79 protein-coding genes and 12 pseudogenes (2 of these 91 running past the window's edge) are annotated in these 115,343 nt (G+C 71.0%); 46 read left to right on the plus strand and 45 right to left on the minus strand.

The window, feature by feature from the left end; all coding sequences use genetic code 11:
* Positions 1-857 carry the start of a catalase/peroxidase HPI gene (gene katG, locus ACXKR8_RS04025; protein WP_458271514.1) on the minus strand. It extends 1,369 nt beyond the left edge of the window, so the window shows 857 of its 2,226 coding nt (coding positions 1-857); the start codon lies at positions 855-857; its stop codon lies off the left edge, out of view.
* Positions 858-1,148: 291 nt separating this feature from the next.
* Here katG and ACXKR8_RS04030 point away from each other — a divergent pair, with 291 nt between their 5' ends.
* The 9 genes and pseudogenes from ACXKR8_RS04030 (at position 1,149) to ACXKR8_RS04070 (ending at position 7,487) form a co-directional block, all read left to right on the plus strand.
* Complete coding sequence (locus tag ACXKR8_RS04030) at positions 1,149-1,559, plus strand: Fur family transcriptional regulator (protein WP_458271515.1); 411 nt, start codon at positions 1,149-1,151, stop codon at positions 1,557-1,559.
* A gap of 152 nt (positions 1,560-1,711) precedes the next feature.
* The gene (locus ACXKR8_RS04035) at positions 1,712-2,134 is read left to right on the plus strand and encodes a phage holin family protein (RefSeq protein ID WP_458271516.1); all 423 of its coding nucleotides are present in this window, start codon (positions 1,712-1,714) and stop codon (positions 2,132-2,134) included.
* Positions 2,131-2,637, plus strand: coding sequence for a DUF3618 domain-containing protein (locus ACXKR8_RS04040; protein WP_458271517.1), 507 nt, complete (start codon positions 2,131-2,133; stop codon positions 2,635-2,637). The genes ACXKR8_RS04035 and ACXKR8_RS04040 overlap by 4 nt, the downstream gene beginning before the upstream one ends.
* Entirely contained in the window at positions 2,634-2,768 is a 135-nt protein-coding gene (locus tag ACXKR8_RS04045) for a hypothetical protein (RefSeq protein WP_458271518.1), read from the plus strand. Before ACXKR8_RS04040 ends, ACXKR8_RS04045 begins: the two co-directional genes overlap by 4 nt.
* 502 nt (positions 2,769-3,270) lie before the next feature.
* A complete protein-coding gene (locus tag ACXKR8_RS04050) occupies positions 3,271-3,465 on the plus strand; it encodes a helix-turn-helix domain-containing protein (protein ID WP_458271519.1) in 195 nt (64 codons plus the stop codon).
* A 271-nt stretch (positions 3,466-3,736) separates the two neighbouring features.
* A pseudogene (locus ACXKR8_RS04055) lies at positions 3,737-4,804 on the plus strand (IS110 family RNA-guided transposase).
* Positions 4,805-5,958: 1,154 nt separating this feature from the next.
* On the plus strand, positions 5,959-6,345 hold the full coding sequence (locus tag ACXKR8_RS04060; RefSeq protein ID WP_462100318.1) for a VOC family protein: 387 nt from the start codon (positions 5,959-5,961) through the stop codon (positions 6,343-6,345).
* Positions 6,346-6,469: 124 nt separating this feature from the next.
* Entirely contained in the window at positions 6,470-7,270 is an 801-nt protein-coding gene (locus ACXKR8_RS04065) for an SDR family NAD(P)-dependent oxidoreductase (RefSeq protein ID WP_462100319.1), read from the plus strand.
* A 46-nt stretch (positions 7,271-7,316) separates the two neighbouring features.
* Positions 7,317-7,487, plus strand: a complete 171-nt coding sequence (locus ACXKR8_RS04070) for a hypothetical protein (RefSeq protein ID WP_458271522.1) — start codon at positions 7,317-7,319, stop codon at positions 7,485-7,487.
* An 89-nt stretch (positions 7,488-7,576) separates the two neighbouring features.
* On the opposite strand, the gene ACXKR8_RS04075 is transcribed toward ACXKR8_RS04070, so the two are convergent.
* The gene (locus tag ACXKR8_RS04075) at positions 7,577-8,053 is read right to left on the minus strand and encodes an RrF2 family transcriptional regulator (protein WP_458274894.1); all 477 of its coding nucleotides are present in this window, start codon (positions 8,051-8,053) and stop codon (positions 7,577-7,579) included.
* A gap of 108 nt (positions 8,054-8,161) precedes the next feature.
* Between ACXKR8_RS04075 and ACXKR8_RS04080 the strand changes: the two are divergent.
* A pseudogene (locus ACXKR8_RS04080) lies at positions 8,162-8,891 on the plus strand (SDR family oxidoreductase).
* A 47-nt stretch (positions 8,892-8,938) separates the two neighbouring features.
* Here ACXKR8_RS04080 and ACXKR8_RS04085 read toward each other — a convergent pair.
* The 4 genes from ACXKR8_RS04085 to ACXKR8_RS04100 all read right to left on the minus strand — a co-directional run bounded on the left by ACXKR8_RS04085 (position 8,939) and on the right by ACXKR8_RS04100 (position 11,311).
* The gene (locus ACXKR8_RS04085) at positions 8,939-9,373 is read right to left on the minus strand and encodes an ester cyclase (protein WP_458271524.1); all 435 of its coding nucleotides are present in this window, start codon (positions 9,371-9,373) and stop codon (positions 8,939-8,941) included.
* Between the two features lie 119 nt (positions 9,374-9,492).
* On the minus strand, positions 9,493-9,822 hold the full coding sequence (locus tag ACXKR8_RS04090) for a hypothetical protein (RefSeq protein ID WP_458271525.1): 330 nt from the start codon (positions 9,820-9,822) through the stop codon (positions 9,493-9,495).
* Positions 9,823-9,902: 80 nt separating this feature from the next.
* Positions 9,903-10,571, minus strand: a complete 669-nt coding sequence (locus tag ACXKR8_RS04095; RefSeq protein WP_458271526.1) for a peroxiredoxin-like family protein — start codon at positions 10,569-10,571, stop codon at positions 9,903-9,905.
* Between the two features lie 95 nt (positions 10,572-10,666).
* The gene (locus tag ACXKR8_RS04100) at positions 10,667-11,311 is read right to left on the minus strand and encodes a TetR/AcrR family transcriptional regulator (protein WP_458271527.1); all 645 of its coding nucleotides are present in this window, start codon (positions 11,309-11,311) and stop codon (positions 10,667-10,669) included.
* Positions 11,312-11,488: 177 nt separating this feature from the next.
* Here ACXKR8_RS04100 and ACXKR8_RS04105 point away from each other — a divergent pair, with 177 nt between their 5' ends.
* Positions 11,489-11,845, plus strand: coding sequence for a DoxX family protein (locus ACXKR8_RS04105; RefSeq protein ID WP_458271528.1), 357 nt, complete (start codon positions 11,489-11,491; stop codon positions 11,843-11,845).
* 48 nt (positions 11,846-11,893) lie between these two features.
* On the opposite strand, the gene ACXKR8_RS04110 is transcribed toward ACXKR8_RS04105, so the two are convergent.
* Positions 11,894-12,577: a class I SAM-dependent methyltransferase gene (locus ACXKR8_RS04110; protein ID WP_458271529.1), complete on the minus strand. Its 684-nt coding sequence runs from the start codon at positions 12,575-12,577 to the stop codon at positions 11,894-11,896.
* A 76-nt stretch (positions 12,578-12,653) separates the two neighbouring features.
* Entirely contained in the window at positions 12,654-13,646 is a 993-nt protein-coding gene (locus ACXKR8_RS04115) for a hypothetical protein (protein ID WP_458271530.1), read from the minus strand.
* A 383-nt stretch (positions 13,647-14,029) separates the two neighbouring features.
* Here ACXKR8_RS04115 and ACXKR8_RS04120 point away from each other — a divergent pair.
* Positions 14,030-14,879, plus strand: a pseudogene (locus ACXKR8_RS04120) (site-specific integrase); the annotation flags it as partial.
* A gap of 225 nt (positions 14,880-15,104) precedes the next feature.
* Here the strand turns inward: ACXKR8_RS04120 and ACXKR8_RS04125 are convergent.
* The 4 genes and pseudogenes from ACXKR8_RS04125 to ACXKR8_RS04140 form a co-directional block, all read right to left on the minus strand.
* Entirely contained in the window at positions 15,105-16,028 is a 924-nt protein-coding gene (locus ACXKR8_RS04125) for a GNAT family N-acetyltransferase (RefSeq protein WP_458271531.1), read from the minus strand.
* Positions 16,029-16,261: 233 nt separating this feature from the next.
* A complete protein-coding gene (locus ACXKR8_RS04130; protein WP_458271532.1) occupies positions 16,262-17,341 on the minus strand; it encodes a MerR family transcriptional regulator in 1,080 nt (359 codons plus the stop codon).
* 151 nt (positions 17,342-17,492) lie between these two features.
* Positions 17,493-19,347, minus strand: a pseudogene (locus tag ACXKR8_RS04135) (Tn3 family transposase); the annotation flags it as partial.
* A 73-nt stretch (positions 19,348-19,420) separates the two neighbouring features.
* Complete coding sequence (locus tag ACXKR8_RS04140; protein ID WP_458271533.1) at positions 19,421-20,254, minus strand: helix-turn-helix transcriptional regulator; 834 nt, start codon at positions 20,252-20,254, stop codon at positions 19,421-19,423.
* Positions 20,255-20,411: 157 nt separating this feature from the next.
* Between ACXKR8_RS04140 and ACXKR8_RS04145 the strand changes: the two genes are divergently transcribed.
* The 3 genes from ACXKR8_RS04145 to ACXKR8_RS04155 all read left to right on the plus strand — a co-directional run bounded on the left by ACXKR8_RS04145 (position 20,412) and on the right by ACXKR8_RS04155 (position 22,843).
* Complete coding sequence (locus tag ACXKR8_RS04145) at positions 20,412-21,290, plus strand: alpha/beta hydrolase (RefSeq protein WP_458271534.1); 879 nt, start codon at positions 20,412-20,414, stop codon at positions 21,288-21,290.
* Positions 21,291-21,365: 75 nt separating this feature from the next.
* Positions 21,366-21,596, plus strand: a complete 231-nt coding sequence (locus ACXKR8_RS04150; RefSeq protein ID WP_458271535.1) for a DUF6332 family protein — start codon at positions 21,366-21,368, stop codon at positions 21,594-21,596.
* Between the two features lie 296 nt (positions 21,597-21,892).
* Entirely contained in the window at positions 21,893-22,843 is a 951-nt protein-coding gene (locus ACXKR8_RS04155) for a transposase (RefSeq protein WP_462100656.1), read from the plus strand.
* A 599-nt stretch (positions 22,844-23,442) separates the two neighbouring features.
* Here ACXKR8_RS04155 and ACXKR8_RS04160 read toward each other — a convergent pair.
* The 3 genes from ACXKR8_RS04160 to ACXKR8_RS04170 all read right to left on the minus strand — a co-directional run bounded on the left by ACXKR8_RS04160 (position 23,443) and on the right by ACXKR8_RS04170 (position 25,083).
* Positions 23,443-23,991, minus strand: coding sequence for a hypothetical protein (locus tag ACXKR8_RS04160; RefSeq protein WP_462100320.1), 549 nt, complete (start codon positions 23,989-23,991; stop codon positions 23,443-23,445).
* 679 nt (positions 23,992-24,670) lie between these two features.
* Complete coding sequence (locus ACXKR8_RS04165; RefSeq protein WP_458271538.1) at positions 24,671-24,913, minus strand: DUF7848 domain-containing protein; 243 nt, start codon at positions 24,911-24,913, stop codon at positions 24,671-24,673.
* Positions 24,910-25,083 carry a hypothetical protein gene (locus ACXKR8_RS04170; protein ID WP_458271539.1) on the minus strand — a complete coding sequence of 58 codons (174 nt, stop codon included), beginning with the start codon at positions 25,081-25,083 and terminating at the stop codon, positions 24,910-24,912. The genes ACXKR8_RS04165 and ACXKR8_RS04170 overlap by 4 nt, the downstream gene beginning before the upstream one ends.
* A 105-nt stretch (positions 25,084-25,188) precedes the next feature.
* On the opposite strand from ACXKR8_RS04170, the gene ACXKR8_RS04175 reads away from it, so the two are divergent.
* The 4 genes and pseudogenes from ACXKR8_RS04175 to ACXKR8_RS04190 all read left to right on the plus strand — a co-directional run.
* Complete coding sequence (locus tag ACXKR8_RS04175; RefSeq protein ID WP_458271540.1) at positions 25,189-26,391, plus strand: helix-turn-helix domain-containing protein; 1,203 nt, start codon at positions 25,189-25,191, stop codon at positions 26,389-26,391.
* Between the two features lie 550 nt (positions 26,392-26,941).
* Positions 26,942-27,349, plus strand: coding sequence for a transposase (locus tag ACXKR8_RS04180; RefSeq protein ID WP_458271541.1), 408 nt, complete (start codon positions 26,942-26,944; stop codon positions 27,347-27,349).
* Positions 27,350-27,478: 129 nt separating this feature from the next.
* Complete coding sequence (locus ACXKR8_RS04185; protein ID WP_458271542.1) at positions 27,479-28,540, plus strand: IS110 family RNA-guided transposase; 1,062 nt, start codon at positions 27,479-27,481, stop codon at positions 28,538-28,540.
* Between the two features lie 247 nt (positions 28,541-28,787).
* Positions 28,788-29,426 (plus strand): annotated as a pseudogene (locus ACXKR8_RS04190) (IS3 family transposase); the annotation flags it as partial.
* A gap of 378 nt (positions 29,427-29,804) precedes the next feature.
* On the opposite strand, the gene ku reads toward ACXKR8_RS04190, so the two are convergent.
* Both ku and ACXKR8_RS04200 read right to left on the minus strand, forming a co-directional pair.
* Positions 29,805-30,791 (minus strand): non-homologous end joining protein Ku, encoded by a 987-nt coding sequence (gene ku, locus ACXKR8_RS04195; protein ID WP_458271543.1) that lies wholly within the window; start codon positions 30,789-30,791, stop codon positions 29,805-29,807.
* Between the two features lie 57 nt (positions 30,792-30,848).
* Positions 30,849-31,763 (minus strand): hypothetical protein, encoded by a 915-nt coding sequence (locus tag ACXKR8_RS04200; RefSeq protein ID WP_458271544.1) that lies wholly within the window; start codon positions 31,761-31,763, stop codon positions 30,849-30,851.
* A gap of 97 nt (positions 31,764-31,860) precedes the next feature.
* Here ACXKR8_RS04200 and ACXKR8_RS04205 point away from each other — a divergent pair.
* Together ACXKR8_RS04205 and ligD are read left to right on the plus strand one after the other, a co-directional pair.
* Positions 31,861-32,900 (plus strand): annotated as a pseudogene (locus ACXKR8_RS04205) (PHP domain-containing protein).
* Between the two features lie 66 nt (positions 32,901-32,966).
* Positions 32,967-33,860 (plus strand): non-homologous end-joining DNA ligase, encoded by an 894-nt coding sequence (gene ligD / locus ACXKR8_RS04210; RefSeq protein WP_458271546.1) that lies wholly within the window; start codon positions 32,967-32,969, stop codon positions 33,858-33,860.
* A gap of 119 nt (positions 33,861-33,979) precedes the next feature.
* Here ligD and ACXKR8_RS04215 read toward each other — a convergent pair whose 3' ends face one another.
* Complete coding sequence (locus ACXKR8_RS04215; protein WP_458271547.1) at positions 33,980-34,246, minus strand: GlsB/YeaQ/YmgE family stress response membrane protein; 267 nt, start codon at positions 34,244-34,246, stop codon at positions 33,980-33,982.
* A gap of 121 nt (positions 34,247-34,367) precedes the next feature.
* On the opposite strand from ACXKR8_RS04215, the gene ACXKR8_RS04220 reads away from it, so the two are divergent.
* On the plus strand, positions 34,368-35,597 hold the full coding sequence (locus ACXKR8_RS04220; protein WP_458271548.1) for a glycoside hydrolase family 3 N-terminal domain-containing protein: 1,230 nt from the start codon (positions 34,368-34,370) through the stop codon (positions 35,595-35,597).
* A gap of 134 nt (positions 35,598-35,731) precedes the next feature.
* On the opposite strand, the gene ACXKR8_RS04225 is transcribed toward ACXKR8_RS04220, so the two are convergent.
* Positions 35,732-36,859 carry a hypothetical protein gene (locus ACXKR8_RS04225; protein ID WP_462100321.1) on the minus strand — a complete coding sequence of 376 codons (1,128 nt, stop codon included), beginning with the start codon at positions 36,857-36,859 and terminating at the stop codon, positions 35,732-35,734.
* Positions 36,860-37,136: 277 nt separating this feature from the next.
* Here ACXKR8_RS04225 and paaK point away from each other — a divergent pair.
* The 4 genes and pseudogenes from paaK to ACXKR8_RS04245 all read left to right on the plus strand — a co-directional run bounded on the left by paaK (position 37,137) and on the right by ACXKR8_RS04245 (position 43,167).
* A pseudogene (paaK, locus tag ACXKR8_RS04230) lies at positions 37,137-38,395 on the plus strand (phenylacetate--CoA ligase PaaK).
* A gap of 101 nt (positions 38,396-38,496) precedes the next feature.
* The gene (locus tag ACXKR8_RS04235) at positions 38,497-40,191 is read left to right on the plus strand and encodes an ABC transporter ATP-binding protein (RefSeq protein ID WP_458271550.1); all 1,695 of its coding nucleotides are present in this window, start codon (positions 38,497-38,499) and stop codon (positions 40,189-40,191) included.
* A pseudogene (locus tag ACXKR8_RS04240) lies at positions 40,139-42,038 on the plus strand (ABC transporter ATP-binding protein). The gene ACXKR8_RS04235 and the pseudogene ACXKR8_RS04240 overlap by 53 nt, the downstream one beginning before the upstream one ends.
* 64 nt (positions 42,039-42,102) lie before the next feature.
* Positions 42,103-43,167 (plus strand): annotated as a pseudogene (locus ACXKR8_RS04245) (iron-siderophore ABC transporter substrate-binding protein).
* A 64-nt stretch (positions 43,168-43,231) separates the two neighbouring features.
* On the opposite strand, the gene ACXKR8_RS04250 reads toward ACXKR8_RS04245, so the two are convergent.
* Together ACXKR8_RS04250 and ACXKR8_RS04255 are read right to left on the minus strand one after the other, a co-directional pair.
* On the minus strand, positions 43,232-43,435 hold the full coding sequence (locus tag ACXKR8_RS04250; protein WP_458271553.1) for an MbtH family protein: 204 nt from the start codon (positions 43,433-43,435) through the stop codon (positions 43,232-43,234).
* Positions 43,436-43,470: 35 nt separating this feature from the next.
* Positions 43,471-65,535 (minus strand): non-ribosomal peptide synthase/polyketide synthase, encoded by a 22,065-nt coding sequence (locus ACXKR8_RS04255; RefSeq protein ID WP_462100322.1) that lies wholly within the window; start codon positions 65,533-65,535, stop codon positions 43,471-43,473.
* Between the two features lie 207 nt (positions 65,536-65,742).
* Here ACXKR8_RS04255 and ACXKR8_RS04260 point away from each other — a divergent pair, with 207 nt between their 5' ends.
* From ACXKR8_RS04260 to ACXKR8_RS04270, 3 genes are read left to right on the plus strand one after another with little or no spacing between them, the layout of a single operon-like run.
* Complete coding sequence (locus ACXKR8_RS04260) at positions 65,743-66,738, plus strand: FecCD family ABC transporter permease (RefSeq protein WP_458274895.1); 996 nt, start codon at positions 65,743-65,745, stop codon at positions 66,736-66,738.
* A 3-nt stretch (positions 66,739-66,741) separates the two neighbouring features.
* Positions 66,742-67,809, plus strand: coding sequence for a FecCD family ABC transporter permease (locus ACXKR8_RS04265; RefSeq protein ID WP_458271555.1), 1,068 nt, complete (start codon positions 66,742-66,744; stop codon positions 67,807-67,809).
* A gap of 7 nt (positions 67,810-67,816) precedes the next feature.
* Positions 67,817-68,701, plus strand: coding sequence for an ABC transporter ATP-binding protein (locus tag ACXKR8_RS04270; protein ID WP_458271556.1), 885 nt, complete (start codon positions 67,817-67,819; stop codon positions 68,699-68,701).
* A 48-nt stretch (positions 68,702-68,749) separates the two neighbouring features.
* Here ACXKR8_RS04270 and argB read toward each other — a convergent pair whose 3' ends face one another.
* Both argB and ACXKR8_RS04280 read right to left on the minus strand, forming a co-directional pair.
* Positions 68,750-69,640, minus strand: a complete 891-nt coding sequence (gene argB / locus ACXKR8_RS04275; RefSeq protein ID WP_458271557.1) for an acetylglutamate kinase — start codon at positions 69,638-69,640, stop codon at positions 68,750-68,752.
* On the minus strand, positions 69,637-70,584 hold the full coding sequence (locus ACXKR8_RS04280; RefSeq protein WP_458271558.1) for a methionyl-tRNA formyltransferase: 948 nt from the start codon (positions 70,582-70,584) through the stop codon (positions 69,637-69,639). Before ACXKR8_RS04280 ends, argB begins: the two co-directional genes overlap by 4 nt.
* A gap of 85 nt (positions 70,585-70,669) precedes the next feature.
* Here ACXKR8_RS04280 and ACXKR8_RS04285 point away from each other — a divergent pair, with 85 nt between their 5' ends.
* Complete coding sequence (locus tag ACXKR8_RS04285) at positions 70,670-72,031, plus strand: lysine N(6)-hydroxylase/L-ornithine N(5)-oxygenase family protein (protein ID WP_458271559.1); 1,362 nt, start codon at positions 70,670-70,672, stop codon at positions 72,029-72,031.
* Between the two features lie 69 nt (positions 72,032-72,100).
* Here the strand turns inward: ACXKR8_RS04285 and ACXKR8_RS04290 are convergent, their stop codons facing one another.
* Positions 72,101-72,598 carry a peptidoglycan-binding domain-containing protein gene (locus ACXKR8_RS04290; protein WP_458271560.1) on the minus strand — a complete coding sequence of 166 codons (498 nt, stop codon included), beginning with the start codon at positions 72,596-72,598 and terminating at the stop codon, positions 72,101-72,103.
* Between the two features lie 270 nt (positions 72,599-72,868).
* Between ACXKR8_RS04290 and ACXKR8_RS04295 the strand changes: the two genes are divergently transcribed.
* Positions 72,869-73,882, plus strand: a complete 1,014-nt coding sequence (locus ACXKR8_RS04295) for a lytic polysaccharide monooxygenase auxiliary activity family 9 protein (RefSeq protein WP_458271561.1) — start codon at positions 72,869-72,871, stop codon at positions 73,880-73,882.
* A gap of 81 nt (positions 73,883-73,963) precedes the next feature.
* Here ACXKR8_RS04295 and ACXKR8_RS04300 read toward each other — a convergent pair whose 3' ends face one another.
* Together ACXKR8_RS04300 and ACXKR8_RS04305 are read right to left on the minus strand one after the other, a co-directional pair.
* A complete protein-coding gene (locus ACXKR8_RS04300; RefSeq protein WP_458271562.1) occupies positions 73,964-74,158 on the minus strand; it encodes a hypothetical protein in 195 nt (64 codons plus the stop codon).
* 250 nt (positions 74,159-74,408) lie between these two features.
* The gene (locus tag ACXKR8_RS04305; protein ID WP_458271563.1) at positions 74,409-74,897 is read right to left on the minus strand and encodes a VOC family protein; all 489 of its coding nucleotides are present in this window, start codon (positions 74,895-74,897) and stop codon (positions 74,409-74,411) included.
* A gap of 233 nt (positions 74,898-75,130) precedes the next feature.
* Between ACXKR8_RS04305 and ACXKR8_RS04310 the strand changes: the two genes are divergently transcribed.
* The 5 genes from ACXKR8_RS04310 to ACXKR8_RS04330 all read left to right on the plus strand — a co-directional run bounded on the left by ACXKR8_RS04310 (position 75,131) and on the right by ACXKR8_RS04330 (position 79,276).
* On the plus strand, positions 75,131-75,355 hold the full coding sequence (locus tag ACXKR8_RS04310) for a hypothetical protein (RefSeq protein WP_458271564.1): 225 nt from the start codon (positions 75,131-75,133) through the stop codon (positions 75,353-75,355).
* Between the two features lie 834 nt (positions 75,356-76,189).
* Complete coding sequence (locus tag ACXKR8_RS04315) at positions 76,190-76,768, plus strand: DUF1062 domain-containing protein (protein WP_458271565.1); 579 nt, start codon at positions 76,190-76,192, stop codon at positions 76,766-76,768.
* 169 nt (positions 76,769-76,937) lie between these two features.
* Positions 76,938-77,738, plus strand: a complete 801-nt coding sequence (locus tag ACXKR8_RS04320) for an ABC transporter ATP-binding protein (protein ID WP_458271566.1) — start codon at positions 76,938-76,940, stop codon at positions 77,736-77,738.
* Complete coding sequence (locus ACXKR8_RS04325) at positions 77,723-79,024, plus strand: hypothetical protein (RefSeq protein WP_462100323.1); 1,302 nt, start codon at positions 77,723-77,725, stop codon at positions 79,022-79,024. Before ACXKR8_RS04320 ends, ACXKR8_RS04325 begins: the two co-directional genes overlap by 16 nt.
* A 39-nt stretch (positions 79,025-79,063) precedes the next feature.
* Positions 79,064-79,276 (plus strand): hypothetical protein, encoded by a 213-nt coding sequence (locus ACXKR8_RS04330; RefSeq protein WP_462100324.1) that lies wholly within the window; start codon positions 79,064-79,066, stop codon positions 79,274-79,276.
* Between the two features lie 45 nt (positions 79,277-79,321).
* Here the strand turns inward: ACXKR8_RS04330 and ACXKR8_RS04335 are convergent, their stop codons facing one another.
* The 6 genes and pseudogenes from ACXKR8_RS04335 to ACXKR8_RS04360 form a co-directional block, all read right to left on the minus strand.
* Positions 79,322-79,945 (minus strand): response regulator, encoded by a 624-nt coding sequence (locus ACXKR8_RS04335; RefSeq protein WP_458271568.1) that lies wholly within the window; start codon positions 79,943-79,945, stop codon positions 79,322-79,324.
* A complete protein-coding gene (locus tag ACXKR8_RS04340) occupies positions 79,942-81,279 on the minus strand; it encodes a sensor histidine kinase (RefSeq protein ID WP_458271569.1) in 1,338 nt (445 codons plus the stop codon). The genes ACXKR8_RS04335 and ACXKR8_RS04340 overlap by 4 nt, the downstream gene beginning before the upstream one ends.
* A 48-nt stretch (positions 81,280-81,327) precedes the next feature.
* Positions 81,328-82,139, minus strand: a pseudogene (locus ACXKR8_RS04345) (ABC transporter permease).
* Positions 82,136-83,095 carry an ABC transporter ATP-binding protein gene (locus ACXKR8_RS04350; RefSeq protein WP_458271571.1) on the minus strand — a complete coding sequence of 320 codons (960 nt, stop codon included), beginning with the start codon at positions 83,093-83,095 and terminating at the stop codon, positions 82,136-82,138. Before ACXKR8_RS04350 ends, ACXKR8_RS04345 begins: the two are co-directional and overlap by 4 nt.
* A 99-nt stretch (positions 83,096-83,194) precedes the next feature.
* The gene (locus ACXKR8_RS04355; protein ID WP_458271572.1) at positions 83,195-84,031 is read right to left on the minus strand and encodes a CAP domain-containing protein; all 837 of its coding nucleotides are present in this window, start codon (positions 84,029-84,031) and stop codon (positions 83,195-83,197) included.
* A gap of 135 nt (positions 84,032-84,166) precedes the next feature.
* Complete coding sequence (locus ACXKR8_RS04360) at positions 84,167-84,733, minus strand: hypothetical protein (RefSeq protein WP_458271573.1); 567 nt, start codon at positions 84,731-84,733, stop codon at positions 84,167-84,169.
* Positions 84,734-84,838: 105 nt separating this feature from the next.
* Between ACXKR8_RS04360 and ACXKR8_RS04365 the strand changes: the two genes are divergently transcribed.
* The 4 genes and pseudogenes from ACXKR8_RS04365 (at position 84,839) to ACXKR8_RS04380 (ending at position 90,101) form a co-directional block, all read left to right on the plus strand.
* The gene (locus tag ACXKR8_RS04365) at positions 84,839-85,561 is read left to right on the plus strand and encodes a response regulator transcription factor (protein WP_458271574.1); all 723 of its coding nucleotides are present in this window, start codon (positions 84,839-84,841) and stop codon (positions 85,559-85,561) included.
* Positions 85,558-86,925, plus strand: a complete 1,368-nt coding sequence (locus ACXKR8_RS04370; protein WP_458271575.1) for a sensor histidine kinase — start codon at positions 85,558-85,560, stop codon at positions 86,923-86,925. Before ACXKR8_RS04365 ends, ACXKR8_RS04370 begins: the two co-directional genes overlap by 4 nt.
* 18 nt (positions 86,926-86,943) lie before the next feature.
* Positions 86,944-88,967, plus strand: a pseudogene (locus ACXKR8_RS04375) (Xaa-Pro dipeptidyl-peptidase).
* A gap of 180 nt (positions 88,968-89,147) precedes the next feature.
* Complete coding sequence (locus tag ACXKR8_RS04380) at positions 89,148-90,101, plus strand: YsnF/AvaK domain-containing protein (RefSeq protein ID WP_458271577.1); 954 nt, start codon at positions 89,148-89,150, stop codon at positions 90,099-90,101.
* A gap of 72 nt (positions 90,102-90,173) precedes the next feature.
* Here ACXKR8_RS04380 and ACXKR8_RS04385 read toward each other — a convergent pair whose 3' ends face one another.
* Together ACXKR8_RS04385 and ACXKR8_RS04390 are read right to left on the minus strand one after the other, a co-directional pair.
* Positions 90,174-91,814, minus strand: coding sequence for an ABC-F family ATP-binding cassette domain-containing protein (locus ACXKR8_RS04385; RefSeq protein WP_458271578.1), 1,641 nt, complete (start codon positions 91,812-91,814; stop codon positions 90,174-90,176).
* Positions 91,815-92,188: 374 nt separating this feature from the next.
* Positions 92,189-93,343 carry an IS701 family transposase gene (locus ACXKR8_RS04390; protein ID WP_458271579.1) on the minus strand — a complete coding sequence of 385 codons (1,155 nt, stop codon included), beginning with the start codon at positions 93,341-93,343 and terminating at the stop codon, positions 92,189-92,191.
* A gap of 225 nt (positions 93,344-93,568) precedes the next feature.
* On the opposite strand from ACXKR8_RS04390, the gene ACXKR8_RS04395 reads away from it, so the two are divergent.
* Positions 93,569-94,807, plus strand: coding sequence for an NAD(P)/FAD-dependent oxidoreductase (locus tag ACXKR8_RS04395; RefSeq protein ID WP_458271580.1), 1,239 nt, complete (start codon positions 93,569-93,571; stop codon positions 94,805-94,807).
* A 22-nt stretch (positions 94,808-94,829) separates the two neighbouring features.
* On the opposite strand, the gene ACXKR8_RS04400 is transcribed toward ACXKR8_RS04395, so the two are convergent.
* The 9 genes from ACXKR8_RS04400 to ACXKR8_RS04440 form a co-directional block, all read right to left on the minus strand.
* Positions 94,830-95,468, minus strand: coding sequence for a LysE family translocator (locus ACXKR8_RS04400; RefSeq protein ID WP_458271581.1), 639 nt, complete (start codon positions 95,466-95,468; stop codon positions 94,830-94,832).
* A 74-nt stretch (positions 95,469-95,542) separates the two neighbouring features.
* Positions 95,543-96,343, minus strand: a complete 801-nt coding sequence (locus ACXKR8_RS04405; protein ID WP_458271582.1) for an amidase domain-containing protein — start codon at positions 96,341-96,343, stop codon at positions 95,543-95,545.
* 65 nt (positions 96,344-96,408) lie between these two features.
* A complete protein-coding gene (locus tag ACXKR8_RS04410; protein WP_458271583.1) occupies positions 96,409-98,631 on the minus strand; it encodes an alpha-galactosidase in 2,223 nt (740 codons plus the stop codon).
* A gap of 62 nt (positions 98,632-98,693) precedes the next feature.
* A complete protein-coding gene (locus ACXKR8_RS04415; RefSeq protein WP_458271584.1) occupies positions 98,694-100,034 on the minus strand; it encodes an ABC transporter substrate-binding protein in 1,341 nt (446 codons plus the stop codon).
* A gap of 56 nt (positions 100,035-100,090) precedes the next feature.
* A complete protein-coding gene (locus ACXKR8_RS04420) occupies positions 100,091-101,065 on the minus strand; it encodes an acetylxylan esterase (RefSeq protein ID WP_458271585.1) in 975 nt (324 codons plus the stop codon).
* On the minus strand, positions 101,059-103,569 hold the full coding sequence (locus ACXKR8_RS04425) for a glycosyl hydrolase family 95 catalytic domain-containing protein (protein WP_458271586.1): 2,511 nt from the start codon (positions 103,567-103,569) through the stop codon (positions 101,059-101,061). The genes ACXKR8_RS04420 and ACXKR8_RS04425 overlap by 7 nt, the downstream gene beginning before the upstream one ends.
* 8 nt (positions 103,570-103,577) lie before the next feature.
* A complete protein-coding gene (locus ACXKR8_RS04430) occupies positions 103,578-104,483 on the minus strand; it encodes a carbohydrate ABC transporter permease (protein ID WP_458271587.1) in 906 nt (301 codons plus the stop codon).
* 7 nt (positions 104,484-104,490) lie between these two features.
* The gene (locus tag ACXKR8_RS04435) at positions 104,491-105,522 is read right to left on the minus strand and encodes a carbohydrate ABC transporter permease (RefSeq protein WP_458271588.1); all 1,032 of its coding nucleotides are present in this window, start codon (positions 105,520-105,522) and stop codon (positions 104,491-104,493) included.
* Between the two features lie 81 nt (positions 105,523-105,603).
* On the minus strand, positions 105,604-107,700 hold the full coding sequence (locus ACXKR8_RS04440) for a fibronectin type III domain-containing protein (RefSeq protein ID WP_458271589.1): 2,097 nt from the start codon (positions 107,698-107,700) through the stop codon (positions 105,604-105,606).
* Between the two features lie 339 nt (positions 107,701-108,039).
* Here ACXKR8_RS04440 and ACXKR8_RS04445 point away from each other — a divergent pair.
* Positions 108,040-108,990: pseudogene (locus tag ACXKR8_RS04445) on the plus strand (ROK family protein); the annotation flags it as partial.
* Positions 108,991-109,200: 210 nt separating this feature from the next.
* On the opposite strand, the gene ACXKR8_RS04450 reads toward ACXKR8_RS04445, so the two are convergent.
* The gene (locus ACXKR8_RS04450; protein ID WP_458274896.1) at positions 109,201-109,746 is read right to left on the minus strand and encodes a DinB family protein; all 546 of its coding nucleotides are present in this window, start codon (positions 109,744-109,746) and stop codon (positions 109,201-109,203) included.
* A 91-nt stretch (positions 109,747-109,837) separates the two neighbouring features.
* Between ACXKR8_RS04450 and ACXKR8_RS04455 the strand changes: the two genes are divergently transcribed.
* The 4 genes from ACXKR8_RS04455 (at position 109,838) to ACXKR8_RS04470 (ending at position 113,617) form a co-directional block, all read left to right on the plus strand.
* The gene (locus tag ACXKR8_RS04455) at positions 109,838-110,053 is read left to right on the plus strand and encodes a hypothetical protein (protein WP_458271590.1); all 216 of its coding nucleotides are present in this window, start codon (positions 109,838-109,840) and stop codon (positions 110,051-110,053) included.
* Positions 110,054-110,139: 86 nt separating this feature from the next.
* Positions 110,140-111,498: a glycosyltransferase 87 family protein gene (locus ACXKR8_RS04460; protein ID WP_458271591.1), complete on the plus strand. Its 1,359-nt coding sequence runs from the start codon at positions 110,140-110,142 to the stop codon at positions 111,496-111,498.
* A gap of 236 nt (positions 111,499-111,734) precedes the next feature.
* Positions 111,735-112,997, plus strand: a complete 1,263-nt coding sequence (locus ACXKR8_RS04465; RefSeq protein ID WP_458271592.1) for an MFS transporter — start codon at positions 111,735-111,737, stop codon at positions 112,995-112,997.
* Between the two features lie 185 nt (positions 112,998-113,182).
* Entirely contained in the window at positions 113,183-113,617 is a 435-nt protein-coding gene (locus ACXKR8_RS04470) for a hypothetical protein (protein WP_458271593.1), read from the plus strand.
* 11 nt (positions 113,618-113,628) lie between these two features.
* Here the strand turns inward: ACXKR8_RS04470 and ACXKR8_RS04475 are convergent, their stop codons facing one another.
* Positions 113,629-115,343, minus strand: the 3' portion of a protein-coding gene (locus ACXKR8_RS04475) for a transglycosylase domain-containing protein (RefSeq protein ID WP_458271594.1). The gene runs 517 nt beyond the window's last position; 1,715 of the gene's 2,232 nt are visible here — the last part of the coding sequence; its start codon lies beyond the right edge, outside the window — the gene reads right to left on this strand; it ends in the stop codon at positions 113,629-113,631.

Raw genomic sequence — 115,343 nt, forward strand, 5'->3', positions numbered from 1 at the left:
CTGTCCGCGGGGCCCGCGCCGTGGGTCTTGCCGAAGGTGTGGCCGCCGGCGACCAGGGCGACCGTCTCCTCGTCGTTCATCGCCATCCGGAGGAAGGTCTCACGGATGTCGCGGGCCGAGGCGAGCGGGTCCGGGTTGCCGTTGGGGCCCTCCGGGTTGACGTAGATGAGGCCCATCTGGACCGCGCCGAGGGGCTTCTCCAGATCCCGGTCGCCGGTGTAGCGCTCGTCGCCGAGCCAGGTGGACTCGGGACCCCAGTAGACGTCCTCGTCGGGCTCCCAGACGTCGGCACGACCGCCGCCGAAGCCGAAGGTCTCAAAGCCCATCGACTCCAGGGCGACGTTGCCGGTGAGGACCATCAGGTCGGCCCAGGAGAGGCTCTGCCCGTACTTCTTCTTGACCGGCCACAGCAGACGGCGGGCCTTGTCGAGGTTGACGTTGTCCGGCCAGCTGTTGAGGGGGGCGAAGCGCTGCTGGCCGGCCCCGGCGCCGCCGCGGCCGTCGCTGATCCGGTAGGTGCCCGCGCTGTGCCAGGCCATCCGGATCATGAACGGGCCGTAGTGGCCGAAGTCGGCGGGCCACCAGTCCTGGGAGGTGGTCAGCACCTCCGCGATGTCCCGCTTCACCGCCGGGAGGTCGAGGGTCTTGAACGCCTCGGCGTAGTCGAACTCGCCGCCCAGCGGGTTGGACACGGCCGGGTTCTTGGCCAGGATCTTCACATTGAGGCGCTCGGGCCACCACTGGCGGTTTCCCCCGCCCTGTGTCGGATGCGGCGCGCGCGCGACCGGGCAGCCACCTCCGCCCTCGGTCTTGGCGTCTACGACGATTGCGTCATTGTTCTCAGTGTTCTCAGTCATGAGAATCCTTCCGGACCAGGCGGAGCACGGTACTCAGGCGTTGGGGGGTGGGAGCAGTCGAGGCAGTGGGAGCAGTCGAGGCAGAGGGCAGTGGGGGCGCGGTCGGGGGCGCGGACGCCGACACGGGGTCTCCTGCCGCACTTGGTCGTTCCTGTCCCTTGGCTATCACCGGAACTGATCCTACGATGGACAGAGTCCAAGTCAAGAAGAACACCAGACTCACATCCAATCGGAACCCCCCGTCCATTGAGACCTTCGAACACTGCACCGGACCCGGATAGGGGTATCGATATGAGCGACCTGCTGGAGCGGCTGCGAAGGCGCGGCTGGCGGATGACTTCCCAGCGGCGTGTGGTGGCGGAGGTCCTCGACGGCGATCACGTGCATTTCACGGCCGACGAGGTGCACGCCCGCGCGGCGCAGCGGCTGCCTGAGATCTCCCGGGCGACCGTCTACAACACCCTGGGCGAGCTGGTCTCCCTCGGCGAGGTCATGGAGGTCTCCTCGGAGGGCCGCGCCAAGCGCTACGACCCCAACGCGCACCACCCCCACCAGCACCTGGTGTGCTCCAACTGCGGCACGATCCGCGATGTGCACCCGACCGGTGATCCGCTGGCCGACCTCCCGGCGGAGGAGCGGTTCGGCTTCACCCTGTCCGAGGTCCAGGTCACCTACCGCGGACTGTGCCCGTCCTGCACCTGAGGGGCTGAGGGGCTGAGCGCCTGAGCGCCTGAGGGCCTGAGCGCCTGCCGCCGCCGACGCATGGGCGCGGTCACCTCGGGTAGTCGCGCGCTCAAGGGCAAGCTCAAGCGCATGCCCAAGCGCAAGGACGAGGAAGCGACCGGTGAACGGTGATGGAACCCACTGAGCAGACCGTGGCGGCGCGCAGCCCCGCCGACGTCCCGGTCGGGGAGCTGATTTCCCGCGCCACCGAGCAGATGTCCCAACTGGTGCGTGAGGAACTGCAGTTGGCACGGGCCGAGATGGTCCAGAAGGGCAAGCGCTTCGGCATCGGCGGCGGCCTCTTCGGCGGCGCCGGCCTGCTGGCGGTCCTCGGGCTGCAGGCCCTGGTGGTCACGGCGATCGCCGCCCTCGCCCTGGCCGTGCCGGTGTGGGCGTCGGCGCTGATCGTCGCCGCGGCGCTGCTCGTGATCGCCGCGGTCCTGGCCGTGGCGGGCAAGCGGGAGATCGCCCGGGCCGTGCCGCCCGCCCCGGAACAAGCCGTGGCCGGCCTCAAGGCAGACGTCGAGACCATCAAGGAGAACGCGAAGCGATGAGCACAGGACCCGAGAACGAGAACAGCACGCCCACTCCGGAGGAACTCCGCGAGATGGTCGAGGGCACCCGCGAGGAACTGGGCCAGACCGTCGCGGAACTGGCGGCCAAGGCCGACGTCAAGGCCCGGGCCAAGGACAGGACCGCCGCGATCAAGGCCGAGGCCAAGGACAAGACCGCGGAGATCAAGGACAAGACTGCGGAGATCAAGGCCGAGGTCATGGAGTCGGCGATCGACGTCGGCACGCAGGCCAGGGAGGGGATCGCCCAGGCAGCGCACGTCGCCCAGGAATCGGTCGTCGACCCGGTGCTCGAAGGCGGTGCCGCGGTGGCGGCGAAGGGTGCCGCGGTCGCGGCGAAGGTACGGGAGAAGACACCGGAGCCGGTGGCGGCGAAGGCACGCCAGGCCACGGACGCGGTACGGCGGCGTCCCGGTCCGGCGATCGCGGCGGCGGTCAGCGCGGTGGTGGTGTTCTTCGCCATCCGTCGCAGGGCCCGCCGATGAAGCTGGCGAAGATCGCCTACAAGCCGGTCGGCCTGGCCCTGGGAGCAGTCAGCGGGCTGGTCGCCGGCGCCGCGGTCGATCGCGGCGGAGCCACCGCGACCCAGCGGCTGACCGGAGTCCGGCCGGGCTGAGCAGCACCCGGATCCGCCCCGGGAGCGGGCCTGGGAGCGGGCCCGGCCGCTGCCGGGGCTTCCGCTCTGCTGCCCGAAGCGGCCCGCCGCGACAAACCGGCGGACCGTCACCCTGGGACCCGGCGCCCGCACAGAACGGCGAGCCAGGTGGTGAAGTCGGGCGGCCGGGCCATTCCCAGAGCCTTCGGGCGCTGTCCCCTGGCCCGGCCGTCCGACGGCTCCAGCACAGCAGCCCGATCCCGGTGCTGGAAGCCTGAACGGCAATGCTCGGACAGGTCCGGACACCGCGCGGCCCCCCGGAGGAGCGCGACATACCGGCGGATCCCGCACCATTGGGTTCAATGGCCGCTAGGCTGGGCCGAGTTGACGAGCCCCTGGCAAAGCGAGGGCTCGAGACCGGCAACCATCCAGGGGGACAGTGCCGGACGCGACGGTGCCGGACGCATCAGGCCCGGACGCATCAGGCCCGGACGCCGAACCCGGGCAGCCGCAGCCGACGCGCGTGGCGACCGCACAGGTGCTGGGCCGGGAGCTCACCCTGGCCCGTCTCGCCGCAGGGCTGACGGTGCGCCAGTTGGCCGGCAAGGCCGACGTACCGCGCGGCACCGTGCAGGGATACCTCAGCGGTGACAACTTACCGCCGCCGGGCTACCTGGAGCCGTTCCGGCGGATTCTGGCGGTGGGCATCCTGACTTGAAGTCACCGTGTCGTCCTCATGCCTCTGTCGAGCCACACCGCGCGGGTGTCGGTCGGCGGCGGCACGCTATCAGAGAGCCAACCGGGAGGCGGCAAGGAGCACTTGCGGGCCCGTGCCGACCGACACCCTGGACGCTACGGCTGCAGACCGAGCGCCTGGAGTCGATTCAACAAGTCAGGAGCTTGGGCACCAACCCTCGTCACTGCTCTGTCCCACGCCCGACCGGCCTGCGTCTCCTGGCAACTCTCGCAGAAGGGCCGGCACAGCCGTCATGTCTGATCAGGACCTGCGCATCTTCGGCGGTGTGGACACCCACACCGACACCCACCACGCCGCCGTCGTCGACCAGCTCGGCCGCCACCTGGCCGATGCCCAGTTCGTCACCACCACCGCCGGATACCAGGCCCTTCTGGAATGGCTTCACTCCCACGGAGCGGTCGCGGCAGTCGGGGTGGAGGGCACCGGTTCCTACGGGACACAGCTTGCTCGGGTCCTGGCCGCGGCAGGCCTGACCGTGCTCGACGTCAACCGCCCTGACCGGCGGATACGCCGCCAGCACGGCAAGTCAGACCCGATCGACGCCTATGCGGCGGCCCAGGCCGCAGCTTCAGGCCGCGCGAACGTCGTGCCCAAGAGCCACGACGGAGCCGCCGAAGCACTGCGGATACTCCACAACGCGCGAAGTTCGGCCGTCAAAGCCCGCACCCAGGCGATCAACCAGATCCGCAGTGTCCTGGTGACCAGTCCCGACCATCTGCGCAGCCAACTGCGCGGGCTGGGCGTTGCCGCGCTGATCCTCACCTGATCGCGCCTGCGGCCGGGAACCGAGCTCAGCGATCCGGCCTGCGCCGCCAAGTTCGCCTTGCGCCGCCTCGCGAGGCGCTATCAAGACCTCGACGGCGAGATCAGCGAGTACGACGCGCAGCTGACCCCGCTGGCGAACCAGGCCGCCCCCGCGCTGATGGCAGTGCGCGGAGTCGGCCCGGAGAGCGCAGCTCGACTGATCGCCGCGATGGGTGACAACCCCGAACGCCTACGCTCGGAGGCGGCGTTCGCCCATCTGTGCGGCGTCGCCCCGATCCCCGCCTCATCCGGGCGCCGCGACCGACACCGGCTCAATCGCGGAGGCAGCCGATCCGCCAACGCCGCCCTCTACCGCATCGTCGTCGTCCGGATGCGGCACGATCCGCGCACCCGTGAGTACGTCGCCCGCCGCACCGCTCAGGGCCTCCAGAAGAAGGACATCATCCGTTGCCTGAAGCGCTACATAGCCCGCGAGGTCTACAAGGCCCTCACCCGCACAATCATCACCGGGCACGATCTCGCCCGAACAGCTTGACACGCAATAGGAGCATCTCCGGTGGTTCGAGACGACTTGGAGGTCACCTCGTCCAACCGGAGCTTCGATGCGTTCGTGACGGGCCACTCCCGTCCCCTTACCCGCCGTGACCTGCAGACTCAACACTCGCGAGGACTTTGAAACGCCCCTGCCAACAACCCCGCCCCCACAAGATCCAACGTCCAGTCAAACCGGATGATCCACACCAACCGGACCGACTCGTTTTACCGCCTCTATTCAATGCTATTTTTCCCCCACAATCCCGTCTCCGATCTCATTGATGGAGGAATGAGGAACGTCGGCCGATTGAACAGAATAACAACCAAGTAGACGACACAACAGCAGGCCGAGGAAGCCAAAAATACAACAGCGCAGACAATCCCCGGCGTTATCTCCCCCCGCTTGCGCCCCATGCATCCCCAATACTGCACTCACCACCCCTGCCGCAAGGAATGTGAGCTGAGCCGAGAGGACCACCACCCCTCTCACGAGCCCTCGCTTGAACTCGTCACTAAAGGGAACGGTAGAGAAAGACATAAGCAAAGATCTGGCAGCCCTCTCACTTCCTCCCCAAATATTAAATACCCGCCAATACAATACCCCGATGGCCGCCAGGAGAAAGAGGAGAGAAAAGGCCAATCCGAAGCTCACTGCCACCTCACTTGAACCAATTTATAACATTGTTGGTTATATTTGCCACGGGAACACTCGCAATTGCTCCCACTGCCCCCCGACCAATCCCCCCACGATATTACCTCCACCCGGCTCGATCGCAGTTCCGATCAAGCCACCCAAGGAAGCGCCTGCCTCTGTCATTTCCCAAGCTGAAGCAGTATCGGCGACAGTTGCAATGCCCGCTCGCAGTGAACTGTCGGCAACGGAGTGGTGAGCGTCTCGAGCGGTATCATACTCGCTCCAAGCCGTGAGTCCTGCGCCAGCACCCAATATCCCGTTCCCTGCCAGCCTGGTGATTGGACTGTCACCTATTGCCCTCAGGTTGTCCATGTTACTGAGCGGGCCGCTATTGAGTGCCTTGAGGGTCGTTGATGCAGAATTTTGCTCCGCGCAAGGATCGGACCATTCTATTTGATTCCGCAACAGGTCAACGAATACGTCTACCGCGGAAAGCAGGGGATGTCGAGCTCCTTGTCGGCGTGAGCTACTGGAACGACCTGCAGATCGAGCTGATCCAACCGATCGGCGGTGCTGAATCGCTCTGGAGCCGGGCCGTCGAGACCGATGCCGGAAAACTCAATCACTGCGCCGTGATGGTGTCCGACATCGATGCGACAGTACAGAAGAGAGGTTTGGAGAAATTCTTGGTCCATCGTGGCGCCGGGCCCGGATTGCACTTCGCCTACCTCGAAAGCTATCTTCCCGATGGCTCCCACCTGGAACTGCTGCAAGTGGAACCAGGTGTCCTGCAGGGCCAGCAGATCATGCAAGAGATCTGCCGCACATGGGATGGCACGAGACCGGTACGGACGCTCGAAGAGTTGGTGGCCGATTTTTCCGGACTGCCGCCCCACTCACCCGCGTGAATTACCGCGCTCGTCCTGACGCCGACCGACATTGCTCTACGACTGGCGCTCTTCCTCGATCACCTCGACTTTCAGGAAGCTGGATACAGTGAGGAACCACTATTCCTTCGCTGGCAAAGTCTGCGTGATCACCGGCGCCGGTTCGGGCATCGGTCGCGCGTTGGCGGAGAACCTCGTCAGTCACGGCGCGATACTGGCGTTGTCAGACGTGGACACCGAAGGTCTCGCCGAAACCGTGCGTCGCTGTGAGAGTGCCGGTTCGCCCGAGATCCGCTCCGACCGGCTCGACGTGTCCGACGGCGACGCGGTGCTGATCTACGCCGACACCATTGCGGCACACTTCGGCAGAGTCAATCAAATCTACAACAACGCCGGTATCACTCACTACGGCAGCGTGGAACAGTCCGCGTTCGCGGACATCGAACGCATCATGAACGTCGACTATTGGGGTGTCGTATACGGCACCAAGGCATTCCTGCCGCACGTGATCGCGTCCGGCGACGGCCACATTGTCAACGTATCCAGCATGCTCGGTCTGATGTCGATGGCCGACCGGAGTGCCTACAGTTCCGCGAAGTTCGCAGTGCGCGGATTCACCGAGGCCCTGCGTCAGGAAATGCTGATCGCGCGTAAGCCCATCAAGGTGACCTGCGTGTTTCCCGGCAGTATCAAGACCGCCGTGGCCCGCAACTCCACCGTCGCCGAAGGGATGGACCAAGGAGCCCTGGCGGATCTCTTCGACACGAAGCAGGCGCTGCACACCTCGGAGATGGCCGCCAAGACCATCGTCAAGGGCGTACGCAAAGGCCACGCCCGAGTCCTGATCGGCTACGAAGCCAAAGCCCTCGACGCTCTCGTCCGGATCACTGGCTCCGGCTATCAACGTATCCTCGCCTTCGGCAACACCCACATGATTCCCGAGTAGGCGAGGTTGATACCTCCTCTGGGGGCGAAAGCGATTCCCTCGTTGTATGTCTGACGGGTGGCCAGGCAGTGGTGGAGCCTGTCAGAACGCCCACCTCGGCGCTTGGCGCCTGGCGGGCGGCGTCGCGGGCTACCAGCTGTTCAACAAGAGCGGACACCCGGTCGACGACTGGCTGCTGATACCCCAGAAGACCTACAACGTGACCGTGCCGCGCTGACGTTCGAGCTGAGCGGGCCCTGACCTGCCTGCCGCCGTGCCCTGCGGCTCTGCGGCCCCCCAGGCGCGCCGTGCGGGGCGGCGTCGTACCTACGCCCCGCCGGTGCTCAGCCATCTGCCGATGGACGACAGCGCGTCGGGGCCGTAGTCGGAGACCACGCCGCCGGCGAGGTCGGCCACCGAGACCGCCCGCAGGGCCTCGCGCCAGGCGGTCTCCGCGCCGGCCATCGCGCGGGTGATGGCGCAGGGGGCGGTGCAGGCCTCCGGCGTGGCGGCCATCGGGCCGCGCTGCCGAATCTCGGTGCAGACGAAGGCCGGTCCGGGCCCGTCGACGGCCTCGACGACGTCGAGCACCGTGATCAGCTCGGGTGAGCGGGTGAGGGTGTAGCCGCCCGCATTGCCCTGGAGCGAGCGGATCAGGCCGGCCCGCGACAGCGCCTGGAGCTGCTTGGCCAGATAGCTGGGCGAGACATCGTGCAGCTCCGCCAGCCGGGCGGCCGGCACCGGCTCCCGCGCCGACGTCAGCACCACGCAGCAGTGCAGTGCCCACTCGACACCCCCGGAGATCTTCACTCCACCACTCTAGCCGCTTGACTCGGATGCAATGTGTCCGAGTACTATTCGGATAGAAATTGTCCGAGTCGGACACGGTCCCCAAGAAGGGCAGGACATCTCATGAAGTTCGCAGTCATCGGCGGAACCGGACTGATCGGCTCCCAGGTCGTGGAGAACCTCAACGCGGCCGGCCACCAGGCGGAGCCGCACGCGCTGTCCACCGGGATCGACGTCCTCACCGGTCAGGGGCTGGACGCGGCGCTGGCGGGCGCCGAGGTGGTCGTCAATCTGACCAACTCCCCACCTTCGACGACGCCTCGCCCGCGTTCTTCCAGACCTCGATGGACCACCTCCTCACCGCGGCCCAGCGGGCAGGCGCCAGGCACTTCGTCATCCTGTCCATCGTCGGCGTCGACCAAGTGCCTGATCTCGACTACTACCGCGCCAAGACGCTCCAGGAGGACGTCCTCAAGGCCGGGCCCATCCCCTACTCCATCGTCCGCGCCACCCAGTTCATGGAATTCATCGACGCCGTCCTGTCCTGGACCGCCGACGAGAACACCGTCCGCCTGCCCCGCACCCCGATCCAGCCGGTCGCGGCAGCCGACGTCGCCGCCACGGTCGCCGAGGTCGCCGCCGGGGCGCCCCTGGGCGGCATCCTCAACGTCGCCGGGCCCGACGCCTACCCGCTGGACGACCTGGGCCGGGTCACCCTCACCGCCAAGGGCGACAAGCGTTCGGTGACCACCGACGACACCGCCGGCATGTTCGCCGCCGTCCACGGCGACGTCCTGCTCCCCCGAACGGCGCCCGCATCGCCCCCACCCACTACACCGACTGGCTGAAGTAGCTCTCACGGCGCCGGGGTGCGTTGCCGACGGGCGGCCACGGCGCTGGTCAGGACGGGAGTGCGCCGAGCTGGCGCAACTGCGCAAGGACGTCGACGACGCCCCGGATCTCGGTGATCCGCCCGTCGGCGAAACGGAAGATGAAGATCTCGTTGTAGCTGACGGTTTTCCCGGTGGGCGGCAGGCCCTGGTACTCGCCCCGGTGGGTCCCGGTCACCGTGTTCCTGGAGACGACCTTGTCGCCCTCCGTGATGATCTCCTCGGCCGTGACATGGATGTCGGGGAACGCGCACAGCAGCACACCCCACACCCGCTTCAGGGCCTCGGCTCCCGTCGCACCCATCGGGACCGGCGCATGGAAGAGCACGTCCGGTGCGACGAACTCGTCGATGGCCTTCGCGATGGTGCCCAGGTCGCCGCTGTTCACGGCGGCGTGGAAGCGCTTGAGCGTCGCGGTGTCGCCCGTCGGCCTGGTTGTCGACATGCCGATTCTCCTCAGGTCTGTGCCTTCGGCGCCTGCTGGACGGCGCCTCGGCAGTTCGGTGTCCGCGCTCTAAGACACCGCAGCCCCCGGAAATGTGACGCGCTGCGCGAACCCTCTCGCTACCGCGCGGTCCAGACCGTGCAGCCGGCGGCATGGACGGTCAGCATGACAACCGTGCCGCCGGCCAGAACCTGCCGGGTGCGGGTGACCGTGCAGCACTCGGCCGGGGCCCAGGCCTCCTGGGGAGCAGGCCGATACTCGTCCCGGTCCGGCAGCTCAGCGCTGAGCCGGTCCTCGTCCCGGTCCGGCAGCTCGGTGCGCGGCCAGGCGGGTTCCGCCGGCGGCTGCGGCCGCGGCTGGTGGACCGGGTGGCGCCGGGCCTGCTCGATGGGGACCCCGAGAGCTCGGGCTCGGGCGTGCAGGCGGCGGCGGTCGCGTCGTTCGGACATGGCGACACTGTGCCCCGCCGCACCCCGTCAGCGCCAATGCCGTCCCCCTGGCGACGGAGTCGGCACCGGCGCCGTGCCGGTCAGCCGTCCAGCTCGGCCACCGCCGCGAGGATGTCGGCCACCTCGGTACGGCCGGTGTAGTTGGGGTGCACGTCGATCCAGCGCAGCGTCCCCCCGGCGTCGACCAGCGCGACCGTCGGCATGGGCAGCCCGTGGGTGCCGTCCGCGTTGACGGCGGTCAGGTCAAGACCGAGCGAGCCCTGCGCGGCGCGGGCGTCGGCGGTGGGCGCGGTGAGGATGCCGAGCTGCGCGGCGATGCCGTTGCCGGGGTCGGAGAGCACCGCGAAGGTCAGCTCATTGGCCTCCCGCGTCGACAGCGAGCCGTCCGCCTTCTGCGGGCTGACCGCGATCAGCGCGATCCCGCGTGCGTCCAGCGCCGGGACCAGCTCCTGCTGGTAGCTGCGCAGGGCGAGGTTGCAGTACGGGCACCAGGCCCCCCGGTAGAAGACCACCACGGCCCCTCGGCCCGCCCGGACCGCGGCGAGCGTGGTGGCATCGCCGTGGACGTCCAGCACGGTGCCGTCGGCCATCGGTGTGCCGGGGGCGGCGATGCCCGCAGGCAGGCCCGCGGCGTCGAGGCCGGCCTGCTCGGCGTCGAAGGCCGCCACGACCTGCGGCGGGAGCCGCGTCGCCGCAGCAGCGGAGACGGCAGCGGACTGGGCGGCGATGGTGGGCTGGGTGGTGGTCATCGGAGGCTCCTCGTGAATGGAGTAATCGTTCCATTAACGACCGTCGCAGATACTTTTTGGAGTGTCAACTCCAGAAATGAACGGAAGCAGAGGGCTCAGCCGCCGACGACGACCAACGAGGCGATGTGATCGATCGCCATATCCATGGCCGCCTCCAGCGCCAGCGTGTCGCGGCGGATCTGGGTCAGCAGCAACCCGCCCTGCAGCGCAGCGAGGGTGGCCAGCGCCAGTTGCTCGGGGTCGGCGTCCCGGCGCAGCTCGCCACGGTCGTGCATGGCGTGCAGGCCACCGCGGATGCCCAGCTCCCAGCGGGCGAAGCCGGCCGCGACATCGACCCTGGCCTCGTCGTCGGCCTCGGACAGCTCGCTGCCGAGCGAGCCGATCGGGCAGCCGCCCTGGCAGTGCCGACTGCGCTGGAGCTGCACGATGGCGTCCCGCCAGGACCGCAATCCCTGGACGCTGTCCAGGCGGTCCAGCAGTGGCTCCTGGGATCCCACGACCGTGTCGCTCTGATGGGCGATAACGGCCTTGATCAGCGCCTTCTTGTCCGCGAAGTAGTGGTACACCTGCGAGGTGCTGACCCCGGCAGCGGCCTGCACGTCCTCGATGCTGGTGCCGGCGACCCCGTTCTCGAACATCAGATCGGCCGCGGCGGCGACGATCCGCTCACGGGTCGCCCGGCCCTTGCTGGTGAGTCGGGGAGCGGCGCCCGGGGGCGGGGAGGATGCGGAGTTCGTCATTCCTCCAGCCTAGCGGTTTCTGGAGTACTCACTGCAGAACTGGGGCCAGCGCACCCGACCGCCCACCGATGTCACACATCGCGTCGCCGGTCTGTCCTCCAAGGGAACCGTGTCACCCGACAGGGTGACCGGTCAACGCCGTCCCCAGCACACCGTCCCCACAGAAGCGGAGAAATCGTGTTCGCCGCCTACCTCACGATCATCATCCTCGGCGCGGTCTTCAACGGCGCCGCCGCCGTCACCTATCTGATCGGCCACGACTACCCCAAGACCCAGGCGGACATGAAGGGCCTGCCCAGGAAGTGGGTCCCGGTGCTGGGCTCGCTGCTGGCAGCGGGCACCGTGGGCCTGCTGGGCGGGCTCGCCGTCCCGCTGTTGGGCACCCTGGCCGCCGGCGGCCTGGTGCTCTACTTCATCGGCGCCATCATCGCCCACCTGCGGGTCGGCTCCCATGACATTGTCGGCGGAATCGTGTTCCTCTCCACCGCGGTGGCCGCCCTGACCCTGGGCCTGCTCCAACACGGCCCCTGGTAGCCCGCGAAGCCCTCAAGTCCAATGCCGGGGGCCGAATCTGACGGCTCCTCAGCGCAGCCGCCGCGCCCGCAGCACCAGGTCGTCGGTGTGGTGGGCGCCGGCGCCGCCGTCGGGTGCGACGCGTGGGCGCTGCTCGTCGACCTCCACCGCCCAGTCGTCGTCGAGCAGCGCGGCGACCATCGAGGGCCAGACGTAGTCGGCCGGGTCGAAGCCGCTGTCGTGCGCCTGCTGGGTCTCCATCCCCGCGTGGTGCACGAGCAGCAGCACGCCGCCGGGTGCGACGGCCGCCAGCAGCGCACGCTCGGCCGCGGCGTCGGCGGTGCGCAGCAGGGCTGGGTACTGCGCGGAGACCAGGTCGAAGGACGCGGGCGGGAGCTGCGCCTGGTCCAGCGCGGCGTGCACCCAGTGGACGGCGAGGTTGGCGTCCCGCCCGTGCCCGGCCGCCCGCTCCAGGGCGATGCCGGAGACCTCGAGCGCGGTCACGTCCCAGCCGTTCCTGGCGAGCCAGACCGCGTCCGCGCCCTCGCCGCAGCCGACGTCGAGCACCCGTCCGGGGGTGAGCCCGGCGACCTCGGCCACCAGCGCACCGTTGGGTTGGCCGCTCCACAACTGCTGCCGGTCGGCGTACCGGCTGTCCCACTCCGCCCGCACGGCGGGATCTCCCACATAGTCGTCGGCAGGCGAGGGAGAGTCGGCGGACGCGGGCGATTCTGCTGCGATGTTGTCTGTCACGGGCCCACCGTCGCCCATCGCATGCGGGTCGCGCCACTCCTGTTGCTGTTCCGGCAACACGGCGTCCGGGCGCGGGTCAGAAGCCGCCGAAGACCAGGTGGCCGGTGGGGTCGAAGTAGGACCACATGGTCGCCACCCGGGCGCCGCCGACCATGCCGATTCCGCCCGCGACCTGCGGGTCCCCGTTGCTGGCGTCATTGAAGCAGGTGGGGTTGCAGCCCTCGGAGTAGGCCAGGTGGAAGGCGCCGTCGGTGCCGCGGAAGCCGATGTAGATGTCGCCGTCGGCGGAGGCGAGGCCCGGACCCTGGGTCGCGCCGACCGGGGAGAGGACGTGCGAGCGGGCGGTCAGGGTGCCGGTGCCGTTGAAGGTCGCCACGTCCAGGGTGTGCGCGGGGTCGGTCCCGGTCCAGGCGAGGACCACGCCGAGGTTGCTGCTGCCGCTCTCGTCCCACATCAGGGCGGGTCCGGCCGCGGAGGTGTCGGCGAAGGCGTGCCGGTCGGTCAGCACCAGCGTGTGGGTGGTGGCGCAGCCGCTGCTGTCGAGGCGTCCGACATTGAGGTGCCCGGCGGCGTCGGTCCAGGCCAGGTAGCGGTTCCCGGCCCGGTCGTTGACCAGGGCCGGCGCGTAGGGGCTGGTCACCCCGGTGAACGCGGTGCGGCAGGTCTTCGCGGTGCCGGTCCAGTAGAACGCGGTCAGGGTGTCGCCGTTGTCGCCCGCGGGCCACGCCACGAAGGCGCCGGTGCCGTCCCCGTCGATGGCCGCGCCCTCGCCCTGGGGCACGTGCTCGGTGGTGTCGAGCTTGACGATGTCCGTGCCCTTGTCGGTGGAGTAGCCGAAGTCCAGCTCCTTGGCGGCGGCGGTGCCGCTGCTCCCGGCCCAGGCGACGTAGAGCCTGCTGCCGACGACGGCCAGCGCGGGCCGGCCACTGCCGGTGTGCCAGGTGGTGGCCGCCGTGGCGGTTCCCGGCAGCAGGGCGAGGGCGAGGACGGAGACGGCGGCCACCGCCGCGCGGAGGCGTCGGGTGTGGCGGCCGTCGCCGGGGCGTCGGGGGCTCGGGCGGTGTTCCATCGGTCACTCCCAGGGCTCGGAGAGCGCTCTCTCGGCGGCCTCACCGTAGGGCCCTGAACCCTCACCGTCAAGACGTCCAGCCACTCCTGACGGTCTGTCGACTCGCCACAGGTCTCCCATGGGACGACAAAGGCGATCGCGGCCAGCGCCTGAAAACCGGCGGCGAGCGACCGCGTAGGGGGCTGAGGAACATCTATGTCAGATCGTGCGCTAAGCCCTCGTTGCCCCTGATGGGCGGCTGACGGAGCATCGGATGTGAACGCGGTCTGAAGTCTTCCCGCAGATAACACCCCAATATCTGCGGTAGCTTGATCCGTCACCTGCGGTGACGTTCTCCGGCCACTACGTGAAGCGGCCCTGTTGTCTGTGGCAAGGGGGAAGCGGTGCCCACCGTCGTAAAGCTGCCGACAGGGAAGGCGCTCACTGTCCAGGCGGCGGCCGACGTCTTCCTCGACTCGCTCGGCAATCCGAACACGGTCCGGAACTATGGGATCGGGGTGGGCAAGACCGCCGAGCGGCTCGGCGAGGGTCGGCCGCTGGAGTTGGTCGCGGACGACGAGATCGGCGAAGCCCTCGAACTGCTCTGGGGCACCTCCGCGGTGAACACCTGGAACACGCGTCGGGCATCGGTGCTGTCCTGGCTCGGCTGGTGCGGTGAACGCGGCTACGAGGGACCGGCGGTCCCGGCATGGGCGAAGCGGTTGGCGGTGCCGGACTCTCAGACCCCGGCCCGCTCGAAGATGGCTATTGACCGACTGGTCTCCCGTCAAGGCGAAGGGTGCGCGGACCAAGTCCCGCCGCCGGGGCGAGGCTCGCGAGGACTTCGTGCTGGAGACGGTCTACTGGGACGCCGGTACTGCCCGGCTCCTACCCCGCCTACTCAAGGGACGCACGAGGGGGCCGGTGTTCGTCACCCACCGCAAGCCCGGCCCGGGAAAGGTCGTCAGCCCGCGCGACGTGTGCCCGGACACAGGCCTCGCCCGACTGTCCTACGGGCAGGCCCGTGCCCTGCTGGACCAGCACACCGCCGTGCGCGGGCCCGGTACCGGGTGGGACCTGCACGAGTACCGCCACTCCTCTCTGACCCACCTGAGCGAGGCCGGGGCGAGCCTGCTGATGCTGATGGCCAAGTCTCGGCACAAGAAACCGGAGAACGTGCGCCGCTACTTCAAGCCCTCTCCAGAGGCGATTTCCGAGCTCACGAGTCTGCCTGCGCCGGGCGACGCCCGCCGCCGAGCGGTTTCGGGTGAGTCTCGGCTTCTGTACGGGTTGGCCGGCGGCCGACGCGTGTCGGTTGTGGGGATCCGCCGGTGATGCGCGCAGACGCCATTGCGGCACGCCAGATGCCGACCACGCCGCCCGGCGCGGCTGAGAACCGGAGAACTCCGCCCACCACCCGGTCAGCCTGGTAGGCGGATCAGACCATGATCCTTCTCGGCGTTAACCGCTGTAGCGCTGCTACTCAAGGGCGGATGACGCCAGCCGATGCGGCAGGTCCCGGGTGAACTCCCGGAAGCCGATGCTGTAGTACAGCGCCTTCGCAGCCGGGTTCTTCGGCGAAGACGGGCAGCCGACGAGCATCCGAGTCACGCCCGCTGCGCGTGCCTTGTGCATCCCGTGGATCAGCAGCGCCCGACCGAGGCGCTGCCGTCGGAAATCCGGATGCGTGCCCACGGGCTCGAACTCGGCCGTCTGGTTCTGTTCGTCGTGCCAGATAATCGCGGAGGTGGCCATCGTGCCGTCCGGGGCCTCGATCAGGATATGGAGATCCTCGCGGTAGGGGAAAGTCGCTCGCACGCCTTCGTAGCCCTGCTCGTTGTAGCGGGAGTACTCCCAGGCGTCGCGGTGCGCCTTGACTACCGCGGCCGGTCCGACCTGGCCGGCCGTACGGAAGTGGAAGCCCTCCGGAAGCACGGGGGCGTCTTCGAGGTCCTCCAGAGGCCGCATGTTGAACTGTGTCTTGTACAAGTTGTCATCGCTGTTGGCGGCCTGGTCCACTTCGTAGCCGTGCGCCGCGAGCCGCATCAGCGCCTGCTTGTCGGCAGCACGCGGAGTCGTCAAGTGCGGTAGATCCGGGGACTCCGCGGCGAACCAGTCAAGGATCTCGTCCAGGACGTCAGGCCGTTCGGGGTGGACCAGCTGCACCAGTTGGGCGGTCTTGCTGAGGTGGATCCAGCCCCAGGCAACGACCTTGTTGCCGTGGTACCAAAACCGGTGGCGCCAGCAGGCGGCTTCGGCGTGGTGGTCCATCCCATACACCCAGGCCAGCTCACCATAGGTAGCGTCGCTGTGCACCAGCGCCGGGTTGATCGCGAAGACCTCCTGCGCGAGGCCCTGCATCAGGAGGACGTCGTGCGGAGTGAGCTCTTGCGTCACAGTCATGGAGGGCACTGTCCCATCGTCGATCTTCCCTATCAACGGGTTTTCGGACGACGACCGTCGCGGTCCGGGGCCAGCCGGCATCCCCCAGGGAGTAGAGCGGGCTCATCGCCGGCTGTCAGCCCGACTAACAGTCCGTCAAAAGTTTTGACAGCAGCACCGGTTTTCTGCGCCGTTCCTACCGGACTCCCGAACCGGGCCAGGGCGATGAGCATGTTGACCTGCATGGCCCGCTCCTACTGCTGGAGCTCCAGCACGTCGGCGACCACGCAGCTGACGTTGTCGGGACCGCCAGCACGGTTGGCCAGGGCGATGAGCTCGCGCACCGCCTGCTCGGGATCGGCGACGGCGGAGAGGACCTGGTTCAGGTCCTCGGTCGCGACGACCGCGGACAGGCCGTCCGAGCACAGCAGGTAGCGGTCTCCCGCCCGGGCATCGTGCAGGCGAATGTCGGCAGAGGCATCGGATGCCCCGACCAGGGCCCGCATCAGGAGCGAGCGCTGCGGGTGAGAGGTGGCCTCGTCCGCGGTGATACGGCCCTCGTCGACCATCGACTGCACCAGCGTGTGGTCATGGGTGATCTGGAAGAACTCGCCGTCGCGCAGGAGGTAGGCCCGGGAGTCGCCGATGTGGACCAGGGCCAGCTGGGAGCCGGTCCAGAGCATCGCGGTCAGGGTCGTTCCCGCCTCCTGCGGCGCGGGGCCGCTGGAGGCGACGCCCCGCACGGCCTGCTGGGCCTGCTCGATCGCGTCACCCAGGACGTTGAGGAGGTCTCCCGCCGGGATGCTGTCGCCCTCCAGGCGCTTGAGCACCTCGACGGCGGCCGCGCTGGCGGGGGCGCCGGCCGGGCCGAAGCCGTCGGCCACCGCGAGCAGCCGGGATCCGGCGTAGGCGGTGTCCTGGTTGCTGTCGCGCACCAGGCCGGTGTCGGACAGTGCGGCGTAGCGGAGGTGCAGGGGATTGGTGGTCGATGACATGACGGGGTCCTTCCAGGTCAGGTGGTCGATGAGGAACGTGGCCAGGTCCCGGCGCGCTGCGGTGTCGGCTTCGATCCGGGCCCAGAACACGCGAACCTCCTGCGCGGCTGCGGCTGCGTCGAGTTCGCATACCTCGCGGATGCGGGCCAGGGGCATTCCGAGCCTGCGCAGCCAGGCCACCAACTGGGCGCGCTCCAGTTGCCCGGGGGCGTAGAAGCGGTAGCCGTTCGCCGGGTCGACGCGGGCCGGGGTCAGCAGTCCGAGCTCGTCATACAGACGCAGCGCCTTCGGCGACAGCCGGGACGCCTTCGCGAATGCCCCGATGGTCATCAGCTCCATGCCCGCTCCTCCTCGTGCCGGGCGCCTCGCCCGGCCTCACTGATGCTGGGGCTTCCCCCCAGGTGAAGGTCAACCAGCGCTCCTCGCCCGGCTCCGCACCGCAGACCGCCTATATGACGATCCGCAGGTGGGAGCCGGTTGCTACGGCGCTCTACGGGTGGTCTGCGTCAGCGTCCGGGTCGCGCAGCGGCCGTAGGCCCCCGGGCAGGTCGGGGAGCTGGAAGGAGTACCGGCCCAGCATGTTGATGTGCTGCCGGACAAACGGTGAGAGGCGGGCCACATCCTCGTCGCGGACGTCGAAGCCGTCAGCGCGGAGCTGGTTCACCGCGGCATCCATGTACCGGGTGTTGAGAGTACGACGGCGTTGAGCACGAGTCCGAGCGCGCCGATCTGGTCCTCCATGCCGTCCTGGTAGCGCTGGTAGAGCTGCCCGGCCTTGCCGTGGAAGATCTTCCGGGCGAGAGCGTGGCGCCCCTCCTGGAGGTTGGCCTGCACCTTGATCTTCCGCCGGTAGGTCGGCTCATCCGCCAGACGCAGGATGTGCAGAGTCCTGGCGATCCGCCCGTAGTGCGCGATCGCGTCGCCCAGCGGGGTGGGCCGACCCTCGCGCGACAGCATCCGGATCACGTCGTAGGCCCGCACCGCGTCGGTGTGGATAGAGCCGATGATCCGCAGGATGTCCTCCCAGTGCCGCTCGATCCGCACCAGGTCGACCCGGCCGCGGGCCGCTTCCTGGAACGCGCCGTAGTGGGCCGCGCGGTCGATGCGCCGCATCTTCTGGTCCGGCAGGTCCGCCAACTGCGGCGCGTAGGTGAACCCCGCCAAGGTCAGCAGGCCGAAGACAATGTCGGAGTACGAGGCGGTATCTGTGACGATCATGTCCGGGCGCTTGCCGCCATCGCGGTCGTACAGGACGTCCAGCACGTACAGCGAGTCGCGCGGGGTGCCGGCCACCACCTTCCCGCCGAGCCCGGCCGCCTGGTCGTTGATCATGTTCAACCAGGTGGCGCCGCCACGGCGTCCGAAGTACTTCGGGTTCGGCCGGGCGTAGACCGAGGGCACCGGCACCACGAACCGCCTTCCGTCGACCGAGGCGACCAGGCCGCCGCCCCACGCGCCGGCGAGGGGGATCGCCGCCTGAGTGGCGATCAGTGTCGCGTTGGCGGCCCGGTAGGTCGCCAGCCGCAGATACGTCTGGTCGACGTGGGACAGCCGCCCGTACTGCAGCGCGTCGACGCCGCTGACCACCGGGGTGTAGCCGACGTTGCAGCCATGCGCTACCAGCAGCCCTGCGATGGTGACCGGAAGGTCCCTCAGTCTGGCCTCGCCGCCGGTGACCGAGGTGTTCTCCTGGTCCGCGCCGGTCCAGGAGAACACCTCCAGCAGCACCTCGGGCAGATCGACGCGCGGCAGCATCGCGTTCACCGCCGCCCGCAGCTCCAGCAGCGAGGCCGGTTCGGACTCCGGCTCCAGCGCTGCGAAGTGCAGGCGGCCGTCGTCGAAGGAGATCTGCGCGTTGTCCGGCAGGCGGTCAGCCACCTCCCGGTAGGTACCGTCCAGCAGCGCGGCCCGCGCCGCCAGGTGCTCGCCCGCCCCCTCCGGCAGGCCCAGGGAAGCCAGCACGGTGGGCTTGGCCCGCTCCCACGCCCCACCGGCCAGCAGTTTCGCCCTGGGGTCACCCCACTTGGAAGAGTTCTTCGCGAAGATCTCCCGCCGACGCAGCATCCGGTGGAACTGCTCCAGCACACAGAACACGTACTCCTTCCAGTCCACGGTCCCGGGCTCCAGGCCCGGCGCGGCCAGCACCAGCCGCCGCCAGGACCCGCCCAGCAGCTCGGTGTCGATCTCGGCCGGGCCCACCTTCTTGCGGCCTATCAGATCCGGCAGCGACTTCAGCGCGGCCAGCACCGGGGCACCCTCCGGGGTCGCGTCGAAGTCCACGACCTCAACCAGGACCTTCAGGAAGGGCCGCACCGTGCCGAACCGGGCGACCAGCACGCGGCCCACCGGCGGGGCCGGTCAGCAGCCGCCGGGGTGGTCCGGGGATCAGTGGCGGTCCGGGGATCACTGGCCCAGGAGTCAGGACGCGTCGAGTCGGCGTAGGACGTCGAGGCTGTGGCTGTCCGCGGGGGCGGTCATCACCAGCAGGGTCTGCCGGCTGTCCGCGGTGCGCAGGGTCTGCCACTGCAGGGTGTACTGGCCGGCTGCGGGGTGGGTGAGGCTCTTGCTGCCGTGGCTCTGGTAGGTCGCGTGGCGTTCGGCCCACCAGGTGCGGAAGTCGGGGTCGCGCAGGGAGAGGTCTCCGATCAGCTCGGCCAGCCGGGGCTCGTCGCGGCCCTCGGCGGCGGTGCGGACGTAGCCGACGCAGACCCGGGCGATATCGGACCAGTCCACATAGCGTCCGCGCACGCCGGGGTCGAGGAAGAGCAGCCGCAGGAAGTTCCGCTCGCGCCCGGGGAGGGCGGCGAAGTCGGTGAAGACCGCGGTGGCCAAGCGGTTCCAGGCGAGGATGTCCAGGTAGGGGCCGAGCAGGATGGCGGGGCTGTCCCGCAGGTTGTCCAGCAGCACCCGGGTCTGCGGCAGCACCCGCTCGGCGCGGGGCCGGTTCAGCGGCTGCCGGTCGCTCTTGTTGGCCAGCCGGTACAGGTAGCTGCGCTCGTCCGGCCCCAGCCGCAGCGCGGTGGCGAGGGCATTGAGGACGGCGGCCGAGGCGCCGGGCAGACGGCCCTGCTCCAGCCGGGTGTAGTAGTCGGTGCTGATCGTCGCGAGCTGCGCGACCTCCTCGCGCCGCAGCCCCGGCACCCGGCGTGGACCGCCAGTGTCGGCGAGTCCGACCGCGGTGGGGGCGATCTCGCTGCGGCGGGCTCTGAGGAAGGCCCCCAACTCCTCCGGGCCTCGGCTGCTGCTGCTCATACCGACCATTCTCTCCCCCGGAGGGTGAGCCTACCTGGCCCAATTCCTTCCTAGGAAGAACCCTTCCGTGGAATCTATCTGCCCTGGTCAGCGCATCGGGCTGGAGCGACAGTGGACGGCGTCCCCCCCTTTCCCTCCCTGGATCAGAGGAACCGTCGTGCGTCATGACATCAGTTTCCGCAGCAACGGCCGACACCTGCTCGGCCACCTGTACCTGCCCGACCAGCACGCCGCGGGCGAGCGGCTGCCTGCCGTGGTCGTGGTCGGCCCGGCCTCCAGCACCAAGGGCCAGGTCCCCGCGGTGTACGCACAGCGTCTGAGCGCGCTCGGGTACGCCGCCCTGGCCTTCGACCACACCAGCTACGGCGAGAGCGAGGGCTTCCCCCGTACCGACGAGGACCCCTTCACCAAGATCGAGGACGTCAAGAACGCCGTCACCTTCCTGACCCGGCACACCGAGGTGGACGCCGCCCGGATCGCCGCGGTCGGGGTGTGCGCGGGCGGCGGTTACGCGCCTGCCGCCGCCGTGGCCGATCGCCGCATCAAGGCGGTGGCCACCGCCAGCGGGCTGCCCGATCTGCGTGCCACCGTCATCGCCGCGGGCGACTGGCAGGCCATCATGGCCGCCGCCCAGGGCGCCCGGGAGTCCTTCGAGGCCACCGGCCGGCCCAGCTACGTCCCGTTCCTGGCGGACGGTGAACTGGACCCGTGGCGCGAGAACGGCAAGAAGTTCTACCTCACCGACCGCAACCAGGACCCGAACTGGCGCAACCAGACCCTGCTGTGGTCCTACGACAAGATGCTCCACTTCTCCGCGCTGGACACCATCGAACTGCTTGCCCCCACCCCGCTGCTGCTGATCGCCGGCAGCGAGGCCGAGACCCTGGCCCAGAGCGAGGCCGCCTACGCCCGGGCCAATGAGCCCAAGGAGTTGCTCCTGCTCGACGGCGGCACGCACTTCGATCTCTACGACCGGCCCGAGTACGTCGGCCCCGCCATCGCCAGGATCGACGCGTTCCTCAAGCAGCACCTGTAGTCCTTGGCATGTCGCCCGTTGTCGGCTCCGACCTATACTCGGGCTGCGGGAAAAGCCAAGGAGCGAGGGGGACTTGTGGCGACGCACAGCCAGGCCGAACGGGACGCGATGACGGTGGAGATCGCCTACGCCGTCGTCTCCGCCGTGTTCCTCGCCTGCGTCACAGGTCTTCTCCTGGCCAGTCCGATCCTCCTGCTCGGCCTCCACGGTTCCGCGATGAAGGCCGTGGGCGGGGTCGGCCTGGCCGGCGCCGTCGGGGTGCTGCTGTGGCGGCTGGTCAGCGTCCTCTGGCGCTTCCGCCGCTGACCGGCTCCTGGAGCGCGGCGCTGCAGTCGCCCAGGCAGCGGTCGAACCGGGCGCGGGTTCGGTGGAGCAGGTCGATCCGGTGGTTACGCTCCATGATCCCGTGTCCCTCGCGGGGGTAAACCACAAACTCCTGGTCAACCCCGAAGCGGCGCAGCGCCCGGTGGAAGAACACCGCTGGTCACCGCCGACCAGGGCGCGCGGGCCTGCCCAGGCTGTGGAGTCCTCGCCGCCCGGGCCAGGGGCACTGCCCGGACCAGGACCCGTGACCGCCCTACGGCGAGCGCGGCGTGAAATTGGTGTGGCACAAGCGCCGCTGGTACTGCACCGAGCCCGCCTGTCCGCGCACCTCGTTCACCGAGCAGGTCCCCAAGTTCCCGGCCCGCGCCAGGATCACCGCCCGGTTGCGGGAAGCGGCCGGACACCGGGTCTGCGTTGCGGGTCCGCGGTCGTCCAGGCCGCCCGCGACCTGGCACTGTCCTGGCCCACTGTCATGGCGGCGTTCCTTCCCGCCGGCTGACGGGTCACCGCGGCCGCGCTGCAGCCGGTCCCGTTGTTGGGGATCGACGAAAACGCGGCGTGGTCGGGCGCGTTGGAAGCAGGATCCCGATACTGGTAGGCGGCAGCCAGTCGCGGACCGCCGGCACACCGGCTTCGTCGACGCCCACAGTATCCAGGGCCTGCTCGGCCAGGTCGAGGGCCGCGCACCCTGCGACGTCGTGGCGTGGCCTACCACCCCCCCCAGGACCTGGCGCGAGCAGATCCGCTACATGGCCATCGACATGTCCACCTCTTATCGCGCCGCTGTGCGCATCGGCCTGCCCCACGCCACCGTCGTGGTCGACCACTTCCACTTCCACGTCGTCCAGCTCGCCAACACCCCCGTCATCGGAGCGACCCTGCTGGTCGCCTGGATCGCCAAGGAACGACTGCGCAAGCTGCTGGCCACCGCCCGCACCAGCGCGGACCGCGAGCGCATCGGCCACCTCCGCCGGCGGTTCCTGACCTGGTGCGCAGACTCCGAGATCCCGGAAGTGCGGCAGCTCGCCATCACTGTCGACCGCTGGTGGCGCAAGATCGAAGCCTTCATACGCACCGGCCACAGCAACGCGAAGAGCAAAGGCATCAACCGCATGATCAAGCTGACCGCGCGAGCCACCCGCGGCTTCCGCAACCCCCAGGGCCGTTGCAAAGTCCTGTCCCTGCCCCACCGGCAAATAATTCCAGTGGGGCACCGGGACTATTACTAGCCGTTATCGATAGGGAATTCTGCCGCTGAGCTGCCAAACTTCGCATCAGGGATCAGTTTCCAATTTGGAGAGACGTGAAGCTCACCGAATCGACCTACAACCTTCTGCCAATGGGCGACTGCGAACCTTCAGGTTTACTTCGTTACCCAGTTGAAGGCAGCTGACGTCTTACTACCCAGTCACGAGCGACCTCGACCACGACTTGGATATCATCCAAGTCGTCAAGCTGTCGGTGCTCAGAATACCCATCACCGGTCACCATGCTGCTTCGGCACGGGTGCCGTCTTCGGCGGCGACAGCCAGGTGCGCTATCTCGCCTGCGCCCTTGATCACTTCTTCGGCGTGTCTACCGGCGACGCCACAAGAAGGCCACGCCATGATCGTTCTACTTGCTCTAAAAGGGCGGCTCATCCAATGGAATCTGAGGCTTCCGCGAATCAAAGTGCCTCTCATATTCCCCAACGGGAAGTGGTGGATCAATATCAATTTCATTCGGCGTGCCCCCTTTCCCCCATGCAGCCAGCGCCTTGGAGGCCAACTTTCTGCGCCATTCCATGGAGCTCTGTGCCAAAATAACTTCCACCAAGGGAACCAGCATCCTACGGTACGCCACCAATGCCGGGGACTCCGAAATCCGGACAGCAACAAACAAGAGCCGCTTCTACTACTCTCGAATCAGGGTCGTCAAAATAGGAAGCGATTACCGGAAAGGCTTCTGGGTAAATAGTCCTGATGTTGATGAAATTTGGAAACAGATCAGCTTGCGAATAATTCCCCCACTCTCGAATGCGTTGCTCCTGGCCAATACTGACATCCAAGGCCACACTGGCCAGCCACTTTAGAAGCTCACCTCGAAGTGGAAATCTTTCCGCTTCCCATGGAGGAGAAGACACCGTTCCACTCAGCCGGTCACCCAAAAGTGCGACGACATACTTGAACGCCGGCACGGTCGCAGAATATACCACCCCATCATTAAGAAGAGAATTATGGAGGTGTTTGAGCGAGCTCGCCACTGCTGAAAAATCATGCGACGCCAACTCGCGAAGCCTGACTGGAGTATCCGGAAAGGCCGGTCCATCGGCATTTTCAAGACCAATCCACTCGGCAGGACCAAGGAACGCTGATGGGTCAAAGCTACTGTCGGTCACCTTCGCCATTATGCCCTAGCCACCTGCAAGTACACAGCCAAGGCGCGGCACTAGGGTACCGCGCCTTGGTGAACTTTTCAGAAGGAGACTTCACTGAAAGTTTGGCGCAGCTGAGATCGAACTGCTAGCGACGCATTTTGCGGCAACATTCCCGAAAGTTTCGACATGCAGAACCCGCACGGTCCGCCAGGCTTTGAACCATCAGCCGGCCAACCAGACTCCCGTCCTCGGATGTCGATTGCCTCGCCAGAATCCTCATTATAGTGGCAGCCTGAACCTCGACATGCGAGCCGAAAAACCCTCCGGCGGGACTCGCCGCAGCGGGAATATCCCCCATGTTGGCTCTGATCAACGGGTGGAGTGTATCGGACGCCAGGTCAAACACTCCATGCCCCTTAATCCAAAGGCACCCACCGGTAGCGCCATCCGGCCTGCTGGAGGTTGCGGCATTCTCCGACGCTCTGGTGTGTGCCAGTTCGTCTGCGGTGGAGCAGTTATGAACGAGGACCGGCGTGTCGCCAGCTTCCACATAGTACGTGTGGCACGGTCCCCTGCTCTACCTGCTTCTTCGCAGGTCAGCGGCGATATGACGGTCCGTCGGGGTCCGTGGTTGTGCGCTGGCGTGGGTGGTTGTTGCCGTCACCGCTGCCGTCAGAGGTATAGACCACTCGATGTCATGTCAGAGGAACGCGCCGGGTTCTGCGGTGGCGTAGTCGGTGGCGGTGCGCCGGTAGCACTGGTGGCCGGTCTCGGCGGCGTGCTTGGCGATCAGGGCGGTGACGTCGTCGGCGCGGGTGCGCTCGCCGCTGGTCCACTGGCACTGCTCCTCGTCCGTGACGCAGACTGCCTCCCGGACGGGTGCGGCCGTCTCGTCGGTGCGCACGTGGCACTCGCGGAACCGCATCCGCTTGCGCACGCTCATGCCGCCTGCCCGTGCTCGGTCTGGCGGTGGCGGCCCTGCATCACGCGCACGTCGCTGAGCCGGGACTTGTCCCCGCAGAGCACAGCGGCGCGGGCCTGCTCGCGGAGCCTGCCGCACTCCTCGCATACCGGGCCGGGACGCTCCCGCCACTGCACCGACTCTTCGCCCATCTCCCGCTCCTTCGCTCCCGCTCGGCTCTCTTGATCAGGGTCTCGTTGGCCTGAACCTTTCGGAGGAGCCAGCGTGTCTGCCTCGGTGCCTGCCAAGCTGGCTGGGTGCGGGAGACGGTCGGTGAACTGGTGCGGCTTTTACGCCGGGCGCGCGGATGGAGTCAGCAGCGGCTCGCCGAGGCGCTGGCCCAGGCTGCCCCCGGACGTATCCCGCCGACGCGCAACGACGTGTCCCGCTGGGAGATCGGCACTCGGTCGCCGCGTGAGTGGCTTCCCTTCCTCGCCCAGGTGCTGGAGGTCCCGCGCGAGTTGCTGGAAGCCGCGAAGGCCGTCCAGTCCCCCGAGCCCGTGCCGCGCGTGTTGACCGTGGCCGACTTCCTGCCCGACGGTGACCTGCTGGCCCCGCTGCATGCGCGCACGGGCCGGCGGATCGGGGCCGGGCAGGTGGCCGACCTGGCTCAGCGGGTCCACGGCCTGCGGTTGGCCGACGACGTGGTGTACGGCAGGGACCTGATCGGCCCGGCCCTGCGCGAACTGCGTGCGGCCGTGAAGCTCTACCGTGAAGGGGCACACACCGACGCTGTTGGACGCGAACTACTGCGGGCTATCGGGGAGTTGGCGCAGATCGCTGGTTGGGTCGCCTCCGATGCGGGCGAGCACGCCGAGGCGGAACGCATCTACCGGCTCGGGTTGAGCGCGGCCCATGCGGCGGGCGACGGGGTGCTGTCCGGGAACGTGGCGGGCTCGCTGGCCTACCAGTGGAGCAACACCGGACGCGCGGGCGACGCCGTGGACCTGGCCCGCGCCGCCCTGGACAGCGCCGGGCCCGATGCCCCGCCCAAGGCCCGTGCGCTGTACCTGGACCGGGTGGCCTGGGCGCACACCCGCGCGGGCCAGGACCGCCCGGCGATGGCCGCCCTCGGGGAAGCGGGTGAAGCCCTGGCCCAGGACTCGCCCGACACCGAATCGCCCTCGTACCTCTACTGGATGGACGCCGGGGAGCTCCAGGTCATGGAGGCCCGCGTCTACACCGAGCTGCGGCGGCCCCTGCGCGCCGTGCCCCTTCTGACAGATGTCCTGGGCCGCTACGACGCGAGCCATGCGCGCGAGTTGGCGCTGTACCTGTCCTGGCTGGCCGTGGCCTACGCCGACGCCAATGAACCCGAGGCCGCGGCCGGGACGGTGGGCCGCATGATCGCTCTGGGGCAGAGCGGCAGTGAGCGCACGGCGGAACGCACCCGGATCGTCCTGGACCGGCTGCGGGCCTTCCGCGACGTGCCCGAGGTCGCCGAACTACTGGCGTCCTGACAACCCCTGCGCGGACCCGGCCGACCGCCGATCGGCCGATGCCTTCGGCATACTGCTGGCCTGAGCGGGGTGGTTCCCTCGTCGGTCGGGGCAGCTTCGCCGCACCAGGGTTCTCCGGGGCCGCCAAGGCTGCCTCCGGCACGCTCGCGCTTGGCCTTGGCGTCCCCCGGGGGTTCCTGGTACGCCTCCGGGGCCCGGGCGACGAGGGGGCCGCACCGCGCCCCACGACCCCTCACCACGACGGAGCAGCACCAGTGCTCGGCCCCCAGTCCCTCGGAGGGAGGGCAGTGGTTGCGCCGTCATCCCGCGTCGTATCCCGTCCCCATCCGCGCTGCTGGTCGGCGTCTCGGCCGGGGCGATCCATGCGCCGCCCGTGGCGATGAGCTGGCGACGGCGGCCACGCCGGAGCCATCACCGTGTCCATCGGCCACACGATGATGGTGCGTCAGCCGTCGCAGCGGGACCTGTCTCCCGCCACGCTCCTCTGCGCGGTGAGCTTGATTCGGTTTGACAGACACCTGGGATCAGGGGCTTCGGCCTCGGAGAGAAGATGTCCATCATGGAGAGCATGGGGAAGAAGAAGCCGCGCTCTCGCCGCTCGTTCACGCCGGAGTTCAAGGCCGAGATCGTCGAGCTGTGCCGCCGGGGAGACCGCTCGGTCGGTCAGATCGCCAAGGACTTCGACCTGACCGAGACCGCAGTACGGCTGTGGGTCACCCAGGCCCAGGTCGACGCCGGCGAACGCGAGGGCCTGACCAGCGGCGAACGAGAGGAACTGGCCGGTTGCGGCAGGAGAACCGCCGGCTCCGGGAGGACGTCGACATTCTCCGGCGCGCGACAGCTTTCTTCGCGTCAATGCCAAAGTAGGGGACACCGGCACCCGGGTGGTGCCAGAGTGACAGGACCGGCGGGGCTGGCTCTCTTTTTCGCTGCCCCGTTCGCGGTGGCTTGTCCTTGATGTGCCGCCCCGCCGGCCCTGGCGTCCCCGTGGAGTGGCTTGATAGGAGCGTGCTCTCTGCCCGATTGAGGCGTGCCCCCGCGGCGGACCCGGCACCGGATCCCCGCACGCCCTGTTGGAGGCACCTTCATGATCGTGGTCGGCGTCGACGCGCACAAGAAGACCCACACCCTGGTCGCGGTCGACCCGCTCGGGCGACGGCTGGACCAGCTCACGGTCGCCGCTACCACCGCCGGCCACCAGCAAGCATGCGAGTGGATGGAACAGTTCGGCCGGGTCCTGGTCGCCGTCGAGGACTGTCGGCATCTGACGCGGCGCTTCGAGGTCGACCTCCTGACCGCCCGTCACTCCGTTGTGCGCGTGCATACCAGGTTGATGGCCGGCGCCCGGCGCTCCGCCCGTGAGCGCGGCAAGTCCGATCCGATCGACGCCGAGGCGGTGGCCCGGGTTGCCCTGCGGGAGCCCGACCTGCCGAAGGCCTGCCTGGACGGCCCGTCCCGTGATGCGAAGCTGATCGTCGACCACCGCCGCTTGCTGGTCCGCCAGCGCACCGCGGCGGCCAACAAGCTCCGCTGGTTCCTCCACGAGATCGATCCCGAACTTCCCGTCCCCTCCCGGGGCCTGCGACGCCTGTGCGTCTTCGAGGCCCTGGAGGCGGCGCTCCTCGGACGTCCGGGCGTAGTCGTTGAGATCGCCGTCGACCTGATCGCGGAGTGCCGTCGACTCACGGAGCGGATAAACGCCATCGAGGGGAGGCTGCGTCGGCTGGTGCGCGAGCTCGCGCCTGCCCTGCTGGAGGTGCCCGGCTGCGGGGTGATCGGCGCCGCCGCGATCCTGGGCGAGACCGCAGGTGCTGCCCGCTTCAAGTCGAAGGACGCGTTCGCGCGCTTCAACGGGACCGCGCCGATCCCGGTGTGGTCCTCGAACAAGGTCAGGGTCCGACTCAATCGGGGCGGTAACCGGACGATCAACAATGCCCTCCACATGGTCGCCGTCACGCAGGTGCGCGGCGATGGCGAGGGAGCCACCTACTATGCCAAGCAGATCGCAGCTGGGAAAACCGTCAAGGAGGCGCTCCGCCTGCTCAAACGCCGTATCTCGGACCGGATCTTCCGCGCCTTGCTCGCAGACGAGACGGCACGGGGCCAGTGCGACCAACCGCCAGCCAGGACAGTCGAGTTGGCCGCTTGACATAGGAGCATCAAGGAGACCCGGTGACGGTGCACCCGTTCATCGAGGCGGAGAAGCAGGGCGGCCACAACGTCAAGCGCGCTTGTGAACTGCTGAAGGTCTCCCGTGCCGCCTTCTACGCCCGCCGCACCGCCCAGCCGGGACCGCGCGCGGTGCGCGACGCCGAGCTGACTGAGCAGATCACCCGCCTGCACGCGCGCTCGCGCGGAACCTACGGCGCTCCACGAGTCCACGCCGCCTACGGAACGAAGGGGCCCGGTGCGGGCGGCGCCGGGTGGCACGGCTCATGGGCCAGGCCGGCCTGGCCGGCGTCCACCGCAGGCGCCGCCACCGCACCACCGCGCCCGACCCGAACGCGGCCACCCGGCCTGACCTGGTGCTGCGTGACTTCCAACCCGATCCGCAGGCCCTGGACACCCGCTGGTGCGGTGATATCACCTACATCGCCACCGACCAGGGCTGGCTCTACCTGGCCAACGTCATCGACATCGCCTCGCGCCGGGTGGTCGGCTGGGCCACTGCCGACCACCTGCGCACCGAACTGGTCGCCGAAGCCCTGCGCCATGCGTGCCGGACCCGGAACCCGGCTCCCGGAGTGATCTTTCACTCCGACAGGGGCTGCCAGTACACGAGCCGTGAACTCGCCCATCTGGCAGACGAGTTCGGCGTTCGACTCTCTGTCGGCCGCACCGGTCAGTGCTGGGGCAACGCTCTCGCCGAGTCGTTCTTCTCGACGCTGAAGGGCGAGCTGATTAACAACCGCCCCTGGGCCACCCGGGCAGCGGCCCGCACCGCGATATTCGACTTCATCGAGGGCTGGTACAACTTGCACCGGCTCCACAGCAGCCTGGGCTACCAAAGCCCAGCCGCCTACGAAGCCGCCTGACCGACACACACAACCTGTCCGTCAAACCGGAGCAAGCTCAGGGCGGGAACGGGCCCGGTCACGGACAGATAGCGCACCTGCGCCGCCGTCCTGGCCGAAGCGTCACGCAGCCCCGCCCAGGCCGCGGCGGCGCTCGGGTCCGCGAGCACCTGCGGTCCAGTGAGCATGCAGGCCTGCCACAGTCCGGACACCCGAGCCCGGACCGGTCCCTTCGGCCCCACCCCAGAAGGCCACCAGGCCACCAGCACCGTCGCGGTTAGCGCTCACCAGTAGTGCCGAACCTGCTCGATCATCGCGCAACCCTCGGAGCTCACATCCGGGGCACCTGTGCGTGCCATGGGAAGCGCAGCATACGAGACCGGTCAGCACAGGCCGGATCTAGGCGGCGCCCGCGCGGCGTTTGGCGGGTCGGTCGGGGGTGGTGAGGGCCTGCAGGAGTTCGTCGCGGGACATCTTGGAGCGGCCGGTGACGTCCTGCTCGGTCGCCCGGGCGTACAGCTCGGCCTTGCTCAGTGCGGCGAGGTCCTCGCCGAGATCCTGACCGAGGTTCTGGCCGACATCCTGGCCGGGGTCCGGCCTGGCCGGGCTGCCGGCCCGGTCGAGGCTGCGCTGCAGCGCCTCCATCAGGTCGATCACATTGGTGGCCTCGGGGGCCGCGTCGGCGGTGACGATCTCCTGGCCGGCCCGTTTGGCGTCGATGAGTTCGTGCACCCGGTCCTCGAAGTGGTCGCGGTACTCCTCCGGGTCCCAGGCGGTGCTGAGGGCGTCGATCAGCTGGCGGGCCGCCGCCAACTGCTCGTGGTCGACCTTGACCCGTTCGGGCAGTCCGGGGAGTTCCTCGCCCGGGGAGCGGACCTCGTCGGCGTAGTGCAGCGTGTGCAGTTGCAGCACATTGCCGGCCGGGCGAATCGCGGCCAGGGACTCCTTGCCCCGCATGACGAAGGTGGCAATGGCGACCCGCTGGCTGTCCTCCAGCGCCTCCAGCAGCAGGCTGTAGATCTGGGTGTACTCCTCGCCCTTGGGCGCGAGGTAGTAGGTGGAGGTGAAGAAGACCGGGTCGACGGCCTCCAGCTCGACGAACGCGGACACCTCGATGACGCGCGACCGGCCCGGGGCGATCTCGTCCAGTTCCTTGGGCTCGATCACCACGTACTGGCCGTCGCCCAGGTCGTAGCCCTTGACGATCTCCTTGTAGTCCACTTCCTGGCCGGTGCGCTCGTTCACCCGGCGGATGCGGACGCGGTCGCTGGTTCCGCGCTGGATCTGGTGGTAGTGCGTGGTGTGGTCCGCGGTCGCCGAGTACATCCCGACCGGAATGGTGACCAGTCCGAAACTCAGTGCTCCGGTCCATATCGCTCGCGCCATCGTCGGCTCCTCGGTCAGAGAGTGGGAGAGTCCTAGGTCAGAGTTTGGGAGAGAGGGTCAGGCTGCCTGTTTGGTCAGGTGCTGGAGGTGGGCGGTGGCGTCGCGGGCGGAGCCCCGGGCGCGGCGGGCCTCGCGGTCGGTGGTCTCGACCGTGGTCCGGGCCCTGCGTTCGACGGCTGCCGCCTCGCGCTCCTGGTCACGGGCCTGGCTGAGGCGCTCGGCCAGGTCGTCGATCCGGATCCGCAGCCGTTGCCGCTGCGCGGTCGCGCGATCCAGGTCGCGACGGGCGGCATCGGCCGCGGCCTGGGCCTCGCGGGCGGCACGCTCGGCTGCTGCCACCCGCCGACGTGCCTCCGCTGCTGCTTCAGCCGCGGCTTCCGCCGTGCGGCGGGCCCGCTGGGCGCTGTCACCGCTCGGGGTGCTGTCACTGCTCGGGGCGGTGACCCCGCGAGCCGCTGCCGGCGCCGCTGCCGTTCCGGCGGCCGGGGCCGGGGCCGCGGCCGGGGCGCCTGCCCCCGCGCCCTGGGTGGTGGTGAGTCGGCCGGTGGCGAAGGCGTCGGCGATCTGCTGGTCGGCCAGCACCGTCTGCAGGTGCTCCTCCAGGTCCTGCAGCGGCCCCTCCCCCACTGGCAGCCCGGCCCGGGCCGCGGCCTGCCGGGCCTGCCGGGAGAGCGCGGACACCACGGCCCGCCGCTGCGCGGTCAGCTCGCGCAGTTCGGGTCCGGCCAGCGCGGCCTGGGCGCGGCGCAGGCCGGCGCCCAGCTCCAGCAGCGCGTCGGTCTCCTCGGGGTGCTCGCGGACCAGGAGGTTGGCCAGCCAGGCGCCCATGGTGGGACGGCGCAGGGCTTTGATCCGCGCGGCCAGGCCCCCGTCCCCGACGGCGCGGGCCTGGTCGGCGGCGGTGTTGCGAGCCGCGGTGAACTGCGGCGGGACCAGCCCGTACAGCTCGTTCGCGATCTCGTCGAAGTCCACGGCACCCTCCTCATCTACCCATGCCGCCTATCGTCCATATTCATCCATTATCGGATGATTCGGTATGCGAGAGCCGCCGACGGGGATACCTGAGGCCATGGAACCGGTGCAGGCGCTGGAGCGGATCGCGTTTCTGCTGGAGCGTGCCCAGGCGGCGACCTACCGGGTGCAGGCGTTCCGGCATGCCGCGGAGGTGGTGCGGCCGCTGTCGCAGCTGGAACTGCTGCAACGGGCGGTGGCCGGTCGGCTGACCGACCTGGAGGGCATCGGCGCCACCACCGCCCGGGTCATCGCCGAGGCCACCGCCGGGCGCACTCCCGCCTATCTGGCCGACCTGGAGCAGCAGCAGGCCGCCGCCCCGCTCACCGCGGACGGCGCGGGCGCGACGCTGCGGGCCGCGCTGCGCGGCGACTGCCATCTGCACTCGGACTGGTCGGACGGCGGCAGCCCGATCCTCGACATGGCCAGGACCGCGCAGGGCCTGGGCCACCAGTGGGCCGCGCTGACCGACCACTCCCCCGGCTGACCATCGCCCGCGGGCTCTCCGCCGACCGGCTGCGGGAGCAGCTGGACGTCGTCGCCGAGCTCAACACGCACCTGGCGCCGTTCCGGCTGCTCACCGGCATCGAGTGCGACATCCTCAGCGGCGGGGCCCTGGACCAGCAGCACGACCTGCTGGAACGGCTGGACGTGGTGGTCGCCTCGGTCCACTCCCAGCTGCGGATGGACTCCGCCGCGATGACCCGCCGCCTGGTCAACGCGGTCAGCAATCCGCTGGTCGACGTGCTCGGGCACTGCACCGGACGCCTGGTCGCAGGCAAGCTCCGCCCCGAGTCGGCCTTCGACGCCGAGGCCGTGTTCGCCGCCTGCGCGGCCGGGGGCACCGCGGTGGAGATCAACAGCCGGCCCGAACGGCTCGACCCACCGCGCCGGCTGCTCCGCCTCGCCCGCGACGCCGGGGTGCTGTTCTCCATCGACAGCGACGCCCACGCGCCGGGCCAGCTGGACTGGCAGATCCTCGGCTGCGCCCGCGCCGAGGAGCACGGCATCACCCCGGACCGGGTGATCAACACCTGGACCGCCGCACAGCTGCTCACCTGGACCCGCACCCGGCGAGCCCCCGCCCGCCGCCACTGACACCACGCCCACACCCAAAACCGCACCCACACCCACACCCACTGCGCCATCGGAGGAGGAGACCCCGTGCCCGAGGAGCGAACCGTCGTCGAGGTGGACGGGCGGCGCCTGTCCATGTCCCACCTGGACCGCGTGCTCTACCCGGAGACCGGCACCACCAAGGCCGCCGTGCTGCAGTACTACACCCGCCTCGCCCCGGTCATGCTCCCCCACCTGGCGCGTCGGCCCGCCAGCTTCCTGCGCTGCCCCAACGGGGTGGACGGGGAGCGGTTCTGGGCCAAGAACGTCCCCGGCGGGGCCCCGGACTGGATCACCACGCTCACCGTGCCGCTGCGCACCAAGGACATGGAGCAGGTCGTGGTCGCGGACCTGGCGACGCTGATCTGGGCCGGGAACCTGGCCTGCCTGGAGATCCACACCCCGCAGTGGCAGGACTCCCCCGACCTGCACGACCGGCTGGTCATCGACCTGGACCCGGGCGAGGACACCAGCATGCTGCACACCTGCGCCGCCGCCCTGGCCGTCCACGCGGCCCTGGCCGAGGACGGGCTGGACGCGTGGCCGAAGACCAGCGGTTCCAAGGGGCTCCACCTCGGCGTCGCACTGCGGCCGGCGCCGGGGGACGCCGTCAGCTCCTACGCCAAACGGCTGGCCGGGCGGCTCCGCGCGCAGTATCCGGAACTGATCGTGGACCGGATGAACCGGGACGCCCGCCGGGCCCGGATCTTCCTGGACTGGTCGCAGAACACCGGCGCGAAGACCACCGCCGCGCCGTACTCGCTGCGCGCCCTGGCCGCGCCCACCGTGTCTACCCCGGTCAGCTGGCAGGAGGTCGCCGGCTGCCGCGACCCGGCCGGGCTGCGGTTCACCATGGACGAGGTGGCGGACCGGGTCCAGCAGCACGGCGACCTGTTCGCGGCGCTGCTGGACCCGGCCGGCCGGCAGGAGCTTCCCGGCTGACCGCGTCGCTCATACGGTCCCGGAACCCCGGCGATGGCCGCGCGGTCGGACAACGCGCTGGGCCGGACCGCAGGAACAGCGGTCCGGCCCAGGGGAAAAGATGGGATACGTTTTTCCGGTCAGGCGTGGCGGCGTCCGGCAACTGCCCGGTAGACGGCCAGAATGACGATGGAGCCGACCACGGCGGTGACCCAGGTGGAGACGTCGAAGAACCCGTCCATCGGATGAATGTGGAAGAGTGCCGAGGCCAGGAAGCCACCGAGGAGCGCGCCGGCGACACCCAGCAGCATCGTCACGATCAGGCCGCCCGGGTCGCGTCCGGGCATCAGGGCCTTGGCAATCAGGCCGGCCAGCAATCCCAGAACGATCCACGCAATGATTCCCATGATTTCTCCCTTTCGAATGCGCGGTGCTGTTTCTGTCACCGCGTCAAACGGCTCATGCCCCGACTTCCCGCTCGAAAACAGGTCGCATTTTCGGCGCCCGCACAGCCCTGACGGAGGAACGTTGCTCGCCCGCACCGCAGTCGTAAAGCTGTCCCTGGTGGCCCTGCTACTGGGGGTGGCGACCACCGCCACCGGGTGCGGTGCGGGCCATGCGAGCAGACCGCCGTCGTCGCGCTCGTCCGCCCCGCCCACCCACACCGCCTCGGACGCGCAGACCTCGGCGCCCACCCCGGTCAACCCGTGCGTCGGCCGCGCACTGGCCGGCATGACGGCCCCTCAGCGGGTCGGTCAGCTGTTCATGTCGATGGTCGGCAGCGACGGGCCGACTCCCTCCCAGCTGGGGGTGCTGCGCCGGGACCAGGTCGGTTCGGTCATCCTGATGGGCCACGACGACATCGGCCCCGCCGCCGTGCACGCCGTGACCGGCAAGGTGCAGGCCACCGCGCCGACCGTGGCGGGGGTCAGGGTCGGCCTGCTGGTCTCGGTGGACCAGGAGGGCGGCCAGGTCCAGGTGCTCAACGGCCCCGGCTTCCCGGCGATGCCCAGCGCCACCGCTCAGGGTCGCTGGTCGACCGCGCTGGTGCAGCAGCGCGCCGCGCAGTGGGGGCGGGTGCTGAAGCAGGCCGGGGTCAACCTGGACCTGGCGCCGGTGGCCGATGTGGTGCCCGCCGACCAGACCTCCGTCAATCAGCCGATCGGCCGCCTGGACCGGGAGTTCGGCAGCACCCCGGCGGCCGTCGCCCAGGGGTCCTCGGCCTTTGTGCGGGGCATGCAGCAGGCCGGCGTGCTCAGCACCCTCAAGCACTTCCCCAGCCTGGGCCATGTGCGTGGCAACACCGACTTCGCGGCGAACGTCTCCGACGACGTGACCGGCCCTTCGGGCGACTTCGTCCTGCCGTACCGCTCGGGCATCCAGGCCGGGGCCCAGTTCGTCATGGCGTCGCTGGCCACCTACACCAGGATCGACCCGGCCCACCCGGCGGTCTTCTCGTCGACCCTGCTGCACGGGGTGCTGCGCGGGACCCTCGGCTTCCAGGGCGTGGTGATCTCCGACGACCTGGGCAACGCCGTCTCGGTGCGGTCGGTCCCGGTCGGCCAACGGGCCACCGCCTTCCTTGCCGCCGGCGGCGATCTGGTGCTCACCGTGGACCCGTCGACGGTGGACGCCATGACCTCCGCGGTGCTGGCCAGGGTGGCCCACGACCCGGCGTTCCGCGCCGGAGTGGACGCCAGCGTGCGGCGGGTGCTGACGGCCAAGCTCGCCGCCGGCCTGCTGAGCTGCCCGAGTTGACCGGGCTCGCGGCGGCGTGCGCGGCGGCGTTTGCGAGGGCGGTCAGCCGGCGCTGGGCACCGCCACCATGTCGCCGTCGTGCAGTCCGGTGGTGATCTGGGTCATCCGGCCCGCCGTCAGGCCGGTGGCCACCGTCACCTGGGAGCTGTGGCAGCTGCCCTTCTTGGCGGTGGGCAGTGCAGCACGGTGACATGGATGCCGGAGCGTTCATGGCGGACGGCGGCGGCGGGCACCGCGAGGACGGCCAGGCGCTGATCGACCGTCACCGTCGCGGTCACCGCCATCCCGGGCAGCGCGGCCGGCGGCGGCACCGGCAGGGCCAGGTCCAGCGAGTAGTTCTGCGAGGCCATCGGCTGCGGCCCGGCGGACCCGGCCGATGCGGCGGCCACCGGCACCAGGACCGGCGGGGCCGGCGGCAGGGCCGTCGCGGCCTGCGGCAGGACCGTCGCGGCCTGCGGCAGGACCGAGACGGCGCTGTCCAGCCGCAGGCTCGTCCCGGCGAGGGCGAGCTGGGCCGGCTCCTCCGCACGCAGCTGCCCCAGCACCGCGCTGGGGGCCTGGACGTGGGCCCGCAGGGCGGTGGAGCGCAGCACGATCGCCGGGTCGTGGCAGTCCGGGGTGGCTCCGGTCGCGGTGTCCACCTCTTGGACGATGCCGTCCGCGGGTGCGGTGATCCGGGCCGAGTCCAGCGTGCGCTGCAGCTCGGCGAGCCGGTCCTGGTCGTGCTGGATCCGGTCGAGGTCGGGACCGATGGCCGGCTGCGGCGCGGGGCCGGCCGGCGTGGACCCCTCAGCGGCGGCGGTAGCGGTGGCGGAGGCGGCGGCCGTGGGCTGGGCCCGGTCCTGGGCGAGCTGGGCGGTGGCCTGGTCCAGGTCCGCCTGCGCTGCCTTCAGCTGGGCGGCGGCCTGCTCGGTACCGGCCTCGGCCAGGACCTGGCCGCGGCTGACCCGGTCGCCGGGTCCGACCCGCAGCGTGGTCACCGTCCCCAACCCGGCGCCGGGGGCGGCAGCGCCATTGCAGGCGCCACCCGGGGTAGTGCCCACCGATCCGGTGCCGGCGGTCGCGGCGCCGAAGTAGAGGCGCCAGGTCACGGCCGGCTCCAGGTATCCGGTCAGCGCGACAGTGGAGCGCAGGTCCACCGGGTGCACGGTGAACTCCCGCGGCGCGGGCGCGTGTCGTGCCACCAGCAGCACGGCGACGCCGCTGAACGCCAGCGCCCCCACGGCTGTCAGCGGCCGGAAGTTCCCCAGGCCTCGCAGCACCGCTCCCCTCCTTCTGCTCCCATGGAGACAAACCCTGCCAAATAGGATTTACATACTCAAGCACCGAGGGCGGCGCGGCGGGCTCCGATTCAGACCTTGACAGGCAGCAGCGATGCTGGATTACTTAACCTCACCGACACAAACCGAATGTTCGGTAGGGATAAATAAGGACGGTAGCGACGTGAGCATCCTGCGCGGCAATGAGGCGATCGCGGAGCCCCGCGGGCGCAGGCTGGGCGAGCCGCTGCCGGAACATCTCCTGGACCTGGGCGAGCGAATGAGCCTGCCCGAGCTGCGGGCCTACCAACTGGAGCGGCTGCAGTAGACCCTGCGACTGGCCTATGAGCAGGTCGAGGTGTATCGGAAGAAGTTCGACGCGGCCGGGGTCGCTCCGGCCGACTGTCGCACACTGGAGGATCTGGCCCGCTTCCCGTTCACCACCAAGGCGGATCTGCGCGACTCCTACCCGTTCGGGATGTTCGCGGTACCGATGGACCAGGTCCGCCGGATCCACGCCTCCAGTGGCACCACCGGGCGGCCGACTGTGGTCGGCTACACCGAGAACGACCTGTCGATGTGGGCCGACGTGGTGGCCCGCTCGATCCGCGCGGCCGGCGGCCGTCCGGGCCACAAGGTGCACATCTCCTACGGGTACGGGCTGTTCACCGGCGGTCTGGGCACCCACTACGGCGCGGAACGGGCAGGCTGCACGGTGATCCCGGCGTCCGGCGGGATGACCGCGCGCCAGGTACAGATCATCCAGGACTTCCAGCCCGAGATCATCATGGTCACCCCTCCTACATGCTGACGCTGCTGGACGAGTTCGAGCGGCAGGGCATCGACCCGCGCAGCACCTCGCTCAAGGTCGGCATCTTCGGCGCCGAGCCGTGGACCGAGGCCATGCGCACCGAGATCGAGCAGCGGCTGGACCTGGACGCGGTCGACATCTACGGCCTGTCCGAGGTGATCGGCCCGGGCGTGGCGCAGGAAGCGGTCGACACCAAGGACGGCCTGCACATCTGGGAGGACCACTTCTACCCGGAGATCGTCGACCCCTTCACCGACGAGGTGCGGGCCGACGGCCAGGACGGCGAGCTGGTGTTCACCTCGCTGACCAAGGAAGCGCTGCCGATCATCCGCTACCGCACCCGCGACCTGACCCGACTGCTGCCCGGCACCGCGCGTCCCGCCTTCCGCCGGATGGAGAAGGTCACCGGACGCTGTGACGACATGATCATCCTACGTGGCGTCAATGTCTTCCCCAGCCAGATCGAGGAGATCGTGCTGCGCACCCCCGGCGTCGCCCCGCACTTCCAGCTGCGACTGACCCGGCGCGGCCGGATGGACCATATGACCGTCCGCGCCGAGGCCCGCCCGGGCACTCCTTCCGAGCAGCGCGCCGCCGCCGCCGCGGCGATCTCACAGGGCGTCAAGGACGGTGTCGGCATCAGCGTGGACGTCGACATCCTCGACCCGGAGACCCTGGAGCGCTCGGTCGGCAAGATCAAGCGGCTCAGCGACCAGCGCGAGAGTTGAACATTCCGGAGCCTGACTTAGCAGCGGGGGGCCGGTAGCTCCGCCTGATTAGTTAGGCTAGCCTTACCTCAGTTTTTGGACGACTGGGGTGGAGGCATGGGATGAGCGCTGCGGGACCGTCCGGGCGGCAGGTGCTGCGCCGGGCGATCGGGGGGCAGCGGCGGGACGTCGTCCTCGGGTCCCTGCTGGGGGCCGGGCACCAGGCCGGGGAGGCACTGGTCCCGGTCCTGATCGGCGTGGTCATCGACCGTGCCGTCGCCCCCGGGGACGCGGAAGCGCTGGTGGACTGGCTCGCTGTCCTCGCCGCGGTCTACGTGATGCTGTCGTTCAGCTTCCGCTTCGGGGCCCGGGCCGGTGAGCGGGCCGCCGAGCGGGCCGGGCACCGGCTGCGGGTGGAGCTCGTCCGCCGGGTGCTCGACCCGGTCGGCGGAGCCGAGAGCGGACGGCTGCCCGGGGCGCTGGCGACCATCGCCACCGAGGACGCCCGCCGGGTCGGCGCCGTCACCATGGGCCTGCTGTCCGGGCTTTCGGCCCTGATGGGGCTGCTGGTGGCCACCGTGGTGCTGCTGCGCACCTCCGTGCCGCTCGGCCTGGTGGTCTTGCTCGGCACGCCCGTGCTGCTGTGGCTCGGGCATCTGCTGAGCACCCCGCTGGAGCACCGCAGCGAGGCCGAGCAGGAGCAGGCCGCGCACGCCTCAGGCTCCGCCGCCGACCTGGTGGCCGGGCTGCGGGTGCTCAAGGGCATCGGCGGCGGGTCGGCCGCGGTCGCGCGCTACCGGCGGACCAGTCAGGCCTCGCTGTCCGCCACCCTGCGCGCGGCGCGGGCCCAGGCGCTGCAGAACGGCATGGTGCTCGCCCTGACCGGGATCTTCATCGCCGTCGTCGCCCTGGTCGGCGGACGGCTCGCCGCACAGGGCGAGATCAGCCTCGGCCAGCTGGTGTCCGCGGTCGGCCTGGCGATGTTCATGGTCGGGCCGCTGGAGGTACTCGCCTGGGTCAACGCCGAGTTCGCCCAGGGCCGGGCCTCCGCCGCCCGGATCGCCGCGGTCCTCGCCGCCGATGCTGAGACCCCGTCAGGCGGCCCGGCCCCGGCCGAGCCGGTCCGCGGATCGATCCGGTTGCGCGGCCTCAGCCACGGCGGGCTGCGCGCGTTCGACCTGGACATCGCCCCCGGCGAGATCCTCGGCGTGGCGGCGACCGCGCCCGCCGACGCGGCGGCCCTGCTGGGCTGCCTGTCCGGCCGGGCCGAACCCGAGGCGGGCACGGTCGAGCTGGACGGGGCCGCGCTGCGCGGCCTGGACCCGTCCCGGCTCCGGCAGCTGATGCTGGTGGCCGAGCACGACGCCCAGCTGTTCGACGGCACCCTGCTCGCCAATGTCGCCGCGGCGGCCCCCGAGGGTACTGACCTGGACCGGGCGATGGCCGCGTCCGGAGCGGACGAGGTGGCCGCGTCGCTGCCACTCGGCCGGGCAGCGCAGGTCAGCGAGCGCGGACGTTCGCTGTCCGGCGGACAGCGGCAACGAGTGGCCCTGGCCCGGGCGCTGGCCGCGGACCGGCCGGTGCTCGTGCTGCACGACCCGACCACCGCCGTGGACACGGTCACCGAGGCCCGGATCGCCGACGGCGTCCGCGAACTTCGGCTGGGACGCACCACCGTCCTGGTCACCACCAGCCCGGCGCTGCTGGCCGCCGCCGACCGGGTGGTGCTGCTGGACGGCGGCCGGATCACCGACACCGGCAGCCATGCCGAACTGGTGCAGCGTCAGCCCAGCTACCGGGCCGCGGTGCTGGGGTGACCGACCAGTGACCGACCAACCGGAACTGATATCAGCCGCCACCACGAGGGAGAACCCCGTGCCTGCACCGACGGACCGACCGGGCCCCGGGAACGACCGGGTGCTGCTGCCGACCGCGAGCCCGGGCGAGACCCTCGCTTCGGTCCGCGCGCTGCTGCGCCCGCACCGTGGGTTGGCCATGGGCGGGTTGACGGTGATGGTCGCCGCCACCGCCGTGGGCCTGTTCACCCAGCCGCTGCTGGACACATCGTGGACCTGGTCGCCGACCACCGCGCCGCCTCGACGCTGACGACTCCGGTGGTGCTGCTGGCGCTGGTCGCGGCGGTCCAGGGCGTCGCCACCGCAGGCGGTCTGTCGCTGACCGCACGGCTGGGCGAGACCGTACTCGCCACGCTGCGTGAGCGCTTCCTCGAACGCGCTCTGCAGCTGCCGCAGGAGCAGCTGGAGGCAGCGGGGTCGGGCGATCTGACGGCCAGGGTCACCGGCGACGTCGCGCGGGTGGCCGAGGCGGTGCGCACCGCGCTGCCGGAGCTGGTCCGCTCGCTGCTGGCGATCGTGCTGACGCTGGGGGCGCTCGCCCTGCTGGACTGGCGGTTCCTGCTCGCCGCCCTGCTCGCGGTGCCGATCCAGGCGTACACCGCACGCTGGTACGTACGCCGCGCCGTCCCGCTCTACGCCGAGCAGCGCATCGCCACCGGAGTTCAGCAGCAGCAGTTGCTGGACAGTATCGGCGGCGCGGCGACGGTTCGGGCGTTCCGGCTGGAAGCCGAGCACACTGAGCGGCTGGCCCAGCGGTCCTGGTCGGCGGTGGAACTGACGCTGCGTGGGGTCCGACTGATCCTGGGCTTCTACAGCCGACTGCACCTGGCCGAGTACACCGGGCTGGCGGCGGTGCTGGTCACCGGGTTCCTGCTGGTCCGGGACGGCTCCACGACGATCGGCACCGCGACGGCCGCCGCGCTCTACTTCCACAGTCTGTTCGGCCCGATCAACAGTGCGCTGGTGCTGCTGGACGACGTGCAGTCGGCGGGAGCCGGGCTGGCCCGGCTGGTCGCCGTCGCCGACCTGCCGGCTCAGCAGCCGGCAGAGGCCCCAGCGGCCATGGCGACGGCTGATCCCGTGGTGACGCTGGCCGGGTCGGACACGCCTACGCCCCCGGGCAACCGGTGCTGCACGAGGTGAGCCTGACGATCCGGCGCGGCGAGCGGGTGGCCCTGGTCGGCGCCAGCGGCGCCGGCAAGAGCACCGTCGCCAAGCTGGTCGCCGGTGTGCACCGGCCGACCAGCGGCTCGGTCAGCCTGAACGCCGAGCCAGCGCGGGCGAGCAGCCCCACCGTCGTGCTGGTCACCCAGGAGGCGCATGTCTTCGCCGGAACGCTGGCCGAGGATCTGCGGCTGGCCCGCTCCGACGCCGCCGACCCGGAGCTGCGCGACGCACTGGCCCGCGCCGATGCCCTGGCCTGGGCCGAGGCGCTGCCGGAGGGCCTGCTGACCGTGGTCGGCGAGGGCGGCCACAGCCTGGACCCGGCGCAGGTGCAGCAACTCGCCCTGGCCCGGCTGATGCTGGCCGACCCACCGATCGCGGTGCTGGACGAGGCCACCGCCGAGGCCGGCAGCGCCGGCGCCCGGCTGCTGGAGCGGGCCACCGCACAAGCCTTGGAGGGCCGCACCGCCCTGATCGTCGCGCACCGGCTCAGCCAGGCCGCGACGGCCGACCGCGTCCTGGTCATGGACCAGGGGCGGGTGGTGGAGAGCGGCACCCACGACGAACTCCGCGCCGCGGGCGGCCGCTACGCCGCCCTGTGGGAGGCCTGGTCCGACGCCCGCACCCCCAGCCGTGCCCACTGACCCAAAACGTCCACTGACCTGCAAGAAGAACAACGATGACGATGAGAATCAAGAGGATCCCCTGATGTCCCGCACCCTGAGAGGCGCCCGGCCCGCCGCGGCCTTGGCCTCCGTCCTGCTGCTGCTCGGCCTCGCCACCGGCTGTGGCTCCAGCACCACCGCGGCCTCCACGACGCCGAGGGCCTCCGGTTCGGCGGCCGGTCCCGCCGCGTTCCCGGTGACCCTGGTGAACAAGTTCGGCAGCACCACCGTCAAGTCCGCGCCCAAGCGGATCGTGACGGTCGGCCTGACCGACCAGGACGCCGTGCTGGCGCTGGGTCAGGTGCCCGTCGGCACCACCGAGTGGGTCGGCGGCTACAAGGGCGCCATCGGCCCCTGGGCCGCGGACAAGCTGAACGGCGCGACCCCGCCGACCGTGCTGAAGGACCCGGCACCGGCCCCAGGTCGAGAAGATCGCCGCGCTGCGCCCCGACCTGATCCTGGCCCTGTATGCGGGTCTGACCAAGGATCAGTACGCGACCCTCTCGAAGATCGCGCCGGTGGTCGCCGCGCCCAAGGGCTACAACGACTACGGCATCCCGTGGCAGCAGCAGACCGAGATCATCGGCCAGGCGCTCGGCAAGCCGACCGAGGCCAAGCAGCTGGTGGCCGGCGTCGCCGCCGACTTCGCCGCGGCGGCGAAGGCACACCCGGAGTTCGCCAAGTCCACCGCCGTGATGGCCACCCCCTACCAGGGGATCTTTGTCTACGGCAGCCAGGACGCGCGCTCCCGGATGCTCACCTCGCTCGGCTTCAAGCTGCCGACCGATCTGGACAAGGTCATCGGCGACCAGTTCGGCAACAACATCAGCGAGGAGCGCACCGACCTGCTCGACGCCGGAGTCATCGTCTGGATCGTCGACGACCCGACCAAGGACGCGGCCACGCTGCACGCCAAGAAGCTCTACGGCGACCTGAACGTGGTGAAGCAGGGCCGCGAGGTCTACGTCAAGGACTCCAGCGACTTCGGCAACGCGGTCTCCTTCGTCTCGGTGCTGAGCCTGCCCTACACCCTCCAGCGGCTGGTCCCCAGCTCGCCGCGGCGGTCGACGGCAACCCGGCGACCCCGGTGGTCGCGCCCACGTCCTGACTGTCTTTTAACGCTGAAGGGGCCGGCCCGCGAATCGCTTCGCGGACCGGCCCCTTCGGCGTTGCTACTGCGGGGAGAGCAGGCTCTTGGGCCGCAGGTCGGTCCAGTTGGCCTCGACATAGTCCAGGCAGTCCTGGCGGGCCGCCGGGCCGTGCGCGACGGTCCAGCCGGCCGGGACGGACGCGAAGTCCGGCCACAGGCTGTGCTGGCCCTCGTCGTTGACCAGCACCGAGTAGACGCCCTCGGGGTTCTCGAACGGGTTGCTCATGGTCGTGCTCCTTATCTGTGTGGTGATGGCGGTGGTCAGCGGTCGGCGCGGCGCACCAGGGCGCGGAGCGCCAGGAACCAGGTCTCGGCGAGGTCCTGGACCGCCTCCTCGGACAGCACTCCGGAGGCGAAGGACCAGTGGGCGGCCAGCTCGGGCCCGTCCGGCCGGTCCTCGGTCAGGGCGTTGACGGTCAGGGCGTGCGACAGCGGCATGCCGGGGTCGCCGTCCAGATCCGCCGCGTCCCCCTCGGGGGCGTAGGACCAGTCGGTCGCCTCCGGGTGGCCGAAGCGGCCCATGTAGTTGAACTCGATCTGCGGCGGGCTGAACCGGGCCAGCCGGGGGCCGGTCACCGGGTTGAGGTGCCGCAGCAGCCCGTGGCCGATCCCGCCCGCGGGCAGGGCGTCCAGGTGCTGCCTGATCCTGGCCAGCGCCTCATCCAGAGCCGGGCCGCCGGCCAGCGCGTCCGCAAGATCGACCGGGCCCGGGTCCAGCCGGACCGGGACGACGCTGGTGAACCAGCCGACGGTGCGGGACAGGTCGGCGTGACCGGCGAGTTCCTCCTCGCGGCCGTGGCCCTCCAGGTCGACCAGCACCGCGTTGCCCGGCGTTGTCTCCGGGGACCGGCGTCGGCGCCAGTCGGCGACGGCCAGTGCCAGCGCCGTCAGCAGGACGTCGTTGACGGTCGCCCCGAAGGCGGCCGGGACGCGGCTGAGCAGCGGTGCGGTGACGGCAGCGGGGAGGGTGAGGGTCAGCTGCCGTTCGGTGGCCACCACGTCCAGGGCCGGATCGAGGGCCCGCCGCACCGGGATCGGGTCGCCGCCGTCCAGGACCGAGGTCCACAGCGGCAGCTCGTCCTCGCGGGCGGGCTCGGTGGCCTGGGCGGCGAGCAGCTCCGCCCAGCGGCGGAAGGACAGCTCGACGGGGGCCAGCGCGATGGTCCGACCCGCCGTCAGATCCGCCCAGGCGGATTCGAGGTCGGGCAGCAGGATGCGCCAGGAGACCCCGTCCACGACCAGATGATGGATCATCAGCAGCAGCCGCCCAGGGGCAGCCTGCCCGGCGTCGAACCAGACCGCCTGCACCATGCGGCCCGCCTCCGGATCGAGCCGGGCTTGTGCCGCCTCGGCCTGTTCGGCGATGGTCGCGTGGAGCGCAGCCGCGTCGGCGCCGGCGATGTCGACCGTGCGCAGCCAGGAGGCCGCGTCCACCGCGCCGGGTGCGGGGACGTTCAACCACCACAGTTCCTCGCTGCCGCCGGAGCAGCAGTCGGCGGGGATCCGCTCCAGGGTGGCCCGGAGCATGTCGTGCTGGTCGGCCAGTGCCTGAAGCAGCGTCAGCAGCCGGGTGTGGTCGAGTTCGGCGGGCGTCTGCAGCAGGGCGACCTGATGGTAGGCCCGCATCGGACCGCCGAGTTCGCGCAGCGCATGCATGATCGGGGTGACCGAGATCAGGCCGGTGCCGGTGTCGTGGATACGACCGTCCCCGGAGCCTGAGCCCACCGGAGCCAGCACGGCGATGTCGGCCAAGGCCGCGACCGTGCGGTGCTGGAAGACCTGGCGCGGGGTGATCCGCAGACCCGCCGCCCTTGCCCGGCTGACCAGTTGCATGGCGACGATGCTGTCCCCGCCGAGGGCGAAGAAGTCGTCCTCGGCGCCGGTGCCGGGCAGGCCGAGCACCTCGGCGAAGAGGTCGCAGAGCGCCTGCTCGCGCTCGTTCGCGGGCGGGCGGCTCGCGGTGGCCGTGGCGAAGTCGGGAACCGGGAGCGCCCTGCGGTTGAGCTTGCCGTTGGACAGCAGCGGCAGCGCGTCCAGCACCACGACCGCGGCCGGGACCATGTAGTCGGGCAGGGCGGAGGCCGCCAGCGCCCTCAGCGCGGACGGCTCCGGCATCGGCACACCCTCGGCCGGAACGGCGTAGGCGACCAACTGCTTGACCCGGGGCCGGTCCTCGCGGGCCAGCACCACCACCTGGGCGACGGCCTCGTGCCGGGCCAGCACCGCCTCGATCTCGGCGAGTTCGATCCGGAAGCCGCGGATCTTCACCTGGTCGTCGGCGCGGCCGAGGAAGTCCAGCTGCCCGTCCTCGGTCCAGCGGGCCAGGTCTCCGCTGCGATACATCCGGGCACCAGGGGCGCCGAACAGATGGCCGTACGGGTCGGCGACAAACCGCTCGGCGGTCAGGTCGGTCCGGCCCAGGTAGCCGCGGGCCAGCCCCGCACCGGCCAGGTAGAGCTCACCGGTGGTGCCCGGCGGGACCGGGCGCAGCGCGGCGTCCAGGACATAGGCCCGGGTGTTGCCGACCGGACGGCCGACCAGCGGACCCGGGCCGGCGCCGATCCGCGCGACCAGGGCGTCCACGGTGGCCTCGGTGGGGCCGTAGAGGTTGTAGGCATCGGTGGTGGGGAGAGCGGACAGCTGCCGCCACAGCGCGTCCGGTACCGCCTCGCCGCCGACACCGACCGCCGCGAGCGGGCAGTCGCCGTCCTCGATCAGGCCGCTGTCGATCATCTGCGCCAGGAAGGACGGGGTGACCTCGATGAAGTCCAGGCCCTGGGCCCGGATCGCGGCGGCGGTCAGCTCGGGGTCGCGGCGGGTCTCCTCGTCCAGGATGTGCAGGGCGTGGCCGTCCAGCAGCCAGAGCTGTGGCTGCCAGGAGGCGTCGAAGGAGAACGACCAGGCGTGGCCGACCCGCAGATGGCGGCGGGCCGTGCGGCGCTTGGCGGGGTCGTGCAGGCTGCGGCGGTGGCTGTGGAAGAGATTCACCACGCTGGCGTGGCAGACCACCACACCCTTGGGGCGGCCCGTCGATCCGGAGGTGTGGATGACATAGGCGGGGTGCAGCGGGTCAGGACCGGTGGCGAGGTTCTCGCCGGACTGCTCGGCGAGCAGCTGCGTCGTCTTCGGGGCGTCGAGCAGCAGCAACCGCGTCCCGGTGTCGGGAAGCCCCGCGGCCAGCGCCTCGGTGCTGAGGATCAGCAGCGGTTCGGCGTCCTCGACCAGGGCCAGCACCCGCTCGTGCGGCAGCTCGGCGTCGATCGGAAGGTAGGCCGCGCCCGCCTTCAGCACCGCGAGAAGGGCGAGCAGATGGTCGGCCGATCGGGGCAAAAGCAGGGCGACGATCCGCTCCGGCCCCGCGCCCTGCCCGACCAGCAGCCGGGCGAGCCGGTTGGCACGCTCATTCAGCTCGGCAAAGGTCCAGCTCACCCGGCCGGAGACGACGGCCATCGCGTCCGGGGCTTCGGCGGTTTGCGCCTCGAAGAGCGCGGGGACGGTGCTGGGGCTGTGGGGCAGAGCGGTGTCGTTCCAGGTCTCCAGGACGGTGTGACGGTCGGTGTCGGTGAGGGTGTCGAGTCGGCCGAGCGGCTGGGCCGGGTCGGCCGCCATCGCCTCGAACAGGGTGACCATGGAGCCGGCCATCCGCTCCGCTGTGGCCCGGTCGAACAGGTCAGGCCGGTACTCGGCGGTGAGGGTCAGCCGCTCATCCGGCTCGACGGCCCAGGTGAAGGGGTAGTGGGTGGAGTCCTGGTGGTCCCGCACGGTCGTCCGCAGACCGGACCCGGCACCGAGGGCCGGGCCCTCGGCGTCGGGGTAGGACTCGAAGACGATCAGCGTGTCGAACAGCTCACCCAGCCCGGCCCGCCGCTGGATGTCGGCCAGGCCGACCTGCTGATGGGGCATCAGTTGGGACTGCTCGTCCTGCAACCGGTCCAGGAAGGCCGCCAGCGGTTCGCGCTGGTCGAGTCGGACCCGGACCGGGACGGTGTTGATGAACAGTCCGATCATCGACTCGGAGCCCGCCAGCTCCGGCGGCCGCCCGGCGACGGTCGCGCCGAAGACCACGTCGTCACGGCCGGTCAGCCGGGACAGCAGAATGCTCCAGGCCGCCTGGACCAGGGTGTTGACGGTCAGTCCGCGCGTCCGGGCCAGTGCCGTCAGGGCGGCGGTGAGCTCCGGGGTGAGCCGGACGGTGTGGGTGGCGGGCAGGACGGGGGTCCGGTTGGGGTCGGCGGGCGCGAGGTGGGTGGGGCCCTCCAACGCGTCAAGGGCCTGGGTCCAGGCGGCGGCGGAGGCCTCAGCGTCCTGCTGGGCCAGCCAGGCGAGGTAGTCCCGGTAGGGAATCGGCGGAGCCGTCTCGCCGGTGGGCGACTCATACAGCTCGGAGAGTTCGCGCATCAGCTGCGGCAGCGACCAGCCGTCCAGCAGCAGGTGCTGGTGGGACAGCGCCAGCCGGTGCTGCTGCGGGCCGGTGCGGACCAGCAGCAGCCGCAGCAGCGGGGGCTGCGCCGGGTCGAAGCGGCGGCGCTCCTGAGTAAGCACCTCGGTCCAGCGGGCTTCCAGGGCGATCGGTGACAGGTCGGCGAGGTCCAGCTGCCGCCAGGGCAGCTGGACCGTGCGCGGGACCACGGCCACCGGGCGGCCCGAGGCCAGGTAGCGGAAGCCGGCCCGGAGGTTGGCATGGCGGTCCAGCAGCGCCTGACCGGCCGCGCGCAGCCGCTCGGCGTCCAGCGGGCCCTCCAGGTCGTGGGACACCTGGACGGTGTAGACGTCGGGACCCTCGGACGCGGGGCCTTCAGCTGCGGGGTCGAAGGAGGCGGAGTCGAAGGAGGCGTGGAACAGCAGGCCCGCCTGAAGCGGCGTCAGCGGCAGCGCCTCGGCTGCGTCCCAGGTCACCAGCTCGGCGGTTTCGTCGTCGCTGAGGGCGAGCAGCAGGGCGGCGGTCGGGGCCTGGACGGCCACGGCGGGTTCACCAGCGACGGCGGCCAACCCGGCCGGGGTCTTGTGCCGGAAGACATCGCGGGGGCTGATCGCCAGACCGGCCGCGCGGGCACGGCCGACCAGCTGCATGGCGACGATGCTGTCGCCGCCCAGGGTGAAGAAGTCGTCCGCGGCACCGACCCGATCCAGGTTCAGCACCTCGGCGAACAGCCCGCAGAACAGCTCCTCGCGCGGGGTGCGCGGGGCGGTGTCGGTCACCTCGGCCGCGAAGTCCGGCGCGGGGAGAGCACGTCGGTCGAGCTTGCCGTTCGGGGTGAGCGGCAGCGTGGCGAGCGCGATGAAGGCGGCCGGGACCATGTGCTCGGGCAGGGCAGCGGCGGCGTGGGCGCGCAGTTCCGTCGCGTTCGGGGCCTGGCGGCCTGTGGGCGGGACGACATAGCCGACCAGCCGCTGCTCGCGGACCACCACGGCGCAGTGGGCGACGTCCGGGTGCTGGGACAGCACGGCCTCGATCTCGCCGGGCTCGACCCGGAACCCACGGATCTTCACCTGGTCGTCGACCCGGCCGAGGTACTCCAACTCGCCGGTGTGATTCCAGCGGGCCAGGTCCCCGGTGCGATACATCCGCGTCCCTGGCTCGCCGAAGGGGTCGGCGACGAAGCGCTCGGCGGTCAGGCCCGGGCGGTTGAGGTAGCCGCGGGCCAGCTGGACTCCGGCCAGGTGCAGCTCACCGGCGACGCCGGGCGGGACCGGGCGCAGCGCGGCGTCCAGGACGTAGGCGCGGGTGTTCCAGACCGGTCGGCCGATCGGGACGCTCTCGGCGCCCGGGCGGATCTGGGCGGCCGTCACATCCACCGAGGCCTCGGTGGGGCCGTAGAGGTTGTGCAGCTCGGCGGACAGCAGCGTGCTGTGGAAGCGGGCGGCGAGGGCGGCGGGCAGCGCCTCCCCGCTGCACAGCACCCGGCGCAACCCCGTGCACTCGGCGGCGGCGGGCTCGTCCAGGAAGGCGGCCAGCATGGACGGGACGAAGTGCAGCGTGGTCACGTCCTCGGCCTGGATCAGCTCGGCCAGGTAGGCCGGGTCCTGGTGGCCCCCGGGCTTGGCCAGGACCAGAGCGGCCCCGGTGATCAGCGGCCAGAAGAACTCCCACACCGACACGTCGAAGCTGGACGGGGTCTTCTGCAGCACCCGGTCCTCGGCGGTGAGGGGATACTGCTCCTGCATCCAGAGCAGCCGGTTGACGATGGCCCGCTGCGGGACCACCACGCCCTTGGGCTGTCCGGTGGAGCCCGAGGTGTAGAGCACATAGGCGGGGTGGCGCGGGTCTTGGCGCGCCGGAAGCTCGCCCTCCGGCCCTTCCGGGAGCCCGTCCTGAATGACCGTCACCGGACGGGTGTCGGCGAGCATGAAGGCCGTTCGGTCCGCCGGGTAGTCGGGGTCGAGCGGCAGGTAGGCAGCACCGGTGCGGTGCACCGCCAGCAGGGCGACCACCAGCTCGACCGAGCGCGGCAGGGCAACCCCTACGGTGCGCTCCGGCGCGGCCCCGAGACCGGCCAGGACACGTGCGGTGCGCTCGACCCGGCTGTCCAGCTCGGCATAGCTGAGCCGCTGCTCGCCGAGGACCAGCGCCAGGGCGCCAGGAGTGCGGGCGGCCTGGGCCCGGAACAGCTCCGGCAGGGTGGTCGGGGTGACCGTGCGGGCGGTGTCGTTCCAGGTGGTGACGACCTGCTCGTACTCGTCGGCGTCGAGCAGTTCCAGCTCGCGCACGGGACGGGTCGGGTCGGCGGCGACCTGCTCCAGCAGCAGTCGCAGGCGGTCGGCCAGCTGTTCCACCGTGCGCTGGTCGAAGAGGTCGGCGCTGTACTCGATCCAGGCCTGGATGCCGCCACCGACACCCTGCTCGATGAAGTCGAAGCTGAGGTCGAACTTGGCGGTGTCCTGGCCCAGCGGTTCCGGGCGGGCGGCCAGACCGGGCAGGTCGGGTGCCTCCGAGGCACCGGCCAGATGGACCACCATCACCTGGAACAGCGGGTGCCGGGCCAGCGAGCGGGTCGGGTTGACCGCCTCCACCAGCTGCTCGAAGGGCAGGTCCTGGTGCTCGTAGGCGGCCAGATCGGTCTCCCTGACCCTGGCCAGCAGTTCGGCGAAACTGGGCGCACCGGACAGGTCGGTGCGCAGCACCAGGGAGTTGACGAAGAAGCCGACCAGGTTCTCCAGGCCCTCGTCAGTACGACCGGAGACGGGCGCGCCGAGGGGGATGTCCTCCCCCGCGCCGAGCCGGTGCAGCAGGGTGGCCACGGCCGCCTGCAGCACCATGAACATGCTGGAGCCGTGCTCACGGGCGAGCGTGCGCAGGGCGCCCTCCAGCGGCGGATCGAGGGTCAGCCCGACCGCCCCACCGCGGTGGCTGCTCTCCTGCGGACGCGGCCGGTCGTAGGGCAGCGCGAGCTCCTCCGGCAGTCCGGCCAAGGCCTGCTGCCAGTAGCCGAGTTGGCGGGCCTGAAAGCTCGTCGGGTCAGCAGGGTCACCGAGCAGATCACGGTGCCAGAGGGTGTAGTCGGCGTACTGCACCGGCAGCGGCTGCCAGTTGGCCGTACGGCCCTCGGTCCTGGCCCGGTAGGCGGTGGCCAGATCACGCCACAGTGGCTGATCTGACCATTCGTCACCAGCGATGTGATGGATCGTCAGCAGGAGCACATGCTGGTCCGGCATCAGCTCGAACACCCGCGCCCGGAGCGGGGGTTCGCGGTCGATGGCGAAACCCTCGGCCACTGCCTCGGCCAGCCGCGCGGGCAGTTGCTGCTCGGTGGTGCGCTCGGTGCGGGTGAGGGTGCCGAGCTGGTCCGGGGCCAGGATCTGCTGGTACGGGCGACCCTCCAGGTCCGGGAAGACGGTGCGCAGGCTCTCATGACGGATCGCCAGATCCTGCACGGCCGCCGCCAGGGCGTCCAGGTCCAGCGGTCCGGAAAGGCGCCAGGCCAGCGGGATGGTGTAGTTGGCGCCCGGCCCCTCCAACTGGCGCAGAACCCAAAGGCGTTGCTGGGCGTAGGACAGCGGAAGCGGTTCGGGTCGGTCCCTGGGCGCCAGCGCAGGCCGCTGTTCGCCGTCCGACGACCCACCACTGCGCAACAGCTCGGCGAGCCGGGCCGGGGTGGGCGCCTCGAAGACCGCGCGCAGGGCGACGTCGGTACCCAGGGTGGTACGGATGCGGCTGACCAGGCGCATGGCCAGCAGCGAGTGCCCGCCGAGAGCGAAGAAGTCGTCGTCGACCCCCGCCTGCCCGACCCCCAGCACCGCGGCGAACAGCTCGCAGAGGATCTCCTCGCGGGCGTCGCGGGGCCGACGTCCGGATGCGGTGGACGCGAGGTCGGGTGCGGGCAGCGCCTGCCGGTCCAGCTTGCCGGCGACGGAGCGCGGCAGGGCAGGCAGCCCAACAAAGGCAGACGGGACCATGTGTGCGGGCAGAGCCGCCGTCAGCTGCGCGCGCAACACGGCCGGGTCGTTGTTGTGTCCGACGGCGGGGACGGTGTAGGCGACAAGTCGGCGAGCGCCCGGGGTGTCCTCGCGGATCACCACGGCTGCCTGTGCGACCTGCGGAATTGCCTGCAACGCGGATTCGATCTCACCGAGCTCGATCCGGAAGCCACGCAGCTTGACCTGGTCGTCGGCCCGGCCGAGGAAGTCCAGAGTCCCGTCCGCGCGGCGACGGACCAGATCCCCGGTGCGATACATCCGGGCTCCGGGCGCGCCGAACGGGTCGGCGGTGAACCGCTCGGCGGTCAACCCGGCCCGGTTGAGGTAGCCGCGGGCCAGCCCGGCCCCGGACAGATACAGCTCACCGGGGACGCCGACCGGAACCGGCTGCAGCGTCACGTCCAGGACGTGGGCGCGGGTGTTGGCCAGCGGGGCTGCCCAGGTGTCGCTGCCAGGATGCGGGCTGTGCCAGCCGTAGGCGTCGACGGCGCACTCGGTCGGCCCGTACAGGTCGTGCACCGCCGTGCCGGGCAGCGCGCAGAGCCGCTCCCACAGCGCGTCAGGGGTGGCCTCGCCGCCCACCGCGAGGGTGGACGGACGGTAGCGGTCGGCGTCCAGGAAGCCGACGTGGACCAATTCCTGGAGGTAGGTCGGAGTGAGGTCGAGGAAGTCGATCCGCTGGTCGGCCAGCAGGGCCAACAGCGCGGCCGGGTCGGCCATGGTGGCCTCGGACACGACATGCAGCTCGTGCCCGGCCAGCAGCCAGAGCAGCGGCTCCCAGGAGCCGTCGAAGCTGAACGAGGCGGCGTGGACGGCGCGCAGCGTGTCCCGTCCGGCGGCCAGGCGGGCCGGTTCGATCAGGTCCTCGAAGTGCGCGGCGAACAGATTGCTCAGGCCTTGGTGGGTGCCGACCACGCCCTTGGGGCGGCCGGTAGAGCCGGAGGTGTGGATGACATACGCGGCAGTCGCGGGCGATGGTGCCTCAACCGGCCCGGTCCCGGTCCCGACCTCGCTGCGCAACTCGTCGAGCAGCAGGGTCTCAGGCCGCCCGGTCGGCAGCTTCGAGGCAAGCGCCGCCGTGCTGAGCACCAGCTCCGGCGCCGCGTCCTCGAGCAGGTACTCCAGCCGCTCGGCCGGGTAGGCCGGGTCCAGCGGCAGGTAAGCCGCTCCTGCGGCGAGCACGCCGAAGATGGCCGGCACCGTCTCAGCCCGGGGCAGGGCCAGCGCGACCACGCTCTCAGCGCCGATCCCGCGTCCACGCAGCAGCCCAGCGATCTGATCCACCCGGGCGGACAGTTCACCGAAGGTCAGCCGTCCGGTGTCGGTGACCAGCGCCACCTGATCGGCCCTGGTCCTGGCGGCCTCGGCGAACAGCTCCGGCACGGTACGCGGCTCCAGCGTCCTCGCGGTGTCGTTCCAGGCGCCGAGCGAGTCCCGCCGCTCCGCGTCGGTCAGCACCGGGATCCGGCCGATCGGCCGCTCCGGGTCCGCAGCCAGGGCAACCAGCAGGCTCACAGCACGCTGGACCAGCGCCTCGGCGGTCGATCGGTCGGCCAGATCGGTGGCGTACTCCAGCAGCAGAGTGACCCGGTTCTCGGCGGTGTGGTCGACAAAGGTGAAGTCCAGGTCGAACTTTGCCGCGCCGAACCGTGTCGGCCACCACTCGGTGGGCAGGCCCAGCACCTGCGGGTCACCGTCAGGGCGGTGGTGATAGCCCGTCATCACCTGAAACAGCGGATTGCGGCCTAGAAGCCGAGGCGGGTTGACGGCCTCCACCACCCGGTCGAAGGGCAGGTCCTGGTGCTCGAACGCGGCCAGGTCGGTCTCCCTGACTCGGGCCAGCAGCTCGGTGAAACTGGGGTCGCCCGACAGGTCGGTCCGCAGCACCAGGGTGTTGACGAAGAAACCGACCAGATCGTCCAGAGCGCTGTCGGTACGCCCGGCGATCGGGGCACCGAGGGGGATGTCCTCCCCAGCCCCCAGCCGGTGCAGTAGAGCGGCGACCGCGGCCTGGAACAGCATGAACATGCTGGTGCCGGTACGGGCGGCCAGCGCGCGCAGCGCGACGGCGGTCTCGGTCGGCAGTTCGGTCCGAACCACCTCGCCGAGGCCCGTGGGCTCGCTCGGCCTCGGTCGGTCCAGCGGCAGCGGGATTTCCTCCGGCAGCCCGGCCAGCGCGCCGGTCCAGAAGTCGAGCTGCCGGGTGCCCTCGGCACCGGCGAGCAGTGTCCGCTGCCAGAGGGTGTAGTCGGCGTACTGCACCAGCAGCGGCTGCCACGGCAGCTCCTGATGCTCTGTCAGAGCACGGTAGGCGGTGGCCAGGTCGGCGAGGAACGGGCGGTCCGACCACTCGTCGGTGCTGATGTGGTGCAGCACGATCGCTACCACATGATCGTCGTCGCCGACCCGCAGCACCTCGGCCCGCAGCGGGAGATCCTCGGTCAGATCGAAGGGGCGGGCGACGGTGGCGTCGATGCGGGCCGACAGCTCCTGCTCCGGGCAGTCTGCCACCGAGAACTGGGGCTCAGCCACGGGCAGGATCACCTGGTACGGCTCGCCGTCCTCCTCGGCGACCAGCGTGCGCAGGGCCTCGTGACGGTCTGTCACCGCGCCCAGCGCCCGCTGCAAAGAGTGGGTATCCAGCTCGCCGCGCAGTCGGAAGACCAGCGGGAAGTGGTAGGCGTCGCCGCTGTCCAGCCGTTCGGCCAGCCACAGCCGACGCTGCGCCGGGGAGAGCGGGATGTGCTCCGGGCGATCAGCGGTCCGCTCCAGCGCGAGGCGGGCGGTCCGGGCCGTGGTGCCCGCCCTCTCGGCCAGGAGGGCCGGCGTCGGCGCCTCGAACAGGTCACGGATCGCCAGCTCGGCCCCGAGCTCGGTCCTGGCCCGGCTGACCAGCCGGGTGGCGAGCAGGGAGTGGCCACCCAAGTCGAAGAAGCTGTCCTCCGCACCAACAGCCCCCGGCAGGCCCAACACCTCGGCAAAGAGTCGGCAGAGAAGGTCCTCCTGCGGGGTCTGCGGTCCCCGGCCGCTGCGCAGAGCCGCTGCGGGCTCGGGGTCGGGCAGGGCACGGAGGTCCAGCTTGCCGTTGTCGGTCATCGGCAGCTGGTCGAGGGTGACGAACGCGGCCGGGACCATGTAGTCGGGCAGTCGCTGCCGAAGATCCTCGCGCAGTTGCCGCACCAGGCCATCCGCGCTGCGGGCAGCTGCGGGGTTGTTGGCGAGTCGGACAGCGGCCCCGCTGGGGCGATAGAGACCGGTGCAGTCCGCGACGTCGCCCCGAACGAACACCGCCTCGCAGGAGCCGAGTTCGGCGGACCAGGTGGTCAACACTCGGTAGCCGAGGGATGCTCCCAGCGCGTGCAGTGTCTCCGGGTCCACTCCCCCGGCCTCAACTCGTGCACTGTGGCTGGCATCCAGGACTCGCAGGCCCGCCAACTCCCCGGCGATCCGGGCGTCCGGGATTCCGGTCACCCGCAGCCGCTCGGGGCTGCGCTCGCGCAACTGCTGCTCCAACGAGTCGGACCAGGCCAGCTCCGGCACGTCCGACAGATCATCCAGCGCTCGCCCGTCCCGATAGAGCACGGCGTCGTAGCGGTGCCGGGTCAGCTCGTTGTGGTGCTGTCCGCGCTTGGTGCGCAGGTCGACGTCGAAGCCAAGGGTGCTGAAGTAGTCCGGGTCGACCAGCAGTTCCTTCTCCAGCCGCAACGCCCGCTCCGCAGCCCGGCACAGCGCCCCCGGCTCAGCCCCATCCCCCGCTCGCGCTGCCTGGACAGCGGTGTGGAAGGCGCGCGCCAGCCGTAGGTTGCGCACATCGCCGACGAACAGCGCCCCGCCCGGCGCCAGCAGCTCCATGGCCCCCCGGATCACCTCGGTCAGATGGTCAAGGCTCGGGAAGTACTGCACCACCGAGTTGATGACCACCGTGTCGAAGAAGCCGCTTGGCAGCCCCTCCGTGCTCTGGGCCGGCTGGCAGCGCAGAGTGACCCTCTCTGCCAACTCCGGTTCCCTCAGCAGCTCCTGACCCAGCTTGCGAATCACCGGCGCAGCGAAGTCCGTAGCCCAGTACGCCTCAGCGCCGGGGGCCAACCGCGCCAGCAACAGCCCCGACCCGACGCCGATCTCCAGGATCCGGCGGGGTCGCAACTCGCCGATCCGGGCCACGGTCTGCTCGCGCCACTCGCTCATCTGCTCGAACGGGATGGGCCGCCCGTCATAGCTGCTGTCCCAGCCCGCGAAGTCCTCGGTGAAGACGGCGGTGTCGATCTGCTCGTACTCCTCGGAGTAGACCTCCTGCCATTCCCCGATCTGCGCCGCCTCCGCCGACTCCCTTGACGCGTCCGAGAGTTCGCCGGGCACGACATAGCCGATCAGCCGGCTGGTGCCAGGGCTTGACGGGTCCTCTCGAGCGATCACCGCGGCCTGGGCGACCCGGGGGTGCCGGGTGAGCGCGGTCTCGATCTCGCCCAGTTCCACCCGGTAGCCGCGGATCTTGACCTGGTCGTCGGTGCGGCCGAGGAAGTCCAGGTTGCCGTCCACGCGGCGGCGCACCAGGTCCCCCGTGCGATACATCCGTTCCCCGGCCTCACCGAAGGGGTCCGCCACGAACCGTTCGGCGGTCACGCCCGGCCGGTTGAGGTAGCCACGGGCCAAGCCGATGCCCGCGATGTAGAGCTCGCCGGGGACGCCGTCAGCGACCGGACGCAGCCAGCCGTCCAGGATGTGGGCCCGGGTGCCCCGGATCGGACGGCCCACGGTCGGCGTGGCGCTGTCGTCGGTGCCGCCGCCGAGGGTGTTGATGGTGTACTCGGTCGGGCCGTAGAGGTTGTAGCCGTACGTCCCCTCGGTGTCGCGGAGCCGGTTCCAGACCGCCTCGGAGACCGCCTCGCCGCCGAGCAGCACAAGCGGCGGCCGGTGGGGGCCGCCCAGCAGCCCCTGCTCGATCAGCAGCTGCGCGTAAGTGGGGGTGACATTGACGACGTCGATGCGGTGCGTCCCGCAGTAGCGGACCAGGGCCTCGGCGTCGCGTCGCAGCTCCTCGTCGCAGATGTGCACCTGGTGGCCCTCGACCAGCCAGAGCAGTTCTTCCCAGGACATGTCGAAGGCGAAGGCGAAGGAGACGGTGTGCGCGATCCGCAGCCGCCGGCCGCCGGCCGAGGCGACGGCCGGGTCGAAGATCTCCCGCTGGTGGTTGAGCTGCATATTGGTCAGCCCGCGATACGGCGTGACCACGCCCTTGGGCCGCCCGGTGGAGCCGGAGGTGTAGATGACGTAGGCGGGATGCTCCAGGCTGAACCGGGGGCGTTCGGCCTCGGTGATCGGCCCGTCGCTGATCGGCCCGTCGCTGATCGGCCCCTCGGGGAAGGCGGCGAGATCGGCGCCGTCCAGCAGCAGCCGGGTGGTGGCGGGGGCCGCGTCGGTCAGCCGCGACGCGACGACGCCGGTGGTCAGCAGCAGCGTCGGCTCGGCGTCGGCGAGGATCAGCGCCAGCCGGTCGTCCGGGTAGTCCAGCTCCAGCGGCAGATAGGCCGCCCCGGTGCGCAGCACGGCGAACAGCGCCACCACCGTGTCAACCGAGCGGCGGAGGGCGATCGCGACGATCCGCTCCGGGCCCGCGCCGTGCGCCAGCAGCAGCCGAGCGGTTCGGTTGATCCTGGCGTCGAGTTCGGCATAGCTGACGCTCTGTCCGCCGAAGACCAGCGCGGTGGCCTCCGGGGTGCGGGCGGCCTGTGTGGCGAGCAGGTCGGCGACGGTCAGATCAGGCGCGGGCACCCGGCTGGCTGCCGTCTGCTGTCGTAGGGCGTCCTGCTCGGCGGGCAGCAGCGGGTCGAGGCTGCCGATGGACGCGGACAGGTCCTGGGTCAGCCGGTCCAGCAGCAGGGTGAACCGGTCCAGCAGCGCCTGGGCAGCCGGAGCAGGGACGGCGTCGGGCCGGTGGGCCAGGGTGACCCGGATCCGCTCCCCCGGCGTCACAATGAGGTTGACCGGGTAGTGGGTGGCGTCGACATTGGCCACGGCGATCGCGCCATGACGGTTCCTCAGCTCGGCGAGCCGGTCCTCGGTGTCGTTGTCGCGCAGCACGAAGAGGGTGTCGAACAGCCGGCGGTGGCCGGTCTCGGCCTGCAGCACGCCCAGGCTCAGATACTCGTGCGGCATCAGCGCCAGCCGCTGCTCCTGGACCCGGCGCAGCAGGTCCAGCACCGGCTCGGCCGGGTCGAAGGCGATCCGGGCCGGGACGGTGTTCAGGAACATGCCGATGACGTGCTCGACGTCCGGCACCTCGCTGGGCCGTCCGGCGACGGTGGTGCCGAAGACCACGTCGGTGCGCCCGGTGGCGCTGGCCAGGGTCAGGCCCCAGGCGGCGTTGAGCAGCGTGTTGAGAGTCAGGCCATGTCGGCGCGCCGTGTCGCGCAGCCGGGTGCCGAGGGCGGCGGGGAGCAGGGTCTCCAGGTTCTCCGGGATGTCCGGCTCAAGCCCCTGGTCGGCGGCGGCCAGCAGGGTGGGCTCGTCCAGTCCGGCCAGCGCGGTGCGCCAGGCGCGGGTGGCCTCGTCGCTGTCCTGGGCCTCCAGCCAGGTCAGATAGTCACGGTAGGAGCCCGCACGGGGCAGTTCCCGGTCGTCCCCGCCGCTGCTGTAGAGAGCGAACAACTGGTTCAGGAACAGCCAGGCCGACCACCCGTCCCAGAGCAGCAGGTGACGGCCGATCACCAGCCGGTCCCCCCGCTCGCCGCCGAGTCGCAGCAACAGCAGCCGGAACAGCGGGGGGCGTGCCAGGTCGAAGCGGCGGTCCCGCTCCTCGTCCAGCAGCTGGCGCAGCCGGGTGGCCTGCTCGGCGGCGGGCAGGTCGGAGAGGTCCACCACGTCCAGCGGGACCCCGGGGTCGGCGGCGATGAACTGCACCGGTTGCCGCAGCCCCGCGCTGGTGAACCCGGCCCGCAGGCTGGGGTTGCGGGCCATCAGCGCCCCGGCCGCGGTACGCAGCCGGTCGGCGTCCAGCCCGGCGGGGAAGTCGAAGGACTCATGGACGGTGTAGACGTCCAGGCCGGTGTTGTCATAGGTGGAGTGGAAGAACAGGCCTTCCTGCAGCGGTGCCAGCGGCCAGATGTCCGCCACCGGGCCCTGGCTGAGCCGGGTGACCTGCGCGGTCTCGGCCTCGGTCAGAGCGAAGGTGGAGCGCAGCGGCTCGCGGCTCTGGGCCGGAACGTCCGGGGCGGCCGCCGCTAGGGCGGCCGGGGTGCGGTGCTCAAAGACCTGTCGCGGGCTCAGCTCCAGACCTGCCCTGCGGGCCCGGCTGGAGACGCCGATGGAGCTGATGCTGTCGCCGCCGAGCAGGAAGAAGTCGTCGTCGGGGCCGACCTGGTCGAGCTTCAGCACGGCCGCGAAGATCTCGGTCAGGGCCTGCTCGCGCTCATTGCGCGGGGACCGGGCCTCGGCACGCGTCGCCTGCGTTGCGGGCAGCGCGGCCCGGTCCAGCTTGCCGCTCGGGGTCAGCGGCAGCGCGTCCAGTAGGACGTACGCCTCCGGCACCATGGCCGCGGGGAGCTTCTGGGCCAGGGCGGCCCTGAGTTCGGCGCCCGCCGGGTCGGCGGCATCCCTGGCCGGGACCACATAGGCGACCAGGGCCGACCCGCTGACGGTCACCGCGGCCTGGGCCACGGTCGGCTCTCCGACCAGGGCGGCCTCGATCTCGCCCAGCTCGATCCGGTTGCCGCGCAACTTGACCTGACGGTCGGTGCGGCCCAGGTACTCGACCGAGCCGTCCTCACGCCGACGCACCAGATCCCCGGTGCGATACATCCGGGTGCCGGGCGGGCCGAAGGGGTCGGCGGTGAAGCGCTCAGCGGTGAGGCCCGGCCGGGCGTGGTAGCCACGGGCCAGTTGCACGCCGGTCAGCCACAGCTCTCCTGGCACGCCCGCCGGGACCGGGCGCAGCCAGGCGTCCAGCACCCGCAGGCCGGTGTTCCACACCGGGCGTCCGATCGGCACGGCGGTGGCCGGCGAGCCGTCGTAGGTGTGGTGGGTGACGTCCACGGCGGCCTCGGTGGGGCCGTAGAGGTTGTGCAGCGGGACCTGCGTGAGAGCGTGCCAACGCGCGGCGGCCGGGCCGGGGAGGGCCTCGCCGCTGCTGAAGACCCGGCGCAGGGTGGACGCCCAGCCAGGGTCGGCGGTGATCTCGTCCACTTGCAGGAAGGCTTCCAGCATGGACGGGACGAAGTGCAGGGTGGTGATGCCGCGCTCGCGGACAAGTTGCGCCAGGTAGGCGGGGTCGCGGTGGCCGTCGGGCTTGGCCAGAACAACGGCTGCGCCCTCGCACAGCGGCCAGAAGAACTCCCAGACGCTGACGTCGAAGCTGGACGGGGTCTTCTGCAACACCCGGTCGTCGGCGCGGAGGCCGTACTCCCCTTGCATCCAGGCCAGCCGGTTGACGATGGCCCGGTGGGTGACCACGACGCCCTTGGGACGGCCGGTGGATCCGGAGGTGTAGATCAGGTAGGCGGGGTCGTCGGGGCCGGCGGCCAGAGCAGTAGTCGGCTTCGTCGGCCCGTCGTCGGTGGCGTCGTCCAGGACCAGCGGTGTCAGGCCCGGCATCGGCGGCAGCAGCGCGGCGTTGCCCGACGTCGTCACCACCGTGGCCGCGCCCGAGTCGGTGAGCATATGGGCCACCCGGTCCGCCGGGTAGTCCAGGTCGACCGGGAGATAAGCCGCGCCGGACTTGAGCACCCCGAGCAGCGCGACCACCAGCTCGGTCGAACGGGGTACGGCCACCGCGACGATCCGCTCGGGCCCGGCGCCCAGGGCCCGCAACCGCGCGGCCAGGGCCTCGGCCCGGGCGTCGAGCTCCCGGTAGTTGAGAGTCTCCGCGTCGTAGACGACCGCCGTGGCCTGCGGCGTCCGCACCGCCTGGGCCTCGAACGCACCGACCAGGGTCGTCTCGGTGACGTCGCGCTGCTCCCCGCTGGGGTGGACCCGCTCCTCGGCGGACAGCAAGTCGACGTCGGCGACCCGCTGCCGGGGGTCGGCGGCGACGGCTCGCAGCACCGTGGTCAGCCGGTCCGCGATGCGCTGGACGGTGGGCCGGTCCAGCCGCTGGGCGTGGTGCTTCAGCCGCAGGTCGAGCCGGCGGCCCGGCTTGACGATCAGAGCCAGCGGGTAGTGCACGGCGTCGTGGAACTCATGGCCAGTGATCCTGACCATGCCGGAGGGGTCGGCGAGGCCGGTCTCGGCCGGGTAGTTCTCGAACACAAGCAAGGTGTCGAAGAGCTCGCCGCTGCCTGCGGGTCCGGCCAGCCGCTGGATCTCGGACAGGCCGAGGTGCTGGTGCTCCAGCAGCTGCGTCTGCTGCTCCTGGACTCGGCCGAACAGCTCGGCCAGCGTGTCCGTGGGCTGCGCCCGTACCCGGGTCGGCAGGGTGTTGATGAACAGGCCGACCATCGACTCAATGCCATCGACCTGCGCGTCCCGACCCGAGACGGTGGTCCCGAAGACCACGTCCTGACGGCCGGTCAGCCGTCCGAGCAGCAGGCCCCAGGCACTCTGCACCACCGTGCCAGCCGTCACACCCATGTCTCTGGCCCGGGAGACGAGGCGGGCGGTCAGCTCCTCGGACAGCTCGACCCTGACCTGCCCCGGCTCCATCGGAGCATCGTCGGCCGGCGGTCCCACCAGCCGGGTCGGCTCGTCGAGCCCGGCGAGAGCACTGCTCCAGGCAGCACGGGCGCCGGTCCGGTCCGCGGTGGACAGCTGACGCAGATACGCGCCGTAGGGAGCGGGCTCGGGCAGCGCAGCCGGAGCATCTCCATAACTGGCCATCAACTCCCTGTGCAAGATCGGAAGTGACCATCCGTCAGCGATGATGTGATGGAACGTCAGTATCAGTCGGCTGTGGTCAGGGCCGAGCCGCACCAGCGCGCAGCGCAGCAGCGGCGGACGGGACAGGTCGAAGCGGGCCATCCGTTCGTCCGCGGCGACCGCGTCCGCGAGCGGCAACTGCACGGCGGCATCCTGGGCCGACAAGTCGATCTCGCGCCACGGCAGTTCCAGACCGGTGGCGATGAGCTGCACCGGGCTCCCGTCCGCGCGCTGGCGGAAGCAGGCGCGCAGCGGGGCGTGCCGGTCCAGCAGCCTCTGGGCGGCTCGGCGCATGGCTTCGCCGTCGACCGGGCCGCTGAGCTCCAGCACCTGCTGGACCACATAGGCGTCGCGATCGGCGCCGTCCACCAGCGAGTGGAAGAAGAAGCCCTGCTGCAACGGGCCGAGTGGCAGCAACTCCTGCACCTCGACGGGATGTTCACGCTGGAGTTCGGCAAGCTCGGCTGGCTCCAGCCGGATCAGCGGAGCATCATTGACAACCCCTGCCTCCCGGTCCGCGACTTGGGCCAGCGCTGCGACCGTGCGGTGCCGGAAGACATCCCTGGCGCTCAGCCGCAGCCCGGCCCTGCGGGCGGCTATCAGCAGCTGGATGGCGACGATGCTGTCGCCGCCCAGAGCGAAGAAGTCGTCGTCGATCGAGACGGCCTGCAGCCCCAGCGCCTCGGCGTAGAGCGCGCAGAGCAACTCCTCGCGGGCGTCGCGCGGCACCCGGCCGCTGCTGAGCGCCGCATAGTCGGGGGCCGGCAGCGCCGCCGCGTCCAGCTTGCCGCTCGGAGTCACCGGCAGCCGGTCCAGCGGGACCAGTGCGGACGGCACCATGTAGTCGGGCAGCCACTGGGCGGCATGCGAACGCAGGCTCTTCATCAGGGCGTTGACATCGCGGAACGGCGCCGGACAGTTGGCCCGCACGGTCTCGCCCGACGGACGGTACAGCTCACCGAGCGGCAGGTCGGGAGTTGCCAGGACCACATCGAGGCTGCCGTCGTCGGCGTGGCCGCTCCAGGTGACCGCGACCTGGTAGCCGTGCCGCGCACCGATCGCGTGCAGTTCCTCGGGGTCGGCGCAGGCCGCGGCGGCGGGACGGCTGCTGTCCCCGCAGGCGTCCAGCGCGGCCAGATCCTCGACCAGGCGGGCGTTGGGCACACCGGTGACCCGGAGCCGGCTCGGACGACCCGCCAGGTGCGCGTCCAGGGCCTCGACGCTGCCGAGGTCGGACCAGCGGACGTCCTCCTGGGTGGCGAAAGACGTAGCAGTGGCCCGCTTCCGCAGCACCACGTCGTAGCGGTAGCGGGTCAGCTCATTGTGGTGGTCGCCGCGCTTGACCCGGATGTCCGCATCGAACCCGTCGAGCGCGGTGAAGAAGTCGGGGTCGAGCAGTAGCTCGCCCTCCCAGGCCACGGACCGCTCGACGGCCGCGCTCAGCGCCGCCTTGTCCGCCGGATCGGCGGCGCGGCCGGTCTCGGCTGCGGCCCGCAGGCAGTGCAGCAGCCGCAGATTGCGGATGTCGCCGACGAACAGGCTGCCGCCGGGGGCGAGCAGTGCTCCGGCCGCGTCCAGCACCTCGGTCAGATACTCGGCGCTCGGGAAGTACTGCGCCACCGAGTTGAGCACGATGACATCGAACCGGCCCTGCGGCAGAGCGCTGGTGTCGTGGGCGGGCTGCGCCAGCAGCGTTACCCGGTCCGCCAGTTCCGGTACCGCCCCGACCTGGGCGCGAAGCGAGAGCACTGCTTCCTCGGAGAGGTCCGTGCCCCAGTACTCCTCGCAGCCGGGGGCGATCCTGGAGAGGATCAGCCCGCTGCCGACGCCGAGTTCCAGCACCCGGCGCGGTCGCAGTTCCTCGATCCTGGCGACGGTGGCGTCGCGCCACTCCCGCAGCTCGGCCACCGGGATCGGCAGGCCGTCATACATGCTGTTCCAGCCCGCGAAGTTCTCCTGGAAGCCCTCGGCACCGGCCGCCGCATAGAGCAGCTCGTGCAGTTCCTTCCATTCCTCGACCTGCTCGGCGGCCCCACCAGCAGCGCCTGCCTCCAGCGAGGGGACGACATAGGCGGTGAGCCTGCGGTCGCCGGGCCGGTCCTCGCGGACCACCACCGCCACCTGGTCCACGGCCGGGTGCGCGCGCAGCACCGACTCGACCTCGCCGGGTTCGATCCGGAAGCCGCGGATCTTCACCTGGGCGTCGGCCCGGCCGAGGAACTCCAGCCGCCCGTCCGCTTTCCAGCGCACCAGGTCGCCGGTGCGGTAGATCCGGGTCCCGGGGGCGCCGAAGGGGTCGGCGACAAAACGTTCGGCGGTCAGCGCGGGTCGGCCGAGGTAGCCGCGGGCCAGCCCGGCGCCGCCGAGGTAGAGCTCGCCGGTCGCCCCGACCGGGACCGGACCGAGCCGGTCGTCCAACACATATGCCCTGGTCCCGGGGTCGGGGACGCCGATGGGCACGATGGTTCCTGACGGGGTGTCCGGGTCGCAGAGTCCCAGCGTGGAGTTGGTGGTCGCCTCGGTCGGGCCATAGGCGTTGAACATCATCCGGCCCCGGGCGAAACGGCCGACCAGCTCGGGCGACACTCGCTCGGTCCCGGCCAACAGGGTCGCGGCGGGCGGCAGCAGCACGTCCTCCGGCATGGCGGCGAGCAGGGCAGGCGGCAGGATCATCAAAGTGATCCCATTGCCGTTCGCATAGTCGGCGAGCGGGCGGCCGGGCACCCGCAGCTCGGTCGGGACGACGACCAGCCTGCCGCCCGACAGCAGGCCCAGGCACAGGTCCCAGAACGCCACGTCGAAGCTGGGAGAGGCGAACTGCAGCACCCTGCTGTCCGGGCCGACGCCGAAGCGCTCGCTCTGGGTGGCCACCAGCTTGGCGACGCCTGCGTGGGACAGCACCACACCCTTGGGACGGCCGGTGGAACCGGAGGTGTAGATCACATAGGCCGCATGGTCGACCACCAGCGGGCCGCGGTCGGCCGCGGTCGGGTCATGGCTCGGGCCGGCCGTCAGCTCCGCCGCGACCTCCGGGGTGTCGAGCAGCAGCAACTCGATGTCGGCGTCGAGCCCAGCGCTCGTGTCAACGGTGGTGACCAGGCACAGCGGTGCGGCGTCGGCCAGCATGTAGGCGATGCGATCGGCCGGGTAGTCGGCGTCCACCGGGAGGTAGGCCGCGCCGGACTTCAGCACGGCGACCTCGGCGACGATCAGCTCGATCGAACGCGGCAGCGCCAGCGCCACCACCCGCTCGGGGCCGGCCCCACGGGCGATCAGGGCGTGCGCCAGCCGGTTGGCGCGCTCGTCCAGTTCGGCGTAGCTGAGCCGGGTGTCGGCGAAGACCAGGGCGACCGCGTCCGGGCGCTGGGCGACCTGCTCGGCGAACATCTCCGGCCAGGTCAGCGAGGGAACGTCGTGCTCGGTGTCGTTCCACTCCAGCAGCAGCCCCTGCCGCTCCTCGGCACCGAGCAGTTCCAGCTCGCCAACCGCTGTCTCCGGCCGGGCCACCGCATCGGCGAGCAGCCGGGCGTAGTGCGCCAGCATCCGCTCGGCGGTCGCGGCCTCAAACAGGTCGGAGTTGTAACTGAGCCGCAGCTCGCCTTCCGCCACCTGCACCAGCAGATCAACCGGCCCGCTGCACCCGTCACCGCTGCACCCGTCACCGAAAGCGGTGTTGAAGAACAGCCCGCCACCCCGCAGGGGCTCAGGACCCAGCTCGGCCGCCAGCGCGACCAGCGGGATCCGGTGCGCCAGCGCCTCCGCTCGGGCCGTGCCGACCCGGCGCACCAGCTCCTCGAAGCTCGTCCCACCGTCCAGCTCGACCATCACCGGCAGATCCTGGTAACCGACGGTGATGTCCTGCGCGCCGCCGTAGCGGTGCAGCAGGGCGATCTGGCCGGCCAGCAGCTCGTTTGCGTCCGTCGTCGCCGCGAACGGGCGGCCGCACGTCTCCCGGTCCCCGGAGGGCAGCAACGGGTAGGGGCGGTCGACCGGCAGTGCCGTCTCCTGCGGGAGCGGAGCGAGCCGTCGACGCCAGTACGCCGTCACTTCTTCGTTAGCGGACACAGTTGACCGCGCCTCCCAGGGTGTACGGAACCGGCTTGGCCGGACGATCGCAGGCCATACTAAGGTAAGCATTACCTAACCACGCGGACGCTGGTCCTGGAAAGCCCCGCCCGGCGCGGTGACCAGGGGCCAAGGCCCGCCCACTTCCAGAAAGTTGACGACCTTGGAGACTGCCCGGTGAGCCGGAGCGGCGGAATTCGCCCCGCTCTGCTGGTGGCGCTGCTCGGCGCCGTCCTCGTCCTGATCTGCCTGCTGTCGGTCGCCCTGGGGGCCCGGACGGTGCCTCCCGACCAAGTGGTCCGGGCGCTGTTCGGTCATCCACCCAGCCGACTTGTCGACAACATCGTCTGGTCGGCCCGGGTGCCGCGCACCGCGCTCGGCCTCGCCGCCGGCGCGGCCATCGGCCTGTCCGGGGCGCTGATGCAGGCGCTCACCCGCAACCCGCTGGCCGACCCGGGCATGCTAGGGGTGAGCGCCGGGGCCTCCTTCGCGATCGTGCTGGCGATCGCGGTGTTCGGGTTCGGCTCGCTGTTCGGTTACATCTGGTTCGCCTTCGCCGGCGCGCTGGTGGCCAGCCTGGTGGTCTACCTCCTCGGCCGGCTGGGGCGCTCCGGGCTGACGCCGGTCAAACTCGCGCTGGCCGGGATCGCGGTGACCTCGCTGCTGTCCTCGCTGACCAGCGCCATCGTGCTGACCGACCCGGACGCGCTGAACCGCTACCGGTTCTGGTCGGCCGGGTCCATCGCCGACCAGAGCGGCGGACTCGTGCTGCAGATTCTGCCGTTCCTCGCCCTCGGCGCGGTGCTCGCGCTGGCCTGCGCACCCGCGCTGAACAGCCTTGCCCTGGGCGAGGACGTGGCCGCCTCGCTGGGGCGGCGGCTGGGGCTGGTCCGGTTCCAGGGCGTGGTGGCGGTGATGCTGCTGACCGGCGGCGCGGTGGCGGTGATCGGTCCTGTGGTCTTCCTCGGCCTGGTCGTCCCGCACCTGGCCCGGATCCTGGCCCAGCAGGCCGGTCTCGGACCCGACCACCGCTGGCTGCTGCCGCTGTCAGCACTACTCGCACCCTGCCTGCTGCTCACCGCCGACATCCTCGGACGCATGGTGGACCGGCCAACCGAGATCCAGGCCGGGACCATCGTCGCCTTCATCGGCGGCCCGTTCTTCATCGCCATGGTGCGCCGACGCCGACTCGCGGAGCTCTGAACCATGACCCTGCACGCACCACCTGCCGCCCGTTCTTTCCGATCCTTCCGGCTGGCTGTGCCGCCGGTCTCGGGAATCCTGCGGCCCCGGCTGGTCGCGGTGTCGGTGGCCCTCGCCGTCGCGGTCTTCCTGGTCTTCTGCTGGGGGCTGTCGATCGGCGACTACCCGATCGGCCTCCCCGACGTCGTCAAGGCCCTGTTCAACCAGGGCGATCCCGGCACCCTGCTGGTGGTCCGGGAGTTGCGGCTGCCGCGGGCCGTGGTCGGGCTGCTGGTCGGCGTCGCCTTCGGGGCGTCCGGCGCGCTGTTCCAGACCATGACCCGCAACCCGCTGGCCAGCCCGGACATGATCGGCCTCACCGAGGGCGCCGGCACCGCCGTGGTCGCCGGGATCGTCTGGGGCTGGAGCGGGGTGATCGGCAGCCAGGCGCTCGGGCTGATCGGCGCACTCGGCACCGCGCTCATCGTCTATCTGCTGGCCTGGCGGCGCGGTGCCACCGGCTACCGAATCATCCTGGTCGGCATCGGGGTCTCCTGGATCTGCTCCAGCGCGACCGACTACCTGGTCGCCAGAGGCGGACAGTTCCAGGCCCAGGCCGCACTCGGCTGGTTGGTGGGCAATCTCAACGGCCGCGGCTGGAACCAGGCGGAGCCGCTGGCCGTCGCCCTGGCCGTGCTGCTGCCGACCGCACTGGTCCTGGGCCGGCTGGTGCGGACCCTGCAACTCGGCGACGACGTCGCGGCGGGCCTCGGCACCCGGGTCCAGCCGGTGCGCTTCGCGGTGCTGCTGACCGGCGTCGGCCTGATCGCCTTCGGCACCGCGGCGGCCGGGCCGATCGCCTTCGTGGCGCTCGCCGCCCCGCAGATCGCGCAACGGCTGGCCCGCACCGCGTGGCCGCCGACGCTGGCCTCGGGGCTGACCGGGGCGCTGGTCGTGCTGGCCGGCGACCTGATCGCCCGTGAGGTGATCCCCGGCACGGAGCTGCCGGTGGGCATCGTCACCGGCGTGCTCGGCGCGCCGGTGCTGCTCTGGCTGCTCGTCCGTACCAACCGCGCTGACACAGGAGGCTGAACCGCCCATGTCGACCACCCCCGGGCACTCGCCCCATCACCATCCCCAACCCCCTCACCATCCGGACCTTCGGGCCCATGGGCTGCACCTCTCCTACGACCAACAACCCATCGTCACCGATCTCGATTTGGTGGTACCGGCCGGCCGGATCACCGCCGTGGTCGGTGCCAACGCCTGCGGCAAGTCCACGCTGCTGCGGGCGCTGGCGCGGCTGCTGGCGCCCCGTCAGGGCTCGGTCCAGCTGGACGGTCGGGATCTGCACAGCATCCCGACCAGGGAGCTGGCCCAACACCTCGGCATCCTGCCGCAGGGGCCGGTCGCCCCCGAGGGGCTGACCGTGATCGACCTGGTCAACCGCGGCCGCTCGCCGCACCAGACCTGGTGGCGGCAGTGGTCCGCGACCGACGAGCAGGCCGTCCACGAGGCGCTGGCCGCGACCGATATGACCAGTCTGGCCAACCGCGCGGTGGACGAGCTCTCCGGCGGCCAGCGGCAGCGCGCCTGGATCGCCATGGCCGTCGCCCAGGGCACCCCGGTGCTGCTGCTGGACGAGCCGACCACCTACCTGGATCTGGCCCATCAGATCGACGTGCTGGATCTGATCACCGACCTGAACCGGCGTGAGGACCGGACGGTGGTGATGGTGCTGCACGACCTCAACCAGGCCTGCCGCTACGCCGACCATGTGATCGCCATGAAGGCGGGCCGGATCGTCGCCGAGGGGCCACCGGCCCAGGTGATCACGGCGGAGGCGGTGGAGGACGTCTTCGGGCTCCGCTGCCAGGTGACCGAGGACCCGATCAGCGGCACCCCCCTGGTCATCCCCATCAGCCGCCACCACCGCCCGGCCGGGCCGGTGAGCACCCACCTGGACGCCCAGTCAGTCCATTGACCGGAGGCGGCACCCGGCCCGGCCGGCCGCGCCGGGCCGGATCTGCGGCTACTCGGGCAGCTCCGGCAGGACCGTGGTGCCGGCCGACCCGGTCACGCCCGTCAGGACGGCGTGCGGCACGCGGCCGTCGAGGACGCGGACCGCCTCCACGCCGCCGCGGACCGCGCGTAGGCAGGCCTCCATCTTCGGTCCCATCCCGCCGGTCAGCCGCGGCAGCAACCGCTCGAGCTCCGCCGCGCCGATCCGGTCCAGGACCTGGTCACCGCCCTCATCCTGCTCACCCCCGGACCAGTCCCGGTAGAGCCCGGGCACGTCCGTGAGTACCACCAGCAGCCGCGCACCGAGCGCGGCTGCCACCGCCCCCGCCGCCGTGTCGGCGTTGATGTTGTAGACCTGGCCGTCCTCACCGCGCCCGATGGAGGAGACCACCGGGATGTGCCCGTGGTCCAGCAGCAGCTCCAGCACCGCGACATTCACCCGGGTCACCTCGCCGACCAGGCCGATGTCCACCCGCTCGCCGCCGACCTCGGCATACCGCTTCACCGCGGTGAGGGTGTGCGCGTCCTCGCCGCTGATGCCGACCGCGTACGGGCCGTGGGCGTTCAGCAGCCCGACCAGCTCCCGCTGGACCTTGCCCGCGAGGACCATCCGCACCACGTCCATGGTCTCCGGGGTGGTGACCCGCAGGCCCTGCAGGAACGGGGCCTCCAGCCCCAGCCGCCCCAACTGCACGCCGATCTGCGGGCCACCCCCGTGCACCACCACCGGCCGGACCCCGGCCCGGCGCAGCGCCACCATGTCCTCCGCGAAGGACCGTCCGAGCCCACCGTCGGCCATCGCGCTGCCGCCGTACTTCACCACCACGGTCGTGCCGCGCAGCGGTTCCAGCGCCGACAACTCGTCAGCCGGTTTGTCGGTGACCGCGAGCGCCCCGCTCACGCGCGGGCCGTCAGGTAGCCGCCCATGGTGCGGAAGTAGTCCGTGGCGGCATGCTCGGCGCCGTCCTCGGTGCGCACCCGCTTGACCACCAGTCCGCGCAGCCGCCCGTTCCGGGCTTCGGCTCCGGCGACGATGACCACCCCCTCCCCCTCCCGGATGAAGATCCGCCCGGGCGTCCCCCCGTAGCAGGCCTGCGAGACCTCGGCCGAGGTGATCCGCAGCCGCCGGCCCCGGTGGTGGGTGAACGCATTGGGGTACGGGTCGGACTGGGCCCGCACCAGCCGGTCCAGGTCTTCGGCCGGCCAGTTCCAGTCGATCCGGCTGTCCTCGATCGACCGCTTGTGGAAGAAACTCGCCCGGCCGCGGTCCTGCGGGGTCCAGCGGGCCCGGCCGGAGGCGATCAGGTCGAGCGACTCGTGCACGGTCGGCTCGATCAGGTCGACGGTGCGGTGGAACAGGTCGGTCACCGTGTCGGTGGGCCCGACCGGCACCGACCGCTGCAGCAGGATGTCGCCCGCGTCCAGCTCCGCGTTCATCCGGTGCGCGGTCAGACCGACCTCCGGCTCGCCGTTGACCAGGGCCCAGATCAGCGGCGAGAAGCCCGCGTAGGCGGGCAGCAGCGAGTCATGGATGTTGAGCGTGCCGTGCGGCGGCAGGTCGAAGACGGCGGGCGGCAGCACGGTGCGCCAGTTGTTGGCGACGATGAGGTCCGGTGCCGCCTCCCGCAGCGCGGCGAGCAGTTCGGGGTCGTCCGGCCGGTTGCGCAGCAGCACCGGGACGCCGTGCTTCTCGGCGAGGTCGGCGACCGAGTCGTCCCAGATCTTCTCGTACGCGTGCTCGCTCTTGGGGTGGGTGACGGCCAGGACCACCTCGTGGCCGGACCCCAGCAGCGCCTGGAGGGTGCGATGGCCCCAGGTCTGGTAACCGAACGTGACGACCCGCATGGTGGATCCTCTCCTTGGAGGGCGTGCTTGCAAGGTAAGGCTAACCTTATCTAGGCTGTGGCACGCAAAGGGAGGCGATGCCGCAGTGAACCCACTGCCACGTGAGCCGGACACCATCTATGACATCCTCGGGATCGGCTTCGGGCCGTCAAACCTGGCGTTGGCCATAGCCATTGACGAGTACAACGAGAACGCTCCCGCCGAGGGGGAGATCCGGGCAGGCTTCCTGGAACGGCAGCAGGGCTTCGGCTGGCACCGGGGCATGCTGATCGACGACGCGACGATGCAGGTCTCCTTCCTCAAGGACCTGGTCACCATGCGCAACCCCACCAGCGACTACAGCTTCCTCTGCTACCTGCGGGAGCAGGGCCGGCTGGTGGATTTCCTCAACGCGAAGACGCTCTTCCCGCTGCGGATCGAGTTCCACGACTACTTCGCCTGGGCCGCGGCCCGGGTGCGGCACCTGGTCGAGTACGGGTCCGAGGTGCTGGCCGTGGAGCCGGTGACCGGCGAGGACGGCGAGATCCGCTGGTTCGACGTGCTCAGTCGCGACCCGGCCGCGCCGGACCGCACGCTGGTCCGGCGGACCCGCAACATCTGCGTGGCGGTGGGCCTGGAACCGCATCTGCCGCCGGACGCCGTCCGCTCGGACCGGGTCTGGCACACCAGCGAACTGCTGCCCCGGGTGGCCGAGTTGGCTGTGTCTTCAGAACCCGTACGCCGGGCCTTTGTGCTCGGCGCCGGGCAGAGCGCGGCCGAGGCGGTGGACTACCTGCACCGCAGCTTCCCCGAGGCCGAGGTCTGCGCGGTCTTCGCCAAGTACGGCTACACCCCGGCCGACGACAGCCCCTTCGCCAACCGGATCTTCGATCCCGAGGCGGTCGACCTCTACTTCCACGCGCCGCCCGCGGTGAAACAGTCCCTGTTCGACTACCACCGCAGCACCAACTACTCGGTGGTCGACATGGATCTGATCGAGGCCCTGTACGCCACCATGTACCGGGAGAAGGTCCAGGGGCGCGAGCGGCTGCGGATGCTCAATGTCTCCCGGATCCGCGAGGTCGAGGAACGGGACCACGGGCTCGACGTCACCGTCGAGTTCCTGCCCACCGGGGAACGCGATGTCCTCCCCGCCGATCTGCTGGTGTACGCCACCGGCTACCGCCCGCAGGAACTGGGCCCGCTGCTCGGCCGGGCCGCCAAGCTCTGCCTGCACGACGACGGGGACAGCGTCCGCGTCGGCCGCGACCACCGGGTCGAGACCACAGCGGCGACCAGCGCGGGGATCTACCTCCAGGGTGGAACCGAGCACAGCCACGGACTCAGTTCCACCCTGCTGTCCACCACCGCGATCAGGGCCGGCGAGGTCCTGGACTCCCTGCTGAGCCACCGTCAGGATGCCCTCGCCGACCGCTCAGCCGCTGTGGCGGCGACCGCGCAGGACTGAGCACAGCGGCGGTACCGGCGTGCCGGCCGGTGCCGCCGCTGCCCCTGAGCCCCACAGGTCCATCAGGGATCAGGGATTGGCGCCCAGAGCGGCCTGACTATGAGCGCCGTAGACCCCGGTCGGATCGCCGGTGATCCCCCAGTTCTGCTGGAGTTGGGTGACACCGCGGACGGTGGCCCGGTCGTAGACACCGGTGATCGCCACATAGGTGAAACCCTGCGCGAACAGTCGCCGTTGCAGTTCGGCGACAGCGGGTCCGCGGTCGCCCGGCCCCAGCACGGTCGGCTCGCGCGGGGCGAACACCACGGGCTTCGGCCTCGCCACCGGGGCTGCGGTAGCAGTCTTCCGGGGCGTCGCCGGTGCGCTGACCTGGACCGCAACTCCGATGCTGCTGCTCGCTGTTGACGGTGCGACAGAAGCGGGCACGGTCGCCACCGGTGCCTGGGGCGACGGACGGCCGACGGACGGCCCGGTCGCCTCCACGAGTGTGGTGATCGCCGCAGCCGTGGCCCCCAGAGCCAGCAGGGCGAGCACCGCGGACGAGGGCCGACGCCGTTCGGTAGGCATGGCGTGACGCCGCACCGAATTCGTGCGAACTGCGTTCATTAATGTCACTTTTCTTTCGGAAATCCTTTCATCGCCGATTACCAGCAGGCGACGAGCTGCATCATTGCATCGGCAGCACACATACGTCCTGCACTTTCCGGATATCCGGCCGAAGTCTCAACTGACCATTAAGACGCCCCTAATGACGCTTTGTCAGCGCCGGTCGGGCCAATGCGGGCGGCTAGTGTGAGCGCTTCCCCGACTTCCCACGGCAAAGGAATTCCTGCCGCCATGCCCAGTGTCAAGCCCAGTTCCAAGCCCAGTTCCAAGCCCACACTCTCCCGCCGCCGCTTCCTGACCGTCCTCGGCCTGCTGCTGTCGGCCGGCACCCTGGCCGTCACCGCGGGAGCGGGAAGCGCGTCCGCGCACGGTTCGATGCAGGATCCCCTGAGCCGGGTGGAGGGCTGCTACCTGGAGGGCCCCGAAAACCCCACCTCGGCCGCCTGCAAGGCCATGGTCGCCGTCGCCGGACCGGCGCCGCTGTACGACTGGATGAGCCTGCGCATCGGCGACGCGGACGGGCGCAGCCGGCAGATCATCCCCGACGGGCAGTTGTGCAGCGCCGGTCAGGCCGAGTACCACGGGCTGGATCTGGCGCGCGCCGACTGGCCCGCCACCAACCTGACCGCGGGCAAGCCCTTCACCTTCCGGTTCCGGGCCACCGCCCCGCACAAGGGCAGCTTCCAACTATTCGTCACCAACGCCAGCTACGACCCGACCAAGCCGCTGACCTGGTCAAATCTCGACGCAAAGCCGTTTCTGACGGTTGCCGACCCGCCGCTGGTCGACGGCTCCTATGTGATGCCGGCGACGGTCCCGGCCGGGCTGACCGGCCGACAGCTGATCTACGCGATCTGGCAGCGCAGCGACAGCCCCGAGGCCTTCTACTCCTGCTCGGACGTCGTCTTCGACGGCAGCGGCAGCAGCGCCCCGGCCCCCACCCCGTCGATGGATCCCAATATGGACATGGGCCCAGACCCCACCCCGAGCACCAGCCCGAGCAGCGCAGCACCGGTCCCGCTCAGTGCCGCGACACCGGCGACACCGGCGGGACCGGCGGGACGGGCGACACCGGCCGCGACCGTCTCACCCGCCGGCCACCGCCGCGCCGCCGCGGTCCTCGCCGAGACCGGCCAGAGCCACGGCACCACCGTCCTCGCCTCGCTGGGCGCCACCCTCCTCCTGGCCGGCGCCGCCATCATGCTGACCCACTACCGCCGCCGCACCCGCGCCGGCCGAGGCTGAGCGCTCCCTCCGGCCGCGCCGGCCTGCGCAGCGTGGGGGAAACCGAGGTCGGCCACGGTGGCAGTTTTGACCCGGCGGATCTCATCCCGGCCGTGCGCGGTGGTGCGGGTCTTGCCCAGCAGCGGCACGTCCCGCCAGGGTCTGGGAGTGCAGGGCGTCGAAGGTGACCACGGTGTCGGTCAGGTCGAACTCGGCGAGCATGGGCCGGAAGACGGTGAATTCGTTGGTCCTGCCGTCCACCTCGCGCTGGGCGGTGACAAGGCCGGTGGCGGTCATCGCGGCGAGCAGGTGAACCTGGGTGCGGATGGGAGGACGGCACCTTGGCGTAGTCGCAGTGCCAGATGAAGTGGTCCTCAAGGAAGGCGGTGGCGAGGCGTTCGGCGGTTTCCTGGCCCTGGTAGGTCCAGCGGATCCGGATCAGGCGCTAGAAGCAATACAGGACCGAGACCACACTCGCCATCACCTACAACGACGACGGCACGATCGGGTCCGCTTCGACCTACAAGTACAGCGGTACAGCCACCCTCTACTGTGACTGAGCCGGTGCTGACTTGACCGTGGCGTAGGTAGCTCCGGCAGTAGTCAGATCAGGGGCCTGCTCGGCGTCGTCCCAGAAGCCAGCAGGCTCCTGATCCTCAGCACTCTCCTCGAACCTTCGCAACTCCTGTGTGCTGGAAACGACTTGGAATTCGTTCCCTTCGGGGTCCGCCAGTGTGACCTCACCGAAGCCGAAGCCGCGGTGGTACTTGCGGACGACCCGAGCACCCAGCCCCACAAGCCGTACTACCTCGTCGGGAAGTACGCGATGTGCTGGACTGAGAGCGAGACCCGTATGCCGGCCTTCGCCCGGTGCCTCCTCGATCAGGATTCCAGGGGAGTCTTCGTCGTCGGCGAAGGCGATCAGAGCACCTGTAGCGGTTCCCCGTGCGGGCCGCCCCAGGGCCTTCCCCCAGAACTCGGCCAGGCCGAGGACATCGCTGCTCGGAATAGACATGAACCTGATAACAAGTGCCATGTCAGCAGCCTATCTCCCACCGTCAGATGTAATTGCCTGTCTTTGAAGTTGATCCCCTGACTGGTCGGCTGAGGTGTGGACGGGTGAGTGCTCAATTGGCGGGCTCATGGGAGAGTCCGCTGATGGGGCAGGGCGGCGTCGTTCAAAGCGTGGTGGTGAACCGCTCTGCAGCTCGATGACCAGCCACTTTCGGATGGTTGTGGAGTCGGGGTGGCCGGTCGCGGGCAGCCAGCGTGGGGAGCGTTGGCCTGGTCGTGGAGGTGCGGGTGCCGTCGGTGATCGCGTTGCTGGAGGTCCGTGAGGCGCGGGCCCGGGAGGAGTTGGAGTCCTGGCTGGAGATGCTGCGGGAGGCCGACGTGCAGGCGGAGGCGGCCCGGCAGCGGCTGGACCATGCGCGGATCGCCCGCGAGGAGGTGGCGCTCATTCGCCGAGGGGGCAGTCCCGGCCCGGGAGGGTGACGGGGCGTCACCCGTGCCGGCCGTGGCGGAGGAGTCCGTGCGGCTGGCCGGGGCGGTGCCGACGTCTGCGGTGCTGCGGGCTACGACGCCCGGCCGCCGGTGTGGCAGACGGGGCTGGGGCCTGATGCGTTGAGCGGTGCCTACCGGCAGGTCTTCGCCACGGCGCCGGCCGCATCGGGGCCGATGACGGTCCAGGAGCTGACGCGGGCGGCTTTGAAACGCCCCTGCAGCCAAGGGTAGGGGAATTCGGTTTTGAATTCCTCGGAAATTCATTGCCCAAATCACCCAACAGGGATTATCTGGCCCACTTTCGATGTATACAGCACCGAATTCTACGCGAACTACCGGATACTGAAACGGGAGCGGATACGTCTGGAGGCTGCCGAGCGGTTCCGCGGAGACTCGGCGAACTGGCCCTGGGAGCAGTCGGCCTGACGGTCCGAGTGCAGACGGCCCCAGCTGACTTCCAGGTGGGGCCGTGGCATGTCCGGCGAACCACGGTGCGAACAATTCGGTGGCGCGGCCCGGGCGGCCGACGTTACCGTCGGGCCGTCACCCCAGGACCGCCGACCGGCGCTTCCGCACGCTCCGTCGAGGACGGTCCCCTTGTACAACAGCTGAGACGTTCACCGCGCCGAGAAGGCACGCCGCGCCCTGACGGGCCCCGGGCCGCGCAGCGCCATTGCGCTGACGGTCTGCTTCAGCGTGCCCTCGGCAGGTCATCCGTCCGGCTGCCCACCACGTGGCACCCGCTGATCGATCCGGCGCCACGGCCATCCGTCCGTGCCGCGCCCGTCTCGCAACGAGGATCTCGAAGCAGATCGGCCTTCCCAGGTGCACGACATCACCTTCCCCCTGCGCGCCACCACAGAGTGGCTCGTACGCCCGACGACCTTTCCGACCATCCGGCGCCGATGCCGGACCTGTCCCTCCACGGCCTACCGAACCCAAGGACGGTTCCGTGTCAACGCACACCACAAGCTCCTCGACATCTGGCTGCTGGCGCGGTGCGTCCGGTGCGACCGGACGGTCAAACTGACAGTGCTGGAGCGCGTCCACGTTCGCGCCGTCGAGCCCGCGATGCTCAGCGGCTTCCGCGACGACTCCCCCGAACTCGCGGCGAAACTGCTGGCCGATCCTCAGCTGGCGCACCGCAACGACGTCACACTCGACTGGACCGACGCCTGGGCCATCAAGATGCGGCCCGACGAGCTGCCCAAGGCCGACATCCTCGACGTCGGCGTCCGCTTCGCGCAGTGCATCCCGCTCCGGACGACAGCGCTCATCGCGACGGGCCTGGCCCTGTCACGTGCCGAGGTCACCAAACACATCGCCGCCGGACGGATCACCTCCGGCCAGGGGCTGACCGGTCGCTGCACACAGGACTTCAGCTTCGTGTTCCACCAGCCGTGAGCAGTCGCCGTCCCGGCGCAACGCCACCGGGCCGTCGAGTTGCAGGTGCGTCATGGCCGGTGGCCGTGTGCCCGGGGCCGAAAGGAATGCGGCCAATCTGCTGCGCGAACAGTTACCGACCGGTCATGATCGATTCGCTTTCGATCATCCCCTCCCTCCTGGAGTACCCGTGTCCCCCGCTCCACAGTCCGCCGCGAACCCCATCGGAGCCCACCCCGCGCTGCAGTTCTCCGGTCTCCACAAGCAGTTCGGCGACACCGTCGCAGTCGACCACATCGATCTGTCGGTGCCGCAGGGCTCCTTCTTCGGACTGGTCGGCCCCAACGGCGCCGGCAAGACCACCGCCCTGAACATGGCCGTCGGCCTGCTGCGCCCCGACGGCGGCACCGCCCGGATCTTCGGTACCGACGTGTGGACCGACCCCGTCGCCGCCAAGGCTCTGATCGGTGTCCTGCCCGACGGCATGGCGCTGCCCGATCGGCTCACCGGGCGCGAAGTACTCACGTACATCGGCCTTCTGCGCGGCATACCTCGTGAGACTGTCGAGCAGCGCACCCAGGAGCTCCTGGAGGTACTGGAGTTGGACGCGCCCTCGGTGGAGAACACCGTGGTCGTCGACTACTCCACCGGGATGCGTAAGAAGATCACCCTGGCCACCGCCCTGCTGCACGGCCCCCGGCTGCTGCTGCTGGATGAGCCGTTCGAGGCGGTGGACCCGGTCTCGGCCGCCACCATCCGCATCATCCTGCAGCGCTTCGTCGCCTCCGGCGGTTCCGTCGTCTTCTCCAGCCACGTCATGGCGCTGGTGGAGCAGCTCTGCGACCAGGTGGCGGTGATCGCGCACGGCCGGGTGCAGGCCCACGGCACCCTGGACGAGGTGCGTGGCAGCACGTCCCTGGAGGAGGCTTTCGTGCACATCGTCGGGGCTCGGACCGGTGGAACGGAGGGCCTGTCGTGGTTGGCGTCCTGATCGAGATGCGCGGCGCGATCCTGCGCCGCAGGACCAGTACCAGGAAGGGCGCCGCCGGCGCCCTGGCGCTGGCCGTGGTGATCCTGTTGCTGGCGATCAGCACCCTGCTGGCCGGCTTCGCCCACTACCACGTGGCCGGTGCGGGCACCGACGTGATGGCCACGCTGACGTTCGGCTGGCTGATCGGATGGGTGACCGGGCCGCTGTTCACCGGCGACAACAGCGAACTGCGGCTGGACTACTTCAAGCTGCTGCCGATCGCGCCGCGCAAGCTGGCCAACGCCATGCTGGGAGCGGCGTTCGTCGACGTCTCGCTGCTGTTCAGCCTGGTCGCGTTCGCCGCGGTGATCGCCTACGGGGCGCAGGCCGGCGTCGCCGCGGCCCTGGTGGGCGTGCTGGCCATGCTGCTGACGCTGGCCCTGGCCGTCACCGCTTCCACGGTGGCCGTCGGGATCCTGGGACCCACCGTCAGCTCCAGGCGCGGACGCGACTTCGGTGCGATGGTGATCGCTCTGCTGATCACCCTGGTGTCCCTGGCGTCGGCCCTGGTGCCGCTCGCCGCCAAGGCCCTGACCGGCGGTCACTCTCCGCTGCTGTCCGCGGTGGTGCGGATCCTGCCCTCGGGATGGGGCGCGGTGGCGGTCGGCGCCGCGATGCGCTCCGACTGGGCCCTGGCCTGTCTGGCGCTGGGGGGCCTGCTGGTGCTGACCCTCGCCCTGGCACTGGTCTGGCCCGCCGTGCTGGAACGCAGGCTGAGGATGTCCTCGAGCGGGGGCAACAGTCCCAAGCGGAGCGCGGCACGGTCGGCCCCGAAGCGTCGGCTGCTGCCCTCCACGCCCATGGGCGCGGTCATCGGCAAGGAACTGCGGATGTACTCCCGCTCGATGCTGCGCAGCGTCTCCCTGATGATCGCGTTCCTGGTCGGGGTCATGGCCTGCGTCATCCCTTCACTGAGCGGTGTCGAGCTGATGCTGCCCTTCGCCGGACTGCTGTTCACCGCCATCGCCGCCGCCTGCTTCACCAACCTCTACGGCGACGATGGCACCTCGCTGTGGTTGACCGTGGTCATCCCCGCCGTGGAGCGGGTGGACGTCCGGGGCCGGCAGTGCGCCTGGGCACTGGTCGTCGGTCCGGTCGGGCTGGTGCTGACGGTGGTACTTCACAGCGGTCAGCGGGCAGGACTGGTCCTGGCCCTGGGTGCTGGCCGCAGAGCCCTCGCTGGTGGGCGGCGGGGCCGGATTGCTGCTGATCGTCTCGGTGCTCACCCCGTTTCCGCTCTCCGCTGACGGCGGTCCGACCCCCAGCGCCAGCTGAAGGTCAACCTGATGCTGATCACGCTGCCGGTACTCGCCCTGCTCCCGGCCGCCGTACTGCTGATCACCGGCACCGCGGGGCACTCGGCGACGCTGGAGTGGATGGCCCTGCCGATCGGCATCGGCTGGGGCGCACTGCTGTGGTGGGGGCTGGGCCGGGCCGCCCAGCACCGGCTCCAGGCAGGCGGCCCCGAACTGTTCACCTCCATCAGGCGAACCGGCTGAACGGGCGGCAGTCCTCGGTCAGCGCCTGCACAGGACCGACCGACGCTAGACCCAGCCCCGCTCGCGGGCGATCCGGACCGCGGTGTGGCGGTTCTCCGCGTCCAGTTTGGCTGCGGCGGAGGACAGGTAGTTGCGGACGGTGCCCTGGGAGAGCGAGGCCCGGCGGGCGATCTCGGCGATCGGCGAGCCGTCCGCCGCCAGTTCCAGCACCTCGGCCTCACGCACCGTCAGCGGCGACTCCCCCGCGCTGATCGCGTCGGCGGCCAGGTCCGGGTCGATATAGCGACCGCCCGCGTGCACGATCCGGATGATCTCGGCCAGCCGCTGCGCCGAGGCCGTCTTCGGCACAAAACCGCGCACTCCCTCGGCCAGGGCCCGCTTGAGGTGGCCGGGCCGGCCGTGGCCGGTGACGATCATCGTCCGGCAGGGGACGGGCTCGGCCCGCAGCGCGGCGGCGACCGCCACGCCGTCCAGGCCGCCAGGCATCTGCAGGTCGAGGACGGCCACGTCCGGGCGGTGGGCCCGGGCCATCGCGATCGCCTCGGGGCCGGTCGCGGCCTCGGCCACGACCAGCAGGTCGTCCTCGTAGGACAGCAGCGCGGCGACCGCGCCCCGGATCAGGTGCTCGTCGTCGGCCAGCAGCACCCTGATGCGTTGGTCGTCGCTCATGCGGTGGAGCCTGCCTTTCGTGGTCCGACGGCAGGGTCTCCAACGGCAGAGTCTCCGGCGGCAGGGACCTCGGCCCTGGAGCTGTCGTCCCGACGTCCTGGCAGCGGGATCCGGACGGTCAGTCGAAAGACGCCAGGACCCGCGTCCACGGCCAGGGTGCCGCCCAGCGCGGCCAGTCGCTCCCGCAGCCCGGCCAGCCCCGATCCGGCCGATCCGGCCGCGCCCGCCGCCCCGGCCGCTCCGCCGAGGACAGCTTCCGGCACCCCGTCGTTCTCGACGGTCAGCACCGCGCTGCCGCCCAGGGCCAGCGCCAGCCGGATCGTGCACCGCCCCGCCTCGCTGTGCCGCAGCACATTGGTGGTGGCCTCGCGGATCACCCAGCCCAGGGCCTCCTGCACCTCGGTCGGCAGGGCGCGTCCCCGCTCGCCCTCGGCATCCCCCTCGGCCCGTGCCTCGACTCCCGCCGCACGCAGCACCGACAGCGCGCCGGCCAGCTCGACCGCCAGGTCGGCCCGGCGGTAGCCGCGGACCACCTCGCGCACCTCGCGCTGCGACTCCTGGGCGATCCGCTGCACCTCGATCATCTGCTCCACCGCTTCCGGCCGGCCGCGCCGGGCCAACTGCACCGCCAGTTCGCTCTTCAACGCGATCACCGCCAGGTTCCGCCCCATCACATCGTGCAGATCCCGACCGAACCGCAGCCGCTCCTCGGCGACCGCGAGCTGCGCCTGCACCTCCCGGGCCGCGTCCAGCTCCCAGACCGTGCTGAGCAGCCAGACCGAGCAGCCGTTGGTGACCGCCATCACCGTGCCGGCCAGCAGGATCGCGACCGTGATCACCCCGGCCTCGGCGACCGGCAGGCCCAGCGGCACCGCCGCCACTCCGGTGCCCACGGCCGAACCCACCAGGCCGAACAGCGCACCGCGCACACTGCTGATCGCCAGCACCATGGCGCCCATCCCGAATCCGACCAGGATCACCACCAGGGCCAGCGCCGCGGCGTCCGGGAACCCGGCCCTCCCGCGCAGCGCCAGCGCGGCCAGGGCGCCGCCGCCCGACAGCACCCCGACCGCGACGAACAGCCGGACCGGACGCGCCCGGCGGCCCAGGGCCCAGTCCAGGCCCCGGGACGACAGCAGCGCGCAGAGCACGGCCTGCACCACCGCGAGGACGAACGATCCGGCCCGCAGCCATCCGTTCATGCTGCCCTCGGTGAGCGGCCCGGCCAGCACCAGGACCCCGGTCAGCGCGAAGGAAGGGAAGGTCCAGCGCGTGTACAGCTCGATCCGGGCCGGATCGCTGCGCCGGTCCCACCAGCCGGTCAGTCTCGACATCGTTTCCCCGATTTCCCCAGGCCCTCAGCCTCAGTCTCAGCCGCAGCCTCAGCGCCGCGGTTCCCAGCGGAACCACCGCTGTGCAGCCAACACTGCCAGTACCGTCCAGGCCAGCGCCAAGCCGAGCGACTCGGCCACCCGCACCGGCCTGGCCCCGGCACCGCCCACCCAGCCCGCCCGGACCAGGTCCATCACCGGTGTCATCGGCAGATAACGGCAGGTCTCCGCCAGCCAGTGCGGCAGCACCTCCAGCGGCAGGATCGCACCCGAGCCCAGCACCAGCACCAGCAGCAGCGGCGCGGTGGTGAACTGCGCCAGCTCCACGGTGCGGGTGAAGACGGTGGACCCGGCGGCCAGCGCCGCCAGCAGCACCGGGGCCAGCAGCAGGCCGGCCAGCAGCAGATCGGGCCGTTGCGGGGCGTCCAGTTTCAGCAGCAGCGCCCCGGACGCCATCAGCACCGCGCACTGGGCCAGCGCCAGCGCCACCGTGGGCAGCGCCGTCCCGGCCAGGATCTCCAGGTCGGTCGCCTCCCCGTGCGCAGCCGCTTCAGCACCAGTTCCTCGCGCCGGGCCACATACGCGGTGACCAGGTTGTAGTACACGGCGAAGGCGAGGACAAAACCGACGCCGCTGCTCATCGACATGGTGTTGAGGTCCAGTCCGGTCCCCGTGAAGTCGAACTTCGACAGGGCCGGCCGCATCGCCACCACCATGCTGAGCGGCAGCAGCAGCGCGGTCGCCAGCGCGACCCGGTTGCGCCACAGCAGCGTCAGCTCGGCCCGGCCCAGGGCCCTGACCCGCCCGGTCGACGTGGTCCGCCCAGTGTTCGCCGTCTCCGAAACCGCAGTGGTCGCGCTCATCGCAGCACACCTTCCGCCGTGGTGTCGCCGGTGCTCGTCGTGTCGCCGGCGATCGCCAGGAACGCCTCCTCCAGCGAGGCCGACCGCGCGTCCAGCCGGTCCAGGTCGAGCCCGCGGTCCCGGGCCCAGTCGAGCAGCGCGGTGAGCGAGGCCTGCAGCCGGTCGGTGTGCAGCACGATCCGCTGCCCCTGCAGCTCGTGTCCGAGCACGCCCAGTTCCGGCAGCGGCGGCAGGTCGCCGGGGAACCAGCCCGAGGGCAGGTCGAAGGAGATCCGGGACGGGCGCGAGCCGGTCACCTCGGCCGGGGTGCCGCAGGCCACGATCCGGCCCGCGCGCATCACCGCGAGCCGGTCGGCGAGGGCCTCGGCCTCCTCCAGGTAGTGCGTGGTGAGCAGCACGGTGGTGCCCTGGGCGGTCAGCTCCCGGACCAGTGCCCAGGTGTCGTGCCGCCCCTGGGCGTCGAGCCCGGTGGTCGGCTCGTCCAGGAACAGCACCTGGGGGCGGCCGAGCAGCGCCAGCGCCAGGTCAAGCCGCCGCCGCTCGCCGCCGGAGAGCTGTCCGGTCCGGACGCCGCCGCGGGCGCCGAGGCCGACCATGTCCAGGGCCTCCCCCACCGGCCGGGCTCCGCTGACGCAGCCGGCCCACATCCTGGCCGTCTCGGCCACGGTGAGGCCGGTCGGGAATCCGCCCTCCTGCAGCATCACCCCGGTCTCCGGCCGCACCTGGGCCCGCTCCGCGTAGGGGTCGCGGCCCAGCACCCGGACCGTGCCCTTGCTCGGCCGAGCCAGCCCCTCCAGCAGTTCGACGGTGGAGGTCTTCCCCGCCCCGTTGGTCCCCAGCAGCGCGAACAGCTCGCCCCGCGCCACCTTGAACGACACTCCGCGCACGGCCTCGAAGCCGCCCCCGTACCGCCGGCACACACCGTCGGCCTCGACCACGCTCTCTGCGATCTCCATACGACAAGCCTGCGGCCGGATCACGGCCCGGAGCAGTGCGGACTGTCACCGGCCGCGATGACAAATGTCATCGGACGCCGGCGGGGCAGCCGACCAGGCTCAGCCGTTGTTGGCGAAGTCCTGGGTCATCCACACCGTGCCGGAGGCGTCGCGGAAGACGGCTATGCCGACCCGGGTGAAGCTGCTGCTCAGGATGTTCTGGCGGTGGCCGTCGTTCGGGGCCTTCTCGTTCAGCATGCTCTGGGTGAGGCCCACCGCGCTCGCGGCTATGGCCGCGTCGTCGTCCCTGATGCCGCCGGCCTCGCCGATGTTCTCGCCGGCCGAGGTCCAGTGCACGCCGGCCGCGATCTCGCGGTCGCCGAAGGCCGCCTCGCCGGGGCACTGGTGCGACAGGCCGCAGCCGGAGGACATCACCTTGTTGTGCGCGGCGGCGCTGGCGTTCAGCCCGGAGTACAGGGTGTACGGGGCCAGGCCCGCGGCCGTCCGGTTCTTGTTGATCAGATCGAGCACCTGTTGCACGGCGCTGCTGTTGCTGCTGGTCGACCCGGCCGGCGGGGCGGTGGTGCCGCCCGGCTGGGGCGCCGCGGTGGTCGGCCGCGAGGTCGGGGCAGCGGTCGGCTTGGCGCTGTGGTGCACCACCGGAGGACGGTGCTTCGACGGGGCAGAGGCAGAGGCGGTGGACCAGGGCGTCCCGATCGGCGTCGGCAGAGCGGTCCCTCGGGCCCCGGCCTGGGAGCCGAGCCGGAAGTTCCCGTGCGCGCCGGTGTGATCGGCCGACGACTGGCCCGGCACGCCGAGGCAGGCGAAGGCCGTTCCCCCGCCGAGCACGGCGATGGCCGCGGCGCCGGTCACCGCGAGGCGCAGTCGCGGGCCGCGCCGCGACCGGTGCTGTCCGGAGGAGACGTTGCGCGAGCTGGAGCGGCGGGAAGAACTCATCAGGGGCACCTCAGTGGTTCGGACCGTGCGCCGGGGGGGTCCGGCGGACACGACCCTAGGGGGCTCCCACCTCCCGAAACACCGATCGGCGCCAACTTCAGGTTGCGCTAAGGAAAGCCCCACACTGCGCTGTGGTCACCAGGAGACCTCGCGGGTGGCCTCCTGCGCCTGCGGGTGCAGCGTCGCGGTGAGCTCCGAACGGTGGTGCGCGCCGGTGAAGGTGACGGTTAGTATGTCGGCCGCGGACTGCGCGGTGCTGGTGGTGAAGCCCAGCGCCGGTACGGCGGAGACCAGGCAGATCGCGTTCGCCCCGAAGCGCACCACCACCTGCCCGCCGGTGGTCTCGAAACTGTGCGCACCGGCCCCGCCGGAGCAGTCGTAGGACGGCGGCCGCGCCGAGTGCGACGGCGAGGCCGGGTGCGAGGGCGGCGCGGTCGACGACGTGGGCTTCGGACGCGACGCCGAGGGCGAGGCGTCCGGAGTGGGCGTGAGCGTGGAGGTGGGCGCGCCGATCGACCCCGAGGGCCCCGGCGTCAGCGTCGCGGTCGGCGCCGCCAGAGCGAGCACCGTGGTCACTCCCGGTGCGCTGGGGGGCAGCGGGGCCGTGGAGCCGAGGACAAAACGGACGGTCAGAAAGACCGCGCTGACGGTGAGCACGGTGCAGGAGAGCCAGATGAGGAAGAAGCGAAAGAGCCGGGGCACGGCCCCATCATGGCGGTCCCCGCCCCCGAGCGGCAGATCGGGCCCCGGTACGGACTCAGCTCCGGCCGTCCGACGCCGCCCGGCCGATCGGCTACGGTGTGCGGCATGGCCAGCGTCCTTGTCGTGGAAGACGACCCCGGTATACGTGCGGAACTGATCGACGTCCTGACCGGGAACGGCCATGTGGTGCGCAGCGCGGCGGACGGGTTCGGCGGGTTGCGCGAGGTCACCCGGGGACCGCTCGACGCGGTGATCCTCGATCTGGGCCTGCCCGATCTCGACGGCAGCGACGCACTGCGCATGATCCGCGGCATCTCCCAGGTGCCGGTGCTGATCGTGACCGCCAGGGACGAGGACGCCGAGATCGTCCGGCTGCTGAACGCGGGTGCCGACGACTACCTGGTGAAGCCCTTCTCCGGGGCCCAGCTGATCGCCAGGCTGGCCGCCGTGCTCCGGCGCACCGCCTCGCACACCGGACCGGCCGCCGCCCCGCAGGACCTGCAGGACGGCCCCTCGCTGCTCCGCGCACCGGTCTCGATCGGCCCGCTGCACATCGACCCCGGCTCCCGCACCGCCCATCTCCGCGGGCAGGAACTCCCGCTGACCCGCCGCGAGTTCGACCTGCTTTCGTTCCTCGCCGCCAACGCGGACCTGGTGGTCTCCAAGCGGCGGATCCTGGCCGAGGTGTGGCGCGAGCCCTATGTCGAGGACCAGACCATCGACGTCCACCTCTCCTCGCTGCGCCGCAAGCTCGGCGAGAGCGCGGCGGCTCCCGGCCTGCTGCGCACCATGCGCGGGGTGGGCATCAAACTGGTGACCCCCCGGTGAGACGCACCCTGGCCGGGGTGGCCCTGGCGGTCACCTCGATGGTGGCGCTGTCCTTCCTGATACCGCTGGCGCTGCTGGTCCGCTCCGAGGCGCGGACCCAGGCGGTCACCGCCGCCGAGCAGCGGGCCGCCGCGCTGGCGCCGGTGCTGACCCTGACCGCAGACCCGGCCGAGCTGCGCCAGGCCGTCTCCGCCCTCGACCCGAGCGGCCGGCTGGACGTGCACCTGCCCGGCGGCCGGTCGATCGGCACCGGCCACGCCCCGGCGGCGCTGCTGCGCCGGGCCCAGCGCGAGGGCGCCTCACTGGCGCAGAACCTGCCGGACGGCGGCTGGGTCTATCTGCAGCCGGTGGTGCTGGGTCAGGGACGGGTGGCCGTGGTGGAGGAGTTCGTCCCCAAGGACGAGCTCGACCGCGGGGTGGCCGTCTCGCTCTCGGTGATGGCGCTGCTGGCGCTGGGTCTGGTGCTGGGCTCGGTGCTGGTCGCCGACCGGCTGGCGTCCCGGGTGGTGCACTCCTCGCGCGGGCTGTCCCGGGCGGCGCACGCGCTGGGCCGGGGCGACCTGGAGTCCCGGGTGGAGCCGATGGGACCGCCGGAACTGCTGGAAGCCGGCCAGGCATTCAACGCCATGGCCGATCGAATGCTCGAACTCCTAGCAGTGGAACGCGAGTTGGTGGCGGATCTGTCGCACCGGATGCGGACCCCGCTGACCGCGCTGCACCTGGCCACCGAGCGGATGGGCCCCACCCCGGACAACGCCAGGATCACCGCCGCGGTGGCCCATCTGGAGTCCGAGCTGCACACCATCATCACCGCCGCGCGCACCCCGCTCGCCTTCGGCCCCATGGGCACCGCCCAGCGCCCGGCCGGCGACCCGGTGCTCTGCCGGGCCACCGAGGTGGTCCGCCGCCGGGGCGGCTTCTGGTCCACCCTGGCCGAGCAGCAGGAGCGCCGCTGCCTGGTGGAGGTGACCGGCGAGGACGCGCTGGTCGACCTGCCCGAGGACGACCTGGCGGCGGTGGTGGACGCGCTGGTCGGCAATGTCTTCCGGCACACCGGCCCCGGCACCGCCTTCGCGGTCCGGCTGGTCCGGGCGGCCCAGGTGGTGGTGCTCACCGTCGAGGACGCCGGGCCCGGCATCCCCGATCCGGACGACGCGCTGGCCCGGGGCACCAGCACCGCGTCCACCGGGCTCGGCCTGGACATCGCCCGCCGGGCGGCGGCCGCCACCCGCGGAACGGTGGCGATCGACCGGGGCCCGCTGGGCGGCGCGAGGATCTCGGTGACCTTCGGGCTCGCCGCGCCGCCGCCCCGGCGCGGACGGCTGAACCGCAGACGAGGCCGGGCCCGGCGGGCCCGCGGCTGAACCGGCTGTGAACCCGCCATGCGATTTTTGTTGCTGTCTCGTCAAAACCCTCGTGGGCCGGGGCGGCGCGAACTACCTTCATCACTTGTGATTATTCGTCGCTCCCGCGCGCTCGCCATCGTCACCACGATCCTCGTCGCGCTCACCGTGGCACTGCTCGGCTCCGCAACAGCCCGAGCGAGCAGCGTCGGCAAGGCCCCCGCGGCCGGCACCGTCCAGAACGGCGCCAGCCAGCCCCTCTACTCCTACGCCAACGCCGTCCGGGAGACCGTCTGGGTCGACACCGGGCTCGACGGCGACGGCAACGGCCGCACCGACCGGGTGGCCGCCGACATCATCCGCCCCAGCGAACCCGCCGCGGCCGGACTGAAGATCCCGGTCATCATGGACGCCAGCCCGTACTACTCCTGCTGCGGGCGCGGCAACGAGGACCAGCTCAAGACCTATGACGCACAGGGGAAGCCGCTCCAGTTCCCGCTGTTCTACGACAACTACTTCGTCTCCCGCGGCTACGCCGTGGTGCTGGTCGACCTGGCCGGCACCAACCGCTCCGACGGCTGCGTCGACGTCGGCGGCCCCTCCGACGTCACCTCGGCCAAGGCCGTGGTGGACTGGCTGAACGGCCGCGCCACCGGCTACAGCGCCCGTACCGGCGGCAGCAGCGTCACCCCGGGCTGGACCAACGGCTCGGTCGGCATGATCGGCAAGTCCTGGGACGGCACCATCGCCAACGGCGTGGCCGCGACCGGCGTCGCCGGCCTGAAGACCATCGTGCCGATCTCCGCGATCAGCTCCTGGTACGACTACTACCGCTCGGACGGCGCCGCCCTCTACGACGGCACCCCGGCCGACCTGTCCTCCTACGTGGAGAGCTCCACCGCGGCCGCGAACTGCTCCGCCGAGCAGAAGGCACTCGCCGCGGGCTCACCGGCCAACGGCAACTGGTCCCCCTGTGGCAGCAGCGCGACTACGTCGCCTCGGCGGCGAACGTGCGGGCCAGCGTCTTCGTGGTGCACGGGATGCAGGACCTCAACGTCCGCGACATCAACTTCTCGCAGTGGTGGACCGCGCTGGCGCAGACCGGCGTGGACCGTAAGATCTGGCTCTCCCAGACCGGCCATGTCGACCCCTTCGACTACCGCCGCGGCGCCTGGGTGGACACCCTGCACAGCTGGTTCGACCACTATCTGCTGGGCGTGGACAACGGGATCCAGAACGGCCCGGTCGCCGACATCGAGCGGGCCCCCGACCAGTGGACCCAGGACGCCACCTGGCCCGCGCCCGGGACCGTGACCAGCACCATCGACCTCAAGCCCGGCGCGCTCACCACCGCGGCCGGCAGCGGCACCGCGAGCTTCACCGACAACCCCGGCCTCGGCGAGGACGACTGGGCCGCGGACGTGAACAGCACCACCAAGGAGAAGACCGCCTTCACCACCGGTGCGCTCAGCAAGGACCTGCGGATGTCGGGCGGCGGCACGATCACGCTGAGCGTGAAGTCCTCCACCAAGAGCGCCCACCTCAGCGCGGTCCTGGTGGACCTCGGCCCGGCGACCATCCGCAACTACGAGGCGGCCGGGGCCGGCATCACCACGCTGACCACCCGCTCCTGCTGGGGTGACAGCACCGCCGGGGACAGCGCCTGCTTCCTGGACACCGCGGCCGACACCAGCCAGGTCGGCTACACCATCTTCAGCCGCGGCTGGGCCGACCTGGGGCACTACGCGGGGTTGAACCAGACCTCGACGATCACCCCGGGCAAGGCCTACTCGATCACCTTCAACCTGGCCGGCACCGACCATGTGGTCCCGGCCGGGCACCGGCTCGCCCTGATCGTGGCCGGAACCGACAACGGGCTGCTCAACCCGGCCTCCACCAAGCCGACGATCACCGTCGACCTGGCCCACTCCTCGCTGCGCCTGCCGCTGGTCGGCGGTGCCGGCACCCTGCCGCAGGGCGTGCGCCCGGCGGTGGCCACGACCCGGCTGACGGGTCTGGCTCCGGCGGCGAACAGCCTCGCGGCCCTGAGCGACTTCAGGTAGCAAGCTGAAGTAGCCCATTCGAGCGGGAAGCCCACGCAGCTCGGAACGCGCCTGCCACCAGCGCGTTCCGAGTTGCGGGCTTGGTGGGGTCGGTGCACCGTCAATGAGGAGGCACTTTTCCAACGCCGTGCATGTTCCGGCGTGGGTGCCGCATTCCCTCTCACCTCTCTGGAGGTAGTAATGGGTACAGCGATCGACCCCACCCAGGTGATCGGCCACAAGGTGCTCGACGCGCAGGGCCACAAGATCGGTCAGGCCGAGGAGGTATACCTCGACGACAGCACCGGCATGCCGCAGTGGGTCACCGTCAAGGGCGGCCTGTTCGGCGGAAAGGGCCACTTCGCGCCGCTGGCGGGCGCCAGCATGGTCGAGGACGAGGTGCGGCTGACCTGCGCCAAGGCACAGGTCGACAGCGCCCCCGACCTGGAGACCGGACGTCACCTGTCGGTCGAGGAGGAGCGCGCGCTCTACCAGCACTACGGGCTCGGCCGGCCGGAGACCCCGGCGGCGGACAGCGGCATGAGCCGCCTCGGCCAGGCCGACACGGTATCCGGCACCGGCACCGGCGCGGGCATGACGGCCGGTACCGCCGCCGGCGTCGGCACGGCGGCCGGTGTCGGCACCGCCGCCGGCGTAGGCACCGCCGCCGGCCGCGGCCTGGCGGCCGACCGCTCGGACGCCACCACGGCGGCGCACGCCAGGACCGACGGCACGCTCGACGCCCGGAACGAGATGACGCGCTACGAGGAGCGTCTGCACGTGGGCACCGAGCGGGTCGAGGCCGGCCACGCCCGCCTGCACAAGTACGTCACCACCGAGCAGGTGCAGCAGACCGTGCCGCTCACCCACCAGGAAGTCCATGTCGAGCGCGAGCTCATCCCCGAGGGGGAGCGCACCGCCGCCATGGGCACGGCCGAGATGATCGAGGCCGACCAGGACGTGCTGCTCTACGAGGAGCGCACCATCGTCACCAAGGAGACCGTCCCGGTCGAGCGGGTGCGGATGCGCGTGGACGAGGTCACCGAGGACGTCGTGGTGCAGGAGGAGATCCGCACCGAGCACATCGACTACGTGGACGACAAGAAGGCCGTCCAGGGCAAGCACACCCGGGACGTGCGCGACCTGCGCAAGTAGCCGCACCACCCCGAAGGGCCGGAGCCCGGGCGACAACCGCCCGCGCTCCGGCCCTTCAGCGTTGTGCCCAGGTCACGGCTGCCCGGTGCTGATCCCCCGGCGCGGGTCCAGGTGCAGCCGGCGGGTGACGCCGATGCTGTCCAGGAACGGCAGGTCGTGCCCGGCCACGATCAGCGCGCCCTGGAACGAGGCCAGCGCGGTGGCCAGTTGGCGCACGCTGGCCAGGTCCAGGCTGTTGGTCGGCTCGTCCAGCAGCAGCAGTTGCGGGGCCGGCTCCGCGAGCATCAGCGCGGCCAGGGTGGCCCGGAACCGCTCGCCGCCGGAGAGGGAGCCGACCAGTTGGTCCGCCCGCCCGCCGCGGAACAGGAAGCGGGCCAGCCGGGCCCGGATCTGGTTGTCCCCGGCGCGCGGCGCGAACCTGGCCACGTTGTCGGCCACGCTGAGCCCCTCTTCCAGCACGTCCAGCCGTTGCGGCAGGAAGCGCAGCGGGACCGGGCAGTCCACCTCGCCGGACTGTGGGTCCAACTCCCCGGCGATGGTGCGCAGCAGCGTGGTCTTGCCCGAGCCGTTGGAGCCCAGCAGCGCGATCCGCTCGGGACCGCGCACCGACAGGTCGATCGGGACGACGCCCTCGGCGGCGAACTGCGGGACGACCTGGGCCAGGGTGAGCACGGTGCGTCCGGCCGGGACCGCGGTGGCCTGCAGGTCGACCACGATCTCGGGATCGGCCCGGACCGAGGACTCGGCCTCGGCCAACCGCTCCCGGGCCGCGGTGACCTTGTCCTGCTGCTGGATCCGGAGCCGGCCCGAGGACACCTGGGCCTGCCGCTTGCGCTGCTTCATCACGGCGCGCGGTTCCCGTTTGTTCTCGTACATCTTCTGCCCGTAGCGCTTGCGGTGGGCCAGTTTGGTCTGGGTCTCCACCAGTTCGCGCTGCTGGCGCCGGACGTCGGACTCGGCGACCCGCAGCATCCGTTCCGCCGCGTCCTGTTCCACCGCCAGTGCGGCCCGGTAGTCGCTGAGGCTGCCTCCGTAGCCGTGGATCCGGCCCTGGCGCAGGTCGGCGATCTGGTCCACCAGTTCCAGCAGTTCCTGGTCGTGGCTGACCAGCAGCAGCGGGCCGGTCCAGGCGGTGACGGCGCGGTGCAGGTACTGCCGGGCCTCGAGGTCGAGGTTGTTGGTCGGCTCGTCCAGCAGCAGCACGTCCGGGCGGCCCAGCAGCACTCCGGCCAGGGCCAGCAGCGCGCTCTGGCCGCCGGACAGCTCGCCGACCCGGCGGTCCAGGCCGACGCCGCCCAGGCCGAGCCGGTCCAGCACGGCGCGGGCCCGGTCCTCGACGTCCCAGTCGTCGCCGACCGCGGCCAGGTTCTCCGCGGTGGCCTCGCCGCGTTCGACCGCGTGCAGGGCGTCCCGGGCCCGGGCGATGCCGAGGGCCTGCGGGACGGTGAGCCCGGCGTCCAGGGTGAGGTTCTGCGGGAGGTGGCCGAGGGTCCCGGTCACCTTGACCGATCCGGCCAACGGGGCGAGCTCCCCGGTGAACAGCCGTAGCAGGGTCGACTTTCCGGAGCCGTTGAGCCCGATCAGACCGGTCCGGCCGGGGCCCACGGTCAGGTCCAGGCCCTGGAAGAGGGGGTGGCCGTCGGGCCAGGCGAAGTCCAGCCCCGCGCACCTGAGCGAGGCGGACCTGGGGGCGGGTGGGCGTGATGATGACATGGGGCAGCTCCCGGTGTTGGTGGTGGTCCAGCGACAACACGGCGGGGAGACACAACGGGCGCACGAAAAACCGCCCCAGAAAAGGGGTGATCGCCGAGGTCGGGTACGCGCGGGCTCACGGCAGGGCGCCGTGGGTGCGGTGTCTCCGGTCTCAGACGAACAACGGCCTTCTCCTGACGGGCGGCTACAGGTGCAGGAGCGAGCTTAGTACTGCAACCGCATCTGGGGGTTGTGTCCTCGGCGTTTGTAGTGGGAGTTGCGGGCGCGGGCCTGGCTTCGTCGTCGGAAGCGTGACCAGTGCAGATGGTGTTCGTTGGCATGGTGGTGGGCTGCAACGACGATGTGCCCCATCAGTCGGCGGATCTCCGGGACGCTCAGCGGTATGAGCTCGTCCGCATTGTCGGCGCTTCCCCTTTTTGGGCTTCTTCGGCGCGGACGGCGGTCAGGTAGGCGAGTGCGGCCATGGACAGGGTGATGTGGCGGTACCAGGCCCGGTAGAGCCGTACCTGGTAGTGGTCCAGGCCGCACTCGCCCTTCGCGGTCTGGAAGCACTCCTCCACCGCCCACCTGGCAGCAGCCACCTTGACCAGGTCTTTCAGTCGGGTGGCGACCGGTCCGTAGCAGACGTAGTAGGCCAGTTCGCTCGGGTCGCTGACGCTGCGACGGGTCAGGACCCAGTGCCCGAACCCGTTCTCCCAGGTCTCGCGGACAGCGACCCTGGCCCAGTCGTAGATCCGCTCGCCGTGTGCGCCCCGGCCCCCCGACAGGCGCTTCCACGCCTGCCGGGGCAGGTCGGCGATCAGTTGGTCCACTTGCGCGGCCCTGCCGTGGGCGGTGGTCACGATGTCGTTGACCTTCGTGGCCAGCACGTGCGCCACCGATCGTTCCTCCAGCCAGGCGCGCAGGTGCCTCACCTGCCCGAACGCCTCGTCGGCGGTGACCCATGCGAAGGGGATGCCGGCGTCGATGGCGCGCTGCAGCATCCACTTGAAGTGCTCGTTCTTGGTCGCGAAGGGGACCTCGTCCCCGATCCCCGCGGCCCGGCAGCGTGCGCGGTCATCAGTCCACGAGACGGGGACGTAGAGCTCGCGGTCGATCAACGCCCGCCCCCTGCTCGAGGCATAGGCCAGGAACGTCCCGATCTGGCTGTTCTCGGTGCGGCCCGCGGTTCCGGTGTACTGGCGCTGGACGCCTGCGGACTTCGTGCCCTTCTTCAGGAATCCGGTGTCGTCGCCGATCAGCACGGCGTCCCTGGCGCCGATGCTCTCCACAACGAAGCCGCGCACGTCATCGCGCACCGCATCCGCGTCCCACTCGGAGTGGTTGAGCAACCGCTGGACGCCGTCGGGACGCACCTGCCCGACCTGCTCGGCCACCGTCCAGCCGTTCTTCCGCTCCAGGGGCGCGAGCAACCCGTTCAGGTAGTCCAACGCCCGCTCGCGGGGCTCCGACCTCCCGAAACGACGGGCGAACCGGGCATGAAACCCGGCTATCCCCTCGGACCACGACTCGACCTGCTCAACCGTCAACTCATTGGCACACAGTCAGACCAACGAGCACCCACGCTCAAAGTCACGCCCAGATGCGGTTGCAGTATTAGGCGGGGGTCGTCGGGACCGGCAAGGGAATTACCCCGGCGGCGGCCCCCGGTCGATCAGGGCTGGAAGGGCGGACAGCGGGTAGCGTGATGATCACAGGGAGCGGCCGGCCGGACAGGTCGGCCTGCTCAGGGAACCGCGTCCGAGGAGTCCTCCATGGCAGCAGGGTCGGCGGGCCGCAGTGACGTGATGGTGGTGGGGGCCGGGCTGGCGGGCCTCGCCTGCGCGCATGATCTGACCGCCGCCGGGCTGTCGGTGCGGGTGCTGGAGGCGTCCGACGGGGTCGGCGGCAGGATGCGCACCGATCTGCGGGCCGGGTTTCGGCTGGACCGGGGGTTCCAGGTCTTCAACACCTCCTATCCGCAGGTCAAGCAGCGGTTCCAGCTGAGGGCGCTGAAGCTGTGCCCGTTCACCCCGGGGCTGCTGCTGGACCGCGAGGGGCAGCGGCTGCGCTGGAGCGATCCGACCAGGCAGCCGGGCCGGATCAGCGACCTGTTGCCGGGGCGGCTGGCCGGCGCCCGCGACCTGGCCGCGCTGGCGCTGCTCAGCGGGAGGGACATGCTGGCGCCGCCGGCCCTGCTGCGCCGGGCGGCGGACCGGACCACGCTGACCGCGCTGGCCGACGCCAACCTGTCCCCCGAGCTGGTCGAGAGCTTCTTCCGGCCCTTCCTGGCCGGGGTCTTCCTGGAGGACGAACTCGAGACCTCCAGCCGCTTCTTCCACCTGGTCTGGCGCAGCATGCTGCGCGGCACCCTGTGCCTGCCCAACGAGGGCATCCAGGCCGTCCCCGAGCAGCTCGCGGCCGGTCTGCCGACCGGGACGGTCAGCCTCGACACCCCGGTCGCGGAGCTGACCGACGGCGGGGTGCTGCTCGACGACGGCTCGGAGCTGGCGGCGGACGCTGTGGTGGTGGCCACCGGCGCGCGGGCGGCGCGGGCGCTGCTGCCGGAGCTGGAGATCCCGGCCGGACGGACCGTCACCACGCACTACTACGCCGCGCCGCGCTCCCCGCTGGAGGAGCCGGTGCTGCTGGTCGACGGCAGCCGGCACCTGCTGCACACCGCGGTGCTGACCGAGGTGGCGGCCGGCTACGCGACGGACGGACGGGCCCTGGTCTCCACCTCGCTGCTGGGCGGCCCGACCCCGAACCAGGAGCAGCGGGTCCGGACCCGCCTGGCCGAGCTGTACCGGACCGACACCGCCGACTGGGAGCACCTGGCCGGCTACACCGTCACCGACGCGCTCCCGGCGATGCCCGCGCCCCATCCGCTGACCAGGCCGGCCCGGCTCGGCGCCGGGCGTTATGTCTGCGGCGACCACCGGACCACCGGCTCGGTCCAGGGCGCCCTGGCCTCCGGCGCCCGCGCGGCCCGGGAGCTGCTCGCCGACCGCTGAGACCCGCGGTGGAAGCCTGGGCTCAGTCGCCGATGGCCAGCCGCAGGCCGAAGGCGACGATCACCGTTCCAGTGACCCGGTCCAGCACCCGGCGCGCGGCCGGCCGCCGCAGCCAGTTCTGGAGCACCTGGGCGAAGGCCACCAGTACACCGGACCAGAGCAGGCCCTCGGCCACATGCACACCGGTCAGCAGCAGGCCCATGGCGACATGGGGCGCGTGCGCGGGGAGGAACTGCGGCAGCACCGCCACATAGAACACGCCCATTTTGGGGTTGAGCAGATTGGTGGTCGCACCGCGCCGCAGCCCCGAGAGCAGGGTGCCGCCACTGCGGTCGAGCGTGACCGGGGCCGCTTCGCCATCCGGGGTGCGCCGCAGGCTGGCCCACACCATCCGGGCCCCCATCCACAGCAGGTAGGCCGCCCCGACGATCCGCAGTGCGTCATAGGCCGTGTGCGAGGCGGTGAGCAGGGCGCTGACGCCGAGTGAGCTGAGCGTCCCCCAGGCCAGGGTGCCGGCCTGGATCCCGAGCACCACGCCATAGGCCTCGCGGCGTCCGCCGAGGGCGGCTGTGCGCAGGATCAGCGCCGTGTCGAGACCGGGGGTGATCGTGAGCAGGCCCACCACCAGCGCGAATGACCATACTGCCGTCGTCGTCTCCATGCCCGGTCACCCTACTGGTGGGTCCCTGGCGCCATGGCCCCCGGGGGTGCCGGGGGCCATGGCGCGGGGGTGGGTCAGACCTGGGGGCCGGCCGGGTCGGTGAGGGCCGGGCGGCCGAGCAGCTGCTTCGGTGCGGCCGGGGTCGGGGTCGGGGCCGGCGACTGGATCGGGTGCAGCGCCCACTGGGTGGCGGCCCAGGCCCACACCTCGACGAAGGCGTTGGGGACCAGCCGGACCAGGTGCGAGGGCGCGTAGAAGTGGTAGCCGTAGTCCAGCCGGGCGTTGTTGTGCGCGTCCACGGTGGCCTCGGCGGTGGCGGTGGGGGCGTGCGAGACCAGGCCGACATGGCTCAGGGTCCCGTCCGGGCCGAGGTAGGTGACCACGATGTCACCCGGCTTGGCCTGGGCGGGCTGGTCGCCGACGTCGGTCGCGATGCCGCTGTCCAGTAGGTAGGCGTAGAGGTTGTTGTACTGGGGCAGCTCGGAGATCAGCAGCAGGTCGTAGACCTTGCCGTTGGGCGCGGTGTAGTGGAAGTAGTCGTCCTGCGAGGCGTCCGGGCTCAGCCCCGGCACCAGGCCGGCCGCGGCCAGTGCCCTGGCGACGAACTCGGCGCACTGGTAGTCGGGCTGGGCGCTGCCGAAGGGGACGGCGGTGCTGTCGTTCCACGCGGTCCAGTTCCAGTGCGCCTCGGCGTACTTGACCTCCAGCACCCGGGACAGGACGTCCGTGTCCGGCAGCGACCGCGCCGCTGCTGCTGCCCGGGCCGGGGCCGGTGGCGCGGCGAAGGCGGGCGCCGCCAGGGCGGGGGTGCCGGCGCAGACGAGTCCCGCGACGACCGCGGCGGCGGCCAGACGGCTGCGAAAAGCATGCGTCACTGTCAGTTCCCTTGCTCGTGTGTCCAGTTGATCCGGTGGGGCCGGCGAAACAGCCCCACCGGTACCTAGACTCCCGAAAGCACCCCAGCCGTTGCACCGGGGAGCCGTTGGATCTCGATCAGCAGGGCCTGTTCCGGATTCAGTGTGGGCATGGGCAGCCCGGCGAGGGCCAGCACCGCGCCGGGGAGGACGGTCCAGTCGGCCACGGCCTGCGCGGCCCAGGCCGGATGCGCGGTCTGGTGCAGCGAGGGGAGGCCGAGTTCGGTGCGGATCCGGACCCGGTACGCGCCGTCGGCGGCCAGCCCCGGCAGCCGGACCCGTCCGGACTGCCCCGCGGCCGAGGTGGTGAGCCGGACCCAGCTGTACAGGGCGCTCGCCCCGTCCGCCGCGACCACGCCGTGCAGCAGCGTCGCCGGGTCGGCCAGGTCGGCGCGGACCACCCGGCCGCTGTGCAGCAGCGGGCGGAACTCGCGGTAGAGCTGCGACCAGGCGGTGATCCTGGCCAGCTCCTCGGGGGTGCAGCGGGTCAGGTCCTGCTCGATGCCGGCGTGCCCGAACAGGGCGGTGACCAGGCGGAAGGTGTCGTAGCCCAGGCGGCCGGTGGTGTGGCTGGGCGAGGGGCCGAGGTGGCTGCCGCACAGCTCGGGCGGCAGCAGCTGCCCGGTCCAGCGCTGGATCGTCTGGCGTTCCAGCGGGTCGTTGCAGTCGGATGGCCAGACCCGGTCGGTGCGCTCCAGGATGCCGAGGTCGATCCGGCCGCCGCCGCTGGCGCAGCTCTCGATCTCCAGCCGCGGGTGACGCTCCTTCAGCGCGTCCAGCAGCCGGTACAGCGCCACCACCTGGGCGTGTCCGCCGGGACGGTCGCCGCCGGGCCCGGGCCGCACCGCCTCGTGCAGCTCGCGGTTGTGGTCCCACTTCAGGAAGTCGATGGCATAGCGGCCGACCAGCTTGTCCAGCGCGGCCAGCAGGTGGTCCCAGGCGTCCGGGTCGGCCAGGTTCAGCGTGTACTGGTGCCGGGAGCTGGGGCCCACCCCGGCGGAGGGGGCCAGGATCCACTCCGGATGCGCCCGGGCCAGGTCGGAGTCGAGGTTGATCATCTCCGGTTCGACCCAGAGCCCGAACTGCATGCCGAGCCCGCGGACCCGGTCCACCAGCGGCGTCAGGCCGTCCGGCCAGACCACCGGGTCGACGGTCCAGTCGCCGAGCCCGGCGGTGGCGTCGCGGCGGCCGTTGAACCAGCCGTCGTCCAGGACGAAGCGTTCCACGCCCACCTCGGCGGCCCGGTCGGCGAGCCCCAGCAGGTGGTCCAGGTCATGGTCGAAGTACACCGCCTCCCAGCTGTTCAGGATCAGTGGGCGTGGGGTGCTCGGATGCGTCGGGCGGGCCCGCAGCAGGTCGTGGAAGCGGTCGGCGAGGCCGTCCAGCCCCTCCCCCGACCAGGCGAAGTGGCAGACCGGGGTGCGGTGGCTCTCCCCCGGGCCGAGCCGGATCTCCCCGGCCCGCAGCAGCTCGCCGCCGCCGAGGACCGCGGCGTGGGTGCCGGCGCCCTCAGGCAGTCGCTGCACCAGGTAGCGCTGGTCGCCGCTCCAGCCGACGTGCAGGCCCCAGACCTCGCCCTCGCGGAAGCCGAAGCCGGGCACGCCGACGGCCATCAGATAGGGCGAGTCCACCCCAGGCTTTCCGCGCCGCACCTCGCGGACGTAGCTGCCGAACTCCAGCTCCCGGCGCTGCGGCGAGCGCTCGCGGCTCCACTTCCCGGTGAAGTCCAGCACCTCGCCGGCCCGGGCCGGCAGCGGCAGCAGGGTGGTCAGGTCGGCCAGGTCGTAGGGGGCCGCGCCGGGATCGGCGCAGCGGTTGACCAGCTCGGCCTGCACGCCGAGCACCCCCGACGGTTCCAGCCGGTAGCTGACGGTGACGCCGATTTCGGCGACGCCGTCCAGTAGTTCCACCACCAGCTCCGCTCCCCCGCCCGGCAGGTCCCGGTACCGATGGCCGCTGGTGGCCAGCCGCGGGGCGGTCGCGGTGCCGGCCCGGTGCCCCTGCTGGGCCGGGGTGCCGGACCAGCCGTCGGCCTCGGTGGGCCAGATGGTGAACCGGCGCGGCGTGTCGAGGGAGTTGTTGAGCACGGCGGCCTCGGCGGTCAGGCTCAGCGCGGCGCGGTCCGCGTCCGAGAGCTCGCCGAGGTCCGGACCCCAGTGCAGGACTCGCGGCACCGGCTCGGTCAGTTCCACGACGAGGGCGGCGCCGGCCGCGCGCAGGTAGATGATCCGCGCGGGGGTGGTGGGCATGGCTGAGTCCTTTCCAGGTGTCCGTTGCCGGGACACAGGTCCTGCCGGGGGTCCGGCGGGGGTCAGTTGCTGGCGAGCAGGGTCTTGCTCTTGCTCTGCATCGTCGCAAACACGTCGTCGTTCTTCTGGTGCGCGAAGTAGCCCTCGAACAGCGGCTCCATCGCGTCCTGCATGGCGGCGCCGTTGCCGTAGACCGTGGCCGGGAAGAGCACCTTGTTCTTCATCATGTCCGTGAACACCGACAGGTCGACCCCCTGGGCGGCCATGGCCTTGGCCGAGGCGTCCATCGCGGCGGGGATGGACGGGAAGAAGGTACCGGTCTTGGAGGCCATGCTCTGGCACTCCTCGGTGCCCATGTAGGAGACCCACTTCCAGGCCAGGTCGGGGTTCTTGGTGCCGGCCCAGATGTTGTTGCCGTTGGAGTTGCTCATCACCGCGCGGGTCGTGCCGTCCGGGCCGAGCACGGTGGGCGCGATGCCGACCTTGACGCCCGGGAGCTTGGCGAAGGTCGAGGCCTCCCAGGAGCCGCCGGTCTCCATGGCGACCTTGCCGGAGGCCAGCTGGTCCACGTCACTGGTGGTGAAGGAGCCGATCTTGGGCGCGAAGCCCTTGTCGGTCAGCGAGCGCACCCAGTCCATGGTCTTCACGAAGCGCGGGTCGTCGTAGTTGAACACGGTCGGCCAGGTCGGCTTGTCGCTCAGCTTCCATCCGGTGGTGGCGACGAAGGAGCTCCAGGTGGACTCGCCGATGAAGTCCTTGGCGGCGATGTCGCCGAATCCGAACGTCTTGACGTGCGCCTTGTCGAAGCCCGGCTGGTCGCCGCGGACGCCCTTGTCGTCCACGCTGAGGTGGGCGACCATCTTGCCGAAGGTGCCGCCGTCGTCCGGGTTCCAGTTCATCGAGTCGACCTGGGCCTTGGTGTAGCCGGCCTTGGTCAGCATGTCGGCGTTGTAGTACATGCCGGTGGCCGCCCAGTCCAGCGGCAGCGCGTACTGCTTGCCGTCGGTGAACTTCCAGGCGTCGACCCCGACCGAGTACTTGGACATGTCGATCTTACTCGCGGCGATGTCGGCGTCCAGCGGCAGCAGCTGGTGCTGCGAGGCGTAGGCCTGGAAGAACTGGACGCTGTTCTGGAACGCGTCCGGCGCGTTGCCGGCCACGAAGCCGGCGGTCAACTTGGTGAAGTAGTCGGCGACGTCGTACTGCGAGATCTTGACGGTGACCCCGGGGTTGGCCTTCTCGAAGGCGGTGGCGCAGCTGGCGTAGGCGGCGGCCTGCTTGTCGTCCCAGGTCCACCAGTTGACGGTCTTGGAGCCGGAGGCGCTGGTGCTGGAACTGGAGCAGCCGGAGACGATGGCCGTCAGGGCGACGGCGACGGCGAGCGCGGGCAGTCTGCGGTTCATGGTGGTGCCTCGTTTCAAGGATGTTCGAGGGTGGGGGTGGTTCTGATGTGGTGCGGTCAGTGCCCGGGCTTCAGCAGGCTCTGGAAGGCGGCCAGGACGACCGCCAGGTCCTCGCTGCCGCCGGCCTCGTGGCCGTTGAACTCCCAGGCCCGGATCTGCTTCTCGCCCCGGTAGGCGTGGAAGGCGCCGAACGCCGTGGACGGGGGGCAGACCTCGTCCATGAGCCCGGTGGAGAACCAGGCGGGGGCGGTGGCCCGGCGGGCGAAGGCGATCCCGTCGAAGTGGGCCAGGGTGTCGAAGACGGCCTCGACCTGGTGCCGGCGCGCCGCGAGGTAGCCGGCGATCTCGGGGTAGGGGCCGCTGCCGGTGATCCGGACCGCCCGGCGGATGTCACTGAGGAACGGCGCCTGGAAGTGAACCGCCGTCAGCCCCGGGACCAGACCGGCCACCGCCAGCGCGATGCCGCCGCCCTGGCTGGCCCCGACCAGCCCGACCCGCCCGGGGTCGGTGCACTCCAGCTGCCGCACCGCCTCCACCGCGCGGACCGCGTCGGTGAAGACCCGCCGGTAGACGTAGTCGTCCGGATCCTCGATCCCGCGGGTGAGAAAGCCGGGGTGGGACGGGCCGCTGCCGACCGGGTCGGGGGTGGCCCCGCCGCCCGCGTAGCCGCCGCCCTGGCCGCGGACGTCCATCACCAGGTGGGCGTATCCGGCCGAGGCCCAGAGCAGGTCCTCCAGCGGGTGGCCGCGTCCGCTGGCGTAGCCGTGGAACTGCACCACCGCGGGCAGCGGCCCGGTGCGGTGCCGGGGCAGCCGCAGCCAACCGCGAACCGGGTGGCCCCCGAACCCGGCGAAGGCCAGGTCGAAGACCTCGACGGTCTCCAGCGGGGTCTCCACCGGGGCCAGCACCGGCGCCAGCGCGTGGACTCGGGCCTCGGCCAGCGTGCGGGCCCAGAAGGCGTCGAAGCCGGCCGGCTCGCGGTAGTCGCTGCGGTACTCCCACAGCGCGGGGAGGTCCAGGTCGGTCAGCATCCGGCGCCCACCGCCGCGGGAAGCGCGGGCAGCTCGCGCAGCTGCGGGTCGAACCGCACCTGCTCCCCCGCCGCGATCCGCCGCCGCACGGTGCGGCCTCCGCAGCGCAGGGCCACCGGCTCGGCGCCGTCGCCGCTCACCCGACGGACCGTCAGCGACAGCAACAGGCCGTCGGACCAGTCGAAGTCGACCTCCAGGCCGCCCCGGCAGCGCAGCCCCCTGGCCCGGCCCTGCGGCCAGTCGGCGGGCAGGGCCGGCAGCAGGTGGACCGCACCGGCGTGGCTCTGCAGCACCATCTCGGTGAGCGCGGCCATCAGCCCGTAGTTGCCGTCGATCTGGAACGGCGGGTGGGTGGAGAAGAGGTTGGGCAGCAGCCCGCCCCACTGCGAGCCGTCGACCGGCGCGTCGGTGTCCGGGTCGGCGTCCAGCGGCCTGGCCGCCTCCAGGAACAGGTCACGGGCGGTCTCCCCGTCGCGCAGCCGGGCCCGCAGGGCGATCTTCCAGGCCCAGGACCAGCCCATGGCGCCGGGACCGCGCCGCTCCATCAGCTGGAGCGCGGCGGCGGCCAGGGCCGGGGTGGCGTCCGGGTCGATCTGGCCCAGCGGGTGCACCGCGATCATCTGGGACAGGTGACGGTGCGTCGGGTCGACCTCGGGGAGGTCCTCGGCCCACTCCTGCAGCCAGCCGCCGGCCGTGATCTGCGGCGGGTCGAGCTGCGGCAGCGCGTTCCGGATCTCGGTGGTGACCGGGTCGTCGTCCAGACCGAGCAGTTCGGCGGTGCGCAGGGTGCGCTCGAACAGGGCCCGGATCAGCGCGATGTCCATGGCGGTGGAGCGGGTGAGCGAGCGCGGGCTGCCGTCGGCGGCGCGGAACAGGTTCTCCGGCGAGGTGGCCGGGACGGTGTCCAGGCCGCCGTGCCCGTCGTCGACCAGCCAGTCCAGGCAGAACAGGGCGGCGCCGTGCAGCACCGGCCAGGCCCGCTCCCGCAGGAAGCCGGTGTCCTGGGTGAACTCGTAGTGGTCCCAGAGGTGTTGGGACAGCCAGACGCCGCCCATCATCCAGATCGACCAGGACGGGTTGCCGTGGCCCATGCCGACCGGCAGCGTCCAGCCCCACATGTCGGTGTTGTGGTGCGCCACCCAGCCGCGCGCCCCGTAGAGCTCGCGGGCGACCGGGGTGCCGGCCTCGGAGAGCCGGTCCAGCAGGTCGAACAGCGGCTCGTGGCAGCTGCCGAGGCCGGCCGCCTCGGCGCCCCAGTAGTTCATCTGGGTGTTGATGTTGACGGTGTAGTTGGAGGACCAGGCCGGGCGCAGGTCGGCGTTCCAGATCCCCTGCAGGTTGGCCGGCGGTCCGGCCCCCGGTCGGGAGGCCGAGGCCAGCAGATAACGCCCCAGCTGGAACAGCACGGTGGCGGTGAGGAGTTCGTCCTTGCCGCCGAGGATGTCCCGGACCACGTCGAAGTCGCCCGCCCGGCGCGGCCCGATCTCCAGGGCGGCGGAGCCCAGCAGGGTGCGCAGGTCGGCCTGGTGCTCGCGCAGCAGCTCGTCGGCGCCGCGGGCCAGAGCACGGGCGGCGGTGTCGGCGGCGGTCTGCTGGTGCTCGCTGCGCGAACGCGGGCCTCGGCCGGCCCAGTGGTCGGCGGCGCTGGTGGAGCTGGCAAGGGTCAGCAGCGCGTAGGTCATGCCCTCCACCGCCCAGCCGTCCTCGCCCGCGCTGACCCGGCCGTCGGTGGCGACCCTGAGCGCCACGGCGCCGTAGGGGTCGTAGCCGTCGGGGTCGCGGCCGTCGACGGGGGCGTCGGCGTAGCGCAGCGGCTCGGCGACGGACTCCTCGTGGGAGGGGGCGCCGTCGACGGGTATCTCCACGCCGAGGGCGGCCCCGTCGGTGTCGTAGCCGGTGTGCACCACCCGCAGCGGGGAGTCCAGCGCGATCCGCAGGTCGGTGGTTCCGCCGTCCACGGAGAGGGCGACGCAGAGGGCTCCGGCCGGGGCGCTGACCCAGGTCAGCCGACGGATCCGGCGGCCGTCCTGGTCGAGGTCCTCCTGGACCACGCCGTTGTCGAGGTTCAGGGTCCGGCCCCGGTAGACGGTCTGTTCCGCGCCGCTGCCCAGGGTCAGCAGCAGATCGGCGTAGGGCAGGTACTCCTGGCTGTAGCGGCCCTGGAAGGACATCAGCAGCGCTTCGGCGGTGGCGTGGTCGTCGGCGCCGAGGGCGGTGCGGACGGCGGCCAGCCGCTCCGGGCCCGCGCCGTTCGCCAGCACGGCGGCCAGCGCGGCTGCGGGGCCGTCCGGGGTGCCGGACCAGACCGTGGAGTCGTTGATCTGGATCCGGGAGCGGCGGGTGCCGCCGAAGACCATGGCGCCGAGCCGGCCGTTGCCGACCGGGGCGGCCTCGTTCCAGTTCGCCGCGGGCAGCGGCCAGGCGAGCCTGAGGTCGCCCGGGAGGCGGGTGTCGGGCAGCGGGTGGCTGTCGGACTGAGGGTGGGTGTCGGGCAGAGGATGCACGGGGCGGCTCACTTGATTCCTGAGAAGCCGATGGAGTTGACGATGCGTCGTCCGAACACGACGAAGAGCAGCAGCATCGGCAGTGCGGCGATGAGGGTGGCGGCCATCAGCCCGGCCCAGTCGGGCGCGGCCTGCGGCGAGGACTGCTTGAACACCGCGAGGGCGAGGGTGAGCGGGCGCACGCTGTTGTCGTTGGTGACCAGCAGCGGCCAGAAGTAGTCGTTCCAGGTGGTGATGAAGGTCAGCATGGTGAGCGTGGTGATCGGCGCCGCGGTCATCGGCAGCGTGATCCGGAACAGCACCCGGAGCGGTCCGGCCCCGTCGATGATCGCGGCCTCTTCGATCTCGGTGCTCAGCCCGAGCATGAACTGACGCAGGAAGAACATGTTGAAGGCGGAGAAGAACGCGCCCGGCAGGATCATCCCGGAGAAGGTGTTGGTCAGCCCGAGGTCCTTGATCAGGACGAAGTTCGGCAGCAGGGTGAGGATGCCGGGCACCATCAGCGCGCACAGCAGGATGGTGAAGACGGTGTTGCGGCCGCGCCACTGCAGCCGGGAGAAGGCATAGGCGGCGATGGCCGAGCAGAAGACGATGCAGATGGTCAGGCCGCCCGCGTAGACCACCGAGTTGCGCAGGAACAGCGCGGTGTCCATGGAGGCCCCGGAACCGCCCTGGGCCTGCGCCTGGGCGACGCTGGAGATGCCGAGCGCCCGCTCAAAACCCCCGAAGGTGAAGCCGACCGGCAGCAGCGAGGACGGGTCGGTGGACAGCGCGTAGTTGTTGGACAGCGCGGTGCGCAGGATCCAGTAGAACGGGAAGATCGTGATGACGATGACAAGCGAGATGTAGACCCAGGCCAGCGTACGGCCCGGGGAGAAGCCCCGACGGGACATGGTTGCGGTGGACACGGTCATGCCTCCATCAGTTGAGGTCGGTCTCGTTGGCGCGGGCGAGCCGCATCTGGGTGAAGGTGATCGCGATCAGCATCACGAAGAGGGCCAGCGACATGGTCGCGGCGTAGCCGAAGTCGAACTGGCGGAATGCCTTGTCGTAGATGTAGTTCTGCAGCACGTTGGAGGCGTCGGCCGGACCGCCCTGGGTGGTCACCGAGACGATGTCGAACACCTGGAACGAGCTGATCACGCTGAGGATGACCACCATCACCAGGATCGGCCGCAGCAGCGGGACGGTCAGCCGCCGGAACATCTGGAACTCGCTGGCCCCGTCGATCCGGCCCGCCTCGTACACCGTCTCCGGGATGGTCTGCAGCCCGGCGAAGATCAGGACCGCGTTGTAGCCCATGGTCTTCCAGACGTTGATCACCGCGAGCGAGGGGATCGCCCAGGCGCTGCTGCCGAAGAACATCACGGTGTGCCCGGTGAGCTTGTTCAACACCACGTTCACGATGCCCAGTTGCGGATCGAGCATCCAGGACCAGACCAGTCCGGCGACCACGCCGGAGATCAGGAAGGGCAGCAGGATCAGTGCCCGGATCACGGTCGACCTGGTCAGCCGGTGCAGCACCACGGCGGTCACCAGCGAGACGATCAGGCCCAGCACCACCGAGAGCACCACGAAGTAGAGGGTGACCCGCAGCGAGTGCCAGAAGACCTCGTCCGACATCAGCTCGCGGAAGTTGGCCAGCCCCACCCATTTCGGCGGGGAGAGGACATGGAAGTCGGTGAAGCTGAGATAGATGCCGCGCACTGTCGGATAGGCGAAGAACACCAGGAATCCGACCAGAGCCGGGGTGATCAGGAGCCAGGCGAGCCGACCGTCGTGCCGGTGCGCCGCGGACGATCCCCGCTGGGCGCCGGGTCGCTTGCCGCCGGGCCGCTTGCCGCCGAGTCGCTTGCCGCTCTTCGGTGCGGCGGTGGTGATGGCCTTGGCCCTGCCCTTGGTGCTCCGGCGTATCGCCGGCGGCACCGGGTCCTGCTCGATTGCCTGCGCCACGGTGCTCTCCTTTTCTCCTCGGCTGCGGCGGTGCGGTCCTGGCCGGCGGCCCGCCCGCGGTGGGCGGGCCGCCGGCCAGGGCTAGAGGGTGATCCTGTCGATGTCCGAGACGTAGTCGGTCGGGTTGCCGACCTGGATGCTGTTGACGCCCGCCTTCAGCTGCACCGGAACCGTGACGGTCTGCGGTGTGCCCCAGTCGTTGTTGTTGGTGCCGGAGAGCGGCAGGTTGAAGGCGGTCCCGTTGACGGTGATGACCGCGGTCCGGCTGGAGTCCCCGTCGACATAGGCGAGGTCGACCAGGTAGGTGCCGGCGCTGGACACGGTGACGTCGGGGAAGGTCAGGATCCCGCTGCCGCCCAGGTTGCCGACCTTCTTGCCGCCCGAGCAGTTGCCGCAGTCACCGACCGAGGCGCCGCCGGCCAGGGTGTTCGCCGAGGACTCGGCCTCGTAGACCACCGCTCCCCCGGAGCCCTTGGTGGTCACCGTCAGCGGTGTGCCGGTCGGCGACTTGTGGCCGGACCGGTCCACGGCCAGCACCGTGAAGGTGTGGGTGCTGGCGTACTGGAGGTTGAAGACGGTGGCGGAGGTGCCGCTGACGGTGGCGGACTTCTTGCCGTCGGTGTAGACCTCGTAGCCGGTGGCGGTCGAGCCGCCGGTGGACGGGGCCCAGGCCAGCGAGACGCTGGACGAGGTGGACGCGGTGCCGTGCACGTTCACCGGAATGCCGGGCTTGTTGCTGCCGGCCGGGGTGATCCGCAGCAGTCGTGAGCCGTGGGCGGGCAGAGTGGCGCTGAAGCTGCCGTTGGCCTTGGCCAGGTCCTGGTGGCTCCACAGGTCGTGGACCGCGGCCGAGCCGCTGAGGCCGAGGTCGCTCCACTGGGCGGTGACCGTGGCGGGGGCGCTGCCGAGGTTGAACAGCGCCACCGTGACGCTGCCGTCGGCGTTGCGGGTGTACCAGGTCTGCTGGTCCGAGCGCTGGTTGACCGGGGAGGCCGGGGTGCCCGCCTGGTCGACGGCGAGGACCTCGTCATTGGTGAGCAGCGACAGGCCGTAGCTGTCCAGCTTGGTCAGGTCGTCGCCGGAGTAGAGCGGCGCGGCCTCGATCGCCCACAGCGTGGCGTAGCTCTGCCGTTCGGCGTCGGTGAGGCCGTCCATGGTCGCGCTGCCGACGTCGAGCGAGTCGAGGTTGTTCCAGTGCCCTGGGCCCGCGTCCGGGATCCACTGCACCACGTCGTTCCAGCGCTGCTTGACCGAGTTGTTCCAGCCGACCAGCGTGCCGCAGTAGCACTCGACGTCGGTGTCGATCCGCCAGCCGTTCGAGTTGGCCTTCCACACGTCGGCCTGGTTGTGGCTGAGCGCCCAGGAGATGGTGAACTGGATCGACCGGCCGGTCTGCGTCAGCGCGGTGTTCCAGGCCTCGACGTCGGCGGTGTTGTCGTAGTTGGCGCCGCCCTGGAAGGAGCCGGGGCCGACCCCGTCCAGCTTGAGGAAGTCCACGTCCCAGCCGGCGAACTCGTCGGCTATCGAGTTGATGTAGGACTGGGCGCAGGAGTTGGAGAAGTCAATCTTGTACGCGCTGTTCCAGCCGTTGGTGGTGCGCAGGTCCGGGTAGACGATGTCCTTGGTGGTGCAGCCGGGCGCGCCGTAGATGGGGGTGGTACCGGTGCCGTAGGCCTTGGGGTCCAGGCCGACCGCCAGGTAGATGCCCAGCTTCAGGCCCTTGTTGTGGACGTAGTTCGCGACGTACGCGATGCCGTCAGGGAACGTGGTGGCGTTGGCCTTGGGCCGGCCGTAGGAGTCGAAGCCGCTCTGCCAGCCGGCGTCGATGTTGACGTACTGGTAGCCGTGCGGCTTGAGCTTGGCGGCGACCACGTCGGTCTGCTGCAGCACATGGGCCTCGGTCAGCCAGCTGGCCGGCCCGGTCGGGTTGACGCCGGGGTAGTTGGTCGACTCCAGGCTCCAACTGCTCCAGCCCAGATAGGGCTTCTGGGCCAGGGCGGACTTGGGATGGTGCGCTGCGGGGGCAGCTTTGGTGGCCGGGGTGGCCTTGGTGGACACCGAGGTCTTGACGGTGGCCGGGGCGGCGGCGGAGGCCGGCACCGCGAAGGCCGCCACCAGGGCGGAGGCCGCGAGCACGGCGGCTCCGAGACGTACGGGTCGAGCTGGAGGAGGTGCCATGAACTACTCCGTCTCAGCGCGGCGGCAACGAGCCGGGGCTTGTCAGGGGCCCGGCGGTGCACGCGCAGGATCGGCCGTCCTTGAGGGAACGACCGGAGGGTGGGGGTGGTCGCACTCGGCGGCAGAGGAGACCGTCCCGGTCGTCTCTGCTAGGGAGTGCGGCGACTGTAGCCAGAGTTTCCTTCCAGCGTCAACATAGTCACCAGCATGTTTCTTAGGCAGATTCCAGAGAATCCCCAGGACAGCCATCTTCTTTACTTTCCCTCGGAAATGTATGATCAGGGCGTGACTCTCGCCGACCAGCCACCCGCCGCCGCCCTGGTGTTCCAGACCCTGCTGATGCACGGGCCGCTCACCCGGGCCGAGACCGGCCGGCGCACCGGGCTCTCCCCCGGCGCCGTCACCAAGGTCGCCACCCCGTTGCTGGCCGACGGCTGGATCACCGAACTCGGCGAGCCCGCCCCCAAGCGCGCCACCGGCCGGCCGGCCACCCTGATCGCCGTCCGCGCGGAACGGGCCCGCTTCATCGGGGTCAAGGTGACCGCGGACGAACTCATCGGGGTGGTGGCCGACCTGACTGCGAAACCCCTGGTCGCACGGCGGGCCGTACTCAACTCACGGGATGTCGGCACCGTGGTCCTGGCGATCGCCCGCCTGGTCGGCCAGCTGCGGGCGGCGGCCGGCGCCGAGCAGGACGGGGCAATCCACAGCATCGGCGTCACCATCTCCGGGGACGTCGACGGCGAGACCGGGGTGGTCCAGTACTCGCCCTTCCTCAACTGGCGCCGGGTGGCCCTGGCCCAGCTGGTCGAGACGGCCACCGGAACACCCACGGTGATCGAGAACGACGTGCGCGCGCTGACCGTCACCGAGCAGTGGTTCGGCGCGGGCGCCGGGCTCTCCTCGTTCGCCCTGATCACGGTCGGGGCCGGGATCGGCTGCGGGCTGTCCATCGGCGGCCGGGTGGTCTCCGGGGCGCACGGGGTCTCCGGCGAGGTCGGCCACCTGCCGGTCGGCGGCACCGACCGCACCTGCACCTGCGGCAACACCGGCTGTGTGGAGGCGGTCGCCTCCACCGCCGCGATCATCGAGCAGTCCCGGGAGGCCACCGGCAACCCCGCGCTGACCATGACCGAGGCGGTCCGGCTGGCCCACGCCGGGGATCCGGCGGTGCGCGGGGTCTTCTCCCGGGCCGGGCACGCGCTGGGGCTGGCCATCGCCTCGGTCGCCAATCTGATCGGCCCGGAGCGCATCATCATCTCCGGCGAGGGCGTCGCGACCTACGACCTCTTCGCCGACCAGATCCGGGAGACCTTCGCCGCGCAGGCCTTCGGCGCGGCAGCGGAATGCGACCTGCTGCTGCGTCCGCTGCCGTTCGAGGAGTGGGCCCGCGGGGGGCCGCGGTGGCGGCGCAGCACCTTTTTGCGCCGACGAAGTAGGCGCCGCGGGGCCGCCCCCGCGGGCCGGGTCAATCATCGGGCCGGTCAATCATGGGACCAATCAGTCGTTGGGCCGGAGCTGCTGCGGGGCGAGCAGGGCGAAGGCCGTGGCCCCGTCGACGGACTCGCGCAGGATGTCGGCGTGTCCGGCGTGCCGGGCGGTCTCCTCGACCAGGTGCAGCAGGATCCAGCGCGCCGAGCGCTTGGCTCCGGCCGGGAACCACGGCGCCTCGGGCAGCGGGACGGTGACATCGAGGTCGGGCAGCGCCGCGATGATCTCGGCCGTCTCGGCCGCCACCTCCTCGGACAGCTTCAGCACGTCGTCCACGCTCTCGCCGTCCAGCAGCCGGAACGAGTCGCCCCAGTTGGTCGCGTCCCGTGGGACCAGCGCGGGACGCCCGGCCAGGGTGCCCCTGACCCAGCTGCTCTCCACCTCCGCGCAGTGCTTCACCAGCCCGACCACCGACAGCACGCTCGCGGTCGGCGTGGCCGAGGCCTGCTCCCGGCTGAGCCCGCCCACGGCCCGCCGCAGGGCGCCGCGCTGGGCCTCCACGAACTGCAGCAGCGCGTCTCGCTCGTCGGTCTCCGCGGCCACTAGAGTCGGCATGGGAACCACCCTTCCTCATCACTTCGTCGGTCACTGACAGCCCTCACGCTAGAGGCCATTTAGGCCTGTTCCTGTCCTAGATAGGAGAGACATGGCTCGCGAGAAACCCAACCCGCTCGTCCTGGCCGCGATCGGCGTGACGCACCTCGGGGTCACCGCGCTGACCTGGCGGGACATCCAGCAGCGGCCGACCGAGCGGATCCGCGGCAGCCGGGCGCTCTGGCGCGGTCTCAGCGCCGTCAACACCCTCGGATCGGGCGCCTACTGGCTGCTCGGCCGCCGCTACGGCCACCCGTCCGGGAGGTGACGGAAGGCTGCCGGGCGCAGCCGGTGCACAGGCCGGGGCGCTGCCCCGCTGACGGGTGGGGCTGGTGGGCCTGAGAGGGTTGACCGGTGGACGAACCAACATCTCCCCGCGCGCGGGCAGCCGGCAGCACGCTCGTCCTCGGGGTCGTGTGGGTGGTGAGCCGGTTGCTGCTGGTCGGCGCTTCGCTCAAGATCGGGCCCTTCCACAGCCCGGGCCCGCTGGACTACTCCGTCGCGGTCGTCTACCACGGCTGGGACCGGGTCCTCACGGCCGACCACTTCCCGTTCCACGACCCCACCTGGCAGTACCCGCCGGGCGCGGCGGGACCGCTGCTGGCCCCGCACCTGCTGCCCTTCTTCGACTACGACCACGCCTTCGTCCTCTGCTGCGCGCTGACCGACGCCCTGGTGACGGTCCTGCTGCTGCGCGCGGCCGGGGCCAGAGCCGGCGTCGGTACTGGGGATGACCGGCGCAGGTCCCTGGCCGGCTGCTGGATGTGGACGGCCGGGCTGCCACTGCTGTGGACCGTGCCCTGGAACCGCTTCGACCTGATGGTCACTGCGCTGGCCGTGGCCGCCCTGCTCTGCGCCGGCGCCACAACCGCCTCCGCCACCGCCACCGCCACCGCCACCGGGCCGCGTGCCCGCCGGGGTGCCCACGGCGGCTTCGGCGCGCTGGTCGCGCTGGGGCTGCTGGTGAAGGTCTGGCCGGTGCTGCTGCTGGTCGGCACCCCGCGCGGACGCGCCACCCGCACCGCGTGGGCGGCCGCCGCCGCGACCTCCGCCGTGGGGGCGGCGGCGCTGTGGTGGACCATGCCCGGCGCCTTCGACTTCCTGTCCGCGCAGGGCTCCCGCGGCATCCAGTACGAGGCGGTGGGCGCGCTGCCGTTCCACCTCGCCCGGCACCTGGGCTGGCAAGGGACCCTCGGCGTCCACGACGGCTCCACCGAGTTCCTCGGCCCCTGGGTCACCACGGCGGCCCTGGCCAGCGAGGCGGCCACCGGTCTGGCCGGTCTCTGGCTGCTCTGGTGGCGGCTGCGCTCGGACCGCAGCGCGGCCCACGTCCTGCCCGACGCCGCGCTGACCGCCGTGCTGCTGTTCATGGTGACCAGCCGGGTGCTCAGCCCGCAGTACCTGATCTGGCTGGTCGGCCTCGCCGCGGTCTGCCTGGTCCGGCCCGGCAGCTCGCAGCGCCCGGTCGCGGCGCTGATCGCCCTCGCCTGCCCGCTGACCATGGCGGTCTTCCCCTTCCTGGGCCACGGCATCATCCACGGCTCGATCCCCGGCGCCTGCGTCCTCGCCGCACGCGACCTGCTGCTGGTGGCCGCCGCCTGGCTGTCCGCGACCCGGCTGTGGCGCTCCACCCGCCCGACCACGGTCCCGCCGGACGCGATGCCGGCGTCCCGGCACGACCCGGAGCACGACCCGGAGACGGTCCAGGTCTGACCCCAGGCGGGGTAGTGTCGTTCTTGCCTGATCGCTTCTCGATCTCAGCACTCAACGTTTCTGCCGGCGCTGGAGCCGACGCCGACGTGGACTTCTTTCCCGTCCCGCCCGCGTCACCATGGACGACTCCTGGCGGCGGGGTGCGGCGCCCGCGACGGGCGTCGTTCGCCCGGACCGTCCCACCGCGCAGCGGAAGGTTCACCGTGACCTCGCGTCACTGGTTCCGTCGTACCGCATTGGCTCTCACAGAGCCCGCCTCCTACCGTTCAGCTCTGCGGACCCCCGGCGCGGCGGCCTTCTTCCTGGCCGCGGCTCTGGCCCGGGTTGGGGTGGCCATGGCCGGCCTGGGCATCGTCTGGCTGGTTCATGCCGAGACCGGGTCCTTCGGGGTGGCCGGGTTGGTCACCGGCTCGTTCGCCGTGGCGGAGACCCTGATGGGCCCGCAGACGGCCCGTCTCATGGACCGTTTCGGACAGCCGCGCGTCCTGGTCCCGCTGCTGTGCGCCCACGCCGCAGCGATCGCCGCCCTGGTCGCGCTGGCCCTGACCGGGGCGGCCCCCATGCCGCTGATGGCGGCCGGGGTCGCCGCCGGGGCGACCATCCCGCAGGTCGGCGCGCTCTCCGCGGCCCGCTGGTCGGCCCTGCTTCACGGCAGGGCCGAACTCACCGCGGCCTTCGCGCTCGAAGCGATCAGCAACGACGTCGCCTTCCTTGTCGGCCCAGCCCTCGCAGTACTGCTGGCGACCCAGCTGTACCCGGCCGCGGGTACGGTGCTGGCCGCGGCGCTCGTCGTCGGCGCCGGACTGGCCTTCGCCGCGCTGCGCCGCACGGCGCCCGCGCCCATGCCCACGCCCGCCGCAACGGCCGCCCGGAGCCCGGGCGTTCTCTGGACGCGGAACTTCGCCACCCTGCTGGCGGTCAATCTGGCCCTGGGCGTCTTCTTCGGCTCGATGCAGGTCTCGGTGAGCGCCTTCGCCACCGCCCACCACGCCGCCTCGGCGGCCGGGTTCCTGTACGGACTGATGAGCGCGGCCAGCCTGCTGGCCGGGCTGGCCTACGGGCGACACCGCTGGCACGCCCCGCCGGCGGCCCAACTGCCGCTGATCCTCACCTTTCTGGCCTGCGCTTCGCTGCTGCCACTGCTGGCCGACTCCCCCTGGCAGCTCGGCCTCGCCCTCCAGCTCCCCGGTGCGGGCATCGCTCCGTGCATCATCGTCTCCTCGACGCTGGTCGAGTCGGTGATGGACCGCTCGGTCCTGACCCAGGCCTTCACCTGGACGAACTCCGCGAGCGCGGCGGGCATCGCCGTCGCCGCCGCCGCGGTCGGCCGACTCGTCGACGGTCCGGGCGGCACCCGGGCCGGCTTCGCCGTCCCCCTCCTCGCCCTGACCGCGACGGCCACTCTGACCTGGTCCAGCCGTCACGCCCTCACCACAGGCACCAGGGGCACCCGACCAACCGGCGCCGTTCCCCTGACCGACCATCACACACCTGGTTAGTCTGAGGCCGAACCAGTGCTGATGGCAGATGGGGGCAGCCGTTCATGCGACACCAGGATGAGAACGACCCGTTGGGGAACGTGTCCCCGGTCTGGCGAGAGTTCCTGCGTACCTTCCCGGGACCGTTCGCTGTGGCCGTGCGACAGCCGGTCGAGGGGGAAAGGTCCAGTTTCGAGACCGAGGGGGTGGATGGCGAGCCGTGGGCCATCACCCTCCACTACGACGGCCCCGACGGGCCCCTCCTCACCGTCCGCACCGTCCGCTCGACCGAGAACTACCACTCTCATGGAGAGTCGATCGAGGACCTGCCCACAGCGCTCGGAGGATTCGTCCTGCGCAGGACGCAGATCAACGGACCAGGCCGGGCCGAGGAGCATTTCCGCGGGTCGCTCACGACCAGGCGCGCCATCGAACGGCAAGCAGCCCTGCAGGGCGCTGTGAGCGTGCGGGTAGGCATCGACGACCTCGAGGTCGAGGGAGAGAAGCTGGACATCAACGGAACTGCCGCGCTCAGGCTCTCCTGGCACGGCCAGACCGTCCTGTGCGCGGGGCCGACCTCGACCATCGCCTCACTGCGCCTCCGCACCGGCCGCCGGGAGGATCTCCCGGGGGCCGTCTGAGACAACCCCCGTCAGTGCGAGTTGCGGCCGCGGTGCGGACGGGGCGCGGGGCGGTGGCGGGCCGGGGAGGCGGGGACCACGGGGGCGGGGCCGTGGTGGGCGGGCTTGATGGCGACGGCCGGGGTGGCGCCGGCGAGGGCGCCGAGCAGGGCGGGGTCCGGGAGCTTGGGCGGCAGCGGGACGGTGTGCAGCGGGACCGAGGGGGTCGCGCTCAGGGCGCCTGTCATGGCGTCCTTCCAGATCGGGCCGGCCAGCGTGCCGCCGAAGGCGTCGGCGAAGTAGACGCCGCCGTAGGTGCGGTCGTTGAGGCTCTGCAGCGGAGCCGTGGTGTCGCTGACCACCGCCGCCGCCGCGAGCTGCGCGGTGAAGCCGGTGAACCAGACCTGCCGGTGGCCGTCGGTGGTGCCGGTCTTGCCGGCGTCGTCGCGGTCGTCGAGCCCGGCCGGGGCGCCGGTGCCGTCCTGGACCACGCCGTGCAGCATGGTGGTGACCGCGTCCGCGGTGTGAACGGTCATCGCCCGGCTGCAGGACTGGGCCGGCACCGGCAGGCTGCTGCCGTCCGCGGTGGTGACCGAGGCCAGGGCGATCGGCGCGCAGTAGGTGCCGCGGGCCGCGAAGGCCGCATACATGGCCGCCATCTGCAGCGGGGTGAAGTTGTTGGTGCCCAGGGTCAGCGACTGCACCTGGTCCACCGGCTTGAGGTGGCCCGGGCGGTCGACCAGGGCCTGCGAGCCGAGGCCGAGCCGGCCCGCCATCTGCACCACCTTGCACAGTCCGGTCTGCGCCTCCAGCGGCACGAAGTAGGTGTTCACCGACTGCGCCATGGCGTCCGGCATGGTGAACGGGCCGACCAGGTCCGGGCTGTCGTTCTGGTCGCCGCCGACCTGCGGCAGCACCGCGCCGTCGCAGGTCTGCATCGCCGGGTAGTCGTCCTGGTAGGGGGACGGGTAGGCCTGGGCCATGGTGATACCGGCGTCCAGCGCCGCCGCCGCGGTGACGGGCTTGAAGGTCGACCCGGTCTGGAAGCCGTTGCCGCCGCCCATCAGCCGGTCCACGTTGTAGTTGAGCTCGGTCTGATGGTCGCCGGGGCCGTAGGGGCGGCTCTGCGCCATGGCGACGACCTTCCCGGTGCCGGGCTGGACCATGGTCAGCGCGGCTGCGGCCACATCGGAGGCGTAGACATGCCCGGAGACCGCCTTCTGGGCGTCCGCCTGGGCCTTGGGGTCGAGGGTGGTCCGGATCTGCAGCCCGCCGCCGTCCCACAGCACCTCACGCTGCTGCGCGGTGGCGCCGAACGCGGGGTTGCTCAGGAAGAGGTGCTGCACGTAGTCGCAGAAGAAGGCCTCGCCGGCCCCCGCGGTGATGCAGCCCTGCTGCGGCCGGCTCACCGCCAGCCCCAGCGGCTGCGCCTTCGCGGCCGTCGCCTGCGCGGCGGTGATGGTGCCGTTGCCGGCCATCGCATCCAGCACGGTGTCCCGGCGGGCCTTCGCCTCGTCCGGGTTCAGCACCGGGTCGTAGCGGCTGGGCGACTGCACCAGACCGGCCAGCAGCGCCGCCTGCGGCAGCGTCAGCGCACTGGCATGGACGCTGAAGTAGCGCTGGGCGGCCGCCTCGACCCCGTACGCCTGCTCGCCGAAGAAGGTGATGTTGAGGTAGTCGGCCAGGATCTGGTCCTTGGACAGCGTCTCCTCAAGCTTGATCGCGTACTTCATCTCCTGGATCTTGC

This window comes from Streptacidiphilus sp. PAMC 29251 (genome assembly GCF_054208735.2).

Coding starts and splice junctions, on each gene's coding strand:
- ACXKR8_RS04030 (WP_458271515.1), top strand. CDS start 1,149: ATGAGCGACCTGCTGGAGCGGCTGCGAAGGCGCGGCTGGCGGATGACT.
- ACXKR8_RS04035 (WP_458271516.1), top strand. CDS start 1,712: ATGGAACCCACTGAGCAGACCGTGGCGGCGCGCAGCCCCGCCGACGTC.
- ACXKR8_RS04040 (WP_458271517.1), top strand. CDS start 2,131: ATGAGCACAGGACCCGAGAACGAGAACAGCACGCCCACTCCGGAGGAA.
- ACXKR8_RS04045 (WP_458271518.1), top strand. CDS start 2,634: ATGAAGCTGGCGAAGATCGCCTACAAGCCGGTCGGCCTGGCCCTGGGA.
- ACXKR8_RS04070 (WP_458271522.1), top strand. CDS start 7,317: ATGTCTGACGGGTGGCCAGGCAGTGGTGGAGCCTGTCAGAACGCCCAC.
- ACXKR8_RS04085 (WP_458271524.1), bottom strand. CDS start 9,373: ATGTCGACAACCAGGCCGACGGGCGACACCGCGACGCTCAAGCGCTTC.
- ACXKR8_RS04090 (WP_458271525.1), bottom strand. CDS start 9,822: ATGTCCGAACGACGCGACCGCCGCCGCCTGCACGCCCGAGCCCGAGCT.
- ACXKR8_RS04095 (WP_458271526.1), bottom strand. CDS start 10,571: ATGACCACCACCCAGCCCACCATCGCCGCCCAGTCCGCTGCCGTCTCC.
- ACXKR8_RS04100 (WP_458271527.1), bottom strand. CDS start 11,311: ATGACGAACTCCGCATCCTCCCCGCCCCCGGGCGCCGCTCCCCGACTC.
- ACXKR8_RS04115 (WP_458271530.1), bottom strand. CDS start 13,646: ATGGAACACCGCCCGAGCCCCCGACGCCCCGGCGACGGCCGCCACACC.
- ACXKR8_RS04125 (WP_458271531.1), bottom strand. CDS start 16,028: ATGACTGTGACGCAAGAGCTCACTCCGCACGACGTCCTCCTGATGCAG.
- ACXKR8_RS04130 (WP_458271532.1), bottom strand. CDS start 17,341: ATGGAGCTGATGACCATCGGGGCATTCGCGAAGGCGTCCCGGCTGTCG.
- ACXKR8_RS04140 (WP_458271533.1), bottom strand. CDS start 20,254: ATGAGCAGCAGCAGCCGAGGCCCGGAGGAGTTGGGGGCCTTCCTCAGA.
- ACXKR8_RS04165 (WP_458271538.1), bottom strand. CDS start 24,913: ATGAGCGTGCGCAAGCGGATGCGGTTCCGCGAGTGCCACGTGCGCACC.
- ACXKR8_RS04170 (WP_458271539.1), bottom strand. CDS start 25,083: ATGGGCGAAGAGTCGGTGCAGTGGCGGGAGCGTCCCGGCCCGGTATGC.
- ACXKR8_RS04180 (WP_458271541.1), top strand. CDS start 26,942: ATGTCCATCATGGAGAGCATGGGGAAGAAGAAGCCGCGCTCTCGCCGC.
- ACXKR8_RS04185 (WP_458271542.1), top strand. CDS start 27,479: ATGATCGTGGTCGGCGTCGACGCGCACAAGAAGACCCACACCCTGGTC.
- ku (WP_458271543.1), bottom strand. CDS start 30,791: ATGGCGCGAGCGATATGGACCGGAGCACTGAGTTTCGGACTGGTCACC.
- ACXKR8_RS04215 (WP_458271547.1), bottom strand. CDS start 34,246: ATGGGAATCATTGCGTGGATCGTTCTGGGATTGCTGGCCGGCCTGATT.
- ACXKR8_RS04235 (WP_458271550.1), top strand. CDS start 38,497: ATGAGCGCTGCGGGACCGTCCGGGCGGCAGGTGCTGCGCCGGGCGATC.
- ACXKR8_RS04250 (WP_458271553.1), bottom strand. CDS start 43,435: ATGAGCAACCCGTTCGAGAACCCCGAGGGCGTCTACTCGGTGCTGGTC.
- ACXKR8_RS04265 (WP_458271555.1), top strand. CDS start 66,742: ATGACCCTGCACGCACCACCTGCCGCCCGTTCTTTCCGATCCTTCCGG.
- ACXKR8_RS04270 (WP_458271556.1), top strand. CDS start 67,817: ATGTCGACCACCCCCGGGCACTCGCCCCATCACCATCCCCAACCCCCT.
- ACXKR8_RS04280 (WP_458271558.1), bottom strand. CDS start 70,584: ATGCGGGTCGTCACGTTCGGTTACCAGACCTGGGGCCATCGCACCCTC.
- ACXKR8_RS04290 (WP_458271560.1), bottom strand. CDS start 72,598: ATGCCTACCGAACGGCGTCGGCCCTCGTCCGCGGTGCTCGCCCTGCTG.
- ACXKR8_RS04295 (WP_458271561.1), top strand. CDS start 72,869: ATGCCCAGTGTCAAGCCCAGTTCCAAGCCCAGTTCCAAGCCCACACTC.
- ACXKR8_RS04300 (WP_458271562.1), bottom strand. CDS start 74,158: ATGACCGCCACCGGCCTTGTCACCGCCCAGCGCGAGGTGGACGGCAGG.
- ACXKR8_RS04305 (WP_458271563.1), bottom strand. CDS start 74,897: ATGGCACTTGTTATCAGGTTCATGTCTATTCCGAGCAGCGATGTCCTC.
- ACXKR8_RS04330 (WP_462100324.1), top strand. CDS start 79,064: ATGCTGATCACGCTGCCGGTACTCGCCCTGCTCCCGGCCGCCGTACTG.
- ACXKR8_RS04335 (WP_458271568.1), bottom strand. CDS start 79,945: ATGAGCGACGACCAACGCATCAGGGTGCTGCTGGCCGACGACGAGCAC.
- ACXKR8_RS04340 (WP_458271569.1), bottom strand. CDS start 81,279: ATGTCGAGACTGACCGGCTGGTGGGACCGGCGCAGCGATCCGGCCCGG.
- ACXKR8_RS04350 (WP_458271571.1), bottom strand. CDS start 83,095: ATGGAGATCGCAGAGAGCGTGGTCGAGGCCGACGGTGTGTGCCGGCGG.
- ACXKR8_RS04355 (WP_458271572.1), bottom strand. CDS start 84,031: ATGAGTTCTTCCCGCCGCTCCAGCTCGCGCAACGTCTCCTCCGGACAG.
- ACXKR8_RS04365 (WP_458271574.1), top strand. CDS start 84,839: ATGGCCAGCGTCCTTGTCGTGGAAGACGACCCCGGTATACGTGCGGAA.
- ACXKR8_RS04380 (WP_458271577.1), top strand. CDS start 89,148: ATGGGTACAGCGATCGACCCCACCCAGGTGATCGGCCACAAGGTGCTC.
- ACXKR8_RS04385 (WP_458271578.1), bottom strand. CDS start 91,814: ATGTCATCATCACGCCCACCCGCCCCCAGGTCCGCCTCGCTCAGGTGC.
- ACXKR8_RS04395 (WP_458271580.1), top strand. CDS start 93,569: ATGGCAGCAGGGTCGGCGGGCCGCAGTGACGTGATGGTGGTGGGGGCC.
- ACXKR8_RS04400 (WP_458271581.1), bottom strand. CDS start 95,468: ATGGAGACGACGACGGCAGTATGGTCATTCGCGCTGGTGGTGGGCCTG.
- ACXKR8_RS04410 (WP_458271583.1), bottom strand. CDS start 98,631: ATGCCCACCACCCCCGCGCGGATCATCTACCTGCGCGCGGCCGGCGCC.
- ACXKR8_RS04415 (WP_458271584.1), bottom strand. CDS start 100,034: ATGAACCGCAGACTGCCCGCGCTCGCCGTCGCCGTCGCCCTGACGGCC.
- ACXKR8_RS04420 (WP_458271585.1), bottom strand. CDS start 101,065: ATGCTGACCGACCTGGACCTCCCCGCGCTGTGGGAGTACCGCAGCGAC.
- ACXKR8_RS04430 (WP_458271587.1), bottom strand. CDS start 104,483: ATGACCGTGTCCACCGCAACCATGTCCCGTCGGGGCTTCTCCCCGGGC.
- ACXKR8_RS04440 (WP_458271589.1), bottom strand. CDS start 107,700: ATGGCACCTCCTCCAGCTCGACCCGTACGTCTCGGAGCCGCCGTGCTC.
- ACXKR8_RS04450 (WP_458274896.1), bottom strand. CDS start 109,746: ATGCCGACTCTAGTGGCCGCGGAGACCGACGAGCGAGACGCGCTGCTG.
- ACXKR8_RS04455 (WP_458271590.1), top strand. CDS start 109,838: ATGGCTCGCGAGAAACCCAACCCGCTCGTCCTGGCCGCGATCGGCGTG.